General features: G+C 56.3%; 94 protein-coding genes, 1 other RNA gene, 3 pseudogenes and 1 riboswitch (2 of these 99 running past the window's edge). Of the genes and pseudogenes, 51 read left to right on the top strand and 47 right to left on the bottom strand.

Features of this window, described 5'->3' with window-relative positions:
* The 3 genes from H6F57_RS14320 to H6F57_RS14330 all read right to left on the bottom strand — a co-directional run.
* Positions 1 to 312, bottom strand: partial view of an SDR family oxidoreductase gene (locus H6F57_RS14320; RefSeq protein WP_190627154.1) — the 5' end (the start) only. It extends 468 nt beyond the left edge of the window; 312 of the gene's 780 nt are visible here — the first part of the coding sequence; its start codon is at positions 310 to 312; the stop codon falls past the left edge of the window.
* Positions 313 to 341: 29 nt separating this feature from the next.
* A complete protein-coding gene (mnmG, locus tag H6F57_RS14325) occupies positions 342 to 2,264 on the bottom strand; it encodes a tRNA uridine-5-carboxymethylaminomethyl(34) synthesis enzyme MnmG (protein WP_190627156.1) in 1,923 nt (640 codons plus the stop codon).
* 79 nt (positions 2,265 to 2,343) lie between these two features.
* A complete protein-coding gene (locus tag H6F57_RS14330) occupies positions 2,344 to 3,558 on the bottom strand; it encodes an aminotransferase class V-fold PLP-dependent enzyme (RefSeq protein WP_190627158.1) in 1,215 nt (404 codons plus the stop codon).
* A gap of 338 nt (positions 3,559 to 3,896) precedes the next feature.
* On the opposite strand from H6F57_RS14330, the gene H6F57_RS14335 reads away from it, so the two are divergent.
* Positions 3,897 to 5,489 carry a TM0106 family RecB-like putative nuclease gene (locus H6F57_RS14335; protein WP_242024878.1) on the top strand — a complete coding sequence of 531 codons (1,593 nt, stop codon included), beginning with the start codon at positions 3,897 to 3,899 and terminating at the stop codon, positions 5,487 to 5,489.
* Positions 5,490 to 5,508: 19 nt separating this feature from the next.
* Here H6F57_RS14335 and H6F57_RS14340 read toward each other — a convergent pair whose 3' ends face one another.
* Positions 5,509 to 6,000: a hypothetical protein gene (locus H6F57_RS14340; protein WP_242024879.1), complete on the bottom strand. Its 492-nt coding sequence runs from the start codon at positions 5,998 to 6,000 to the stop codon at positions 5,509 to 5,511.
* A 125-nt stretch (positions 6,001 to 6,125) separates the two neighbouring features.
* Positions 6,126 to 6,335: an RNA-binding S4 domain-containing protein gene (locus H6F57_RS14345; RefSeq protein ID WP_190627160.1), complete on the bottom strand. Its 210-nt coding sequence runs from the start codon at positions 6,333 to 6,335 to the stop codon at positions 6,126 to 6,128.
* 120 nt (positions 6,336 to 6,455) lie between these two features.
* Here H6F57_RS14345 and H6F57_RS14350 point away from each other — a divergent pair, with 120 nt between their 5' ends.
* Positions 6,456 to 6,794: a hypothetical protein gene (locus tag H6F57_RS14350; RefSeq protein ID WP_190627162.1), complete on the top strand. Its 339-nt coding sequence runs from the start codon at positions 6,456 to 6,458 to the stop codon at positions 6,792 to 6,794.
* A 44-nt stretch (positions 6,795 to 6,838) separates the two neighbouring features.
* Here H6F57_RS14350 and H6F57_RS14355 read toward each other — a convergent pair whose 3' ends face one another.
* Entirely contained in the window at positions 6,839 to 7,045 is a 207-nt protein-coding gene (locus H6F57_RS14355) for a glycogen debranching protein (protein ID WP_073608126.1), read from the bottom strand.
* Positions 7,046 to 7,114: 69 nt separating this feature from the next.
* Positions 7,115 to 8,866, bottom strand: a complete 1,752-nt coding sequence (hmpF, locus tag H6F57_RS14360; protein WP_190627164.1) for a pilus motility taxis protein HmpF — start codon at positions 8,864 to 8,866, stop codon at positions 7,115 to 7,117.
* A gap of 818 nt (positions 8,867 to 9,684) precedes the next feature.
* Here hmpF and H6F57_RS14365 point away from each other — a divergent pair.
* The 6 genes from H6F57_RS14365 (at position 9,685) to glcD (ending at position 21,019) form a co-directional block, all read left to right on the top strand.
* A complete protein-coding gene (locus tag H6F57_RS14365; protein WP_190627166.1) occupies positions 9,685 to 10,956 on the top strand; it encodes a response regulator in 1,272 nt (423 codons plus the stop codon).
* 256 nt (positions 10,957 to 11,212) lie between these two features.
* Positions 11,213 to 11,578: a response regulator gene (locus tag H6F57_RS14370; protein ID WP_190627168.1), complete on the top strand. Its 366-nt coding sequence runs from the start codon at positions 11,213 to 11,215 to the stop codon at positions 11,576 to 11,578.
* A gap of 43 nt (positions 11,579 to 11,621) precedes the next feature.
* Positions 11,622 to 12,152 carry a chemotaxis protein CheW gene (locus H6F57_RS14375; protein WP_190627170.1) on the top strand — a complete coding sequence of 177 codons (531 nt, stop codon included), beginning with the start codon at positions 11,622 to 11,624 and terminating at the stop codon, positions 12,150 to 12,152.
* 51 nt (positions 12,153 to 12,203) lie between these two features.
* The gene (locus H6F57_RS14380) at positions 12,204 to 14,825 is read left to right on the top strand and encodes a methyl-accepting chemotaxis protein (protein ID WP_190627172.1); all 2,622 of its coding nucleotides are present in this window, start codon (positions 12,204 to 12,206) and stop codon (positions 14,823 to 14,825) included.
* Positions 14,826 to 14,899: 74 nt separating this feature from the next.
* Complete coding sequence (locus tag H6F57_RS14385; protein ID WP_190627174.1) at positions 14,900 to 19,405, top strand: response regulator; 4,506 nt, start codon at positions 14,900 to 14,902, stop codon at positions 19,403 to 19,405.
* 141 nt (positions 19,406 to 19,546) lie between these two features.
* A complete protein-coding gene (glcD, locus tag H6F57_RS14390) occupies positions 19,547 to 21,019 on the top strand; it encodes a glycolate oxidase subunit GlcD (RefSeq protein ID WP_190627176.1) in 1,473 nt (490 codons plus the stop codon).
* 29 nt (positions 21,020 to 21,048) lie between these two features.
* Here glcD and H6F57_RS14395 read toward each other — a convergent pair whose 3' ends face one another.
* Positions 21,049 to 21,603, bottom strand: a complete 555-nt coding sequence (locus H6F57_RS14395) for a GNAT family N-acetyltransferase (protein WP_199289711.1) — start codon at positions 21,601 to 21,603, stop codon at positions 21,049 to 21,051.
* Entirely contained in the window at positions 21,563 to 21,877 is a 315-nt protein-coding gene (locus tag H6F57_RS14400; RefSeq protein WP_190627178.1) for an antibiotic biosynthesis monooxygenase, read from the bottom strand. The genes H6F57_RS14395 and H6F57_RS14400 overlap by 41 nt, the downstream gene beginning before the upstream one ends.
* A 242-nt stretch (positions 21,878 to 22,119) precedes the next feature.
* Between H6F57_RS14400 and H6F57_RS14405 the strand changes: the two genes are divergently transcribed.
* On the top strand, positions 22,120 to 22,464 hold the full coding sequence (locus H6F57_RS14405; RefSeq protein WP_190627180.1) for a hypothetical protein: 345 nt from the start codon (positions 22,120 to 22,122) through the stop codon (positions 22,462 to 22,464).
* 139 nt (positions 22,465 to 22,603) lie between these two features.
* Positions 22,604 to 23,143 (top strand): pentapeptide repeat-containing protein, encoded by a 540-nt coding sequence (locus tag H6F57_RS14410; protein WP_190627182.1) that lies wholly within the window; start codon positions 22,604 to 22,606, stop codon positions 23,141 to 23,143.
* 36 nt (positions 23,144 to 23,179) lie between these two features.
* Here H6F57_RS14410 and H6F57_RS14415 read toward each other — a convergent pair whose 3' ends face one another.
* The gene (locus tag H6F57_RS14415; RefSeq protein ID WP_190627184.1) at positions 23,180 to 23,332 is read right to left on the bottom strand and encodes a hypothetical protein; all 153 of its coding nucleotides are present in this window, start codon (positions 23,330 to 23,332) and stop codon (positions 23,180 to 23,182) included.
* Positions 23,333 to 23,489: 157 nt separating this feature from the next.
* On the opposite strand from H6F57_RS14415, the pseudogene H6F57_RS28385 reads away from it, so the two are divergent.
* Positions 23,490 to 24,690, top strand: a pseudogene (locus H6F57_RS28385) (ferrochelatase).
* Positions 24,691 to 24,730: 40 nt separating this feature from the next.
* Here H6F57_RS28385 and H6F57_RS14425 read toward each other — a convergent pair.
* On the bottom strand, positions 24,731 to 24,952 hold the full coding sequence (locus H6F57_RS14425; RefSeq protein ID WP_190627186.1) for a hypothetical protein: 222 nt from the start codon (positions 24,950 to 24,952) through the stop codon (positions 24,731 to 24,733).
* A gap of 305 nt (positions 24,953 to 25,257) precedes the next feature.
* Between H6F57_RS14425 and H6F57_RS14430 the strand changes: the two genes are divergently transcribed.
* The 4 genes from H6F57_RS14430 (at position 25,258) to H6F57_RS14445 (ending at position 29,739) form a co-directional block, all read left to right on the top strand.
* Complete coding sequence (locus tag H6F57_RS14430; RefSeq protein ID WP_190627188.1) at positions 25,258 to 26,445, top strand: DNA double-strand break repair nuclease NurA; 1,188 nt, start codon at positions 25,258 to 25,260, stop codon at positions 26,443 to 26,445.
* A gap of 191 nt (positions 26,446 to 26,636) precedes the next feature.
* The gene (locus H6F57_RS14435; protein ID WP_190627190.1) at positions 26,637 to 27,296 is read left to right on the top strand and encodes a PEP-CTERM sorting domain-containing protein; all 660 of its coding nucleotides are present in this window, start codon (positions 26,637 to 26,639) and stop codon (positions 27,294 to 27,296) included.
* Positions 27,297 to 27,436: 140 nt separating this feature from the next.
* The gene (fumC, locus tag H6F57_RS14440) at positions 27,437 to 28,834 is read left to right on the top strand and encodes a class II fumarate hydratase (protein ID WP_190627192.1); all 1,398 of its coding nucleotides are present in this window, start codon (positions 27,437 to 27,439) and stop codon (positions 28,832 to 28,834) included.
* A gap of 143 nt (positions 28,835 to 28,977) precedes the next feature.
* A complete protein-coding gene (locus H6F57_RS14445) occupies positions 28,978 to 29,739 on the top strand; it encodes a phycobilisome rod-core linker polypeptide (protein WP_190627194.1) in 762 nt (253 codons plus the stop codon).
* Between the two features lie 245 nt (positions 29,740 to 29,984).
* On the opposite strand, the gene H6F57_RS14450 is transcribed toward H6F57_RS14445, so the two are convergent.
* On the bottom strand, positions 29,985 to 30,695 hold the full coding sequence (locus H6F57_RS14450; RefSeq protein ID WP_190627196.1) for a pre-peptidase C-terminal domain-containing protein: 711 nt from the start codon (positions 30,693 to 30,695) through the stop codon (positions 29,985 to 29,987).
* A gap of 134 nt (positions 30,696 to 30,829) precedes the next feature.
* On the opposite strand from H6F57_RS14450, the gene H6F57_RS14455 reads away from it, so the two are divergent.
* The 4 genes from H6F57_RS14455 to bioF all read left to right on the top strand — a co-directional run bounded on the left by H6F57_RS14455 (position 30,830) and on the right by bioF (position 35,231).
* Positions 30,830 to 31,126: a hypothetical protein gene (locus tag H6F57_RS14455; RefSeq protein WP_190627198.1), complete on the top strand. Its 297-nt coding sequence runs from the start codon at positions 30,830 to 30,832 to the stop codon at positions 31,124 to 31,126.
* A gap of 120 nt (positions 31,127 to 31,246) precedes the next feature.
* On the top strand, positions 31,247 to 33,541 hold the full coding sequence (gene glgB / locus H6F57_RS14460; protein WP_190627200.1) for a 1,4-alpha-glucan branching enzyme: 2,295 nt from the start codon (positions 31,247 to 31,249) through the stop codon (positions 33,539 to 33,541).
* 26 nt (positions 33,542 to 33,567) lie between these two features.
* Positions 33,568 to 33,990 (top strand): VOC family protein, encoded by a 423-nt coding sequence (locus H6F57_RS14465; RefSeq protein WP_190627202.1) that lies wholly within the window; start codon positions 33,568 to 33,570, stop codon positions 33,988 to 33,990.
* 47 nt (positions 33,991 to 34,037) lie between these two features.
* Entirely contained in the window at positions 34,038 to 35,231 is a 1,194-nt protein-coding gene (bioF, locus tag H6F57_RS14470) for an 8-amino-7-oxononanoate synthase (protein WP_190627204.1), read from the top strand.
* A gap of 4 nt (positions 35,232 to 35,235) precedes the next feature.
* Here the strand turns inward: bioF and rpsU are convergent, their stop codons facing one another.
* Together rpsU and H6F57_RS14480 are read right to left on the bottom strand one after the other, a co-directional pair.
* On the bottom strand, positions 35,236 to 35,424 hold the full coding sequence (gene rpsU / locus H6F57_RS14475; RefSeq protein ID WP_073608157.1) for a 30S ribosomal protein S21: 189 nt from the start codon (positions 35,422 to 35,424) through the stop codon (positions 35,236 to 35,238).
* A gap of 145 nt (positions 35,425 to 35,569) precedes the next feature.
* Positions 35,570 to 35,872 (bottom strand): RNA-binding protein, encoded by a 303-nt coding sequence (locus tag H6F57_RS14480; protein ID WP_190627206.1) that lies wholly within the window; start codon positions 35,870 to 35,872, stop codon positions 35,570 to 35,572.
* A gap of 541 nt (positions 35,873 to 36,413) precedes the next feature.
* Here H6F57_RS14480 and H6F57_RS14485 point away from each other — a divergent pair.
* Both H6F57_RS14485 and H6F57_RS14490 read left to right on the top strand, forming a co-directional pair.
* Positions 36,414 to 36,551 carry a hypothetical protein gene (locus H6F57_RS14485; RefSeq protein ID WP_190627208.1) on the top strand — a complete coding sequence of 46 codons (138 nt, stop codon included), beginning with the start codon at positions 36,414 to 36,416 and terminating at the stop codon, positions 36,549 to 36,551.
* A 79-nt stretch (positions 36,552 to 36,630) separates the two neighbouring features.
* A complete protein-coding gene (locus H6F57_RS14490) occupies positions 36,631 to 38,541 on the top strand; it encodes a lipase family protein (protein WP_190627210.1) in 1,911 nt (636 codons plus the stop codon).
* 32 nt (positions 38,542 to 38,573) lie between these two features.
* Here the strand turns inward: H6F57_RS14490 and H6F57_RS14495 are convergent, their stop codons facing one another.
* From H6F57_RS14495 to H6F57_RS28040, 3 genes are all read right to left on the bottom strand, one after another.
* Positions 38,574 to 40,133, bottom strand: coding sequence for an ABC transporter substrate-binding protein (locus H6F57_RS14495; protein ID WP_190627212.1), 1,560 nt, complete (start codon positions 40,131 to 40,133; stop codon positions 38,574 to 38,576).
* Positions 40,134 to 40,294: 161 nt separating this feature from the next.
* Positions 40,295 to 43,156 carry a tubulin-like doman-containing protein gene (locus tag H6F57_RS14500; protein WP_199289712.1) on the bottom strand — a complete coding sequence of 954 codons (2,862 nt, stop codon included), beginning with the start codon at positions 43,154 to 43,156 and terminating at the stop codon, positions 40,295 to 40,297.
* Entirely contained in the window at positions 43,114 to 43,647 is a 534-nt protein-coding gene (locus tag H6F57_RS28040) for a tubulin-like doman-containing protein (RefSeq protein WP_199289713.1), read from the bottom strand. Before H6F57_RS28040 ends, H6F57_RS14500 begins: the two co-directional genes overlap by 43 nt.
* A 397-nt stretch (positions 43,648 to 44,044) precedes the next feature.
* Here H6F57_RS28040 and H6F57_RS14505 point away from each other — a divergent pair, with 397 nt between their 5' ends.
* The 4 genes from H6F57_RS14505 (at position 44,045) to H6F57_RS14520 (ending at position 54,710) form a co-directional block, all read left to right on the top strand.
* Positions 44,045 to 46,774, top strand: a complete 2,730-nt coding sequence (locus H6F57_RS14505) for a UPF0182 family protein (protein ID WP_190627344.1) — start codon at positions 44,045 to 44,047, stop codon at positions 46,772 to 46,774.
* 129 nt (positions 46,775 to 46,903) lie between these two features.
* Entirely contained in the window at positions 46,904 to 50,854 is a 3,951-nt protein-coding gene (locus H6F57_RS14510; protein ID WP_190627214.1) for a hypothetical protein, read from the top strand.
* A gap of 312 nt (positions 50,855 to 51,166) precedes the next feature.
* Positions 51,167 to 52,462: an adenylosuccinate lyase gene (purB, locus tag H6F57_RS14515; RefSeq protein ID WP_190627216.1), complete on the top strand. Its 1,296-nt coding sequence runs from the start codon at positions 51,167 to 51,169 to the stop codon at positions 52,460 to 52,462.
* A 148-nt stretch (positions 52,463 to 52,610) separates the two neighbouring features.
* Positions 52,611 to 54,710, top strand: a complete 2,100-nt coding sequence (locus tag H6F57_RS14520; RefSeq protein WP_190627218.1) for a cation:proton antiporter — start codon at positions 52,611 to 52,613, stop codon at positions 54,708 to 54,710.
* A 60-nt stretch (positions 54,711 to 54,770) separates the two neighbouring features.
* Here the strand turns inward: H6F57_RS14520 and H6F57_RS14525 are convergent, their stop codons facing one another.
* Positions 54,771 to 55,325, bottom strand: a complete 555-nt coding sequence (locus tag H6F57_RS14525) for a DoxX family protein (protein ID WP_190627220.1) — start codon at positions 55,323 to 55,325, stop codon at positions 54,771 to 54,773.
* A gap of 465 nt (positions 55,326 to 55,790) precedes the next feature.
* Between H6F57_RS14525 and H6F57_RS14530 the strand changes: the two genes are divergently transcribed.
* Positions 55,791 to 56,222: a hypothetical protein gene (locus H6F57_RS14530; protein ID WP_190627222.1), complete on the top strand. Its 432-nt coding sequence runs from the start codon at positions 55,791 to 55,793 to the stop codon at positions 56,220 to 56,222.
* 80 nt (positions 56,223 to 56,302) lie between these two features.
* Here the strand turns inward: H6F57_RS14530 and H6F57_RS14535 are convergent, their stop codons facing one another.
* Together H6F57_RS14535 and H6F57_RS14540 are read right to left on the bottom strand one after the other, a co-directional pair.
* The gene (locus H6F57_RS14535; RefSeq protein ID WP_190627224.1) at positions 56,303 to 57,400 is read right to left on the bottom strand and encodes a hypothetical protein; all 1,098 of its coding nucleotides are present in this window, start codon (positions 57,398 to 57,400) and stop codon (positions 56,303 to 56,305) included.
* Positions 57,401 to 57,517: 117 nt separating this feature from the next.
* Entirely contained in the window at positions 57,518 to 58,813 is a 1,296-nt protein-coding gene (locus H6F57_RS14540; protein WP_190627226.1) for a hypothetical protein, read from the bottom strand.
* A gap of 596 nt (positions 58,814 to 59,409) precedes the next feature.
* Here H6F57_RS14540 and murF point away from each other — a divergent pair.
* Entirely contained in the window at positions 59,410 to 60,723 is a 1,314-nt protein-coding gene (murF, locus tag H6F57_RS14545) for a UDP-N-acetylmuramoyl-tripeptide--D-alanyl-D-alanine ligase (RefSeq protein ID WP_242024882.1), read from the top strand.
* A gap of 69 nt (positions 60,724 to 60,792) precedes the next feature.
* On the opposite strand, the gene H6F57_RS14550 is transcribed toward murF, so the two are convergent.
* The 3 genes from H6F57_RS14550 to H6F57_RS14560 all read right to left on the bottom strand — a co-directional run bounded on the left by H6F57_RS14550 (position 60,793) and on the right by H6F57_RS14560 (position 63,278).
* Positions 60,793 to 61,959 carry a DUF3086 domain-containing protein gene (locus tag H6F57_RS14550; RefSeq protein WP_242025858.1) on the bottom strand — a complete coding sequence of 389 codons (1,167 nt, stop codon included), beginning with the start codon at positions 61,957 to 61,959 and terminating at the stop codon, positions 60,793 to 60,795.
* A 53-nt stretch (positions 61,960 to 62,012) separates the two neighbouring features.
* Entirely contained in the window at positions 62,013 to 62,399 is a 387-nt protein-coding gene (locus H6F57_RS14555) for a DUF3119 family protein (protein WP_190627232.1), read from the bottom strand.
* 81 nt (positions 62,400 to 62,480) lie between these two features.
* On the bottom strand, positions 62,481 to 63,278 hold the full coding sequence (locus H6F57_RS14560; protein WP_190627233.1) for an MlaE family lipid ABC transporter permease subunit: 798 nt from the start codon (positions 63,276 to 63,278) through the stop codon (positions 62,481 to 62,483).
* A 315-nt stretch (positions 63,279 to 63,593) separates the two neighbouring features.
* Between H6F57_RS14560 and H6F57_RS14565 the strand changes: the two genes are divergently transcribed.
* Positions 63,594 to 65,183, top strand: a complete 1,590-nt coding sequence (locus tag H6F57_RS14565; RefSeq protein WP_190627235.1) for a pitrilysin family protein — start codon at positions 63,594 to 63,596, stop codon at positions 65,181 to 65,183.
* Between the two features lie 131 nt (positions 65,184 to 65,314).
* Complete coding sequence (locus tag H6F57_RS14570) at positions 65,315 to 66,793, top strand: pitrilysin family protein (RefSeq protein WP_190627237.1); 1,479 nt, start codon at positions 65,315 to 65,317, stop codon at positions 66,791 to 66,793.
* Between the two features lie 10 nt (positions 66,794 to 66,803).
* Here the strand turns inward: H6F57_RS14570 and H6F57_RS14575 are convergent, their stop codons facing one another.
* From H6F57_RS14575 to H6F57_RS14585, 3 genes are all read right to left on the bottom strand, one after another.
* Complete coding sequence (locus H6F57_RS14575) at positions 66,804 to 69,269, bottom strand: serine/threonine-protein kinase (RefSeq protein ID WP_190627239.1); 2,466 nt, start codon at positions 69,267 to 69,269, stop codon at positions 66,804 to 66,806.
* A 102-nt stretch (positions 69,270 to 69,371) separates the two neighbouring features.
* On the bottom strand, positions 69,372 to 69,533 hold the full coding sequence (locus H6F57_RS14580) for a hypothetical protein (protein ID WP_190627241.1): 162 nt from the start codon (positions 69,531 to 69,533) through the stop codon (positions 69,372 to 69,374).
* A gap of 115 nt (positions 69,534 to 69,648) precedes the next feature.
* Positions 69,649 to 70,119 carry an ester cyclase gene (locus H6F57_RS14585; protein WP_190627243.1) on the bottom strand — a complete coding sequence of 157 codons (471 nt, stop codon included), beginning with the start codon at positions 70,117 to 70,119 and terminating at the stop codon, positions 69,649 to 69,651.
* Between the two features lie 235 nt (positions 70,120 to 70,354).
* Here H6F57_RS14585 and H6F57_RS14590 point away from each other — a divergent pair, with 235 nt between their 5' ends.
* A complete protein-coding gene (locus H6F57_RS14590; RefSeq protein WP_313933595.1) occupies positions 70,355 to 70,957 on the top strand; it encodes a TetR/AcrR family transcriptional regulator in 603 nt (200 codons plus the stop codon).
* Positions 70,958 to 71,109: 152 nt separating this feature from the next.
* On the opposite strand, the gene bioB is transcribed toward H6F57_RS14590, so the two are convergent.
* Both bioB and H6F57_RS14600 read right to left on the bottom strand, forming a co-directional pair.
* Positions 71,110 to 72,156, bottom strand: coding sequence for a biotin synthase BioB (gene bioB / locus H6F57_RS14595; RefSeq protein ID WP_190627244.1), 1,047 nt, complete (start codon positions 72,154 to 72,156; stop codon positions 71,110 to 71,112).
* 215 nt (positions 72,157 to 72,371) lie between these two features.
* Complete coding sequence (locus tag H6F57_RS14600) at positions 72,372 to 72,908, bottom strand: DUF4330 domain-containing protein (protein WP_190627246.1); 537 nt, start codon at positions 72,906 to 72,908, stop codon at positions 72,372 to 72,374.
* A gap of 265 nt (positions 72,909 to 73,173) precedes the next feature.
* Here H6F57_RS14600 and H6F57_RS14605 point away from each other — a divergent pair, with 265 nt between their 5' ends.
* Positions 73,174 to 74,022 carry a M48 family metallopeptidase gene (locus H6F57_RS14605; protein WP_190627248.1) on the top strand — a complete coding sequence of 283 codons (849 nt, stop codon included), beginning with the start codon at positions 73,174 to 73,176 and terminating at the stop codon, positions 74,020 to 74,022.
* On the opposite strand, the gene H6F57_RS14610 is transcribed toward H6F57_RS14605, so the two are convergent.
* Entirely contained in the window at positions 74,017 to 74,895 is an 879-nt protein-coding gene (locus H6F57_RS14610; RefSeq protein WP_190627250.1) for a pantothenate kinase, read from the bottom strand. The genes H6F57_RS14605 and H6F57_RS14610 overlap by 6 nt on opposite strands.
* A 581-nt stretch (positions 74,896 to 75,476) precedes the next feature.
* Positions 75,477 to 78,110 carry a primosomal protein N' gene (gene priA, locus H6F57_RS14615; protein WP_199289715.1) on the bottom strand — a complete coding sequence of 878 codons (2,634 nt, stop codon included), beginning with the start codon at positions 78,108 to 78,110 and terminating at the stop codon, positions 75,477 to 75,479.
* 773 nt (positions 78,111 to 78,883) lie between these two features.
* Between priA and H6F57_RS14620 the strand changes: the two genes are divergently transcribed.
* The 4 genes from H6F57_RS14620 (at position 78,884) to H6F57_RS14635 (ending at position 82,411) form a co-directional block, all read left to right on the top strand.
* Positions 78,884 to 80,059 (top strand): RNA polymerase sigma factor, RpoD/SigA family, encoded by a 1,176-nt coding sequence (locus tag H6F57_RS14620; protein ID WP_190627254.1) that lies wholly within the window; start codon positions 78,884 to 78,886, stop codon positions 80,057 to 80,059.
* A 194-nt stretch (positions 80,060 to 80,253) separates the two neighbouring features.
* Positions 80,254 to 80,619: a dihydroneopterin aldolase gene (gene folB, locus H6F57_RS14625; RefSeq protein WP_190627256.1), complete on the top strand. Its 366-nt coding sequence runs from the start codon at positions 80,254 to 80,256 to the stop codon at positions 80,617 to 80,619.
* A 92-nt stretch (positions 80,620 to 80,711) separates the two neighbouring features.
* Complete coding sequence (gene lipA / locus H6F57_RS14630) at positions 80,712 to 81,620, top strand: lipoyl synthase (protein WP_190627259.1); 909 nt, start codon at positions 80,712 to 80,714, stop codon at positions 81,618 to 81,620.
* Positions 81,617 to 82,411 (top strand): lipoate--protein ligase family protein, encoded by a 795-nt coding sequence (locus H6F57_RS14635; RefSeq protein WP_199294758.1) that lies wholly within the window; start codon positions 81,617 to 81,619, stop codon positions 82,409 to 82,411. The genes lipA and H6F57_RS14635 overlap by 4 nt, the downstream gene beginning before the upstream one ends.
* Here the strand turns inward: H6F57_RS14635 and H6F57_RS14640 are convergent.
* Positions 82,408 to 82,917, bottom strand: a complete 510-nt coding sequence (locus H6F57_RS14640; protein ID WP_190627261.1) for a DUF4278 domain-containing protein — start codon at positions 82,915 to 82,917, stop codon at positions 82,408 to 82,410. The two genes, H6F57_RS14635 and H6F57_RS14640, sit on opposite strands and share 4 nt — an antisense overlap.
* Positions 82,918 to 82,948: 31 nt before the next feature.
* Positions 82,949 to 83,041, bottom strand: a riboswitch (Glutamine riboswitch).
* Between the two features lie 215 nt (positions 83,042 to 83,256).
* Between H6F57_RS14640 and H6F57_RS14645 the strand changes: the two genes are divergently transcribed.
* Both H6F57_RS14645 and hydA read left to right on the top strand, forming a co-directional pair.
* Positions 83,257 to 83,502 (top strand): hypothetical protein, encoded by a 246-nt coding sequence (locus tag H6F57_RS14645; RefSeq protein WP_190627263.1) that lies wholly within the window; start codon positions 83,257 to 83,259, stop codon positions 83,500 to 83,502.
* 200 nt (positions 83,503 to 83,702) lie between these two features.
* Positions 83,703 to 85,118 carry a dihydropyrimidinase gene (gene hydA, locus H6F57_RS14650; protein WP_190627265.1) on the top strand — a complete coding sequence of 472 codons (1,416 nt, stop codon included), beginning with the start codon at positions 83,703 to 83,705 and terminating at the stop codon, positions 85,116 to 85,118.
* 101 nt (positions 85,119 to 85,219) lie between these two features.
* Here hydA and H6F57_RS27610 read toward each other — a convergent pair.
* Together H6F57_RS27610 and H6F57_RS27615 are read right to left on the bottom strand one after the other, a co-directional pair.
* A pseudogene (locus H6F57_RS27610) lies at positions 85,220 to 86,383 on the bottom strand (DUF4912 domain-containing protein); the annotation flags it as partial.
* A 783-nt stretch (positions 86,384 to 87,166) separates the two neighbouring features.
* Positions 87,167 to 87,970: pseudogene (locus H6F57_RS27615) on the bottom strand (substrate-binding domain-containing protein); the annotation flags it as partial.
* 586 nt (positions 87,971 to 88,556) lie between these two features.
* On the opposite strand from H6F57_RS27615, the gene H6F57_RS14660 reads away from it, so the two are divergent.
* The 6 genes from H6F57_RS14660 (at position 88,557) to psbA (ending at position 95,570) form a co-directional block, all read left to right on the top strand.
* Complete coding sequence (locus tag H6F57_RS14660) at positions 88,557 to 90,008, top strand: folate/biopterin family MFS transporter (RefSeq protein ID WP_190627268.1); 1,452 nt, start codon at positions 88,557 to 88,559, stop codon at positions 90,006 to 90,008.
* A 113-nt stretch (positions 90,009 to 90,121) separates the two neighbouring features.
* Positions 90,122 to 91,612 (top strand): carotenoid oxygenase family protein, encoded by a 1,491-nt coding sequence (locus tag H6F57_RS14665; protein ID WP_190627270.1) that lies wholly within the window; start codon positions 90,122 to 90,124, stop codon positions 91,610 to 91,612.
* A 35-nt stretch (positions 91,613 to 91,647) separates the two neighbouring features.
* Positions 91,648 to 92,094: a MarR family transcriptional regulator gene (locus tag H6F57_RS14670; protein ID WP_190627272.1), complete on the top strand. Its 447-nt coding sequence runs from the start codon at positions 91,648 to 91,650 to the stop codon at positions 92,092 to 92,094.
* Positions 92,095 to 92,249: 155 nt separating this feature from the next.
* Positions 92,250 to 93,764, top strand: a complete 1,515-nt coding sequence (locus H6F57_RS14675) for an FAD-dependent oxidoreductase (protein ID WP_190627274.1) — start codon at positions 92,250 to 92,252, stop codon at positions 93,762 to 93,764.
* 95 nt (positions 93,765 to 93,859) lie between these two features.
* A complete protein-coding gene (locus H6F57_RS14680) occupies positions 93,860 to 94,207 on the top strand; it encodes a histidine triad nucleotide-binding protein (RefSeq protein WP_190627276.1) in 348 nt (115 codons plus the stop codon).
* A gap of 277 nt (positions 94,208 to 94,484) precedes the next feature.
* Positions 94,485 to 95,570, top strand: coding sequence for a photosystem II q(b) protein (gene psbA / locus H6F57_RS14685; RefSeq protein ID WP_190795014.1), 1,086 nt, complete (start codon positions 94,485 to 94,487; stop codon positions 95,568 to 95,570).
* A gap of 96 nt (positions 95,571 to 95,666) precedes the next feature.
* On the opposite strand, the gene H6F57_RS14690 is transcribed toward psbA, so the two are convergent.
* The gene (locus tag H6F57_RS14690) at positions 95,667 to 96,101 is read right to left on the bottom strand and encodes a DUF29 domain-containing protein (RefSeq protein WP_190627277.1); all 435 of its coding nucleotides are present in this window, start codon (positions 96,099 to 96,101) and stop codon (positions 95,667 to 95,669) included.
* Between the two features lie 92 nt (positions 96,102 to 96,193).
* On the opposite strand from H6F57_RS14690, the gene H6F57_RS14695 reads away from it, so the two are divergent.
* Together H6F57_RS14695 and H6F57_RS14700 are read left to right on the top strand one after the other, a co-directional pair.
* Entirely contained in the window at positions 96,194 to 97,021 is an 828-nt protein-coding gene (locus tag H6F57_RS14695; protein WP_190627279.1) for a hypothetical protein, read from the top strand.
* 85 nt (positions 97,022 to 97,106) lie between these two features.
* On the top strand, positions 97,107 to 97,928 hold the full coding sequence (locus tag H6F57_RS14700; protein ID WP_199289716.1) for a lysophospholipid acyltransferase family protein: 822 nt from the start codon (positions 97,107 to 97,109) through the stop codon (positions 97,926 to 97,928).
* A 113-nt stretch (positions 97,929 to 98,041) separates the two neighbouring features.
* Here H6F57_RS14700 and H6F57_RS14705 read toward each other — a convergent pair whose 3' ends face one another.
* The 5 genes from H6F57_RS14705 to H6F57_RS14725 all read right to left on the bottom strand — a co-directional run bounded on the left by H6F57_RS14705 (position 98,042) and on the right by H6F57_RS14725 (position 103,442).
* Entirely contained in the window at positions 98,042 to 98,374 is a 333-nt protein-coding gene (locus tag H6F57_RS14705) for a DUF5615 family PIN-like protein (RefSeq protein ID WP_190627283.1), read from the bottom strand.
* Complete coding sequence (locus H6F57_RS14710) at positions 98,371 to 98,601, bottom strand: DUF433 domain-containing protein (RefSeq protein ID WP_190627285.1); 231 nt, start codon at positions 98,599 to 98,601, stop codon at positions 98,371 to 98,373. The genes H6F57_RS14705 and H6F57_RS14710 overlap by 4 nt, the downstream gene beginning before the upstream one ends.
* Before the next feature lie 126 nt (positions 98,602 to 98,727).
* The gene (dnaN, locus tag H6F57_RS14715) at positions 98,728 to 99,858 is read right to left on the bottom strand and encodes a DNA polymerase III subunit beta (protein ID WP_190627287.1); all 1,131 of its coding nucleotides are present in this window, start codon (positions 99,856 to 99,858) and stop codon (positions 98,728 to 98,730) included.
* 1,140 nt (positions 99,859 to 100,998) lie between these two features.
* The gene (locus tag H6F57_RS14720) at positions 100,999 to 101,523 is read right to left on the bottom strand and encodes a universal stress protein (protein ID WP_190627289.1); all 525 of its coding nucleotides are present in this window, start codon (positions 101,521 to 101,523) and stop codon (positions 100,999 to 101,001) included.
* Positions 101,524 to 101,948: 425 nt separating this feature from the next.
* Positions 101,949 to 103,442, bottom strand: a complete 1,494-nt coding sequence (locus tag H6F57_RS14725; protein ID WP_190627291.1) for an NAD(P)/FAD-dependent oxidoreductase — start codon at positions 103,440 to 103,442, stop codon at positions 101,949 to 101,951.
* 297 nt (positions 103,443 to 103,739) lie between these two features.
* On the opposite strand from H6F57_RS14725, the gene H6F57_RS14730 reads away from it, so the two are divergent.
* Positions 103,740 to 105,266: a YifB family Mg chelatase-like AAA ATPase gene (locus H6F57_RS14730; RefSeq protein WP_190627294.1), complete on the top strand. Its 1,527-nt coding sequence runs from the start codon at positions 103,740 to 103,742 to the stop codon at positions 105,264 to 105,266.
* A 6-nt stretch (positions 105,267 to 105,272) separates the two neighbouring features.
* Here the strand turns inward: H6F57_RS14730 and H6F57_RS14735 are convergent, their stop codons facing one another.
* Positions 105,273 to 105,863 (bottom strand): HD domain-containing protein, encoded by a 591-nt coding sequence (locus tag H6F57_RS14735; protein WP_190627296.1) that lies wholly within the window; start codon positions 105,861 to 105,863, stop codon positions 105,273 to 105,275.
* A 24-nt stretch (positions 105,864 to 105,887) separates the two neighbouring features.
* Here H6F57_RS14735 and ffs point away from each other — a divergent pair.
* From ffs to H6F57_RS14750, 3 genes are all read left to right on the top strand, one after another.
* An RNA gene (gene ffs, locus H6F57_RS14740) (signal recognition particle sRNA small type) lies at positions 105,888 to 105,984 on the top strand.
* A gap of 213 nt (positions 105,985 to 106,197) precedes the next feature.
* Entirely contained in the window at positions 106,198 to 106,569 is a 372-nt protein-coding gene (locus H6F57_RS14745) for a hypothetical protein (protein ID WP_190627297.1), read from the top strand.
* 4 nt (positions 106,570 to 106,573) lie between these two features.
* Complete coding sequence (locus tag H6F57_RS14750) at positions 106,574 to 107,104, top strand: hypothetical protein (RefSeq protein WP_190627299.1); 531 nt, start codon at positions 106,574 to 106,576, stop codon at positions 107,102 to 107,104.
* Positions 107,105 to 107,139: 35 nt separating this feature from the next.
* Here H6F57_RS14750 and thiD read toward each other — a convergent pair whose 3' ends face one another.
* The 4 genes from thiD to H6F57_RS14770 form a co-directional block, all read right to left on the bottom strand.
* The gene (thiD, locus tag H6F57_RS14755) at positions 107,140 to 107,955 is read right to left on the bottom strand and encodes a bifunctional hydroxymethylpyrimidine kinase/phosphomethylpyrimidine kinase (protein ID WP_190627301.1); all 816 of its coding nucleotides are present in this window, start codon (positions 107,953 to 107,955) and stop codon (positions 107,140 to 107,142) included.
* A gap of 2 nt (positions 107,956 to 107,957) precedes the next feature.
* On the bottom strand, positions 107,958 to 109,091 hold the full coding sequence (gene ftsZ / locus H6F57_RS14760) for a cell division protein FtsZ (protein ID WP_190627351.1): 1,134 nt from the start codon (positions 109,089 to 109,091) through the stop codon (positions 107,958 to 107,960).
* 468 nt (positions 109,092 to 109,559) lie between these two features.
* A complete protein-coding gene (locus H6F57_RS14765) occupies positions 109,560 to 110,417 on the bottom strand; it encodes an FtsQ-type POTRA domain-containing protein (protein ID WP_190627303.1) in 858 nt (285 codons plus the stop codon).
* A gap of 101 nt (positions 110,418 to 110,518) precedes the next feature.
* On the bottom strand, positions 110,519 to 110,947 hold the full coding sequence (locus H6F57_RS14770; protein WP_190627306.1) for a hypothetical protein: 429 nt from the start codon (positions 110,945 to 110,947) through the stop codon (positions 110,519 to 110,521).
* A gap of 247 nt (positions 110,948 to 111,194) precedes the next feature.
* Between H6F57_RS14770 and psaK the strand changes: the two genes are divergently transcribed.
* Positions 111,195 to 111,470 carry a photosystem I reaction center subunit PsaK gene (psaK, locus tag H6F57_RS14775; RefSeq protein ID WP_190627308.1) on the top strand — a complete coding sequence of 92 codons (276 nt, stop codon included), beginning with the start codon at positions 111,195 to 111,197 and terminating at the stop codon, positions 111,468 to 111,470.
* Positions 111,471 to 111,807: 337 nt separating this feature from the next.
* Here the strand turns inward: psaK and H6F57_RS14780 are convergent, their stop codons facing one another.
* Together H6F57_RS14780 and H6F57_RS14785 are read right to left on the bottom strand one after the other, a co-directional pair.
* The gene (locus H6F57_RS14780; RefSeq protein WP_190627310.1) at positions 111,808 to 112,752 is read right to left on the bottom strand and encodes a hypothetical protein; all 945 of its coding nucleotides are present in this window, start codon (positions 112,750 to 112,752) and stop codon (positions 111,808 to 111,810) included.
* Between the two features lie 613 nt (positions 112,753 to 113,365).
* The gene (locus H6F57_RS14785; protein ID WP_190627312.1) at positions 113,366 to 114,385 is read right to left on the bottom strand and encodes a glycosyltransferase; all 1,020 of its coding nucleotides are present in this window, start codon (positions 114,383 to 114,385) and stop codon (positions 113,366 to 113,368) included.
* Between the two features lie 521 nt (positions 114,386 to 114,906).
* Here H6F57_RS14785 and H6F57_RS14790 point away from each other — a divergent pair.
* Entirely contained in the window at positions 114,907 to 115,227 is a 321-nt protein-coding gene (locus H6F57_RS14790) for a TMEM14 family protein (protein ID WP_190627314.1), read from the top strand.
* Positions 115,228 to 115,296: 69 nt separating this feature from the next.
* On the opposite strand, the gene H6F57_RS14795 is transcribed toward H6F57_RS14790, so the two are convergent.
* Positions 115,297 to 115,343, bottom strand: the 3' portion of a protein-coding gene (locus H6F57_RS14795; RefSeq protein WP_242024883.1) for an S-layer homology domain-containing protein. The gene runs 928 nt beyond the window's last position; only the last 47 of its 975 coding nucleotides appear in the window; the start codon falls outside the window, past its right edge; its stop codon occupies positions 115,297 to 115,299.

A 115,343-nucleotide genomic window follows, 5' to 3' on the forward strand; every position in this document is an offset into this window, starting at 1 on the left:
TTGGTTGTCCCAATCAGCATCCGCAAACGCCTTCAGTGCTCCAAACCCGGCGTTGTTGACCAAGGCGTAGGGCGTAATGCCCTTAAACTGAGTCCATTCATAGAACTGGTAGCGGGTATTGACATCGGTCAGATCGCCGCGATAGGTGAGCACCTGCACGCCATAGGCCTTCTGTAGCTCATCCTTAAGCTCTAGTAAGGGTTCTTCCCGGCGAGCAATCAGCACCAGGTCGTGACGACGGGCGGCACAAACTTTGGCCAGCGCGTAGCCAATGCCGCTAGAAGCTCCGGTGATCAAAATTGGCTTTGCCATGGTTGCCCCTGGAGTCAATCGGCTTGATTCTAACGAATTGCAGCGGGGGTCGCCTGCCCACGTCGTGACTGAATCTCCAGGTATACCAGCAAGGCGTTGACATCGGCAGGGTTGACGCCGCCAATGCGTGAAGCCTGACCAATGGTCAGCGGTTTGACCTGGTTCAGCTTTTCGCGCGCCTCTTTTGAAAGAGTGTCGATCGCCATGTAGTCAAGGGTTTCGGGCAGCTTGCGATTGGTGCTTTTGGCCACCTGGTCGATCTGGTTTTGCTGCCGCTGAATGTAGCCCGAATACTTAATGTCGATCTCGGCTCCCTCTTTCTCTTCGCGAATCAGGGATGGATTGCCGAGGCCGTAACGGTCTAAGTCGCCGTAGTGCAGACCCGGACGGCGCAGCAGGTCGGCCAGGGTAATCGAGCCTTTGATGCGCTGATCAGTGTCCGCCGAAATTTGCTGGCCCAGTTCGTCATGCTCTTTGACCCGGGTTTCGTACAGGCGCTCTTTTTCGGCGGCAATGTTGGCGCACTTGCGGGTGAAGATTTCCCAGCGGCGATCGTCAATTAGCCCAATCTCTCGGCCCAGGGGGGTCAGGCGCTGATCGGCGTTGTCCGATCGCAGCAGTAGCCGATATTCTGAGCGCGAAGTCAGCATGCGGTAGGGTTCCCGCAGGTCCTTGGTGCACAGATCATCGAGCAGTGTGCCTATGTAGCTCTGCTCGCGGGAGAACACCAGCATCTCCTGACCGCGCACCAGCCGGGCGGCATTGACCCCAGCCACAAAGCCCTGGGCAGCGGCCTCCTCGTAGCCAGTGGTGCCATTCACCTGGCCCGCGCAGAATAGCCCCTCAACCCGCTTGGTCATCATGGTGGGGTAGCACTGGGTGGCGGGCAGGTAGTCATACTCCACGGCGTAGGCGGGGCGCAGCATAGCGCAGTGCTCTAGCCCTGGCAGCGTGCGCAGCATGGCCAGCTGAAGTTTCTCGGGCAGGCCGGTCGAAAAACCCTGCACGTAGATTTCAGGAATGTCGCGGCCCTCGGGCTCCAGAAAAATTTGGTGGCTCTCTTTGTCGGCAAAGCGCACGATTTTGTCTTCAATGCTGGGGCAGTAGCGAGGGCCTTTCGAATCGACCCAGCCGCCATAGATCGGCGACAGGTGCAGGTTTTCTTGAATTAGCCGATGGGTGGCGGCGGTGGTGCGGGTGAGGTGGCAGGGCATTTGCTCCCGCTCAACCCAGGCCTCGGGGTCAAAGCTAAACCAGCGTATGTCATCATCGCCGGGTTGGGGTTCGAGCACATCGAAATTGATCGAGCGGCGATCAACCCGCGCCGGAGTGCCAGTTTTGAGTCGCCCAGTTTCAAACCCGAGGCGGTTAAGGGTGTCGGTCAGTCCGGTGGCAGCAAACTCCCCGGCCCGGCCTGCCGCCATCGATTTGTCGCCAATCCAAATAGTGCCGCCCAAAAAGGTGCCGGTAGTGAGAATGACGGCCTTACATTTGAAAGCCACGCCAAAGTAGGTTTCAACTCCCACCACCTCGTCGTTGGGGCCAAGCACCAGATCCGTCACCATGCCCTCGCGAATCACCAGGTTCTCCTGGTTTTCGACGATGGTTTTCATCACGGCGGCGTATTCGCGCTTGTCAGTCTGCGCTCGTAAGGCCCACACTGCCGGCCCGCGAGAATTGTTGAGCACGCGCTTTTGCAGGTAGGTGCGATCGGCCATTTTGCCAATTTCGCCCCCCAAGGCATCGACTTCGTGGGTGAGCTGCGATTTGGCAGGGCCTCCCACGGCGGGGTTGCAGGGCTGCCAGGCAATTTTGTCGAGGTTGAGGGTAATCATCAGCGTGCGACAGCCCAGACGCGCCGAAGCTAAGGCCGCCTCACAGCCCGAGTGGCCACCACCCACAACGACCACATCGTATTCATCGAGAAAGTCAGCGGCACCTGGGGCAATCATGCAATCTGGACACAATAGTACTCACGGACTTCTAGTTTAGCGGGTTGCTGGTGGGTCTCTGGCCAGTGGGTCTCTGGATTTATGTCAAGTCTGAGAGAATGCTCTCAATAGCAGCGACTAAGCCATCTATTTCTGACTCCAGCGTGAGGTAGTGGGTGCAGGCGCGGACGCAGTTGGGTGCTTGCAGGGTGCGGAGAAACACGCCCTGGGTTTCTAGCTCATCTACCAATCGCTTGTGCCAGGCTGGGGAAGGTTCGCCGTTCTCCAAAACCCAGAAGGAAACCAGGCCAGAATCCGGCGGGGTTTGCCGCACCGGGCGAAGGTAGGGCAGCTCTTGCAGCTGCGACCACAGCTGCTGGCTGAGTTCTACTAGACGCTGGTAGCGCTGGGCCGCAGTGCCCCACTCGGCCTGATGAGCGATCGCCCTCCGCAACCCTGCCAGCAGCGGATAGTTTGAGGTCGCCACCTCGTAGCGCTGACCGTTGGGCTTCCAGCCGGTGGGGTTAGCGGCAGCATCGGTGGTAATGCCGCGCCAGCCAATGAAAGTGGGCTCTACGTGCGCCATCGCCTCGGGGCGCACGTAGAGCCCACCAAGCCCAGCGGGGCCGCACCACCACTTGTGGCCGGTAAAAGCATAGAAATCGACCCCAAGCGCAGGCAGATCCAGAGGCAGAGCACCGACGGATTGGGCGGCATCTACCAGCACTAGCACTGGGTTAGGGCGATCGCGGCAGACTTCGACCATGCGCTCTAGGGGCAATACCTGGCCGGTATTCCACAAAATGTGGCTGACTACCAGCAGCCGGGTGTTGGGTTGCAGGTGCTCAGCCACGACTGCGGCTGGGTCACCACCATTCACGGTTTCGAGTAGGGGGCAGAGGCTGTAGGTGACGCCAAAGCGGCGACAAATTTCCTGTACGGCGGCAATCACGCCGGGGTGCTCACAGTCTGAGAGCAACATGTGATCCCCAGCGTTCCAAGCGATCCCCCAGAGGGGAATGTTACAGCCGACGGTGACATCTTCGGTGAGGGTAATGGTGTCGGCAGTAGTGCCGAGTTCAACGGCGATCGCCGCCCGGGTTTGGGCCGCCTCAGCCATCACCCACTGGTTGGTTGCCCCCGAAAACGGCCCCATTTCTTGCATGTGGTGGTGGGCCTGAAAAACAGCGTCTAGGGTAGCCTGAGCCATCGGCCCCTGCCCACCATAGTTGAAGTACTGCTTATCCCTCAGGGCTGGAAACTGCTGGCGATGGAGAGCCAGGCGATCGAGCACAGCAGCGGCAGAAGAATCCATCACGGTTAGGGAATTAAGGGCATCTTTTCAACCCTATACCACCCAGACCAACCCTGGGGGCAGCCTCAGCCCATTTCCAAGTGACCTAAACCGTGCTCCGTTTCCCCGGAAGCCGCTGTAGGGTATAACATGCTTAGAAGAAACCGTGGGATTGATCCCAAACCAGTGGTCAGCTATGGGAAGTGATTGGCAGCAATGGAGCGATGATACTCAGGAATGGCTGTCGCAGCACTGTGGCGTGGCCATGCTCATCAATACTCTAAGCGCTGCTACAGCTTCGGTGCATCCGCAACAGCAGCCTCTTTCTTTGTTCTCTAGCACCTGCCCTATAACTCGCTTTGTCTGTTAGCCACCCCCTGCCACCGCGTTCCAGTTCAGGGGGTGGCCCGCAAAGCCCCCTGAGCTTTCCAGCTGAGACGACAACGCCTAAACCCCTCATTCAATGGCTCACCGACGATGTGCTGTTTCACTACCAGCGCTGTAGTCGGCGGGCCTTTTTAGATCTCTATGGCGATCGCATCCAGCAAGCGTCCCCCTCCGACTACTTGCTCAAGCTGCGCCAAGATAGCTTCACCCACCGTGAGCGAGTGCTCGAAGATTACTATCCCCTCTACCGGCCCGAGTTTCCATCGGGCGACTGGGCTGCTGGGGCAAAAGCCACGTTAGCGCTGATGGCCGAAGGCGTTGAGGCCATTCGCCAAGGGGTATTGGCTGCCCCCTCGGCGGTGGATGGGGTGCAGTTGGTGAGCCAGCCCGACCTGCTGATCAAGCGGCCCGGCTGGTCGTGTTGGGGCGATTGGGTCTACATACCCGTAGATATCAAGCTGGGCAAAAAGCCGAAGCTCGACTATCAGGTGGTCGCGGCCTACCATGCCTACGTGCTCTCGCGGGTACAGGGGGTGTGGCCTGACACCAGTTGCCTGTCTCTGCGCGGTGGGCAAACCTACCACATCGACCTGGCGCGGTTGGTACCCAAACTGCAAATGGTGCTCAACAACTGCCTTAAGGAACTGCGCAGTACAGCTACGCCTGAGCTGTTTATTTCCCACAGTCGCTGCGATCTCTGCCACTGGTTTAACCATTGCTACACCGAGGCTAAAGCAACCCGCCACCTATCGCTGCTGCCAGGGGTCACCCCTGCCCGCTACGAATTGCTGAAGCAGCATCACCTCACCACCGTTGCCGCCCTGGCCATGGCCAGTCCTGCCCACCTGGCTCCCCTGCCCGGCTTTGGTGAACAAGTGGCCGAAAAGCTGGTTCACCAGGCCCAGGCCCTGATCGACAACCGCGCTATTCCGCGCAGCGCCCCCCACGCTCCCCATGGGTTCCCGCTGTGGCCCGAAGATTTACCCGAGGGCGAAGTCGAGCTGTACTTTGATATCGAGGCCGCCCCTGATCAGAACCTCATCTATCTTCACGGGGTATTGGTGGTTAACCACCGCACCGGTGAGACTAACTTCCACGCCCTGCTGGCCGAAAACCACCACCAGGAGCGCCGCGCCTGGAACGATTTTCTCGATTTGGTACACACCTATCCCTACGCGCCGATCTACCACTTCTGCCCCTACGAGGCCCAGGCGGTTCGCAAGCTGGGGCAGCTCTACGGTACACCCCACCGCCGCATTGAGGCGCTGCTCGATCGCTTCTTTGATATTCACAAGTGCATCACTGATGGCGTCACCCTGCCCATCGAGAGCTACGCCCTCAAGCACATTGCCCGTTGGATGGGCTTTGACTGGCGCGACGAGGGAGCCAACGGGGCCCAGTCAATTTGCTGGTACAACGCCTGGGCCGAAACCGGCGATCGCACTTACTTAGAGTCCATCCTGCGCTACAACGAAGACGACTGCCGGGCCACCTACCACATCAAAGACTGGCTAGTTAAGTTCGCTGAACCCTATTGGGATCAGCTCTACCAAGCCATTGGCTAAGCAGTCTGTCTTCCAGTGCCTAGGAGGCAACCACGCTATAGCAGCCAAAAATCTTGGCTAGTCCCGGTACAGCGCTCTCCACGTCGCCTTTGACCGACTGGCGCAGCTTGGTATACGACGATCGCACCAGCCCGTTATCGGTCTTGGCAATGCGGCGATCGGTCACTCCCAGAATGACATCGGCAGCTCGCACCTGGTTCTGAGTCAGGTAGGCCACCGGATCGCCCGCCTGTTTGCCCTCGGCCCACAGAGGTTCTAGGGAGGTCACCACCTCGGGCAATATACGCTCAATGGCTCCAGGAATATAGCCTGAGTTCATTCCCTTGACGACGCCGTAGGTAGTTTTCAAGGCCATACCCCCAAAGCCACCCTTAGAGGCCACCTGCTTATCGATGAGGGAGGCACAGTCAGCCACCACCTGGGCTTTCACAACCTTGTCACTTAAAATATCGCTTAACCCCATAGCGCTAAAAATCTCAGTAAAAGTTTTTGTGCTAGTTTCATCTTCCATAGCCCTAAGGCTAGATCAGCATTCCCTGGGTAAGATTCGAGATTGCTTAACACTTCGATAAACTTTGCTAAGCAACCCTTGTCGAAGCTTGGCTGCGTTGGCAGCATGATTACCTTGAAGTCAGTCTAAGCTAGAGCTGCTAGATCAACGACCCAGGTTTGCCCGTCTAGAGAGACGCGATCGCCGGTTATCAGCTTGCGCCCCCGCCGAATTTCGACCTCACCGTTGACGCTCACCTCGCCGTCTTGAATTATCAGCTTGGCCTGTCCCCCCGTAGAGACCGCCTGCATCTGCTTCAAGAACTGGTCAAGTTTGATGTAATCCATACTGGGCATAGGGCTATCAGAAGAATGGCGTGAAAGAGCAATAGAAAGTCTTCAACTCTAGAGGCTAAACCGCCCCTTACACTCAAGTAAGAGTGTTTATATCACTACTGCCAGTGAAGGGGCTCGAAGTTGACCAATCACCAACTCCTGCAAGAATTTAGACAGAAGCAACAGCAGCTTGAGCAATTTCGACGCGCCGCCAGCGCGTCGCTCCAGGCGATGTTAGACCAGTATGACTGGGGGGTTATTACTGGCGCCGGGCACGGGGGTCTGCCCCTACTCACCCTGCGGTTTGACCATCGCATTGCCCTCGATGACCCCTGTTTGCTGGCCTTGGCAGAAGAGGCAGAGCAAACCTGGGGACCCATAGACTTTGCCCTATTCTCTGGTGAATCTCAAGATCCCGTGCGAGTGCTGAGCCGCACGCTGCTCGATCAGCGCTGGCGCTGGCGACAGTCTAGTCACTAGTCTCTGTCTTGCCCGGCTACTCGCACCCTCCCCTATTTAAGACCTCAATAGCTCAGCTTTAGCGCGTTAACAGGCACCTCATCCCACGACTCGACGGTGCGTATTTGGGCGACCCAACCAGCAGCTCGTTGCTCGTCGGATAGGTTATCCAAAAATGACTGATAGCAGTCCTGAGCCTGGGCTTCGTCGCTGCAGGCAATGCACGAGTAAATGATCCCCGACGGATCAATCTGTTCGTTGACCCAAATCATGCGCGGTTATGCCTCTAGATGTCTCTTAGCCGACTCTAGCACCTGGGACCTCTGTTTCTGAGGCAAACCTTAGGAAGCCGCCACCTGAGGAGTGCCAACGCTGACTACGGTTTGGCGCAGCTCCGCGATCGCCTGTAGTTGGTAGTCGTTAACCTCTTGAAGTTTAGTCACCGCCCCAGTTAGGTTCTCCAAAGACTGCCTCAGCCCGTTGACGCTTTCCTGCGCCGGGTTGAGCAGCTCTTCACAGACCGCTAGCTTGCCCATCAAGCCCGCTAGATCTTGCTGCTGCCGCCGCAGATCGGCCTCAAACGCCTCTACCTCAGCGCGGTTAGTAGCCAAGGCCGCCTCAGCAGCTTCAATCTCCTTCTTCAGCTGACCAATGCTGTCCTGGAGCTTCTTGACCTCAGTCTCTAGGGCCTGAATCGTATCCGTCGTGTGCTGGCGCTGAGTATCAATCGTGTTGAGCAAAGGCTCTAGATCGACAGCGCTAACCGGCGTTTCCTCCACCGTTAGGCCCTGGCGGCGCCGCAGCACCGCCTGATGCTGACTTAACACTTCCTCTCGCTCCAGCAAATTGCGCCGCTGGCCCACCAGGGTCTCGTTGAGCATTTGGTAACGGTCCTGCTCCTCTTCAATCTCGGTTTCTAGCTGAAGGCGCTCAAACTCACTGGCCTGCTCAATCTTGAGCTTAATCTCATCAATGGCCTGCTGCTCTAGGGTCAGCTCCTCTTCCTGATCGGAGACAAAGCGAGACATTTTCACTAGGTCTTTTTCCAGATCGCCCACCATGGTTTGGAGGTGGTCTAAATCCATCGCCTCTAAAGCCGCTACATCGACCTTTTTGCTCAGCCGCACCTTGTCGGTCGTGTTGAGCAGGTCATAGATTTTCTGGTGCAGGTTGGCCTGGGCTTGCAGGGTATCCGTTAGAGTCTGAATCTGCTCCTGCTGAGTCTTGACCATCTGCTGACGCAGCTTTAAATCTTCGCGTTTAGCCACCAGCGCAGCTTCAGCACGACGCCAGTCGGCCCAGCGCTGATTGAGCTGGCTAGCCTGCTGGTCTACCTCCTGCTGGCGCTGTTCTAATCCCTGGCGTTGGCCTTCGAGGGCTTGTCGATAGTCGCCCAGCAGCCCCTGATGGTAGTTCAGCCCATCGGTGGCGTGGGTGAGCGGATCCCGCAGGGCTTCAACGGGCATCACGGCTTCGGTAAGACGGTTGAGGGCACCTTGCAGGTTAGCCACCTGGTCTGGGTCAAGACCAGCGGTTGCACTCCCTTCGGCTCGCTGCTCTTCCAGGCGGCGCATTTCACCATTGAGGTGAGCCCAAGCCCCTTCGAGGTCTTGATTTTTTCGGGTGAGTTCTTCCTGCTGTTGCTCAAGGTTCTGGCGCAGCTGATCTAGCTCTTGCCGCTGGGCATCCAGCTGTTCAAGATCGGCTTCGGCCTGCTCGACCTGCTCCTGGCGGGTCTCTAGCTCCAGCTCACGGCGGTTGAGTTCCTGGCTTTGAAAGGTAAGCGACTGCTTCCACTGCTCGATCTCTTCTTCCTGGGTCTTGGACTTTTTGCTCAGGTTAGAGAAATTTTGGAGAATGCTGGTTAGCGATCGCCCCGCCTCATAATGACGCTGGATTTGGCGGTTGTTGCTGACCTCCACCATCACCAGGGCGCCAGCGTTGTAGGAGGCGTCGTCAGGGGCCACTAGGGTCTCGTCCCCGGTCACGGTGCTCCAGCTATTCTCGCTGCGCTGGCAGGCAAGCAGCTTAAACTCAGGCTTGCCGCTGCCAATAAACCCGGTCTTTTTCTGGACTTCTGCTAGGTACAGCACGCTGGTGGTCCTCGTGGCTTAGAACGTTAATGTTAGGGGAGTAAATCTGACGCAGTAATTTTAAGAACCTTGCACCGTGGGTTGAGGGCGAGGTGGAACAGAGCTGTCTGTCTAGGTAAACGATTTTGCGGCTGCGTAAACGTGTCCTGATACACCGTTTATCTGGCTCAGATTAGCTCAGAGCCTCAAGTTCCAGATATCTTAACTATCACCAAAGCTACCGTCCATCGTAGTTATAATCCGGCTTACCCATAAACCCTATCGCAAACCCTTTGAGTCAGGGTAAAGTTCAAGGCCCTGCAGGCTGAAAAATCGCGATCGCACCGTACCAGCGGTAACTTAGCTACGATGAACCGCCTCAGCCTTCGAATGACGGCTCAAGCCATCTCACCCATCTAGAGGTTACTACCGTTGCTGCCAAAGCTAATGGGAATCTTAGCTAATTTTTGCCCGGTAAAATCGTTATGATGGGCAAGCGGTCGCAGCCCATCAGCATCACCTGTTAGACAGCACATTTTTAGAGTTCCCAAAAATCTTCCCGCCGAGCAGAGAGCCATAACCTGATCGTGCAGGATCTCTGACGAAGCGCCGTATACTGAGAACAAACCAAATAGGGTTGCTTCCTTTCATACTGGACCAACACGGTTGCCCTCCTCAAACTAAACACTTCAGCACAGCGGCACCGCCCTCTAGCAGGGCAATCGTTACGCCAAGAGAATCAAAGGGTACGATTGGGTTTCTAGTTAGGGCATGCTGAACTCAGCCCCCAACTTTCCTGGCCTGGCTAATCAGGTGCTGTTCCCATCTTGGGTTGCCTCATGCAGGGTTATTTGTCAGAAATCGATATTCGCAGCATCCTACAGCTCATTGAGCTGGGGCAGCGCACTGGCGAACTGTACCTAGAAAGCTACAGCAACACTAACAACCAGTCCCCCAATCAATCCTTTGATGGGGGACTCACAGCGGCTGATTCCCGCTCCTGGATTGTATTTTTAGCCAACGGGCACCTCGTTTACGCTGGCACGACCGACAATAAGCTCGATCGCCTGCGCGACCATCTACACCGCTACGGCATTGACCAATCGCTGCCAGACCCCAGCACCACCGCCGTGATCGCCGCCTTTAACTCCCTCGAGTACGGCACCCTGTGGGCCCTGCTCGAACAACACTTAATCACCCCCGATCAGGGCCGCACCATTCTGAGCCACATGGTGCACGAGACCCTCTTTGACCTGCTGAGCCTCCACCACGGAGCCTTTGTGTTCCAGCTCAGCTCAGCCCTTAGTCCCCAGCTGATGACTCACACCATCAGCGATTTAGTCGCAGGCATCACCCAGCAAATTCAAACCTGGCATCAGCTGCATCCCCACCTACAGTCGCCCGACCAGTGCCCCGTTCTGCTAGCACCCGAAGCCTTTCAGGCCAGCGTATCTAACCAGGTCTACCAGCGCATGGTTACTTGGATGGATGGAAAAATTTCCATTCGCCGCATTGCCCGCTATCTCAGTCGCGATCTGCTCAGCGTCGCCCGCAGCCTAGTTCCCGCCCTGCAACAGGGACAAATTAGTCTGGTCTACAGCCCTACTGAGGCAGACCCGGCCCCCATGAATCAACGGCCTGGGCCTGATCGCCTACCCCGTATTGTCTGCGTCGACGACAGCGCCACCGTTCGCCAGGCCGTAGAGCGCATTCTCGCTGGGCAAGGCTACGAAGCTACCTCCATTGGCAACCCCCTCAAAGCTCTGGGCCTGCTGTTTCAGCTACAGCCCAACCTAGTTCTTTGCGACATCACTATGCCCGAGCTCGACGGGTACGAGCTGTGCGCCATGCTGAGACACTCTAGCGCCTTTCGCCAAACTCCCATCGTCATGCTCACCGGCAAAGACGGCTTTTTAGACCGAGTTAAAGCCAGAATGGTCGGTGCAACCGACTACTTGACTAAGCCCTTTGGCCCTGGAGAACTACTGGCACTAGTCGAAAAGTATGCTGGCCCTGGCGACCTCAACCGCCCCCGCCCCGACACCCTGTTGGCCGAAGCCATTGAAGACGAATTCGACCTCGACTTTAGCAAAGCCCCTATGCCCAAGTAACATTCCTTAGCCTAACCAGGGTTTTTGGATCAATTCCGATAAGATTCGCCATAATCTAAACAACCCGGTTGATTAATTTATTTAAACCGAAAGCATAGCCTGCGTTTGAGGGTACGTTAGAGTCACAGGTTTGGAGTCCTTAGGGGCTGCTTTTGAGCGCGGTCAGTCTGTGTCTTAAGCCTTGATCGGCAACAGTCACATAGCGTCACTGACGGTTTACGTCTGGCCATTGAGCTGGCCTTTTTTGAATCAACCTATGAGTACAGTTCTGGTGGTAGAAGATAGTGTTCCTCAGCGGGAGATGATTACCGAGCTACTACGGGGTATAGGCCTCAGCGTTACTGTAGCCAGCGATGGCATGGAAGCCCTTGAGCAAATTCAGAGCCACCGCCCAGACATGGTTGTGCTCGACATTGTCATGCCTCGCATGAACGGGTATGAGCTCTGCCGCCGCATCAAAGCCGATCCCTCAACTCAAAACTTGCCGGTGGTGATGTGCTCCTCTAAGGGTGAAGAATTCGATCGCTACTGGGGTATGAAACAGGGAGCAGACGCTTATATTGCCAAGCCGTTTCAACCCACCGAACTGGTTGGTACGGTCAAGCAGCTGCTCAGGGGATAAGACTCAAGCGTGACGCAACAGAGGATAACGTAACAACAGGCTTATGGTAGGCAATCCAGACTTTCTCACCCAGACCGGGCAAGACCAAGATCCAGAATTGCAAGAGCTAGAAACGCCCGATGGCGAGCTATTTTTGCGTTTCTTTGTCACCCCCGAAGATGAATTTGCGCTGCCTGCCACCGGCATTCGTCGCATCATTGAGCAGCCCCCCGATCGCATTACGCCCATTCCTAACGTATCGCACCTGCTGCTGGGTACCCTCAACGAGCAGGGACGAGTGGTATGGGTAGCCGATCTGGGTCAGTTTCTCGGGTATTCATCGGTGCTCAACACCGATCGCCCAGAGATTTCGGTCATCGCCATTGAAGATCAGGGAACTATGCTAGGCTTGGCCGTCAACCGAATTGTGGGCACCCGCTGGCTCAACCCTGACAAAACCCGGGTGTCAGACAATAGCCCCGACACAATGGCTCCATTTTTGCGCGGTGAATGGGTCATTGACGCTGAGGAAAACAAAACCCTCAGACTGCTTGACCACGTTGCTGTTATTCGTTCAGCCCGCTGGGCCACCTAGGCTTAGCCCCATCCTTACCCCTTAGGACATTTGCACCGGCAGGAGAAGACCATGGCTTCAGGCATCGATTACTCTCAAGCCTATCAAAAAGCAGAACGAGCCTACGTACAGGGCAACTACTCGGAGGCTGCGGCAGTTATCGATCAGCTGGCCGACGATTATCCCGAAGACCCCAGCGTGCTGCTGCTGCGAGGCCACATTTACTGCTACGGCCTACAGCGGTACGATGTTGCCGCCGCTCAATATAGCGCTGTGCTCGACCTCACCTCAGAGCCAGAATACGTCGACTATGCCAGCAACGGCCTCGACTATGCTAACCAATTTGCCGCAGAGGCATCCTCCGGTACGGCTATAGACTATGAAACCGATGCTGGCGATACCTTCTTCGACACTGGTGCTTCGATGTCAATGGGCTTAGAGAGCAGTGTTGGTGCCACCAGTGCCCCTGGCCTGTCAGATAGCCATCTCGACCTCGGCGACTTTAGCCTTGAGGACGACATGCCCGGTTCGATCGCCAACGGTGGGTTTAGCGACACCTCCCTAGCCGATCCCTTTGCCACCGACGACCCCTTTACCACCGATCCTGATGACAGAGTCGGCCTTAGCTTTGGTGCTGACTCCGACAGCGGCTGGGCAGAGGGCCAAGAGAGCCTAGACGACATCACCTTTGATGATGATGCCTCCTTTGATTCCCTTGAGGTGGGCAATGCTGACGACCCCTTTGGCGTAGCCGCCGAGGCCCAAAGGGGTGACCTCTACAGCGACATGGATTTGGCCTCCCGCGGCTTTGACCAAGGCTGGCCCCCTGCCGATGACGGCGGCGACGACATGACGGTGTTTGCCCCTGAACCCGATCTACTGACTGACGGCTTCGACACCGCTGGTGATAGCTCTGATCTCGACTACAACGCCTTTGCCGATAATGGATACATGCCCGATTTAGACGACAGCACCCAGCCCAGCAGCAACGTTGACTTTTTAGACGAATTTAGCGATTTTGATGACCTGGGCAACCTACCTGATTTTGAGCTATCAGACAGTTCCGCTGGGTTTACGACGCCCTCGGTTGGCACCTCAGGGCTGACTTCAACGGACGACAGCGGCTTTAGTGGGGGCACTTCCGCCTTTGACCTCAGCGATATGAACGATCAGGCGGTGATCAGCGACGATGATATTTTTAGCATTGCGGGGGCCAGCGATAGCCTGCCTGTGTTTACCCAAACCGATAGCCACGATGTGGAAGCGGTAACCACTGAGCAAGACTGGCTGGGCTTTTTAGACAATGCTCCCCTGCCCAAAAAAGAGCTGATCGTTGCCATTGCGGCTGGCGTGGCCTCGGCCCTAGCGGTAGGCGTTATTAACTTTGCTGCATCGACTGTACAGCCAGGGCGATCGATGCCTAAGGGCGTGCACGCGGCGATGGCCTTGGCGGGTGGAGTAGCCGGGTTTGGCTCAGCCCTAGTGGTTGGGCGTTTGGCGCACCGCCAGGTAAGTCGCAGTGTTGACGACCTACAGCAGCAGTTTGACACAGTAATTCGGGGCAATTTGTCGGCCCGAGCCACGGTATTTACTGAGGACGAATTTGGTCGGCTAGCCAGCAGCTTTAACAAAATGTCGCGGGTAATTTTAACCACCACCAGTGAAGCCCAGCGCAAAGCTCAGGAGCAAGAGCAGGCCAAGGAAGACCTCCAGCGCCAGGTAATTCGTCTGCTAGACGATGTAGAAGGGGCCGCCCGGGGCGACTTGACCGTGCAGGCGGAGGTAACGGCTGACGTGCTCGGAGCCGTAGCCGATTCCTTTAACCTCACCATTCAAAACCTGCGAGAGATTGTGGAACAGGTGAGTGTGGCCGCTCGCCAGGTGAGCAAGGGGTCTACGGAAAACGAGATTTTTGCCCGCAGTCTATCGGCAGACGCCCTGCGCCAGGCCGAGGAACTCGCGGTGACGCTGAACTCGGTGCAGGTGATGACCGACTCGATTCAGCGGGTGGCCGAAAGCGCTCGTGAGGCTGAGGAAGTAGCTCGCACCGCATCGTCTACCGCCCTCAAGGGGGGTGAGTCGGTAGAGCGCACCGTGGCGGGCATTCTGGAGATTCGCGAAACGGTGGCCGAGACTACCCGCAAGGTGAAGCGTCTGGCGGAATCTTCCCAGGAAATTTCGAAGATTGTGGCGTTAATTTCGCAGATTGCCTCCCGCACCAACTTGCTGGCACTGAACGCTAGTATTGAGGCGGCGCGGGCTGGGGAAGCGGGCCGGGGCTTTGCCATTGTGGCTGACGAGGTGCGACAGCTGGCCGACCGAGCCGCTAAGGCCTCTAAAGAGATTGAGCAGATCGTGCTGCAAATTCAAAGTGAGACGGGCGGAGTGATGACCGCCATGGAAGAGGGCACCCAGCAGGTGATTGAGGGCACCCGCTTGGCGGAGCAGGCGAAGCGATCGCTCGAAGACATCATTCAAGTGTCAAACCGGATCGACGTGCTGGTGCGATCGATTACCGCTGACACCGTAGAGCAGACCGAAACGTCCCGCGCCGTGGCCCAGGTGATGCAATCGGTAGAACTTACCGCCCAGGAAACCTCCCAGGAGGCCCAGCGGGTATCGGGTTCGCTGCAAAACCTAGTGGGGGTTGCCCGCGATCTGCTGACCTCGGTGGAGCGCTTTAAAGTGAAATAAATCAGACAGCTAGGTGCAGTTAGTCAACGGGAGCGAGCCGGACGCGGTCGAAAAGCATTCAGAGGGGAATTAACATGTCGCCTGAAGATCAAAAACGCATCTTGGGGTACTTCATCGAAGAAGCCAAGGATCATCTCAACACCATTGAGCAGGGTTTGCTGAACCTGGCGGACACCCTCAACGACTCGGAGATGATGAATGAGGTGTTTCGGGCGGCCCACTCGGTGAAAGGCGGGGCGGCCATGCTGGGGCTAAACAGCATTCAGCGCACCAGTCATCGCATGGAAGACTTCTTTAAGGTCATGAAAGAGTCGCCGATGCGTCCCGATCGTGACCTGGAAACCATGCTGCTGCAAATTTTCGATGGGCTGCAAGAGCAGCTAGAGCAGCTGCAAAGTCCCTTTGGCCTGACCAACGACCAAGCCCAGGAAATCATGGCTCCTCTGGAGCCCATTTTTGTGAAGGCTGAAGCGCATATCGACTCGTTGATAGCCGCAGCCCCAGCGGCTGTCCCAGCCGCAGCACCGCCGCGCCCCACCGTGGTAGCGGCCGCCCCTCATCCCGAGACCAGCGCCCTCCAGCTTGTGTTTCGCAGCGATGTCCCAGCGCTGTTGCGAGATATGCTGGCTACCTTTAAGCAGCCTGACAACAGCACTTCTCGCCAGGCACTCAGTCGGCTCTGCCAGCGCATGCACAGCGTAGGCGAACAGTTTGAGCTGGCTCAGTGGTGCAGTCTGACCCAGGTGGTTGAGCGGGCGATCGCCAACCCTGACCAGACCTACCGCAGCCTGGCACCAGTGGTGATCAAAGACCTCAAGCAGGCCCAAGACCAGGTGCTAGCCGGAGGCCTCGACCAAGTAGCTGCCTCCAGAACGCTGCAAGACCTGCTCCCCGTTCAGGCTGTGCCCGAGTTGGTTAGCGACGACTCTACTCTCGATGCCTTACTGGCCGAAGCTCTTAACGACAATGCCGATGGGCCTGACTTGGCCGATTTGTTTGCTGCTGCGGAAGAAGTCAACACCGATGATCTGGCCCTAGCCAACACCGAAAACTGGCTCGAAGACCTGGCCCTAGACAGCACCGACAATGTGACCGAAACCGGTTTAGAGTCGGTCTTTGGCCAGTTTGACACATCGCGGCCCGCCGAACCCGCTATGCCCCAGGACATGGCTGGCAGCGTGGGTCCGGAGGTAGGGGAAGCAGAACTCAACAGTCTGGCCGACCTGTTTGAGGGTGCCCCCGAAAGTCTGACCGACATTTGGGAAGAGGATTTGGCAGAGGTCTCCCTAGAGGATTTAGACCTAGACGATGACGCTACCGCCGATAGCGACAGCTCTGAGTTTGCCGACTTGTTTGCGACCGAAGCAGCCGCTGCCGACCCTGGCACCGCGGAAAACCTCGCCATTGACGACATGGCCAGCTTGTTTGGATACGACCTCGACGCAGGGGCAGAAGTCGAGCCCGCAGCGGGGAACGAGCCCAATTTAAGCACAGGCTCTGTTAATTCTCTGACCGAATTGCTCACCGAAGATGCAGCACCAGAGCTTACAGCCGCATCAGAAACTGCCATAGACCCCCTGGCAGATTTTCTCGACGATGGATCCAGCCTTGTGGCAGGGGAAATGGCCGATGCGCCGCTGGATGATTTCTTTGATATGGGCGAATCTGCTGAGGCCGGTGCGACCAGTGCCAACAGCAATGAGGTTGACAGCTTCTTTGATTCGCTCCACGATGACGATTTCATCGACGATGACGATGCCCACACCATGCCTGAGCTGCACTTAGAGCTTGACTTAGATAGCTCAAGCAGCGACGGCTCTAGTGGTGATAACAATGGGCTGTTTAGTGGTGGATCATCGCATCTGCTCACTACAGACAACCAAGTCCCTAGTGCAGACGCAGCCTCTGCCGCCGCTGCGAATCTTTTTGGGGAAGCCGATGCCTTCCTAGATGACCCATTTGGGGAGCTGAAGCTCACAGATAGTGCGTTTGACCTCGCCTTTGATGACACCCCTGAGGAAGCCACCGAGGAGGAGAATCTGGCTGCAACCGAGGCCGACGCCAGTTTTGACATTCCCACCGATGATGGCGATGGAACCGAGCTGACCGCCGCCTCTTTTGAGATTGATGGCGGCTGGTCCAAGGCATCGCCAGAGGAAGCAAGCTTTGCCGATTTAGAAAGCCTGCTTGATGACCCCGTCCTTGAGGCCGACCTGTTTACTGGCTCAGATAGCTCTTTCAACGACGGTCTAAGGCTACCCGACGAGGCCTTCGATATGTTTGGGGGAGATACCTACAATGGCAATGGTTACGCCGAGACTACCCCTACACCCGCTAGCCAAAGCTTCGATGACTATGGTGGAGATAACGACAGCTTTGATGACCTAGAAGCCCTGCTGGGGGAAGATTTCCCCGTTACCGATACAGCGGATCTAGGACAGCTAGACAACGGGCTACCAACCGCCAGCGCCAGCTTAGACAGCTGCGATGACGAATTTGACGATCTTGAGAAGCTGTTGGAAGAAGCCGACCAGCTTGGCGGGTCAGCCCCTAGCCTAGGGGTTCGGCGGGCCACGTCGATGCAGGCAGCGAGGCGATCGCCCCGCCGAGCAACCAACACCACCGACCAGACCATGCGCGTTTCGGTGGGTCACCTCGACAACCTCAGCAACCTGGTGGGGGAACTGGTGGTTAACCGCAACTCCCTGGAGCAAGACCAGGAACGCCTGAGGCAGTTTCTCGATAACCTGCTGCACCAAGTCTCACAGCTCAACGATGTCGGGCAGCGCATGCGCGATCTGTACGAGCGATCGCTATTGGAAAGCTCGCTGATTGCCAACCGCCAGGCCTTTGCTCTGGGGGTTTCTTCCTCTGACCGAGGCGGCGGTCACGCCACTGGGGCCACCTTTGATGCCCTCGAAATGGACCGCTTCACCGGCTTCCATACCCTCTCTCAAGAGATGATCGAGCTGATTGTGCGAGTGCGGGAGGCCTCGTCAGACATTGAGTTCACCATTGACTCCACCGACCAGATTGCTCGCCAGTTCCGCCAGGTGACTACCCAGCTACAAGAGGGTCTGAACAAGGCGCGCATGGTGCCCTTCGGTCAAACCGCGGATCGCCTACCTCGCGCCGTGCGCGATATTTCTCTGAGGTGCGGCAAAGAGGCCCAGCTGGTGGTAGAAGGGCGCGACACTTTGATCGACAAAATGATTCTGGAGCGCCTCTACGATCCCATGACCCACCTGGTCAACAACGCCATTACCCACGGCATTGAGTCGCCTGAAGAGCGCCTAGCTACGGGCAAGGGCCGAGAAGGCACCATTACTGTACGGGCCTTCTATCAGGGCAACCAAACGGTCATTTACATCGCCGACAACGGCGGCGGCATTAATCCAGCGGTGGTCAAGGCCAAGGCTCTCAAACAGGGATTAATTACCCCCGCTGAAGCCCAAACCATGACCGAGATCGAGGTCTACGACCTGCTGTTTTTGCCGGGCTTTAGCACCCGCGATCAGGCCGATGACTTTTCGGGACGCGGCGTGGGCATGGACGTGGTGCGCACCGCCCTATCCGACATTCGCGGTTCGATCACCGTCGAGTCTGAAGTGGGTAAAGGCACCAGCTTTACTATCCGCCTGCCGCTTACCCTGAGCATTACTAAGGCCCTGAGCTGCGTCAACAACCAGGCCCGCATCGCCTTCCCCATGGACGGGGTTGAGGATATGTTCGACGTGCCCAGGGAGCGCATTCAAACCGATGCCCAGGGCCACGCCTGCATTCTCTGGCGCGATACGCTGCTGCCCTTCCGTCCCCTCAGTGATCTGCTGCGCTTTAACCGCAGTCTGGGTCGGGGCCGGGTCTACGGCGGCCCCCAGGATGAAGATGTGGTCTCTATGGTGGTGTTGCGCAGCGCCAGCACCTTTATCGCCCTCCAGGTTGACCAGGTGATTGGCGAACAGGAGATTGTGATCAAACAGCTGGAAGGACCGGTACCCAAGCCCATCGGCATTGCTGGTGCCACGGTGCTAGGTGATGGGCGCGTCATGCCCATCGCCGACGTGCTGGAGCTGATTGATTTGGCCAGCGGTCGCCTGCGCCGCGATGCTTCAACCTCCCTGTGGACGCAGACGGTGGATGAAGAACCCGTTGAGACCGTTGCTCAGACCGATCCAACAGTGCTGATTGTGGACGACTCGATTACGGTGCGTGAGCTGCTGTCGATGAGCTTCAACAAGATCGGCTACCGGGTCGAACAGGCCCGCGACGGACAGGAAGCCTGGGAAAAACTGCGTTCTGGCCTGCCCTGCGACCTAGTCTTCTGCGACATCGAAATGCCCCGCATGGATGGTCTAGAGCTGCTCTCGCGGATGCAGAAAGATGACACGCTGAGCCAGGTTCCCACCGCTATGCTGACCTCCCGAGGGGCCGATCGTCACCGGCAGATGGCCGTTGATTTAGGAGCTAAGGGCTACTTTACCAAGCCCTACTTAGAGGAAATGCTGCTGGATGCGGCTAAGCGCATGCTCAAAGGCGAGAATATGATTCGTCGAAGAATAGTCGAGGAACCCGAAATCTAGGGGCCAGCAACCGCCAGTTGAATGAAGGGCAAGTTCATCGATCGCATCGCTGGCAGGGTCGCGCCCTTAACTGAGAACGATCGCACTGCTTAGCGACGGCAGTTCAGGTTAGGATCACAGACAACTTGAGCAGGGTGGGTCATGACCGTAGCGGAGCGATCGCGCATTGACTGGGCACCGATCATCGACGCCTTTAGCGTTGCGCTGGGGGGCGATCGCGTCGTGCGCCGCAAAGAAGAAATCTTGGTCTACGAGTGCGACGGGCTGACGAGCTATCGCCAGCGACCCGCCGTGGTGGTGTTGCCCAAAACCACAGAGCAGGTGGCAGCGGCGGTTAAGATTTGCGATCGATTTCAAGTGCCTTTCGTGGCGCGGGGGGCGGGCACTGGCCTCTCAGGCGGGGCATTGCCCATCGAAGACTCGGTGCTCATCGTTACCGCCACCATGAACCAAATCCTCTCGGTGGATTTGGATAACCAGCGAGTAGTAGTGCAGCCAGGGGTGATCAACAACTGGGTCACTCAAGCGGTGAGCGGAGCGGGCTTTTATTACGCCCCTGACCCCTCTAGCCAGTCGGTGTGCTCGGTGGGGGGCAACGTGGCCGAAAACTCGGGCGGGGTGCACTGTCTCAAGTATGGGGTAACCACTAACCACGTGCTGGGGCTTAAGGTGGTGCTGCCCACGGGTGACATTGTCACCCTAGGCGGCGAGGTAGCCGAAACCCCTGGCTACGATCTATGTGGGCTATTCGTGGGCTCTGAAGGCACTCTGGGCATTGCTACCGAAATTACCCTGCGCATTCTCAAAGCGCCCCAGTCAATCCAGGTATTGCTGGCTGACTTCACCTCGGTGGAGGCAGCAGGGGCAGCCGTGTCAGCGATCACCAGTGTGGGTATTATCCCTGCTGGGATGGAGATGATGGATAACTTTAGCCTCAACGCGGTGGAAGACGTGGTGGCCACCAACTGCTACCCCCGCGATGCGGCGGCGATCTTGCTGATTGAGATCGATGGATTGCCGACGGAGGTGACGGCTACGGGCGATCGCATCGCCGATCTCTGCCGCCAAAACGGGGCTCGGACTATCACCATCGCCACCGATGCTGAAGAACGCCTACGACTGTGGAAGGGCCGTAAAGCCGCTTTTGCCGCCATGGGCAAGCTCAGTCCCGATTACTACGTGCAGGATGGCGTCATCCCCCGCACCCAGCTGCCCTACGTGCTGAAGGAAATTGAGGCCTTGGGCGACAAGCACGGCTATCGAGTGGCCAACGTTTTTCACGCAGGGGACGGCAACCTACACCCGCTGATTCTCTATGACAATGCCATCCCCGGCCAGCTAGAGCAGGTAGAAGACCTGGGCGGCGACATTCTCAAGCTGTGCGTGCGCGTAGGTGGCAGCATCTCAGGCGAACACGGCATTGGCGCCGACAAGCGTTGCTACATGCCCGACATGTTTTCGCCAACGGATTTAGAGACAATGGGTTGGGTACGCCAAGCTCTCGACCCCGAGATGTTGGCCAACCCCACTAAGCTATTACCCTCCCCACGCACCTGCGGCGAAGCGGCCCACAGCATAGCGGCCGTGACCCTGCCCAATGTAGAGCACTTTTAGGATGGCTTGAGCTGAAAAAGGCTAACCGTCTAGGTCTGCGGTCTGAACAACAAAAACTGTTCTAAATCGTGATGTCTTCCCTTCCAAAAACCGTGGTTTTTGAGCACGCCCTGGCTTTGAAATCCCAGTTTTTTTAATAGCTGTTTAGAGGCAATATTTTTCAGCATCACTTCCGCAACAATGTTATCTAAACCCTTTACCTCAAAGCCGTAGGTGAGGATGGCGCTTAAGGCTTCAGTCATTATGCCTTGTCGCCAGTACTGGCTAGCCAGTTCATAGCCCACCTCGGCCCGATTTGATGCTCTATCCCAGGTAAATCCGCAGGAGCCAATGAGAGAATTGCTAGGCTTGAGGGCGATCGCCCAGCGGATACCGCGATCGGTTTCAAATCCTACTCGGCGGCGTTCAACAACCGCCCTAGCTTCTTGGAGCTGAGTGAAGGTATCGAGGTCGTGGAACTGAGTCACTCTGAAATCTGAAAAGAGCGAAAAAATAGCATCAGCGTCGGCGTCGGTCGCCTGGCGCAGCCACAGCCTTGGGGTCTCAAGCTTGGGGAAGATTTTCATGGCTGAATACGGTTTCATAGTGTTCAACCGTAGGAAAAGGCTCGTAGAAATGGTGCAGCAGAGCACGCCAGGTTTGATACTCTGGCGATTGCCGAAACCCTAGGGTGTGGTCTTCCAAAGTCTGCCAACGCACTAGCAGCACATACTGGTTTTTGGTTTCAATACAGCGCTGCAATTCGTGGGAAATATAGCCCGGCATAGCAACAAGGATATTAGAAGCCTTCTGAAAGGCATGCTCAAACTCGACTTGAGCATCCGATTTAATCGTTAAAATAGCAACTTCTAGTATCATTAAGGTGTCCTTTTTCGAATCAAGCTTCGGCTATTTTTCTGTATAGCGACAGCAGAATTATTTTACCTTCGCCATCAAAAAATATGGCGAGGTTCCTCCTTCAGAGGTCATAGCGGCAGCCTCAGTCTCCTGGTAGATACAAGTGGGGGAGGTATCGCTCTAAAGTTGCATTAGCGATGGGTAAGCAACTGAGAAATCTACCCCAATTAAATCGCTTAATTATATTCTCACCGGAGGTTTTGATGTCTAACCCTAGAGCCGAAAGCGACAATTACGATCCGCATATTATTCCAGCGGAAACCGCTGCCCGCAAAGAACGCGAGGGTAGCAACTTTAAGAACCCACGCGATGAGTCCGACAGTCCTACCGATATCCACGGTGGGCAAACTGTAGACAAAGAAGGCCTCGCCAATAACTACCCCATCGAGCCTGAAATGTACATCAATGAGCCCGGTGACCTACGCGAAGAAGCAGAGGCCGAAAAAGCCCGGCGTGTGGCTGAACTGCGCGAAATTAATCAAAACGAAGAAAAAGGTAAGGTAACCACCGAGTCCGATGAGCGCGGCAAAGGTGTTGGGGCCATCTAGGCTTACCTGGAGAATGTAGCATTCTTGTAATGCTTGGTGCGCTAGCGCGATCGCAGCGCGACAATGGGGGTAGGTCTGACGACCACCCCCATTGTTTTTTGCACTTTTTTAAACCGTCATTTATGAGGGCATTACAGCAATGACCCCAGCTACCCTGAGAGAACTGGTCAATCGTTACTATCAGTCGGGTGCCCGCGACCTGCACGGGCTAAATTTGCAGGGGCTAAATATGGCAGCAGCCCACCTGGCCAATGCTGACCTGCGCCGCACTAACCTCACGCGGGCCAACCTATACCAGGCTGACCTGACCCACATTGATGGCTATCAAATTACCCTGGCTCAGGCCGATTTGCGCGGTGCATCTTTGGCCAACGCCGTACTGCGCGAAGCCGACCTCCGCAGGGTTCACTGCCACCGCGCCACTCTGATTAATGCTGACCTGCGCGACTGTTGTCTTGACCACGCCGACCTTAGCCATGCCAACTTAGAAGGGGCTAACTTTACCAAAGCCGACTTAACCCACGCTAACCTCTATTGGGCCAACCTGCGCTACACCAATTTGACCGGGGCCAACCTGACTAAGGCCAACTTAACTGGTGCTAAGTTCTGCCAAACCATCATGCCCGACGGTACTATCCGGGATTCAGAGTGCGCTTTCGTGCCGCAGGCAATGCCTTAGCCCTTGAGGAAACCCTAGCGCAGCAGTTCTCTGGGCTTAGGGGGACGTTGTTGGGCGTTCGTCTGCGAGGGTGAGGGTGTCAGGCAGCGGTGGTTCTGGTACCAGCAGGTAGCGATCGCTCCCTGCCTCCAGTAGTGTGGGGCTAGGCAGGTTTGCCGAGGGAGTAGTTTGCCCGCTGGGCAGGGCCACAGCCGCTATCAGGAGTTGTTCGATCGCTCCGCTGTGACATGTTCTAGCCTTTCCGTTCCTCTATCCTTTCTCAACCAAGCTGCGGGTTTTATTAACAACATCCCCCTATCGGGGATGTTAGCCTATGGGAGAAAGACATCTCCGAGAGGGCCATCGCATGGTTGCAACCCCCGACGTTATCCAATCGTTTGAACGCTCTACTTCCCCTAGCGGCAGCGGCAAGGTTGCCGTATTGCTCATGGGTTATGGCGAAGTTGAGAGCTATGACGACTTTGCTAACTACAATGAGCAAGCCCTAAATTTGCTGACTGCTAAGTTTGCCCCGGTGCCCACCTGGGTTTACCCACCGCTGGCCAAGGTACTGGCCGCCTTCGATCTCCACGAGTGGAGCCACCAGCACGGCAACTTTATCTCTCCCCACAATGCTATTTTTGAGGCCCAGCGGGCCGGTATTGAGGCTAATCTACAGGAACGCTGGGGCGATCGCGTCAAGGTATTCAAAGCCTTTAACTTTTGTAAGCCCTTCTTGCCCGACCAAGTGCTGGAGCAGGTCAAGCAAGAGGGTTATGACAAACTCCTCATCTATCCTCTGCTGGTGGTCGATTCTATCTTCACCAGCGGCATTGCGATCGAACAGGTGAACGATGCGCTGGTCAAGCTTTCTGACGGCACCGAGCACTGGGTCAAGGGAACGCGTTATATCCCCTCATTCTTCGATGCCCCTGACTACATCGACCTGCTGGCAACCATGGTCGAAGAAAAAATTAAAGACCACCTAGCCGTGGCCCACCTGCCCTCCCAAACCGGCATTGTGCTGATGAACCACGGCTGTCCCCACGAGGCCAAGGGCTTTACCTCAGGCATTGACGAGAGCCAAAAGCTCTACGACAAAGTGCGCGATCGCTTGATCTACTAAGTACCCATTGATTTCGGTAGGCTGGCTTAACCACGACACCCCGCTGATCAAGTGGACTCAGCCCAACGCTGATTTGGCAGCCCGCAATCTAATCGATCTGGGAGCCACCGCCCTGGTGTTTATGCCCATCGGCTTCGCCACCGAAAACCACGAGACCCTGCTGGATGTCGAGCACATTATCGAAGGTTTGCGCCGCAAGCGCCCCGATGTTACCTATGTGCAGATGCCCTGCGTCAACGATCGCCCCGACTTCCTGGCCATGGCGGCCACCTGGGCCGATAAGCACATCGCCGACCTGCTGGAGGAAGATGCCCTAGCGATCAACCCTTCTCTAGCGGCATCTCAGGCAGCAGCGGTGCACAGTCACCACGGTCACAGTCACGACCACCATCTACCTGGGCATGAGCATGGTCACAGCCATGATCACGGTCATCACCACTAGCACCGGGTTTGTTTCTGGCGCCTGAAGCGAAAGCACCCTTTCAGGCTCTAAACGACGACATGCGCATAGAGGCGGATGGGCGCAGTTTGCCCATCCGCCTCATCAGCATGTTGGGCAGAGTAATAGGGCTCAGAACCACGGCCAACCCCAAAAACGCCCAGCTGCTCAGGCGGCTCTTGGGGTTTGACGGGTCACTTAAGAACGGGCCAATGGCCAGAAAAAAAACCACCAACGATGTCAACAGATAAAGCTTGAGGGCCATGGTGTTTTGAGATTGTTTGCTCTATCTCTACACTGCCCAGGGAGCATGGCTCCAGACATGGTGAGGAATACTGAACTTTGAGGCCAGCATTGTGAAGAATACTGAACTTTGAGGACCAACAGTTCTGGCTCCACTGCGCCCGCTCGATCGCAAGTAGCAGACAAGATCAGCGCACCCTAACATCAATTGCAGGCAGGTATTTATAATCCAGCGATCGCCACCACTCAAGAGCCCTTCGTGACAAAGCCACGGCAAACCCGCTAGAATCAGCCATTAATACAGGTGTTCTCAGCGATGGATGGGTTATGCCAGTGAGTTCCAGCCAAATTAAAGCCCTGCTCGACCAAAAGCGAGATGCCTTTAGCGCCTTCAGTCGAGCTAAGTTTGAGCTGATGCATGCCTACAACCGAGCGTGGCTTGAGTTTGCCGCCCTACCCCACACCAGGCAGCTTGCTCAGTTAGACAAGCTATCCGGGCCAGTGGGAGCCTGCCCCCTAGAGGCGATCGCCGCCGAAAAGGGCATCTTGCCGTTCTTCTTTACAGAATCTGGCCCGGTGAGCGATCGCTGGACGAACCGCGAACAGAGCGCTCAGTGGGTGCAGACCGTGCTAGAAGACATCACCACCTTCGCGGTAGATGGCTCCCAAATCTCCCCTGGAAAAGATATTTCTATCCCGATTGCGCTGCTGCAAATTGGCTGGTTTGAGAACCCCCACAGCGCCACCCGCCCCTACAAAAAAGATGTGCGGGTCGACCTCATGACCCCCTCCGAGCTGGGGCCAAACCCTGCCCAGCCTGTAGAACGCCGAGTCAACATTCGCCGCTTTCAAATGGAAGTGGCGCGGCTGGTGGAATATATCAACGCCTGCCAAGACCCAGAGCGCACCCTGGTATTTTTTGACGGTGCCCTAGTGGTCACCTTTGCCGAAGCCTTTGATCAGGAGAGCCAAACTGCCTACGTGCAGTCTATTCTCTCGCTGTTAGAGGCCAGCGATCGCCGCCGCGTACCCCTGGTGGGCTATGTGGATACCTCCTATGCCCGCGACCTGACCACGATGCTGCACCACGTCTATGGGCTAGAGGCCACCGAGGGCATTCACGACGCCCAACTGCTGGCGCGGCTGATGGAGTGGGGCGATCGTAGCGCGGTTTTCCAGTGCGATCGCAGCGGCGTTCTAGATCAGTACGGCGACTACGGCGATCAAATTGCTTTTACCTATCTCAAAACCACCCGCGACGGTCACCCCGTGCGGCTCGAAATGCCCCGCTGGATGTGGGAAAGCGGTCATATCACTCAATACCTCAACTGGGTAAGGGGCGAGGTGATTATCGGCGGCGGCTACCCCTACAGCATTGAAACCGCCGACCAAACCGCCGTACTTCAAGGCCAAGACAAACATATTTTTCTGCGCGTGCTGCAAGATTGGGCCGACCGCGAAGCTATCAACCTGCGGCTCTCTCGCAAAATGGTCAGCAAACAGAGACGCCGCTAGGTTCACCATAAAGTCTTTGTAAACTGCCTCTAAGCTCCGTAATTTGACCTACACATTTCATTACGGAGGGTGTTTAAGTAAAGAAGTACACCAAAAATTTATATCTGTCTCGGAGAGACCATCAGACGCAAACGCCCCCTGTCGTCTATGGCTACTGCCTACAGTGCCTACTTAAGGAGGATTTGCCCTGCATGAAAACATTCACGATTCTGAGTTCAGCCCTCGTGCTAACCGGCTTACTGGGATCAATGGCCCCTGATGCACTTGCCAAAGGTGGCAACAGTAAGGGTGGTAGCAGGGGTGGCCAAACCAGTCAGCCGACGGCTCCCCTCGCCTGCGCCAGCGGCTCAGTAACCAGCAACCCTCTGGCCGGTGGGTCTTCGCTAAGCTACAGCCAGTGTTTAAATCCAGTTTCGGGCAACGATGTCACCAGCAGCATCAGCGCCGAACTCACCGCCTTCCTCGACAGCACCCTGGGTGACTGGGTGTTCGACGGTAAATACGAGGGTGGTCGCAACTCCTCTGGCCCCAATGACTACGGATTTAGCTGGGTACAAACCGGCAAAGGCAGCGGCACCTGGAGCCTAGCCGAGACCGTAACCAACCCCTTTGTAATTAGTCTCAAGGCCGGTAACGCCTACACAGCTTACTATTTCGACAGCAGCACCAGCTTCAACAGCGGCACCTGGGCCACCTTTGACCAAAAAGACCTGTCCCACGCCTCGTTCTTCGTCGCCCAAGGCCTCACCCCCGAAGAACCCAACACTACTGTGCCAGAACCAGCGTCTACCGCTGCCCTAGTGCTGGTGGGCCTAAGCGCTGCCGGGCTAGCCCGCAAAAAGCAGGGTTAGGCCAGCTAGTCTAAACGTCTAAAAATTGCCCACAGTGTTCCGGCGACTTACCCATGTCGTCGGAGCTTTTCTGTTAAAAGGCACTCAAGGGCTTGACCCTATGGTTGAATCGGAGAATAGCGCGCTGGGAAATACCGTCAATGGCCGAACCGACACCACACACCCGCCAGGAAACTGACAGCATGGGGGCGATCGCTGTGCCGAGCGATCGCTACTGGGGAGCCCAAACCCAGCGGTCAATTCGCTATTTTTCCATTGGCCAAGACAAAATGCCGCTGGAGGTGGTGCATGCGATCGCCATTACCAAAAAAGCCTCAGCACTGAGCAATGCTGGCTTCAAACTGCCTGGGGAGAAAGCCGATTTAATTGTGCAGGCCGCAGATGAGGTGATCGACGGCACCCTCGACGACCACTTTCCGCTGCACGTGTGGATGACCGGCAGCGGCACCCAGTGCAACATGAATGTCAATGAGGTAATCGCCAACCGGGCGATCGAGCTGGCGGGTGGCGAGATGGGCAGCAAAACACCCATTCACCCCAACGACCACGTCAATATGTCTCAGTCATCTAACGACGTGTTTCCCACAGCCATGCACATCGCCGCCGCCCAGGCCATCGTCCACACCCTGCGCCCCGCCGTCACTCGCTTGAGGGATGCCTTGGATGAAAAAGCCCAAGCCTGGGCCGACATCGTCAAGATTGGTCGCACCCACATGCAAGATGCCGTACCTCTCACCTTGGGCCAAGAGTTTTCTGGCTATGTCGGCATGCTCAACGACAACTTGAAACGCCTTGAGGGCTGCTTGCCAGGGTTGTATGAGCTGGCTCTGGGGGGCACGGCGGTCGGCACCGGCATCAACGCTGGGCCGGGCTTTGCGGAATTGGCTGCCGAGCACATTGCTGCCATCACTGGATTGCCCTTCGTCAGTGCCCCCAACAAGTTCACCGTCATGGGTGCCCACGATGCCGTGGTAATGGCCAGCGGCGTGCTCAAAACCCTAGCGGTATCGCTCTACAAAATCGCCAACGACATTCGCCTGCTGAGTTGTGGCCCCAGGGCCGGCTTCGCAGAGTTGCAGCTGCCAGAAAACGAGCCGGGGTCATCGATCATGCCGGGCAAGGTGAACCCAACCCAGTGCGAGGCCCTAGCCATGGTAGCGGTGCAGGTCATGGGCTACGACGCAGCGGTGGCCTTTGCCGGAGCCAGTGGCTCTCTGGAGATGAATGTCTATAAGCCGATGATGATCTTTAATCTGCTGCAATCGGTACGACTGATGGCCGATAGCTGCCACAACTTCACCGAGTTTTTGGTCGCTGGCATGACCCCTAACCTCAAAAAGATCGACCAGTACGTGCAGCAGTCGCTGATGCTGGTCACCGCCCTGAGCCCAGCTATTGGTTACGACAAAGCTTCCCAGATTGCCCACCACGCCTTTGAGCACGACCTCACTCTGAAGCAGGCCGCGCTGGCCCTCGGCTATGTCTCAGAAGCGGAGTTTGACCAGCTGATGGTTCCCCGCCGCATGACCCATCCTTAGCCACAGCAACCGCTACAGTGCCCACACCTGCGGAATGTTAAGGACTATGTTGATTTACTCAGGTTGCTCAGGTTCGCGGCAGCCATTCCCGTATGATCATCCTTAAAGTTTGTAAATTTTCCTAAGATTCTGGAGATTCAAACGTGTCTCTTCCGTTACTAAACTATTCCCCGTCCAGTCAAAATCAGCGCGTTGCGGCTTACGAAATCGGCGGCGACGAACAGCCCAGAATTTTCTCCACCGATGACCTGTACGACGCCACCGACATGGATGCGTTGATTACGGCAGCCTATCGGCAGATGTTCTTCCACGCCTTTAAGTGCGATCGCCAGACCCTTCTGGAGTCGCAGTTGCGCAACGGCCAAATCACCGTGCGTGACTTTATTCGTGGCCTGGCGCTGTCGCAGACCTTCTACAGCAGCTTCTACGAGAAGAACAGCAACTACAAGTTCGTTGAGCACTGCGTCCAGAAAATTCTGGGCCGCGACGTGTACAGCGATCGCGAAAAAATTGCCTGGTCTATTGTAGTGGCCAACAAGGGCATTCAAGGCCTAGTCGATGAGCTGCTCGACAGTGAAGAGTACCTCACCAGCTTTGGCGACAACACGGTGCCTTACCAAAAGCGCCGGGTGCTGCCCGGTCGCCCCGAAGGCGAGCGTCCCATCCACATCAAGAACCCCCGCTACGACGCCTACCACCGCAATCAGCTGGGCTTCCCTCAGATTGTGTGGCAGTCGCAGGTCAAGCGCTACGTTCCCCAAGAGAAGAAGGTTACCGCTGGCAACCCTCAGGCTTTCTTGGGCATGGCCCGCAGCATTGGGGCCACTGGTGCCGCACCAGCTCGCGTATCGACCGGCGAAATCAACATCGCCACCGCTGTGCCTTACCGCAAAGTGCCGTCGTAACCAGATTCAATAGCCTTCTGGTTATATTTCTAGAACATCATCGGGGATGTGAGCTACGGCTGGCATCCCTTTTTTTGTCCAAGCTTGGTAGGTGCGTGGTCAGGAGCCATGCCAAAACAAGGGCATAGACAAAAAAAATCCCATGGCCATAGCCAGTGGGACTTTTCAGGGTGCATCTACCATTCACCTTTTCACCTAAGACGAGACTCCGTCCGGAAAAGTTGCTGAAGAGTTTTACCTTTTACCTATTGTGGGCTCTTGGCATTGCGTAGCACCTCTGCCTGCTCTCGCAGAGAAGCGGCCCAGTCTTCAGACCCATTTGCTTCAAAGAGGGTAGCGGCCTGCTCAAAATCAGCAATCACTAACTCTCTCGCCTCTAACGGGATATCGTCTGGCCCTTCTACTGAGTCGCCTTGCTCCACATACACCTGCCCTAGAGTGGCCTGGGCCCGCCCTAGGTAGGCTGACGACTGCTCTGGGTCAATAGCGATCGCCTCAGTGTAGGCAGCAATAGCAGCAGGGTAGTCTTCGGCCAGAGCCAGAGCCTCGGCCTCCGCATAGGTCACCTCAAACTCGGTAGAGGTGCGCACAACCAGGTCATAGTCGCCACCCTGCCCAGAAAACGACCGGGCCACCACAGTGTAGGTACCATCTTCAGGCAGCTCGATGATGATGGTTGAGTTTAGCGTGCCGCCAAAATCGTCGTTAGAGGCAATTTCGGCCTCCCCAGGCCCCATTAACGACAGCACTGGGTCAAAGTCCTCACTAGCTAGGGTGATCGTCATCACCTGTCCGGCTGTGCCTTCGAAGGTATAGGTAGACTCTGCCGGATAAATTGTGCCCGCCTCTTCTAGCACAGTATCGGCGCGGGCAACCAGCGTTGCTGGGCCAGCCAGCAGCCCCACCAAGACCACAGGCGCTACTACTCCCACAGGAAACAACCGTAGAAAACCCATGCAACCTCCCTTGGGGAAACAACGAACACACAAATCTGCCATGCAGCCTAACACAAGGCCGACCTAGCTACGGAACCATTAGCGGTGTCTCAGCAGGCTATGGTAATACTGGAGCCATGCTACTCAGCTTGCCTATGCCCCGTCTGTATCGCGTATTAACTTGTCTAGGAACGTTGGCTCTCCTAGGAGATTGTGCCCTAGCACTGCCGCCTCCCGATGACATTCCTGAAGAAATTTTGCGCACAGAGGTAATTACGGAAGCGCGATCGCCCCTCAATGGAGAGCCGATCTCTGCAGCAGACTACGCTACCCTGCAAGAGCACCTGCGCGACCCCAACACTGAGCCCGTTGTGAACCCTGAGATCGCTGACCTGATCCAACTTTTACGGCTGAGACGTCTCCTCAAGCCCGTTCTCCCTTTCTTGCGATAGGGGCCAAATAAGCCAGAACCCGCGAAAATTCCCCTGTGGAAATCGCTAAGTTTTGTTACTCTATTCCGCAGATAGTAAATTTACACAGACCGTTATATCCCCCTGTGGACCTTTAATAACATGCCTGCAACCGTTGACGCTGAGCAGATTGACCGGATTGTCTGGAACCAGCACCATGACCCCTTTGAGATTTTGGGGCCGCACATGGTGCAGCAAGACGGTCAAACCGTTTGGGCTGTAAGGGCCTATTTACCTCAGGCTGAAAAAGCTTGGGTGGTGCTGCCAGAAGAGCACAAAGAAGTGCCTATGGAGTCTAACCATAACCCCCACTTCTTTGAATGTGTGTTGCAGGTTCAAGATCTGGCTAACTATCAGCTTAAATACGTCATCGGTGACCACATCCACGTCATCTATGACCCCTATGCCTTTAAGACCCGTGCCATCACTGATTTCGACATCCACCTCTTTAGTGAAGGCAACCACCACCGCATTTACGAAAAGCTAGGTGCGCACTTCACCGAAGTCGAAGGCGTCACTGGTGTGTATTTTGCCGTGTGGGCCCCCAATGCTCGCAACGCATCGGTATTGGGCGATTTCAACTATTGGGATGGTCGCAAACACCAAATGCGCCGCCTCTCCAACGGCATTTGGGATTTGTTTATTCCTGGGTTAGACGTCGGTACTCACTATAAATACGAAATTAAAAACTACGACGGCCACATCTACGAAAAATCTGATCCCTACGGTTTTCAGCAGGAAATTCGGCCCAAAACCGCCTCCATCGTCGCCGATCTAGACAGCTACACCTGGCAAGATGCCGACTGGATGGAAAAGCGTCGCCAGACCGAGCCCTTGACCCAGCCGGTTTCGATCTATGAGTTGCATGTTGGTTCCTGGCTGCATGAGTCATCGGCTAGCCCTGCCCTGCGCCCTGACGGCAGCCCAGAACCGGTCGTTACGGTAGCTGAGCTCAAGCCTGGAGCCCGGTTTCTCACCTATCGAGAGCTAGCAGATCGGCTGATTCCTTACATCAAAGAGCTGGGGTTTACGCACATTGAGCTGCTGCCCGTGGCTGAGCACCCCTTCGATGGCTCCTGGGGTTACCAAGTGACCGGCTACTATGCCGTCACCTCCCGCTACGGCACTCCCGAAGACTTTATGTATTTTGTTGACCAGTGCCACGCTAACGGCATTGGGGTGATTGTCGATTGGGTGCCGGGCCACTTTCCCAAGGATGGCCACGGTCTAGCATTTTTTGACGGCACCCACCTCTATGAGCATGCGGATCCCCGCAAGGGCGAGCACAAGGAGTGGGGCACCCTGGTGTTTAACTATGGCCGCAATGAGGTGCGCAACTTCTTGGTGGCCAACGCCATCTTTTGGTTTGAAAAGTACCATATTGATGGAATCCGGGTTGATGCAGTGGCCTCAATGCTCTACCTCAACTACTTCCGCAAAGATGGGGAGTGGGTAGCCAACGACTACGGCGGTTGCGAGCATATTGAGGCGGCAGACTTTCTCCGCCAGGTAAACCATGTGCTGTTTACCTACTTTCCTGGAGTGCTCTCGATCGCAGAAGAATCGACTGCTTGGCCGATGGTTTCCTGGCCTACTTACGTCGGTGGCCTAGGCTTCAACCTGAAGTGGAACATGGGCTGGATGCACGACATGTTGGACTACTTCAACATGGATCCATGGTTCCGCCAGTTCCACCAGAACAACGTCACCTTCAGCATTTGGTACGCCTTCACTGAAAACTTCATGCTGGCGCTGTCCCACGACGAGGTAGTGCACGGCAAGAGCAACATGCTGGGCAAAATGCCGGGAGATGAGTGGCAAAAGTTTGCCAACCTGCGCTGCCTTTATGCCTACATGTTCATGCATCCGGGCAAGAAAACCCTGTTTATGAGCATGGAATTTGGCCAGTGGAGCGAGTGGAATGTCTGGGGCGACTTGGAGTGGCACCTGCTTGAGCATCAGGCCCACGCCAGCCTTAAGCACTTTATGGGTAAGCTCAACGAGTTTTATCGCAGTGAACCGGCTCTATTCACTCAAGACTTTGACCAGGCTGGCTTTGAGTGGATTGACTGTAGCGACACTCGCCACAGTGTGGTGGCCTTTATTCGCCGCGATAAGGGTAGTGACGAATTCGTGGTTGTGGTGTGCAACTTTACACCACAACCCCACAGCCACTACCGGGTGGGCGTGCCCGAGCAGGGCTACTACAAAGAGCTATTTAACAGCGATGCCCGTGACTTTGGCGGCAGCAATATGGGCAATCTGGGCGGTAAATGGTCTGAGGACTGGTCTTTCCACAATCGTCCCTACTCGCTGGATTTAACCTTGCCACCTCTGGGAGTGATTGTGCTGAAGCTGACTTCAGAAGAAACTCAGAAAGCGCTGTCAGGTCAGTAACCGGGGGTTAGCTCATCGAGACTTCTATGCAACCCCGTGTCACTGTCATCACCCTCGGCGTGGATGATTTGGAGCGATCGCTGCACTTCTACCGAGACGGCCTAGGCCTTTCAACAGCAGGGATTGTGGGTCAGGAGTTTGAGTACGGAGCCGTTGTCTTCATTGATCTTCAGTCAGATCTAAGACTTGCCCTCTGGCCCCGCGAGAGCATTGCCCATGATACGGGGCTGATGCGGGGCGCGCCTAGTTCGACAGAACTCACGTTAGGGCACAACGTGGTCTCTAGAGCAGAAGTTGATGCTGTTATGGAGCAAGCCGTCACTGCCGGTGCAACCATCATCAAGCCACCCCAAGAGTCATTTTGGGGTGGTTACGCAGGATATTTTCAAGACCCAGACGGCCACCTTTGGGAAGTTGTCTGGAACCCGCAGTGGACAGTGCCAGATTAAGCGCTCCCAAGGCACCTCTCAGGATCAACTTGAGCGACACCATAACTATGGGCATCAACCCCTATGCTTGGCTGGGTAAATCTTTGGCAGCCCTGCACCGCGCCCACCGCTATCGGACAGTAGCGGCTGTCGAGGGTATGACCGGAGCCGTAGTACAGCGGCAGGGGCAAACTTTAGTCAATTTTGCCAGCAATGACTATCTGGGGCTAGCCAGTGATCCTCGGCTGGCGGCGGCGGCGATCGCCGCCATCCAGACCTACGGCACCGGCAGCACCGGCTCCCGGTTGCTCAGCGGCCACCGGGAGCTGCATGGGGAGCTGGAGCGGGCGATCGCCGCTCTCAAGGGTACTGAAGATGCGATTGTCTTTAGCTCGGGCTATCTGGCTAACATGGGAGCGATCGCGGCTTTGGTTGGCAGTCCAGACCTAATTTTGGGCGACGAGTACAACCACTCCAGCCTCAAGTCGGGGGGCAAAGTTAGCGGTGCCACTGCCATGGACTACCGCCATGGTGACGTTGCCCACCTGGAAGAATTGCTGAAGCTGCATCGCGATCGCCATCGCCGCTGCCTGATTACCACCGACAGTGTGTTCAGCATGGATGGTGACCTATGCCCGCTGGCGGCCATTCTTGATCTGGCAGAGGCCTACGACGCGATGGTGCTAGTGGATGAAGCCCACGGTACGGGAGTGTTTGGTGAACGCGGTTCTGGGGCTGTAGAGCACCTAGGATGTACCGAACGCCCCTTAATCGCAGTGGGTACCCTTAGCAAGGCTTTGGGCAGCCTAGGAGGTTACGTAGCCGGGTCTGCCGTACTTATTGATTTCCTCCGCAACCGCGCCCCTGGGTGGATTTACACCACGGGTCTATCGCCAGCGGACACAGCGGCGGCCCTGGCGGCAGTGCAAATAATTCAGCAAGAAACCTGGCGCCGCGAACTACTCTGGCACCAGGTGAACCACTTGATTCAACAAATCGATCAAATCTTGACAGAGTCAGCAGTAGTTCCTCTGCAGCTGCGGCGATTGCCTTCGGCGTCGCCCATTATTTGCCTGGAAGGTTCGTCAGCAGAAGCTATCTTGACGGCCAGCCAATACCTACAGTCAGCTGGGCTGTGGGTGGCGGCAGTACGCCCGCCCACGGTGCCCACAAGCCGCCTGCGCATTACGGTTATGGCTACCCATAAGCCCGAGCACCTGCATCAGCTGATCACTGGACTACAGACTCTGAATGAGGGTTGAGCGCTTAGCGCTTTGAACCCCAACGCCGCTGTTTCTGGCGAGCGATGGTTTTGCGCTTCTTCTTCTCAATCGGGGTTTCGAAGTGGCGATTTTTTCGCATATCCGAAAAAATGCCGGCCCGAGCAACCTTGCGCTTAAAGCGTCGTAGGGCCGATTCAATGTTTTCGTCTTCTCCCAATACAACCTGGGCCATTAGTTCTCCTAAAAATTTGCTAACGCGGGTAAAGCAGCGCTCTAGTAGCGTCAGCCTAAAACCACTGGGCACCGCTGAGCGCGATACCCTACTTCAAAGCCCGAAGGCTGAGGTCTGACCAAGGGGCTTGGCCAGACCTAGTTGTCTAACGACGGCTGTTGTTCCAGCCGCCGCCACCACCGCCACCGCCACCGCCACCGCGTGACTCCCGGGGGCGAGCTTTGTTCACCTTTAGGTCGCGCCCCATCCACTCAGCACCATCGAGGGCCTCGATGGCTTTGTCTTCGTCGGCTTCGCTTTCCATTTCGACAAAGGCAAAACCACGAGGACGACCGGTCTCACGATCGGTGGGCAGGCTAACCCGGCTGACAGCACCGTATTCAGCAAAGACCTCGGTAATCTGGTCTTGGGTGGCGGTAAAGGCCAAATTCCCTACGTAAATCGACATGGATACATCTCCAAATAGAGAGAGAAGGAGTAGAAAGTTATCAAGGAGATGTACTCAACTAAGGCTAAGCCAAGCCGGTAATGCAACTAACAACTTGCTTGTCACACGATAGCACAGGGCCACCTTGTGACCAGCGCGAGGCGATCGCAAACTGTCTGCCAGAGCCCGTCTAATCCTCCGGCAGTATCCATTTAGGAGGCCGTGAGGCACGCTCCGTCATTCTGCGCCGCACAGCCTCGTCGGCCATTTCAAGCATCTTATCAAGGGAGTTGTCAGAAATAAATTTTGTCGCTTCGGCAGTGTACTTCAGGTTGGGGCAGTCGTTCCCCAGCACACAGCCATCTTTACAATCTACTGCGCAATTAATCGCCATGGTGTTGGTTGAGCCTCATAACGTCAGCGTTAGGGCAAAATTCATTTTCAAAAGCCCTTAAAAATTGTAACAACCTGCGCCTGTGCCATTGCCGCGCCATTGTGTAGAGAATTTCCTCGGGGCTGCTCTAGACCAGGATAGAGTTAGCAAGATGCGATCGAGGTTGCCATGAGCCGCCCCCCCCGTGCTCAACCCCGCTGGCCCCTATGGCTGTTAGGCGCAACGTTACTACTGTTATTGGGCATGACCTATTGGTATTGGATCGATCCAGCGCTGCTGAATCGGCTAGTGCTAGGGGCCGGATAGACGGTTTTGGGTTTGAGAGGCTGCCTAGAGTGTTTTCCGGTAGCATCGGGGCAAGCAGTGGGATGGGTCGGTAGTAACTATGGCTATTCGTCGATTTTTTCTCGCTTTTGGAGTTTCGCTTAGTCTATCTACTAGCGCCATCGCCCGGGTACCGACGGCAGCCGCGACGCTGACTAACCAAGTGAAGCTGCAAACCCCAGCAGTGCTCGTTGCCCAAAGTCTGCCGAGGCGTTTGCTGCGAGTACCCTTGAGAATTGTGACGAGCATTTCCCCAGCCCTCTTGCTGGCTAGCCTGAGCCTAGCGGGCGGCGCGTTTATTGCTCTGGCCTGGCTGCATATATATCAACAGCAGCGCCGCTGGCAGCGGGTGGAGCTGGCGCGCCAGGAAGTGAAGGCCTTTCGCGAGCGCGAGTCAGTCAGGAATGTGTTGGATATTCTCGACTACGAAGAGTACCGCACGTTCTACATCAACCACCCCAAAGATGGTCGGCTAATTAGCTTTGAGGCCACCGATTGTCGGCTGCGGCGGGCGCTGCGATCGCACGATCAGATGGTCAAGATGCGCAATGGCCTTGATGAGATCAAGCGCCTGACCAGTCAGAACAAGGCCATCACCCCCAAAACCTTGGAGCTGGTGCAGCGGTACGACAGCGAAGAGTTTGTCATTGAGATCACCCTGCGCGACTGGTTTGAATCATTTCTCGGCGGCCTAGAGTACTTTGAAACCATGATTGAGTCGGGCCTGGTGACGGCCGAGGAGATCAAGCCTTTCATCATTTACTGGATTAATTTGATTGGCGATCGCCGCTACCGGCGCAAAGGTGGTTCTGGGTTCTACGACAAGCTGTTTCACTACATCTACTGGGCCGGCTACGGACGAGTACAAAAGCTGTTTGAGCGCTTTGGCTTTAAGATTTTGCCGCCCCCTTACAGCACCCATGACTTTAGCGGCATTGAAATAGAAGAGGGCAAGTACGACACCTACCGTGCCTTGTGCCTGGCCAAGGCCGCCCACCTGGTCTACGAAGACCGCGACTATGTCACTGACATTTCGCGGCTGTGGCTCAGCGACGACATCGACAACCGATGGAAGCAGCTCAACGCCCGCAGGTATGTAGTTGAGGTGATCAAAGCCTGGCTACAGGAGGGCGAAAAAGCTAGCATCCGCGATATCCGCGACAATTTCATATACCTCGATATGCGGCTCACCGACACTCAGGCATTTATATTTCGGCGGGACAACAACCTGATTTTGGTGTTTAAGGGCACCCAGCAGCTCAGCGATTGGAAGACGAACCTCAAGATTCGCCTGAAAGAATTCACGGTGTTAGCCGATCAAGAGGCGGTGCCCCCCACCGGGCGCGTCCACCGAGGTTTTTTAGACGCCTGGCAAAGCGTGGAAAAGCAGGTGGTTTATTACTTGAAAAAGTGGCGGACTCCGAAAACCAAGCTATGGGTAACCGGCCACAGCCTCGGGGGTGCCTTGGCGGCGGTAGCCACTATTTCTCTAGAAACCCAGGGGTTTGAGGTCAGCGGACTCTATACCTTTGGCCAGCCCCGGGTGGCCGACTGGAAGCTAGTCAACTACATGAATACGCGGATGGGCGATCGCATCGTCCGCTACGTCAACAACAACGACATCGTGCCGATGATTCCGCCGCAGATTATTCCCTGGATGCCGACGCGGGTGTACGGCCACATGGGCCAGTTCCGCTACTTTAATGACTCTGGCGGCCTGCGCCGCCAGTCCTTTATGCTCCAGCGCTTCCCCGACCGGCTATTTGGCATGATTCACGCCATTTTCACCTCCGGCACTCCCGACGCGGTGGATGACCACAAGATGGAGTTCTACGTGGCCAACCTGCAAAAGGCGCTCGATCGCGAAGAAGAAGAGGCCAAGCTCGAAATTGAGCAGGGCATGATTAGCGGCGACTTTGTAGAAGGCATGAAAGAGCGCATGCGGGCGCGGCGCAGCAGCCTTGAGGGGTAGATGTTTTCTCAAGTTCATCTAACCTCTACTCCCTACGGCAGGGGAACGAAGTCGAAACCAGTGCCAGACCGACTGCCGGGTTTAACCTCGACCAGCAAGACGGTGGCATTGCGATCGCCCGATGGCAAAAAGTTGATCGCCCCTGTGGATCCATTAGCGGAGAACCCTTGGGTGGTTAACGCCTGACCGATCGCAGCTCGCCCTGAGGTACCGCTGTCGGGAGCCACATTCCCTACGGTGCGGGCTGAACTCAACACTTGAAATGCGTCGTAGCTGAGGGCGGTGCGCCAGTTGACATCGCCGCCCCAGAGGCCAGAGGCAGCCTGGGCAAAAGGCGGGGCCGATTTTAGCGGATGCCAGGGCACAGTTACCACGGTGCCCGTCAGGCTGGCCCCGCCCTTTTCCAGAGCGTCAATGCGGTAGAAAGCGTCGCCAGCTAGCACCGGCAGCTGGCCATTGTTGACCTGGGCGACGGCGATCACCGCATCAAAGGTGGCCGAGTCGGGCAGTAACACCACGGCATCGGCCCCGCTGCCCTGCAACTCCGCCGCTGGATTGCCCTGGGACAGATCAACTAGTTTGGCCACCTGCCCCCCTTCTAGACCCAGGGTGGTGGAGAACGCATCTTGCAGCGACTTGCTGTAGGAGCTTTGGGAATTGTAGTAGACGATGGGTTTGCTCTTGCCCAGGGTGAGCATGTGGCGGGCCAGGGTAGTGCCCGTGAACTGGTCGCTAGGAATGACCCGAAACACAAAATTGCCGCCCTCCCTGGGCACCGTGGTCAGCTCTGTGGTGGTGCTAGTAGGAGAGATCATCGGCAGCTGCCCCTGCTGGTAAACGGGTGCGGCGGCCAAGGTGGTAGTGCTGGTGCCGTGGCCGATCACGCCGATGACATCGGGGTCTTGGACTAGAGCGTTGGCGATCGCGGCAGCCTGACCAGCATTGTTGTAATCGTTGGCAATCAGCACCTTCACGGGGGTGCCGGCCTTGATTGCCTCATCTTGGGCCTGGGCCACTCCCCGCAGCAGCTCGCGGGCGGTGTTGGGGCTGTCGCCAATGGGCACGACAGCGGCAACGCCGACAGCGGGGGTAGAGCCGAGCTTGGCATTGTTGAGATAGATCAGCGCCTCGGGGTCGTTGCGAATGGCCTGGCGGGCCGCCTCGAAGCGTGCGGCAGCCGTAGCATAGTCGCCCGAGGCGTAGGCGACAGCCCCAGCTTGCATATCGGCATTAGAGGTATCGGTGAAGAGGATGCGATCGCCCCAGCTCAAAGCATTGGCAACATCAGTGGGTTGGCCTGGGGTGGTCGTCGGTGTAGCGGCGGTAGATGTCGTGTCGGCATCAGCGGCAGGATCTGTAGGGGTAGTCGATACCACAGTCGGAGATTGCGGTGCATCCTTACGCACAAAGGCGTTGTAGCCCGTAAAGCCCAGCGCCGCTAGAAAGATAGCCGCCCCAACCCCCGCGATGAGAGGAGCGATAGACTTGCTCTTTTTCAGAGGTTGACCGCAAATTTCACACTTCTGGGCCGTGGTGGAGTTTTCTTCGTAGCCGCACTTGGGGCAGGTGACGTGGTTGAAGCTGTCGGTCATGGCAAATGGGTGGATGGGTGGGGAGTGGATGGGTAGGGAGGAGGGTTGAGTTTTAAGTTTTGAATTAAATGAAATCAGGTAGGTTGGGTTTCACTCCGTTAAGCCCAACCTACGGCATCTAAGAACTCAAAACTGAGAACTCAAAACTCAAAACTTTCTTCCTACAGTCGATTCATTTCGGCGCGCACGTTGTCTTCGATGGTGGCAACTTGCTCGTTGGTGAGGCCCAGTTCTTCTTGAAGGTCGAGCAGTTGGGCCTGCTCTTCTAGGTCAATGTCGCCGTCGTTGTCGAGGAAGGCGCGGAACATGAGGGCATACTCAGCGGCGGCGTTCTCAACGGTGTTTTGGGGGAGAAACTGGGCAGCGATCGCATTGGCATCTGCCACCGAGACCACGTACTTCACCCGGAATTTTTCTAGCAGTTCTAGCTCCGTGGGCGAGGGCGAACCACGCCGGTAGCAGGTCTCGACTAGCTTGGCGTATTTGGCTATGTTCTCAGAGTCGAGGGCCGGGGGCGGGGGGGAAGGTAGGGGAGATGGGGAAGATGGGGTGGCGATGATGGGAGTAGGTGGGGTGTCAGAGGGAATGAAGAGGCGGTGGGTGGTGACAAAGTTGGAGATGGCCGCCTGGATGCGTTTGTAATCCTCGCTGTCGGAGCCGCCGGGAAGGGTTTGCTCCTGCTGTTGCAGGTAGGTCATCACCTGGGTGTAGAGGGCCTGCTTTTGAGGCTTGGTGGCAGCCTGTTCGCCAATGGCGCGAATTGCTCCATCTAGGGTTTCGGCCAGTCGCCGGTTTTGGTCGGTGAGCAAAAAGTCTTCGGCTTCTTCCCAGGTGTCTCCCATAACCTCGGTTTTATCGAAGCCGGTGAGTTTGTCGCGGTAGGTAAATTTGACCTCAGCGAAGCCGGTGACGCGGTTGTCTTCGCGGCGCACCAGACCTAGGGCGTTAGCCAGCATCAGGTTGTAGCGGGCCTGGCGCTCGTTGCTGGTTTCGGGCATGACGTCGCCAAACTGGCGATAGTCTTGATGGGTGTGCAGGGGGTTGTGGTCGGCCTGGCTGACGGCGCGGTAGAGCGATCGCATCCGCTCCATGCCCTCAATCAGCCGCAGCGGGAAGGCCCCCGTCTCCTGCACAAAGTAGATGTGGTAGGGATCGCTGAGGGGGCGAATTTCTTTGTCGGTGACGGTGCTGGTTTTGCGAATCATCGGCAGCAGGGCCGAAACTGCCGGGTCGGTGGGTTTGCTGCCGCCCTGAATGCCGACGAGTTTTTGGTACTTCTCTAACTTGTCATCCCAGCCCAGTTTCTTTTGCTCTTGGCTGAGGCGCAAAAAGGCCTCCGATTTCTCGAAGGTGGTTTTAATCTGGGCCTCCTGCATCTCGACGGTGGGGTACTGTTCGAGAAACTTGCGGGCGGTGGAAATGTCGAGCTGGCTGCGGCGACGGAAGACATCCATCGCCTGGCCCAGCAACCGCTCGTAGAGATCCTTTGTTTTGAGGGCGTCGTAGGGGTAGAGGTCAAACAGGCGCACCCGCAGTTCTTCGAGCACCTGCTGGGAGAGGGTTTGGCAAAGGGTTTCTTCCTGATCGGCGACGGTTTTGCGGTAGGCGGCGTCGATTTCCTTCTCGTCGTAGAGCAGAATGCCGTTCACTGTCAGGCCACCAGTCTCCCGGGTGTAGACGCGCTCTTTATCCTTCAGTTCGACCTGGACGTTGCTCAATACTGTTTCAAAGGCGGTGAGATCGATCAACAGCTGGTCAATTTCTTCGCGCAGACCATCGAGCAGCATCACCCCCAGGGTGCGGGCTTTGACCTCAACTTTAGAGACATAAATCTGCTCCAGGGCCTGCATGATGCCCTGAAAGTCGTCTTCAATAACTTTCTTGCGGTTGAGCATCATCATCTGCTTAGCGTGATCGTCGATCTGCTTGAGCAGAGTTTGCAGGGCGTTTTGGGCCGATCGCTCGCGCGGTAGCCAGTGTTTCTGCCGATCTTGGTCGAATCTGCTACGAAAGTCGGCAAAGACTTCAATCAAGACTTCCAAGAACTGGCGGGTGAATTTTGGCCCTCGGAAGCGATCTTCCACCATCAGGTAGACAGCGGCGCGCAGCTCCTTGCGCTTTTCGGGGATCAGCCAGCTGAGGTTGTCCCACATTTTTTGAAAGTAGTCGCTCCAGCGCTTGGGGTCGGTGCCGGTGTCGTTGAAGTGGGGAGAATATTTTTCCTGCTCGTTGGAGATAAATCGCTGGAGATTTTCAAAGGGAATATTTAGGTCGTTGCGGCGCTTGCGCACCCCCGCTACCCAGTCGGCAACTTCCTTGGCGTAGGGCTTTTTGTTGTCGCCCATGCTGATGCTGTCGATCACCTGGTGGTCGTGCTCTGATTCGGCCAGAAACAGGCCGGGGAGGATCTCGGTGCGAATTAGGTCGGACATGGCCGCCGGGGCCGGGGTGGGGTTACTCCACCAGTCCACCAGTTTGGCCGCGAGGCGGGCCGAGCAGGCGTTCAGCACCCGCTCGACCGGGAACTGAATGCTAGAGAGGCCAAAGCTCATGAAATTTTGCGGATAGCCCAGGGCGTCGGGGCTGGCCCAGTGCTTGCGCACGTTGTCGCGCACCAGCTTTTTGTACTGGCTAAAGCCAGAGCTAAAGTCGAGAAAGACGTTTTGGGCCACCATTTCCAGTACATCGCCCAGGGTGGGAAAGGTGACTTTGTCGTTGCTGTTGCCCACCAGGTAGGTGAAGTTGAAGGGCACATCGAGCCCGCTCTGGGAGGTGATGCGATCGCTCTGGCTGTCGCTGTACTGGGCATCAAAGCGGGTATCGCCCCGGCTGTAGTGGTTGAGCTCCATCAGGGCGGCGTAGGCGTTGGCGATGACGCGATCGCCCAATCCCGAAAAGGCCCCCGGCAACACCAGGAAGGCGCTGGTCTGCGGCAATTCTGACACGGGCACCCAGTCGCGCAGGTTGTAGGCCAGATCCATCACCATGCCAGAGCCGGTGCCGCCCGAGAGCGAACAGACCACAAAGATGTTGATGCCTTGTCGAGTTGCACCTTCCAGCGATCGAGCATGAATTTCTCATGGCCGACGATGCGCCCCTTGGCCTTGGTGAAATAGTCCTTAATCAGCGGGTAGTTGAGGCTAAAGGCAAACCGCCCCAAGGCGCGAATCTGGCCCGCTCCAGACAAGATCGAGTCGGTGCCCTTGAGTTCGCTGGGAAACCATTCGTCTAAATATTGGTAGGCCGACAGCTTGTTGAGAATAGCCTTGGCATCTTCGACCTTGGCCCACACCTGCTCAATCGGTCGCAGGGAAATATCTTGCTTGAGCACCGTCTGGGCTTCGGAAACCTTGGCGTTTTGCTCGGTGTCAATGTGCAAAAACGAGACGATCGGCAGGGCGTCGAGGGAGCCATATTGCTCCACGATCATGCGGCGAATTTTGATCAGAATCTCTTTGCCGGTCCCCCCAACACCAATGATGACAGTGGGGGTCATGCCTGTATATTCGCTCATAGGTGGGGCACCGAGGGAGGGCTATTGCCATTTAGGTTTCCCAGGTAACTTCCGTGAAATCACGGGCATTCCGCACGGGCTTATTAAAAGTTGACAATCAGCTGGGGGGAAATCGTTGCGATCGCAGGTCAACCCAAGCATAGCGGCGCAACAATCTATCGGTGGATGAGTTACTCAGTCAACGGAAGGGGCTATCAGTGCGATCGCCGTCCTAAAAAAGGTTAAGCCTGGGGGCATAGGCGACTTGTCTCAGCAGTCAGATCGCTAGACTTTAGAAGCAACGGCACTTCAGGCGCTATGTTTAGAGGTTTTGCCTGGCCGCACTCTGCCCCTACCTGCCATACCTGTGACCTATTCCCCTGCTAAATCCTTCAAGGCCCGTCGGCTGCTGCCCTGGATGGTGGCAATCACTCTGCTGCTAGTACTTTCGGGCAGCCTAGTGCATCTGCTCACCGAGTCTTGGTGGTTTGAGTCGGTGGGCTATGCGTCGGTGTTTTGGATACGCATTAAGTGGCAGCTAGCCTTGGGGGTGGGGTCGTTTTTTGTTTACGGCGGAGTGCTGTGGGCTAACTACCAGATCGCGCGGCGGCTGACCCGCGATCGCGTCTACCGCTTTTTGAGCCGCTACAGCGACCCCATTCAGCGCCAGCAGATCGAACGCTTCACCCATCTGGGGGTGGCAGGGCTGGTTTTTCTGCTATCGCTAGGGGTGGCGCTGCGGGCGTCGTCGGCTTGGCAAACGGTGCTGCAATTTCTCAACCCCACCGAGTTTGGCACCCCTGACCCCATCTTTCAGCGTGACATCGGCTTTTATATGTTTAAGCTGCCCCTGTGGCAAGGGCTGCAAGACAATCTGCTGGGCCTGCTGGTGTGGTCGCTGCTGCTAGCTAGCACCGTATATGCCCTCAAGGGTGAGGTGCGCCCCGAGCGCGGCTGGAAATACTTTCTCACTGGGGAAGCTAAGGCTCACTTGTGTCTGTTGCTGGCGGCGATCGCGGCCCTGCTGGCAGTGGGCTTTTGGCTCGATCGCTTTTCGCTGCTCTACTCCGACAGCGGCGTCATTTTTGGGGCGGGCTACACCGATGTCCATGCCCGGCTACAGTCTTTTTGGTTGATGGGGTTTGTCACCTTGGCAGTGGCGGCGCTGTTTCTGATTGCCCTGGGGCGCAGCGGCTTTTCACTGCCAATTTTTGGCATTGTGATCTACCTGGGCGTGCTGGTGCTGGTCAACGGCATGTATCCCTGGTTTCAGCAAAACTTTGTGGTTGAGCCCAACGAGCTCACCATGGAGCGCCCTTACATTGAGCACAACATTGCCTTTACCCGCCAGGCCTACAACCTCACCAGCGTGGTGTCAGAGCCCTTCCCCGCCGACAACCGCCTCGATCGCGCGGTGCTCGACGCCAATGAGCCCACCGTCGGCAACATTCGCCTGTGGGACTATGCCCCCCTGCTCAGCACCTACAAACAGCTGCAAGAAATTCGCCTCTACTACAACTTTGAGGATGTGGATGTTGACCGCTACACCCTCAACGGCGACTACCGTCAGGTCACCCTCTCGGCCCGCGAGCTGCCGGTCGAGCAGCTGCCCCCTGAGGCCCAAAACTGGATCAACCGCCAGCTCAAATTTACTCACGGCTTTGGGATTGTGATGAGCCCGGTGAACCAGGTCACCCCCAACGGGCTGCCCGATTTCTTTATTCGCAATGTGCCCCCGGTTTCAACCGTCGATTTGCCCCTCGACCAGCCCCGCCTCTACTACGGCGAAAGCACCCAAAACTACATATTTACCGGAGCCAATACCGACGAGTTTGACTATCCCCAAGGCGACACCAATGCGTCTTACCGCTATACCGGGGTGGGCGGGGTGCCGCTCAATTCGTGGCTGCGGCGACTGGCCTACGCTTTTGATTTGGGCAACGTGCGAGTGCTGATTTCCAGCTATTTCAGCCCTGAAACCCGCATTCACTACCACCGGCTGATCACTGACCGGGTGCGCCACGTGGCCCCCTTTCTCACCTACGACAGCGACCCCTACCCCGCCGTGATCGACGGGCGCATCAAGTGGGTTTTGGATGGCTACACCAGCAGCGATCGCTATCCCTATTCCGAGCCGCTCAACCGCCGCACTGACATGGTCTCGTTGGTGGAGAACACCAACCCCCTGATGCGCAATGGCGTCAACTACATTCGCGATGCGGTCAAGGTCTTTATCGACGCCTACGACGGCAGCCTGGAGTTCTATGCCCGCGATCGCGATGACCCGCTGCTGGCCACCTACAGCCAGATTTTTCCCAGTCTCTTCAAACCCATAGAAGATCTGCCCGCCAACTATCGCGAGCACCTGCGCTACCCCCAAGACATTTTCACGGTGCAGGCCCAGATGTACCGGGCCTACCACATGGAAAACCCTGAGGTGTTCTACAACCGTGAAGACCTGTGGCGGTTTCCAGAGCACGGGGAAGAGGGCGAAGTGGAACCCATGGAGCCCTACTACGTGATTATGAAGCTGCCCCAGCTAGAGGGAGAGGAGTTTATGCAAATTCTCCCCTTTACCCCGGCCAACCGCGACAACATGATCGCCTGGATGGCGGGCGGCTCCGACGGCGACAACTACGGCAAGCTGCTGCTCTACGAATTTCCAAAGCAGGAGCTGGTATTTGGCCCCACTCAGGTCGAGGCCCGCATTAGCCAGACCCCCGAAATCTCTGAGCAGCTCACCCTCTGGAGCCAGCAGGGCTCAGGAGTAATTCGCGGCACCCTGCTGGTGATCCCCGTCGAGCAGTCGCTGCTTTACGTGCAGCCCATTTACCTGCGGGCTGACCAGGGCGAGCTGCCCGAGCTGCGGCGAGTGATTGTCGCCTACAACGATCGCGTGGTGATGCGTGAAACCCTAGATCAAAGCCTGGAGGCCATTTTTGGTGATGCGATCGCCCCACCGCCCACCCCCGCTGTGCCCGGTGCCGAACCTGCCCCACCCAGCACCGTGTCCGATCTGGTGCAATCGGCGCTGGAATCGTACCAAAGCGGTCAGCAAGCCCTCCAGCAGGGCGATTGGCAGCGCTATGGCGAAGCCCAGCAGCAGTTAGAGCGCGCTTTACAGGAGCTAAATCAACAAAATCCGTAACATTTGGGACTACATTACTTCAGGTTTGTGCCCTGTGAGCCGATGATTGTGTCAATATCAGCCACCGCGGGCATACTATAGGGAATTCTCCGGCCTGTGCGCTGAATTCATTGAATTCAATAGACCCCTATGTCTAATACGCCCCCCACTGTTTTGCAACTGGCCCGTCAGGGTGACCCAGAGGCGATCGCGGCTCTGATGAATCGCCACTTGGAGGCTCAGGGTATTACTGCCCACGTGGTGCAACACAACAGCAGCCTCCAGGTGAACCTAGAGGCTGCCCAAATTCCTAACCAGGCCGATCTGGTCGCCTACGTCAAAAAGGGCGTTATCGGGCTGGAGCTATCCGCCGTTCAACAGCTGACCGTCAGCGGTAAACAACTGGGGGCTGACACCAACGCCTGGAGCGAAAACCTGGTGCTGCAAGACGCCCCGGTTAGCGATCTAGACTTTGAACTGGGTCTAGCGCCCACTCCAACCAGCGATGACCTCGACCTCGGGTTTGACCTCGACAACACCAGTAGTGGCGACCTCGACCTCGATCAGCTAGGCGACTTTGATGCGTCCCTGGGCGATGACTTCGGCGGTGCCGACCTCGATTTAGGGTTGACCGATAGCTCTAGCGAGCTTGACCTCGATGCCCCGGCCGATTTTGACCTGAGCTTTGCCGACGATAGCGCCAGCGACTTTGGCCTCGATCTGACTGACACCAGCCTCTCGGAAAGCGGCACCGACCTAGGGGCCACCGAGGATTTTGGCCTAGAGTTCACCGATACCTCTGCCGCCAGCGATCTCGATTTCGATCTAGATCTTAGTGAAGAGCCGAACGAGGCTGAAGCCACCGATCTAGACTTTGACCTAGAGTTCTCAGAGCCTGCCGCTACCGAGTCCGTCGCTGATTTTGATCTAGGTCTTGGTGAGGAGTCGAGCGAGGCTGGAGCCATCGATCTAGACTTTGACCTAGAATTCTCAGAGCCTGCCGTTACCGAGTCCGCCGCTGATTTTGATCTAGGTCTTGGCGAAGAGCCGAGCGAGGCTGAAGCCACCGATCTAGACTTTGACCTAGAATTCTCAGAGCCTGCCGTTACCGAGTCCGCCGCTGATTTTGATCTAGATCTTGGTGAAGAGTCGAGTGAGGCTGAAGCCACCGATCTAGACTTTGACCTAGAGTTCTCAGAGCCTGCCGTTACCGAGTCTGCCGCTGATTTTGATCTAGGTCTTGGTGAGGAGTCGAGCGAGGCTGAAGCCACCGATCTAGACTTTGACCTAGAGTTCTCAGAGCCTGCCGCTGCCGAGTCCGCCGCTGATTTTGATCTGGGTCTTGGTGAGGAGTCGAGCGAGGCTGAAGCCACCGATCTAGACTTCGACCTAGAGTTCTCAGAGCCTGCCGCTACCGAGTCCGCCGCTGATTTTGATCTTGATCTGGCCCTGACCGATGCCCCCGCCGCTGACCTGAGCTTTACCGAAGCCTCGGCGAGCACCGCCCCCGACGACACTGAGCTGGATTTTGACCTAGACCTTGAGGAGGCACCCGCCAGTGCCGCAGATAGCCTAGGCCTTGACTTAGACTTCATGGATGCGCCTGCGGCAGATGCTTCAACGAGCGATTTTGACCTCGATTTAGGCATGGATGACCTCGCCATGGGCGACGAAGTCGCCGCAGCATCAGCCGATGATTTAGACCTAGATCTAGGCCCAGACTCATTCCCCACTGTCGGGGCTGACACCAATCTAGATTTTGATCTGGACGGGGAAGACCCCATCACCACTGATGGGTTGGATTTGGATCTCGGTCTCGATGCTGCGCCCCCCGAAGCAGGCAATGAGCTTGACTTTGACCTAGGCACCGACGCCAGCGGCCTTGACCTAGATTTTGCCGCTGCTGATCAGGCCGCTTTAGATTTAGAAGCCCAGCAATGGGCCGCCGACAGTGGCTCTGAAGAGGTTGCTGACTTTGACCTCGACTTTGAGAGCAGCCCAGACCTGAGCGAGGCAGTTGGGGATCAGGCTGCGATCGCAGCCGACGACCTCGACTTTGATCTCAATGCCCCTGCGGCTCCCCCCACAGCCCCTGAGATCGACATTGATCTAGACGACCTTTGGAGCGGGAGCGACGCCAGTCCAGACCTGGGAATCGCTCCCGCCGCAGGCTCAGCAGACAGCACCGCCGCCCCTTGGGCCGACGACTTGTCTGGCATAGATGACCTAGCCGGCTTTGACGAAGACTTGAGTAGCGAAGCCGTTCTTTCCGACGATCTCAGCAACCTAGAGGACATTCCCAGTGACCTAGATTTTCCTGAGATAGAATCCGATCCTCTAGCCACTACCGAGTTCGACACCGGCCTAGATCTAGGGTTCGATGAAGGATTCGAGCCAGAGGCACCGATGGTTGAGGACAGCACATCCGATGCCTACGCCTTTCCTGACCTCGATCTAGGCAGCGACAGCGCCGATTCAAACCTAGAAGTGGGTTGGGAGTCTCTACCCCCCGACCTGTTGACCTCAGAAGAGTTGGCGTTTGAAGATTTGGGCGCGGCTGCCGATCTAGACCTTACGGAACCCGCTGCTTTTGCAAACAGCGACTGGAGCGCAGATGCAAACAGCGACTGGACCGCAGACGAGCCTGATCTCACCATCGACGCTAACAATGACCTGGGTACCTACGACGACCTGGGGACTTACGACGAACCTAATTTCACCATCGATGCTGCCACTGACCTGGGTACCTACGATGACTTGGGGACTTATAACGATCTGGGCACCTACGACGATCTGGGCACCGCTGATTTAGCCGCTGTTGACTTTGACCTAGCCGAGGGCGATCTGAGCGATGCAGCGATCGACACCCCCTTCTCAAGCGATTTTGATCTAGAAGCCGGTTCTGAAGATCTGGCTCTAGAGCCGCTCGGCATGGACGCCTTTATCCCCGAAGAGGACGACTTGAGTTTCTCCGAGGCCAATACTCCGCCGTGGGCAGCGGAAGACAACAGCTTCGACCCCAATCTAGTGCTAGACTCTCCGGCTGACTTCGGGGCTGAACCGGAGAGTGTCTTCGATCCTGGCCTGACCTTTGATGCTCAAGCTGAGGATCCCTACACCACGCCAAATCCATTTGCAGCCGACTCCTACGAGGCAGGCTTTGAGGCCGACGCCGATCTGCCTTTCTTAACAATGGAGTTAGACCAAACCGTCGAGGGCGAGGCCATGTCTGACTTCGCCATGTCCAACGATCTTAGCGACGTTGACGCAGCCTTTTTAGAGCAGCCCGAGGACTATTCTGCTGGGGCCATGCCGGCTGCTAGCCTTGGGCTCAGCGACGACATCGTAGGTGATCCGGCCTTTGAGCCCGTTGAGTTTGGCAACGACGAGTTTGGCTCCCCCGGCTTTGAGTCCGCAGGACTGAGCGATGCAGGCTTTGATACCGATTTCGGCACCGAGGGTTTTGCCGATGAGGGCTTTGGGAGTGCAAGCTTTGATGATGAAGGGTTTGATGATGAAGCCTTTAGCGACAGCGCTCTAGATAGCAACGGTTTCATCCAAGACCGCAATGGGGTGGCCTTAAATGATGAACCCGACGCTACCGACGACTTCATTCAAGAGTTTGGTTCTGACCCCTCTACCCACGTAGCCCTCACGCCAGACCAGTTTAATAACGACGGCAGTGTCCGCCGGTCGGGTGGAAGGTCTGGCTTGCCCATGCGCTTGATTTTGGGCTTGGGCCTGGTAGCTCTGGCTGTAGTAGTTGGCCTGCTGCTCAACGGAGTGCTCGGTCGCTTGCGGCAACCTACTCCAGGGGGAGACCCCGCCATCACTGAGCCTGCTGTGCCGCCTCCGGTTGACCCAGCGGCTGTGCCCGAAGAGGATCTGTTTAGGCAAGCGGTTAATGCGGCCCAAACCGCCGCCAACCAGGCCCAAACCGCTAGCACCCCGGCCCAATGGCAGGAGGTAGCCGACGCTTGGGCCCAAGCGATCGCTCTGATGCAGCGAGTACCCGCCTCTGACCCCAACTATGCCACTGCCCAGCAGAAGGCGGCTGACTATCAGCCCAACCTTAACTACGCCCGGCAAAACGCCCAGTAGTCGTAGTCAACTCTCCTGCCAGGAATCGCTATAGGTTGCGATCGCAACCTATAGCGATTCCTAAAGTATCTGACTAGTCTAGAAAAACCCAAGTTTGTAGCAAGAGGCCAAACCTGCCCAGCCGACACAGCAGTCAGAGGCTTGGCAGCGGTTATGCGAGCGGTTACCAGTTAGCTAACCAGCGCCATACCTTTGCTGGCCTGACTCTGGAAAAGCGCTCTCTGATGCCATGGGCATAAAGTATCGTGCTTCTGATTTTCCACAGGCTGGGGACGCCGGGTAGAATGGGACGGTTGTATTCTGACCAAAGCCTTGATTGAACGCTACACCCTGCCCGAAATGGGCGATCTCTGGACCGACGACTACAAATTTAAAACCTGGCTGCGGGTCGAAATCGCGGTGTGCGAAGCCCAGGCCGAGCTAGGCTACATTCCTCAGTCAGCGGTCGAGGAAATCAGGGCTAAGGCCAAGTTTGACCCCAAGCGCATTCTTGAGATTGAGGCGGAGGTGCGCCACGATGTGATCGCCTTTCTCACCAATGTCAACGAATATGTGGGTGACGCGGGGCGCTATATTCACCTGGGCATGACCAGCTCTGACATGCTCGACACGGCGCTGTCGCTGCAGCTGGTGGATAGCCTACAGGTGATCATGACCCATGTGGAGAGCCTGATTCAGGCGATTCGCTATCGGGCTCAGGAGCACCGCGATACGGTGATGATTGGCCGCTCCCACGGCATTCACGCTGAGCCAATTACGTTTGGCTTTAAGCTGGCTGGCTGGCTGGCCGAGATGCTGCGCCACCGAGAGCGGCTGACCCACCTGCAAGATGCGATCGCCGTCGGCAAAATCTCCGGCGCGGTGGGCACCTACGCCAATATCGATCCTAAAATTGAGGCTTTAGCCTGCCAAAACCTAGGCCTGCGCCCTGACACCGCCTCCACCCAAGTAATCTCTCGCGATATTCATGCCGATTTTATGAATGCTCTGGCTTTGCTCGGAGCCTCCATCGAGCGGTTTGCAGTAGAAATTCGCAACTTGCAGCGCACTGACGTGTTGGAAGTAGAGGAATTTTTCTCCAAGAAGCAGAAAGGCTCGTCGGCCATGCCCCACAAGCGCAACCCCATCCGCTCGGAGCGGTTAACAGGGATGGCGCGACTGCTACGCGGCAACGCCATGGCTGCCCTAGAGAATGTGGCCCTGTGGCACGAGCGCGATATTTCCCACAGCTCTGTGGAGCGGGTGGCCTTTCCAGACAGCTGCATTCTCACCCACTTTATGCTGGTAGAAACCACCGAGCTGATCAAAAATCTGCTGGTCTACCCCGAAAATATGGCCCGCAATATGAATGTCTACGGCGGCGTCGTGTTTAGCCAAGGGGTGCTGCTGGCCCTAGTAGATAAGGGGCTAGCGCGAGAAGAGGCCTATGCGATCGTGCAGTCTTGCGCCCACCAGGCCTGGAATACCGACGACGGCAACTTTCGCGGGCTGATTGAGGCAGATGAGCGGGTGACAGCCCACCTATCTAAGGCAGAAATTGACCTCTGCTTTAGCCCCGATCGTCACCTGCGCAACCTCGACCAGGTTTACCAACGCCTGGGAATCTGAGCCAAATCGCTCGGCCTTATAGCTAACAGGTCAGACAAACCGAGACTTTTTTGCGAGAGTTTGCGATAGTTAATGCGCATTGCCCTGGCCTCACCTGCCTAGGAGAGGTCAGCCTGTTTTAGCGCCCTTTCTCACTTCAGGAGCACCCATGGCTGCATTGACAACTGGAGATAGCGCAGCAGGGCTTCTAAGCTTTTTGCCCGACAGCCCCATTGTGGCCTTCACGGTGCTGCTGCTGGTGACGCTGATTATTCCGCCCATTTTTGAGCGGCTGCGGCTGCCGGGGCTGGTCGGGCTGTTGGCGGCAGGGGTGCTGCTGGGGCCGAGTGTGGCTGGGCTACTAGACCCAGCGGGGGAGGTAGAGACTCTGCTGTCTGACGTAGGCAAAATCTACCTCATGTTCGTGGCTGGGCTGGAGATTGACCTCAAAAACTTTAAGCGGACCCGCAACCGCTCTCTAGGGTTTGGCTTCACCACCTTCGCCGTGCCGCTGATCGCAGGCATACTGCTGAGCCGCATCTTTGGGTTTAATTGGATTACAGCGGTGCTAGTGGGGTCACTGCTGGCCTCCCATACGCTGCTGGCCTACCCGATTGTGATGCGACTGGGCATTACTAAAGAGCCCTCCGTAGGGGCTACGGTGGGAGCAACGATTTTCACCGACATTGGGGCACTGCTGGTGCTAGCCATGTGCGTCGCCGCCCAGGCAGGAGAATTTTCGGCCCGCACGGTGGTAACCCAGCTGGTGATGCTGAGCCTGTTTGCCACGGCGGTGCTGGTGGGCATCGACTGGGTGGGCAAGCAGTACTTCAAGCGCAACGGCGATCGCGAGGGCAATCAGTTTTTATTTGTGTTGGCGGCGGTCTTTTTAGCCGCAGTAGGATCACAGCTGATCAACGTTGACAAAATTGTGGGGGCGTTTTTAGCAGGGCTGGCGGTCAACGACGTGGTGGGCAATGGCCCGGTCAAAGAAAAAGTAGAGTTTGTCGGCGGAGTGTTGTTCATTCCCTTTTTCTTTGTGTGCATGGGGCTGCTGCTCGACCTCGAGGTGTTTGTTGAGTCGATGACTACTAACCTGGCCTTTACCCTGGCGCTGACCGGTACCCTCATCATCAGTAAGTTTTTAGCAGCCCTGGCCACCAAGCCCTTTTACAAGTACAGCTGGATCCAAATTTTGACCATGTGGTCGCTGTCGATGCCCCAGGTAGCGGCCACCTTAGCCGCAGCCCTGGTGGGGTTGCAGCAGGGCATCATCTCCGATTTAGAATTCAACGCCGTCATTGTGATGATGTTGATCACCTCAGTGCTGGGACCACTGCTTACCGCCCGATTTGCTGGGCGGCTGGTAGCTCCCAAACTCGCTCCCACTGAGTCAGACTCGCTTTGGTTTGACTACGGAGCGGCCCCAGAAAACCGTGAAGACTCGACCATAACCGGCCCTTTTACGGTGGTGGTGCCGATCTATAACCCAGTCACCCAGCGCTACCTGATTGAGATGGCCGCTCTGCTGGCCAGCCACGAAGGGGGCTATGTCATACCAGTCACGGTAGCCCGGGCCCATGTGCATATGGATGACCCCAACCTGGTTACTGCTTTGGATCAATGCCGCGGACTGCTGCAAAAAGCCGAAACCCTAAGCCAAGAGTTCAAGGCGCAGGCCTACTCGGTGCTGCGCATCGACGACGACGTGTCGGAGGGCATTACCCGCACCGCCCGCGAGCAAAACGCTAGCCTCATTTTACTGGGCTGGAGCCGCCAGGGGTTTAGGGCCAAGCTATTTGGCACTCTAGTTGACGAGGTGTTTTGGTCAAGCCATTGCCCTGTGGCCGTGGCGCGGCTGCTTGCCGAGCCCATCGACATTCACCGAGTGCTGGTGCCAATGAAGTCAATCACCCCCCAGGCGCTGCGCACAGTGCGCTTTGCCCAAATCTTTGCCGACAGCCACCAGGCTAAGGTGACGCTGCTGCACGTGTGCGATCGCCACACTCCCGCCGAGCAAGTTAAGGCCCTAGAAGCGGCCTTGACCAGAGTCATGGGCGAAGGGCCGCAAATCAGCTGGACCCTGCTTACCCTGAGCAGCGACAAACCAGCTGAGGTCATTCTCGAAGCGGCCCAAACCCATGACATGATTGTGCTGCGATCGATGCGGCGGCGCACCGCTGGCGGCCTAGCTGTGAGCAATGTCACCCATCAGGTGATCGACGAGGCCACCTGTTCCCTCGTGCTGTTTGGAGAGCCCCACACCTAGCGCCCGAGGCAAAGCTCCCTGGCATGGTGCCGGGGAGCTTAAGGAAACCAATAAGACAGATTACGAAGCCGACTTGGTGCCAGACTTAGCCTCGTCCGACCGTCGAAACACATCCTCTAAAGAAGCGCGCTTGCCATCGGTTTGGTTAGTGCGCAGTCCGTTGAGTAGGTTAGCCAGAAGCGCATCTAGCGAAAACTGTCCCCCGCCGTTGATGACAAAGAACAGGAAGGTGGCGGCGTAAAGAGCAGACAGCTCCAGGTAAGGAATGCTGAAACCCGCTACTTTGACGTGGTGATACATCGCCACCAGCATGGTGAAAACCAGCCCCATGGCAGCAGGACGAGTGAATAGCCCTAGGGCCACCAGAGGAGCACCGATCAGCTCAGTGAAAGCTGCCATGTAGCTCAGGGTGATAGGGAAGGGCAGCCCTAGGTAGGCCACGTAGGCGTTAGCGAAGCTTTCGATGTTGGCTAGCTTGTCAAGGCCGTTATGAACCATGACAACACCAGCAACAACTCTCAGAATTGTCCAAGAAATCTGAAAGGCGGTATTGGTGGACTGATTGGGCTGAAGCGCAAGGCTGCCCAGGGCTAGAATGCGTTGCTGAGCAATCATAATGTTTTATAAAACTTAACATCGTTATTAATTATCCTAACGGAGTTTTAAGGGAAGTAAAGGGTTTGCTTGCTCTAATTTGCTTTTGTCACTAAAAAATGCTGCTCTAGCTCAGTGGCAGAAATTAAACCAATCGGTTGTCTGACCATTTCAGGGCGATCGCACTGAAATTAAGTCATTTAGCCCTTCCGAACCCCATGCAAGTCTTGTTGCAGGCGATCGCAGAGCCTAACCCTTCTTAAAACGAAGGCGCCCCTGCCAAGCATGGCTGTATTTCCCTTGGCGCAGGCTATGGTGTTGTGCCCCAGGTCAGACCTGGTGGATCCTTGATATCAGAGCTTTAACCTGCGGGAATTCTGAGGGTCAGTGTTAACTTTTTTATCTAGTTGTCGCTTCACCTTGTGAGAGGGCGTAACGGAACTTGATAATTAAATTTAGAAACGCAGATAAATCAAGGACACACCCATGGGTTTAATTAAGTCTATTTTTGGGACGATCTTTGGGCTGCTTGGCGGCATCTTCAAAACCGTTAGCGGCATAGTAGGTCTAGGCAAAAAGTCTGAGTTTTTCATGGAACTCGATGAGTCTGACAGTAGCGCCCAACCGGCGGCCGCTCTCACTGCCCCTGCCGAGGCTAAGTCTGCTGCTCCAGCAAAAGCAGTGACCCCAGCCCCAGCAAAAGCTCCGGCCAAGGCTTCAGCAAAAGCAGCGCCTAAAGCTCCAGCTAAAGCTGCCCCAGCTCCTGCTCCTGTGGCAACGGCACCTGCTGAGCCAGTGCCTACTGCCTTTGCCTCTACTTACCTCACCACCGTGGGTACGTCTCTACCCCGTCGTCGCCGTCCTGGTCCTAGCTTGTCTCCTTTCTTAGATATGGCTAAGCAGGTCAAGACCCGCTAGACCAACAAATCTACGCATGTGTTAAGGACGATCCAGCAGTTCAGGGTTGGGGGCTTATTGTTAGCTCTCAACCCTGAACTTTATTTTTTTGAGTCTCTCGCTTCTCCCGCCACCACAAACCGTAGACCGCTATATAGGTGAAAGGCGGCATCCCAAGACGAGGGAAGCGATCGCCCCATCTCCACCTGGTGCTCAAAGGACGGCAGCAGTTCTATTAAATCTAGGGCGCTCTCTCCAAAGCCGCTGAAATCAGTGAGCGGAGCTGAAGCGATCCGAGCTGCAAAGTAGCTTTTCATGGCCTTCCAGGCAGTGGCAGCAATCAAGGGCGATGGCCATGCCTCCACCGGGGGCATCGGCACTGCCTCACGGAACTTATAGGTGCGATCGCACAGACGCAGCACGCAGCCGCGCCCGTGCAGGTGCCAGTCGATCACTTCGCCATAGTCTTGGGTGGCATCTTTGCGCTTGAGTTTGCCGCGCACATCTAAATCCACCACTGATTCATAAATGGGCAGCTGCCCCACGACCCACTGGGTAATGTCACCCCAGTTGAGCTGAATGGTGCCCTGCTGACCTGCACTATTCAGGCAAACCACCGTCAATTCTGGCTCTATGGCGCGAATCGCCTGCACCCGGAAGGTGTCTACCCCCTTCACCTGATTCACCGTAGCCCAGCGGGCGGGGGTGCCCTCAGCCCGCAGCTGTTCGCAAAAATACTGAGTTTCTCCTGCTGAGCCGACCCGCAGCAGTCGCCAGTGCTTGCTGGGTAGCCGGGTTCTGGCCGTGTAAGCATCAATCTGCATAACTCGGGCTAGGCCCTGGGCTGCCGGTTCTCGGCGATCGCCTGTCACCGGCTCTAGCACCAGCATGGCTGTCGCCGCCGCTCCTGGCTGCTGCTTAGCGGCAATCAGATCGTGCTCTCGACGCTGAGCCATCTGGTCGCGCACCCGTTGCACCCCTTCCCTCGCCTGGCTCAGCACCTTAGAGTTGGCGGTGCTTTGCAGCAGCCGGGTATAAGTAATCTGGGCCTTCTCCAGCTCGGTTTTGGCTTCCCAATATTGCCCCATGGCCAGCTTAAGCCAGGGATCTTGGGGCGTTTTTTGCTGCCACTGCTTGATCAACTGGGCTGCTTGGGTCAGCTGCTGAGCCCCAAGGGCCGCAGAAACAAGGTCGTACATAGGTGGGCAATGAAGATCTGCAGGTAGTACGACTCTAGCATTTGCACTCAGGCTAGATTTGGGTAGGTTGTCGGCTAAACGGCGATCGCAGCTGCTAAGCCAGGCCGCAGCACCACCCTATCGGGCACCAGCATGGGACAGATCGACGCTGCCGAAGTTGAGGCTCAGGGCAATGTTGATGTTTTCAAACATATTGATCAACCAGGCCACCGTTTCACTGGAGGCGGTCTCGTAGTGGTTAAACAACAGCGAAAATCGTCGCTCTAAGAAAGGCCTGACCTTTTGGCAAATCAGCAAAATTCTGAGCAGCAGCCCCGTGGTGTGCACTGGCCCCAAGTTGTTGATCAGGTCAAGAAAGACGTAGTGTTGCCGACCAGCGCTGGGGTCAACCACCAAAAAGTTGAACAGGTTGCTACAAGTACGCACCTTAAGGAAATCATCCATTGGGTTGCTGTCGCTGTCGGTAAAGGTAGACAGCAGGTGGTCTTGCAGCATAGCTTTGAACTGTCGCTGACTGTAGTCAGCATTGACATCGGCAATGATGTAGTCAAACAGGTCTTCTTTGAACTGTCGAAATGAGACCCCATGGTTATGGTTGAGCAAAAACCGCTGGGCTCCGTCGCGATAGCTTTGGCCGTGATCACGGCGGCGGGCGAAGTGCTTGAGCGACGAGACCAGCTCTTTGTCGTTTAACAAAGTTGGATTGGGTACCATTCGCAGCCGCTCGGCAAAGTCTGTCTGCCCCTGGCGATGCAGTCGCCCCCGACGAACTCGGTAGGTGACGTAGTGGCTTAGGTCAACCTCAAATTTATGCTGGGCCTCGACCTGCATGTGGCGCACGTACTGCTGATGCTGGATGTCGCTATCTTCAGTCACCAGGCAGTGCTCATAAAGATAGGGATAACGGTTGATCAGCGACCCAAGGGGAACGGCTTCGGCTTGTCGATTGCGGGGAAGGACAGAATGGCGAGATTCAATAACGCGCGCCAGCCGCTTGAGGGCGAAATACTGCTCCGTGTCTCGAAAGTCGTGAGTGACCTGGCGCAGGCGGCGAATGGGCCGCGATCGCGACAGCTCTGGTACGCGATCGGCAGGCACAGACTCTAGCAGCTCAATCAAGACAGGAATAGCCGGTTGCAGCTGAGTATTAGTTTGCCAGCGGTTAATGAGAATGTGGCAGCAACGGTTGAGAATGAACCGAAAGTACTCTTCGATCTCTTGGGAAGACAGCAGGCGATCGAGGGCCGCCACGACATCGCGATCGGGGTAGCCAAACCCGTCAAGGAAGAGCGCCTGAAACCGATCGATCATGGCCTCGGGAGACTCAACGCTCACGCAGGCCAGCAGATGACTGTAGAGACACTGCTCGTCAGCGGTGGTAATTCGATTGTTATGGGTCGCTTTTGTCTTCACGGCTTTACCGCCCTTGCCCCACCAACAGATGCGCTTAGCGAACTAAGCCCATACGGACTGCGATGAGAAGAACTTTCGATGCTAAATTTACTGGCTAACGTACGAACTCAAAAGATGCACGGTTTTGATGGCAGCAACAGTCCTTAGGCTCATTAAAGACGATAGACAACCCCGGTCGCGTCAGTTTTTACACTAGGCTATCGTTTGCGTACTTTAAGATTACTGCGTGGATTTTCTAGTTCCTGGGATTATGTCGAGAGCATTAAAGAAGCTCTGGTAAAGTTCTTTACCCAATCATGAGCTGGTAGTAAACCCTGTTGGAGCTAGGATACCCATCCCCTAGAGCTGTTCACCGCAGAGCATTGAGTTCAGGCGTTGGGCACAATCTCACCCCCTTAACCATAGGGCTTGCTAGTCTACGGCCAAGGCTGCCACACACACCGGAAAAGGTGCCTGACGGCCAGGGCCAAAATTCCTTTACAATCAGAACACTTTGCGACGGGAACGGGCCAAAACCCGGTGTACCATAGGCATCGCTACAGCTTACTACTATTGACTTTATGGGCTTTTCATCACTAGCTACCCTGGCTGCAGCTATGCAGGCACCCCTAGATTATGTATCGCCTGCGCACCGAGAAAAGTCTGTATTAAATATTACTACAGACAGTCGTGACGTCCGGGGAAATGCCCTCTTCGTGGCGCTAACGGGCGATCGCTTTGATGGGCATGGCTTTGTTGAAGCGGCGATCGCTCAAGGTGCCATAGCTGCGGTGGTTGAGCAGGATAAGCTCATCCCCCATCTGCCCTGCCTACCGGTGGCCGATACCCTTGTGGCTTATCAGGCCCTAGGACACTGGTGGCGTACCCAACAGCAGGCCAGCATCGTAGCGATTACTGGGTCGGTGGGCAAAACCACCACTAAGGAATTAATTGCGGCAGCCTTAGGCACCCAGGGGTCGGTACACAAAACTCAGGCCAACTACAACAACGACATTGGTGTTCCCAAGACGCTGCTTCAACTCCGGCCCGACCACGCCTTTGGGGTGATCGAAATGGGCATGCGGGGGCCAGGGGAGATTGCCCGATTAGCCCGCATCGCCGTACCCGACGTGGCAGTTATTACCAACGTGGGTACAGCCCACATTGGCCGTTTGGGATCAGAGCAGGCCATTGCTGACGCCAAGTGCGAGCTGCTGGCCGAGTCGCCCCAGAGCATTGCCGTGCTCAACCATGACAACGCTAGACTTCTAGCCACCGCCCGCACGGTGTGGGCTGGACGCACCATTACCTTTGGCCTAGAGGGTGGCGACGTCCAGGGTCAGCTGGTTGATTCTGAAACCCTGGAGGTACAAAGCGTACATCTACCGCTGCCGCTACCGGGTCGCCACAACGCCCTTAACCTGTTGGCAGCGATCGCCGTTATGCAGGCTCTCAACCTCGACTGGCAGGTGCTCAGCCAAGGCATTGCAGTAGAGTTGCCCAGCGGTCGCGCCCGGCAAATTCTTTTACCAAACGGCATTGTGCTGCTCGATGAAACCTACAACGCGGGGGTAGAGTCGATGACGGCGGCCCTTCAGTTGCTGGCCGAAACCCCTGGTCAACGCCGGATTGCCGTGCTGGGCACGATGAAAGAGCTAGGGGAGCGATCGGTTGACTTGCACCGCCAAGTAGGGCAGGTCGTGGGCAATCTGGGATTGGATGCCCTGCTTACCCTAGCCGACGCTGACGAATCCTTAGCTTTAGCGGAGGGGGCAGCAGGCGTTAAGACCTTGAGCTTTGCTGACCACCAGTCTCTAACCCAGCATCTGCAAGGGATGCTGCAACCGGGCGATCGCGTCTTGCTCAAGGCCTCGCGATCGGTTGCCCTCGATCGGGTAGTCGACACATTGGCGAAGGCGTTTGCTGACTAGATAACACAACCTCTAAGCCCCAAACATTCAACACCTCTGCTCCTCACTTCCTCGGCACAAGGCGAGATGCTAGTAGTCGTACTCAGATACCGGGTTCATGGGGTCGGGAGCAAAGGCCAGCCATAGCGGAAATTGCAGCAGCGCCAAGCTGATCACCGACTCAGCTTCGTCGACCACGATAAAGGGTAGACCATTGTCACCGGTGATGCGATCGGCCCGCTGGGCCAGCGGCTCTGGGGCATCAAACAGCATCACCCCTTGCCCCGTACCAAAATCGGCGCGGGAAATACCCAAACAGTCTTGCAGACCCCGCCGCCATTCTCCCAAACGCTCGGGGCTATTAGAGAGCACCAAAGTACGCAGGCGATTGCCGTAAAGGGCATACAAAACCGACAGCGCAGACGAAGCCACCAGCACGTTTTGCAGACGGCTGCCCATACTTTTAACCGCTCCTCGCCCGCCTTGGGCAAAGAACCAGTTAGACACCCGCTCGGCGTGGATGGGTTCAAAGGTGCGGCGCAGCTGCCAGAGAGGCCCATAGTAATCGGGGCGCATGCGGTACTGGTCGAGCAGGCTGCGAATACGCTCAGTTTGGTCTTGAAAGGCGTTAGAGGCAAAGGCTGGCTGAGCCGAAACTGGCTCGGCAGCGGCTCGGCGGGAAGAGGTGCGATTTGCGAAGCGTTCGGAACCCGACTCGAAACGAGTATCCGTTGCAGAATCACTCCTAGCTTCTACCCTCGATGCTGGGGTAGAGCGAGCTGCCGGAGTGATGTCGAGCTGCTCTGCCGCCACCGCTAAATCTTGTAGGCTACCCACCAAATAGTCCTTAAAGCCCTGTACCCGCACCGCCAAATCTTGGGATGCTCCGGCAAAGGTAGTGCGCATTTCGGCCTGAATCCGCTCCTGGCGACGTTCCAGCGTTTCAATTTCTTTTTGCAGATTGCGCTTGCGCTGCTCTAGATCTGCCGTGCCCTGCTGCACCATCCGACCAATGTCAGCCTGAATTTTTTGAAACTGGTCTTGGGTCAAGCGGTTGTAGGTTGCTTGCAGGTCAGCAATGCTGCGCTTGAGGTCAGTCTCCTGCTGACGCAGAGCATCAATGCGATTGCTCCAGTCTGACTTGAGACCCGCTGAGTCAGCACTAACAGAGCTAGCCTCAGGGCTACCATAGCCACTGACACCATCTGGGCCCAGACTCGATTGTGATAGCTCCTCTGCGGTCATAACAGTTCCCATAGACCCCGTTGTCAGCCTATCAGATGAGGGCCTAGTTCGCCCCCTGGTGCCCATTACTCTTCTTGGGCTGCCGCGCAGTGGGTTTCGAGGCAGGCGCGTAGTTCGCTGGGGCTAAATAGGATCGGTAAAAAGTGAATGCTGTTGATCTCACGAAAGTAGAACAGCACTGGCACCGGTTCCCAGAAAATCTCCCAGTGCTGCCACTCCTCGTAGGGAAAGTGGCGAATCAGCGTATCGCGTCGGTAAATATCTAGGGCGCTGTCAGTAAACCGAAGCGTAAGCGTTACGGCCTGCACCAGCAAGAACACGCCAAAGATGCCCACCAATGCTCCTAACCAAATTTTCCCAAACGCCACCAGTATTCCGAGACCGACCACTGTTAAGGGGATGCGGTAGCTGGCAGGCAGGTTGGTATAGGTCGTTGTAGTGGTAGAAGTCACAGTTCACAAAGATTAGGGCTATCTGAAGTATAAGAGAATGTACCCCTAGCACTGAGAAGGCAGCCGCTGAATCAGCTGCCCTTAAAAGTTACTCGTAACAGCATTGCCGGTGCCTTGGAACATGAGCCACGAGAGGAAAAAGTTGCTGATAAAGATAGCTAGCAGGGCCGTCACTACGGCAGTAGTGGTAGACTGTCCCACCCCTTTAGCACCACCTGTAGTGGTCAGACCCCAGCTAGTGCCAATGATGGCAATCAAAATGCCAAAGAAAAACGCCTTGATTAGCGAACTTACCAAATCCCAAACTGACAGAAAGTCTTTGGCTGAATCCAAAAAGACTGAAGGGGGGATGTCGTACTGACTGGTAGCAATCAACAGCCCACCGGTCATGCCGGTGATGAACGACAGCACGTTCAGCAGAGGCAGCATCAGAGCACAAGCAATGACCCGAGGAATCACCAGATAGTCGATGGGGTCAGTTTTGAGAATTTGCAGGGCATCAATCTGCTCAGTAACGCGCATGGTGCCAATTTCGGCTGCAAAAGCTGACCCCACCCGCCCAGCAATAATCACCGCCGTCAGCACTGGGCCAAGTTCTCGAGCTAAGGTGACGGCCAGCACTCCACCCACCGCTGCTCCAGCCCCAAAGCTTAAAAATTCTCGCGTCACTTGAATGGTAAACACCATACCCACAAAGGCTGCTGTGATCAGAGCAATCAGTAGCGACGCGGGCCCCACTGCAGCCATTTGATCTAAAGTGTTACGCCGATGCACCGGGCGAGAAATCAAGTGAATGACAACCTGACCTGCGAGAAAGGTCGCTGCTAGAGCTCGTTGGGCCCACAGCTTCAGGTTTGAGCTATCTGCCACCTGTGTCAAAGCCTGACCCCTTTGTCAAAACGTAGGTAATCGGAAAGTCGAGTACACCGGGAGTTTGGGAAAGGCATGTTTCTCACGAGGCCAATGTCGCTTGCGCCCGTTGAAGAGCAAGCTAGTTTAAGACCCATTCTCGAAAGGTTTAAGCCTACTCAACCGCAGGTCTATGGGAACTTTACTTAGGATTTGAGGCTTTGACAACTGCCCTAGGGTCTAGCCAAAGGAACCTTAGCCAAAGAATACGGACTGTGGTCATTGCCTCAGAGACTCCACTATCCTGGAGGTCGGAGTCTATCCCATCCCGTTTGAGTGCTGCATATGAATGGAACACCGGCGATCGCCCCAGGATTTTGGGCAAGGTCAAGACACCGACTACGCCCAACTATTGTGGGTCTGGTAGCGCTAGTTGGCCTCTGGCTATGGTGGCCCATTGCTCCAGCGGCGGCGAGGGAGCCTGTGCAGACGGCCCAGGCCATTCAACCCTACCTGGATCGGGTGGCGGATGCCGTTACCGAGTTTACTCTCGACAACGGGATGAAGTTCATTGTGCTAGAGCGACACCAGGCCCCGGTGGTGTCATTTGTGATTCACGCCAACGTGGGCGCGGTGGACGAAACCGACGGCAAAACCGGTGTGGCCCACTATTTAGAGCACCTGGCTTTTAAGGGGACTAGCCGCATTGGCACCAAAGATTTTGCCGCTGAGCAACAGGTGATGACCCAGCTCGATGCGGTATTTAGCGACCTGCTGGCGGCTCAAACTGCTGGTGATACGGCCAAAGCGGCTGCGCTACAGGAGGAGTTGGTGGCGTTGCAGAAGCAGGCGGCTAGCTTTGTGGAGCAAAATCAGTACGGCCAAATCATTCAGCAGGCGGGAGGGGTTGGCCTCAACGCCACCACCTCCGCCGATGAGACGCGCTATTTTTACAGCCTGCCCGCCAACAAGCTGGAGCTGTGGATGTCACTGGAGTCGGAGCGGTTTCTTGACCCAGTGTTTCGTGAGTTTTACGAAGAAAAGGACGTCATTCTCGAAGAGCGTCGTATGCGGGTAGATAACTCCCCGATTGGCACCATGATTGAGCGGTTTTTGGAGGAGGCGTTTGTCAGCCACCCCTACCGTCGCCCAGTAATTGGCTATCAGGATGACCTTTTTGTGGCCACCCGTGAGGATGTGCAAACGTTTTATGACACCTACTATGGCCCTGCCAACCTAACCGTTGCGATCGTGGGCGATGTTGACCCCGCTGAGGTAAAGCGCTTAGCAGAGGTTTACTTTAGCCGCTATACCCCTCGGGCGGTGCCACCCGAGCCTGCCGTTGACGAACCACCCCAGACTGAGGCTAAGGAATTTTCGCTGGCACTGCCCTCGGAACCCTGGTATTTAGAGGGGTATCACCGGCCTAGTCTGCGCCACCCTGACCATGTGATCTACGGCATGATTGAGAGTCTGCTGATGGGTGGGCGAACGTCTAGAATTTACAAAACCGTGGTAGACGAGGCTCGCATTGCCTTGGATATTGGTAGTCTGAATGGATTTCCGGGCGATCGCTACGACAATATCTTTTTGCTCTATGGCCTCACGGCTCCCGGCCATACCCCCGAGGAGATTGGTACCCTGTTTACTCAGGAGCTGGACCGGCTTAAGCAGGAGCCTGTTAGCGCTGAAGAGCTAGACCGAGTCAAAACCCAGGCTCGGGCGGGTCTGCTGCAAAGTTTGGCTTCCAATGGCGGTATGGCGTCGCTGCTGGCTGAGTACCAGGCTAAAACCGGTGATTGGCGAAATATTTTCAACAACCTCAAAGCCATTGAGGCGGTGTCGGCGGCAGATATTCAGCGGGTTGCGCAGACTCTATTTCGGCCCGAAAGCCGCACCGTAGGCAAGCTAGTGCAGGCTACATCTGCCGAGTAGTCTAGGAGCCTATCGACTTGAGTCAGCCACCAGAACGGATGAGTGGCCCTAGGCCGCTTTTAGGACATTCACATTCATATTCAAGACCTACGGTATTGGGACGCACAGTGATGAACGCGAACAGCTGGTTTATGGGTACCCGTCGAACCCTACGGCGGGGCATAATGCCGCTGCTAGCTCTGGCCGGGCTCTTGGGGGTGTTGCTGCTGGCCTGGCAGCCATCGGCTAGCGCTCTAACCCCGCGCCACTATGACGAGCTAGAGTTTCCGGCCCTGCGGGATATTGAAATTCCGGCCTATGAGCGCTATGAACTGCCCAACGGCCTGGTGGTGTACCTGCTGGAAGACCATGAGTTGCCCCTGGTGAGCGGCAGTGCCACCTTTCGTACCGGAGCGCGGTTTGAGCCCGCGGACAAAGTCGGGTTGGCCAATCTGACTGGAGAGGCGATGCGACTGGGGGGCACTACCCGTTTGGACGCTGACTCGCTCAACCAGCAGCTGGAGCAGCGGGCTGCGTCGATTGAAACCGGCATTGACCTGAGTGAAGGCAGCGCTAGCTTTAGTGCTCTCAGTGAAGACACCGCGGCGGTATTTGCACTGTTTGCCGATGTCGTGCAGCGGCCAGCCTTTGCCGACGACAAGATCGATTTGCTCAAGCGCCAGTATGGTGGCGGCATTGCCCGTCGCAACGACGACCCCGACGGTATTACGAGCCGCGAGTTTCGCAAGTTGGTGTACGGGGCCGATAGCCCCTACGCTCGCACCATTGAGTACGCGACACTGGCAGCAATTGATCAGGCGGATATCGAGCAGTTTTATCGGGCTTCTATTCGCCCTGAGCACACTATTTTGGGCATTGTCGGTGACTTTGACAGTGCCCAGATGAAGCAGTGGATTGCTGATTATTTTGGCGAGTGGCAGGGTGTTGGAGAGGCGTTAGAGGATACCTTGCCGGCGGTGGAGCAGGCGAAGGCTGGCGTGTTTATGGTGTCGCAACCCCAGCTAACTCAGAGCTATGTTGAGCTAGGTCACCTGGGTGGGCAGCTTGACTACCCTGACCACGCTGCTCTAGCGGTAATGAATGAGGTGATGAACGGCTTTAGCGGCAGGTTGTTTAACGAGGTGCGATCGCGCCAAGGCTTGGCTTACTCAGTCTACGCCTTCTGGGCTCCGCGCTATGACCACCCCGGACTTTTTATTGGTGGGGGTCAAACCCGCTCTGAGGCCACGGTGCCTTTTATTCAGTCGACGCTGGCCGAAATCGACCGCATCCGCACGACGGCCATTACTGATGTAGAGCTAGCGCAAGCTAAAGATGCCGTGCTCAACAGCTTTGTGTTTAACTTCCAAAGTCCTGGACAAACCCTAGCTCGGCTGATTCGCTACGAGTACTACGGCTACCCCCAAGACTTTGTGTTTCAGTTTCAAGACCAGGTGCGCGAAGCAACGGCCGCCCAGGTGCAGGCGGCGGCCCAAGCAAGGCTAAACCCAAATCAGCTGGTGATTTTAGTGGTCGGCAATCCGGCAGAAATTCGGCCGGGTCTCGATGCCTTAGCTCCGAATGCTGCGATTACTCCGATCGATATCACCATTCCCCAACCCCAGACCTAGGGGCAATGGCTCAGGCGTTGGCCTCGGTACTGCCAGCCTCAGCATCACTGGAGGAATCGTCTTCAGCGGGATCGAACCAGTCGCCGGGCAGCATGCGGGTGTCTTCCTCAGCGGCCTCTGGGTCATCCATGTTGTCGGTGGCCACGCTCTCGATGCGCACGCCGTAGGGGGGCAGACCGACGGCGCTGTCGCCCCCTGAGGCAGGCTGACCCTCGGGTTGGGGCTGCGATCGCACCACCCCTTCAACAGTGCTGAGGTCAGCCAGCACTTCCTCGGCCCGCTGGTAGCGATCGGTAAAGTCGTAGAGCACCAGCCGAGTGACGATGTCGCCAAATCTAGGATCGAGGTTGGGAGCCTCATGCCGCCAGAGCAGTTCTCCATTCACGTCGCGGCGCAGGGCGTAGGCCGGAATGCCAGTCAAGGCCTCAATGGCAGTAATGCCCAAGGCGTAGAGGTCACTGCCAAATTTGGGCAACCCCGCCGACTGTTCGCTAGGCATATAGCCCTGAGTACCCACGCCAATAGTAGAGGTGGAGGTGAGATTTACCCCCGTATCCGCCAGCTTGTTAGAAATTAGCTTGACAGCACCAAAATCGATTAGTACCAGCTGCCCATCCGCCTCGCGACGAATGATGTTAGACGGTTTGATATCGCGGTGAATCACCCCCTGGTCGTGCACAAAGGCCACTACCGGCAGCAACCCTAGCAGCAGATCGAGCACGTAGGACTGCGGCATAGGTCGGCGGGAAGCTAACTCATCCTTGAGCAGGCAACCCTCAATCATCTCTTCAACCAGGTAAAAGGAATTTTGCGCCTCAAAATAGGCCAGCAGTCTTGGAATCTGCGAATGGTGGCCTAGTTTCTCGAGGGTTTCGGCCTCGCCCTCAAAAAAGCGCCTGCCTAAGCGGTGTGCCCTCGGATCGTTGCTGATAATTCGTAGCTGCTTTACGACGCAGATGGGCGAGCCAGGGCGTTGGGTGTCTTCAGCCACGTAGGTTTCGCCAAAGCCCCCTGCCCCCAGCAGCCGCACAATGCGGTAGCGGTTGGCCAGCAGCAGGCCAATTACCTCCGCCTCTCGCAGCTTGAGCAGGTCTTGCAGGTCGTCTTGCTGACTGATAATTTCTTGAACAATGGGGGAGGTGACGTACTGCTCTAGGGTTTGACGCAGGCGCTGTTTACGCAGCTGCTCAGTCACAATATCGGCCACGATGTAGGTGCTGCCCAGCACCATCAATCCCACAATAGGAGTACCCGTGGGCAGCAGCAGCCCTGCCCCCACAAACGCTCCATAACTCACCCAAAACCAGCCGCCTAGGCTGGCTGCCGTCCAGCCCAGGCGGGCGATGGGGCGATTAAACCGCCGCAGCAGCAGCACAAACCCGCCCCCCCCGCCTAACACCAGCAGCCCCCGCAGCCAGGGGTTAGGAATTCCCATGCGCAGAGCCTGGCCATCGCGCAGGTTGGCGATATCGGTGGCTAAAATTTCAACCCCAGCCATGGTTTCAGGGTGCAGCAAGGTTTCTGAAAAGGGAGCTTGGTGAAAGTCTTGCAGAAACTTGGCGGTGCCCCCAATCAGCACAATTTTGTCTTGAAAATAGCGCCCGTCATCGAGGTAGTTGGCCCAAGGGTCGGGATCAAGGACATGCCAAAAGGGTATGTGGTTAAAACTGCGAGTAGGCCCATAAAAGTCCATAAAGTCGCCCTGATAGGGGGGATGGTCAACCCCAGCGGCATCGAGGGTGGCCTCAGCAAAGGACTGGGTGTTCTCGGCCTCACTCCCAATCTCGCCAGGGTCGAGATCCGCCTGGCTCGCGACTAGGCCATCTAAGTAGGTGCGTCCATGGCGGTGAATACGGCCATCGAGCTCGCGGGGAAAGTTGATATTGCCGGTATGAACGGGCGTGTTGAGCAGCTTGGGCACGGGCTGAGTGGGACGGACCAAGGCCCCCTGGCGCAACTGGGCATCGTCGACGGAGGTAGCCAGCACGACGCGATCGCCATAGCGAGCTAGCACATCGGCCAGGGCTTGGTCATCAGTGGGGCCGTAGCTGCTGTCGGAAAACATCAAAATATCCAGTGCTACCGCCTTAGCCCCTGCGTCTAGCAGGCGCTCGATCACGATCGCATAGGACGTACGCTGCCATGGGCTGCCTCCGATCGGAGCCAGATAGCTGTACTGCTCAGGGTTGGCGCGGTAATATTCGGCCTGCCCAAAGGATTCATCATCCATGGCCAAGATGACAATGTCATCGGGAGGCTCTAGGGGGCCACGAATTTCAAAAAAGACCGTCTGCAACCGTCGTTCCAGCAGCTGTACGGGCACCGAGTCGGTAGCCACGTGGGCCGCAACGAAACTCAGCCACAACCCGGCCAGCGAAATTTTTACCCAATCTCGCTTGAACTGTCGCTGCACCCAGCCCGTAATTCGATAGGTAGTGGCGAGGGCAGCAGTCTTAGTTTTAGAAGACGAGGTCATGGGCGGGCGCAGCGGGGGCAACCCCTAGCTTAATCATCCAAATGCCCTACCGTGGAACCTGTTTATGGAATCTTAGCCACAGTGGGTCAGCCTGCCAACCTGCTAGTGTTCGTTGTGGGGAGAAGACTGCACTCGCACCGAGAGAGTTTGCAACAGCCCTGGGCCTAGCTGAGGGTGGGGGACCGTGTCAGCAAGAATCAACGTGGCCAACAGGACAAACGCTAGACGGTTCCACTTAAAGTCGCGATCGAGACAAGTTTGCATAGGTCATGCCCAGGTATAAGGCCCAAAGAAAAGCTCAGCCACCTACAGGTTCACGAGGTCAAAATCCTGACCTGGCGGCGATCGCCCTCAGCTCAGTTGAGAACTAGCGCACTAACTAAAACCATCGAGTGACTGCACCGCGCAGCAGATAGGGCAACAGCTTAGGCCCGGGCAAAAAGACAACGCCAAGCTGCTGCATCAACCCCAGAGCATCGCCATGGCCCCAGTGTTCAACAATCCTGCCGTTCTCTACTCGGTCAATGTGCATAACTGCAAGGCTGATCTGCCTGCCGGTGGGCGGCAAACCCTGAAAGGAGCCGAGATGGGTAGCTGTAAACGTGCCGTAGGTGACAACTCGATCGCCCGCCGCAACAATTTCATCAAACCTATGGTGACTCTGGCTAAAGGCCGTATAAAACGAAAGACCAAACTGATTAAAGCCCTCTCTATCCAGAGGCTCAGGCATTCCCGCCAGGTGGGCAACAAAGTTAGGATCGAGCATATCCAGGGCACGATCGATGGTGCGATCGTCAAAGGCTTTGTAAAAACGAAGCACCAGATCCTGATTGGATTCTGTCGTCGGCATAGGTCGATTTGCCAAAGTCATCAGAGGCAACAAAATCAAACTAAACGGTTTGGTAAAATTAGTCAATGCCTCGCTAAAATGAGTGTATAGAGCGATACTCTATTGCTTTGGTTCCTAGGGGATGCTCTGGGGTAAGCAGCGACTTGGCTCAATGCGATCGCAGGGACTGAGTGGCTATACCGCCCGGCGATCGGGTGCTATACATGAATCAATTGGGTTAGAGAGGTGGCAACGCGTGGTTCAAAGTCCGGCAGTGCTGAATGAAAAAGCCGTGCAAATTTTGCAGGGAGCAATGCAAGAGTTTCTGCAAAATGGCTACGCTGGCACCAGCATGGACAAAGTAGCTACCACCGCCGGAGTCTCTAAACCCACGGTCTACAACTATTTCAAAGACAAAGAGGGGCTGTTTCGGGCGCTGATTCAGTATGTGGCCCAAGCCCGATGTGAACAGGTAATGGGCGACGGCAACCTGGAGGGTCGTCCCGAGGTGGTGATCCGACGCTTGATTACTAACGCCATTGAGAGCGAGCTCCACGACCTCGATTATCAAAACTTTGTGCGCCTAGTAGCCGGCGAGTCGGGCCGTTTTCCACAGCTCGCCCAGGCTTTTGTGGAATACCTCACCAAGCCCGCCGCCGATCAGCTCACCGACTACCTCAAGGGCTGCCCAGAACTCGACTTGCCCGATCCAGAGGCGACAGCGCGGGTGGTGCTGGGCGCGACGGTATTTTTTATCATGACCCAGAGCGTGATGCACGGTGAGCACATCATGCCCATGGAACCCAAGCGCTTGGTGGATAGTTTGGTGAATCTGGTGACGCGATCGCAGGCCGCCTAAGATTTCTCAGCCTCACCGCTTGCCAATGCTCTCGACTGGGTGTCGCGCTGAGATGCTCAACCTCAGCCAGTGCTCAGCTGAGTTGAGTAGGATTTAGTTGGTCTACGCAATTGAAGATTGTGGGCAGTGCCCACCCCACAGAAAGGCAGAAACTAAAGAACTTTGGCGATTACCTCGGGCAGATCAAGTGCCTCGCCATCAGGGCCTTCTAGCACAAACCCAGCATCGCGAATCATGGCATAGTCGGTCTGGGCGGCTTGCCCAGGGGTAGTCAGGTAATCGCCCACAAAAATTGAGTTAGCGGTATAGAGCCCCAGAGGCTGAAGCTGCCGCAGCTGCACTTCGCGCCCACCAGCGATGCGAATTTCTTGGGAGGGCAGCAGCAGCCGGTAGAGGCACAAAATCCGCAAACATTGGCGCGGGTTGAGCTGGTGACGTCCCTCAAAAGGCGTGCCATCGATGGGAATTAGGAAATTCAGCGGCACGCTGGTCACTTTAAGCCGCCGCAAAGCCAAGGCCATATCGATGATGTCATCGTTCGATTCGCCCAGGCCAAAGATACCGCCCGAGCATGTGGTCATGCCTGCCGACTGCACCGCCTGAATGGTATTCACCCGGTCATCAAAGGTGTGGGTGGTGCAGATCTCGCCGTAGTTAGCTTCGCTGGTGTTGAGATTGTGGTTCACCCGATCTACCCCCGCCGCTGCTAGCTGCTGGGTTTGAGTTTCGTCGAGCAGGCCCAGACAGGCACAGATTTTCATGGGGTAGCGTTCTTTGACCTGGCGCACCGCGTCGAGCACTTCGCCAAAGACGCGATCGGAGGGCGATCGCCCCGAAATCACCATGCAAAACGTACCGGCTTTTAGCGTATTGGCCCGCTCAGCCGCCGCCAAAATTTTCTCCTGGGCCATGAAGGGGTACTTTTCGATCTCAGCCGCAGAAATTTTTGACTGCGAGCAGTAGTGGCAGTCTTCGGGGCACAGGCCGCTCTGGGCATTGAGCAAGAAGTGCAGCCGCACTCGGTTACCCCAATAATGTCGCCGCACTCGGTAGGCCGCCGCCAGCTGATCGAGCAGCTCCGTGTCAGGAGCGGTAAGGACAGCAAGGGCCTGCTCTCGACTCAGCACCTCACCAGCCAAAGCCTGGTCTGCCAGAGTTTGCCAATTGACGCGGGAAGTCACAGTAGAAGTGGCAGTCATAGCGGTGAGGTGAGTGGTTTGAGAGAATGAGGCTTCTATTGTCTCAGATTAGGTGGCTATAGCTTTCTGGAGCTAGGAGCGGCTATTTCCCTAATACCCAGCAGGCGCAGAATCCCAATTGAGACTTGTGCCAGGCGACGCGTCTCAGCCTGAGCCTCCTCGGCTGTCTTGTCTAGGCGCTGCGGGGGGACTGAGAATGTAGAGCAGAGGCTGATCTAGCTATTTTCTAAAATCCGTACATCTACGGTGCTGGCGTTGAAATTGTAGAGATCGCCGTCTAGCTCAATCGGAGTACCCACTTTGACCTTGCTGTTGCCAAACACTGGCCCGGTATCAGTAATTTGGGCATCGTCTTCGAGAGTGATGAGCATGTCAAGCGTGTAGTTCAGCTCGGGCCGAGGGTCGGGCAGGGCTTTAACTGTGCCATCGGGCTGGGGCACAGTAGTACTGCGAGGCAGCAGCACCGCATTTTTAATCTTGACCTGGCCGTAGGGCTGGTTGCGAATGATGATGTTAGTGGTTTCAGAATTTTTAATGGCTGCAAACAGCCGTTTGGGGTCAGAGGAGGTGAGACCGCGCACCATGACGTCTACTTCCACTGGCTTGGTGGTCGACCCTACCTGCGCCACCGACCCTGAGGTACCTGGATATAGAAAAATACCAAACAGCACCATCAATATAATGAGCGCCGCCGCAACATCTAGAATGCTGACTTTGCCGAACAGGCGGCCTTTAGCGTCAAGTAGGGTCATGGCTGGGGTGCCCTCGCAGAGGGAAAAGGTGAATGGTTTTAATAGAGGAGAATGTCGATCCCATTGAACCACAGGGTGGCTCGTTTGGGTCGTGAGCTGGCACCGCGCGCGATTCCGGAACGGATCGCTCTGCGAATCGCAGCTGCCCCCAATGCTCATAGGATAGCGAGGCCAAATTTATTACTGACCACTATCGGTAGTCGTCAGACTCTCAGCCGGGCAAAATGGATGTAATTCTGTACCTAGCGGTACTTTGGGCACTCCTATGCTTTCTCCTCTCACGCAACTAACTAAAAATTCTTTTTTACGCCGCGGGCTGTATGGCCTACTCGCCGCCGTTATGGCGATCACCATTGGCCTATCGACCCCCACGGCCTCCCAAGCCAGCATTTTTGACCTGATTTTTCAGGGCATTCGCTATGTGCAGCTGGGCAATCTGTCTGACCGGGACGAAGTTAACCTAGGCAGCCAGATTGACCGCCAGGTCAAGGCCCAGGGGGTGCGGGTCTATAACCGCAACGCGACAATCAATAGCTACATCAATGATATTGGTCAGCGGCTAGCCGCTAGCAGCGATCGCCCCAACCTACCCTACACGTTTCAGGTAGTAGACGACGAAGGCGTCAACGCCTTTGCCACTACCGGTGGCTTTGTCTATATTCAGACCGGACTGATTAAGGCGGCGGCTAACGAGGCTGAGCTAGCCGGAGTCATGGCCCACGAAATTGGTCATATCACCGGTCGCCACGCGATCAACCAAATGCGACAGCGGGCGCTGGCCAGCGGTGTTGCCGGTGCCCTAGAGGTGCGGCAAGACGCTCTTGTTGGCCTGGGGGTACAGCTAGCCCTTCAGCTACCCAACAGTCGCGAGGCTGAGTATGATGCCGATCGCCGAGGATTCCATAACATGGGACGGGCAGGCTACGACACCTCAGGCTTTATTAGTTTTATGCAGAAGCTAGAGGGCGGATCCAACGCTGAGTTTCTCAGTACCCATCCCAACCCCGGCAACCGGGTAAGCAACCTACAAAGCATGAACAGCGCTGGCACCTACTCTAACGCTGGCGCTGGCACTGACGCCAACGCCTATAGAAGCCGCATCAGAGGCTTATAGCGTTAGGTTTTTCAGCTGCTGCTGACGACAGACCCTCAAGCCCCAAAAGCCCAGATCCGGATCGTGGTTGATCCGCTGGGCTAGGGACGGGGTCTGTTTTGCTATGTAGTGGTGGATGGCCAGGCTATCTCCCCCCGTCAGCACTACAGCCCCGCTGGGCCAGTCCGCTTCCCAAGCAGCAATAAAGTCACGAATGCCTGCCAGTTGGGTGTGCAAAACACCGCTGGCCATAGCTTCGGCGGTGTCGGCAGCCCAGCGCTGGGGCCAGGAACCAGAGGTAAGATCTAGCGCTGGCAGTCGATCGGTATGGGTATGGAGGGCGCGAAATTGCGATCGCAGCCCCGGCAAAATTGCGCCCCCGAGCAGACGTTGATCGACCCCAGCGGTAAAGGTTAAAGCAGTGCCGCAATCGATTACCAGTACTGGCCAACCCCAGATATTCCCTGCCCCCACCAAAGCTAAAGCGCGATCTACCCCTAGGGTGGCGTAGGTGTTTTGCAACGGCACCTGTTCAGTTTTGATTAAGTGAACGTTGGGATAATCTTCCAGCCAGGTTAGGGGGGCATCGACGACCGAAGCCAGCCAAATTTCTGGGTGCTCCCCCGGCAGTCTGCTCTCGTTGTCTGTGTTGGAGGGAAGGGCGGTTTCAACCCCCACCTGCTGCCAGGCCGAGAGCGCAAAATGACCCCGATACAGTTTTTTCACCTGAGATTTTGATAGGTGAACGGTGTGCCACGACCGCAGCCAGCGATCGCCTAAGCTCTGTCTTTGCCCCTCGCCCTGAGAGTCAGCATCGTCTGCAAAGGCACCCCAATGCCAACGGCTATTGCCAATGATTAAAGCTAGCCAAAACGTCTGACGGCCTGTACTCATAAACTCATTGATGATGGCGAGACAGGAAAATTTTAGGGAAAGAACGGTACTTGGTTCGGGCCTTTCGATTTCTAGAAGATTTTAGGAGGAGGGCGATCGCAGCAATACCCTTTAAAAAACTGAAGAGTGGCCATCTTGGCCACTCTCCGTTAAGTCTTTTACATCGTGTTGGCCAGACAAGCTTAAGGGCTGCCGTGGCTAGAATAAGCTGCTTAACCGAGTTAAACACCTCAAGAATGGACAAAAAATCAACGGAATGGGCAATTTCGCTAAACTACAGTTGCTTTTTACAATCCGTTGCCTGACCGGCACTTAGGATAGGTTAAGGTCAAAAATGACCACCTCTAGAAAGATTGTTTTGAGCGAATTTTAGTTTGTTACTAACTAAAGCACCAGCTCGTAAAGGCTGTTAACCGAGTTAGGCTTGCGGGGTATTCAGTTGTTTTCGATATATCTAAACTATCACAGCCCAAGGCGCCTACAAAGGCGTTTGATGGATCTTTACTCGTCGTTACAGGGGTTAGCAATGCTAACAATGTTCCCGGCAAAAAATAGTTCCTTGGATCCTTAAAAGACTAAATTTAAGCCAAATTTAGCGGATCGACATCAATAGTGAGGCTCACCTGGGCTGGGCAGTACTGTTTCAGCTCTTGCAGGTTAGGCAAAGGCTCATCCAGAGGGCCTTTAACAACCAGGTGCCAACGGTAGCGGCGAGCCACGCGCGGAATTGGCGCTGGGGCTGGTCCCAGCAGTTGATAAGACGATCCGGCTAACAGCTGACTCACATGCTGAGAGAGGATTTCAGCCGTTTGCTGCACTGCGTTGGGGTCGGTACTGCTGAGCCGCAGCAGCACCATCTGCCCAGCGGGGGGGTACTGCAACAACTGTCGCTGCGCCCACTCAGCGGCGATAAACCCTTCGTAGGCATGGTGGGTAACCGCTTCAACCACCGGATGGTCGGGGGTGTAGGTCTGCAAAAAGACCTGCCCTGGCTGGGTGCCGCGCCCCGCCCGCCCCGCCACCTGAATTAGCATTTGCAGCGCTCGCTCGCTGGCCCAGTAATCATTCATATATAGGAGTCCGTCAGCGGCGATGATGCCCACCAGGGTGACCTGGGGTAGATCGATGCCCTTGGTCAGCATTTGGGTGCCCACCAGTAGGTCGGCTTCGCCTTCGGCAAAGCGGGTGAGCAGGGCGCGATGAGCCCCTTTGGTGCGGGTCGTGTCGCTGTCGAAGCGAATGCAGCTCAGCTCTGGAAAGGTTTCGGCCAGGGCACTGACTACCCGCTGGGTGCCGCTGCCAAAGTGCTTGAGGTAGGGTGAGCTACAGGCCGGGCAGTGTTTAGGATGGCCTTGACTGTAGTTGCAATAGTGGCAGCGCAAGGTCATGGCGCTATTTGCCCCAGGCTGGTGGTACGACAGCGACACATCGCAGTGGGGGCACATCATCACATGGCCACAGCTGCGGCACGACACAAAACTGCTGTGCCCCCGCCGATGGATGAACAATAACCCCTGATTGCCCTCGGCTTTCATCTGGGTCAGGGCGGTTTGCAGCGATCGGCTGAGAATGCTGCGGTTGCCATCCTGCAGCTCGTCGCGCATATCCACGACGTTTACGGCGGGCAGCGGCTGGGCCTGCACTCGCTCTGGCAACGAAAGATATGTCCAGGGTAGGGATTCTTTTGGTGGAGAGTTAACGGCGCGGATAGTCTGACTGGATGCTAAAGCAGGGTGCTTCCCAAGCCCCTCAAGGCTGGAGGAAATCGAGGTGTCAACGCCTGTCAAAGTGGGGATTTGGCAGGTATCCAGCGTCTTCGTTGGGGATACGGCCATTTCCCGATCTATTGGTATCGCTGCGTCTAATGTCTCCTCGCCCAATCCCTGACACTGCACCCAGGTATCGAGGGAGGGCGTAGCAGAACCGAGCACCAGGGGGCAATTTTCTAACTCAGCTCGCCAGCGGGCGACGGTGCGGGCGTGGTAGCAGGGGGGCACGTCTTGCTTGTAGCTGCTGTCGTGTTCTTCATCGAGAATGATCAGGCCTAGGTTGGGCAGGGGCATAAAGATGGCAGAACGGGTGCCAACAATCACCAGCGGTTTAGACGGCCTAAGGCTCTGCCGCCAGGTGTCGTAGCGTTCGCCATCGGCCAGGTTGCTGTGGTAGACCCACACCTGATCGCCAAAGCGACGACGAAACCGATCGGTGAGCTGGGGGGTGAGGCCAATTTCGGGCACCAGCACCAGGGCCGACTGCCCAGCGGCGAGGCGAGGGGCGATCGCCTGCAAATACACCTCGGTCTTCCCTGACCCCGTTACCCCATGCAGCAAAAACTGACTTCCCTGCTGACTCCTATTAATAGGAGTCAGCACCTGAGCCTGGTGGTGGGTGAGGGGCTTGGGCTGGTCGGGCAGCAACGCTGGTCCGGTTTCGGTCCGCAGTTGCTCGCGCGGCTCGATCACCAAGCAGCCCAACTGCGCCAATCGCTTCAGAGTAGGACTGGTGGTTTGGCACAATTGCAGAGCATCGCTGAGCCACAGATCGCCGCCCTGGCGGCGTAGGGTAGCCATGATGTCTTGCTGACGGGGCGTCAGATCGGGGGGTAGGGTGTCGCCACCCACCAGGGTTACGGCCTGGCGGCGCTTGGCCTGGGGCGGCTGAGGCGGTGATAGGTAGGACTCGGCCCAGCCCAACTGAATCAGCTGTTGCAAGGTGCGATAGCTGTGGCCGCGCCGCTGGAGATAGGGCCAGGTATAGTCTCCTGTAGACGATCGCTGGAGATCCTCCACTAGCTCCTTCAACCCTGGCGCTAAAGGCAGGGTCTGGGGCAGGCGATCGCACCGCAACCGCAGCCGTCGTTGGGATTTGGCTAGCAGCCCCGGCGGCAGCGCCGTCTTGAGCACCTGCATCAGCGGCACCTGGTAGTAGTGAGCTACCCGCTGCAACAACACCCAGTAGGACGGGGCAAAAAACCGCTGTTCAACAATGCCCTCTACCGCCCGAATCTGGTGGGCCATCAAGTTGGCTGGAGGAGTTAGGGACAGGGAAAGGGCGATCGCGCCGATGCTCTGGTGACGAAAGGGCACCGTTAGAATGTCACCCACCTGCACCTCTAGCGAAGCAGGCACTGCGTAGGTATATTCTGCGGGCTGGCCGCCATAGTCCACTAAAACGTTGACCCACTGAGGCTGGGGTTTACTCTCACCAAGGCCCACGCGTTTTACACCACCTACGTTACCTCTGCCAGTGTAAGAGGTTGTCTGACTAGCTGACTGAAGACTGATTGACATCATCCCACCAACCGCAGACATCCAACTTTGGGGCATGATTGCGCGACTTTAGCCAACGGCACTGGCAAACACCATCCACCATTCGTGAGTAATCAACAGCGTTAGCAGCCCCAACACCGTTTATCCACAAGCCAGATAGGGATGGAGCATCCCTACAGATAACTCTCCTCAGCCAGACTTGGGGTTGGGATTGGGTTTCAATCCTCAAGTCCTTTGGCTTTCCACAGAATATAACTCTGTGGAAAACTTTTCCCTTCCTGTGGAAAACAGGGCCAAGTTCTGTGGAAAAGAGAGGCAAATTCTGTGGAAAACAGCGACAAATTATATAAGAGAAAAAATCTAGATCTCTAACCCCAGGTCAACAGCAACTGACCTCGACCCTAGATATCCGTCTCCATCTCTAGACGGCAATCAATATCAAGGCAAAGTGTCTGAGGATAGCAAAAAATATTTGAGGTTACCCTTAAATTTTCGGTTCATTTTTTGGATTGGCTGTTACACTACGCAAGTTGCCAAAGAAATGTTACATTGCCTGGGAATTCACATAAAAATCCGTATTGTGGACTCACAAAATAAGCCTAAAGATCCAGTTCCGGGATCAAGCGTTTTGTCAGGGGTTGCCACCGGCAGGGCACTCCGAAAATACATGCCTTCAATCTGCATGCTTCGACCCGTAGGTATACAGTTTTATTTACCCCATGGCTACTACATATAACTCCGACAGAGACAGTTCTATTGCGTGGGCCGACGAACCCATGGATGGGTTTGACACCGACTTAAATCGAGTGGCAGAAAAGGTATCTGCTGCCGATAGCCAACTCACCCCAGACCTCACCGCCTGGGACGAAGATCGGGAGGTTCTGGCAAAATTTTCTCAGTCGGAAGCCATGTCAGAGATGGGGATGTCGGGCTACAGCAAGACTATCACCGACGATGCCGTTGGGGCTTTCTTTAAGGAGATGGCGCGCTACCCACTGCTGAAGCCGAGCGAAGAAATTGAGCTGGCCCGACAGGTAAGATTTTTATCTAAGGTCGAATCTGCTAGTGAAAAACTGCAAAAAGAGTTGGGTCGTAAACCCAACCGACAAGAACTAGTTGAGAAACTAAAGATCAGCGAGGCAGAGTTTACCCAAAAGCTCCACGAAGGTAGAACTGCTAAGCGGAGAATGATTCGCTCTAATCTACGACTGGTGGTGTCGATCGCTAAGCGCTATTTAAATCGGGGGGTGCCTTTTCTCGATCTAATTCAGGAAGGAGCGTTGGGATTAAACCGCGCCACCGAAAAATTTGATCCCGACAAGGGCTACAAATTTTCGACCTACGCCTACTGGTGGATTCGCCAGGGCATTACTCGCACCATCGCTAACGATGCCCGCACGATTCGCCTGCCGATCCACATTGTGGAAAAGTTGAACAAGCTTAAGAAAGCTCACCGCGATCTGCGGCGCGATTTGCAGCGTAACCCCAGCGAGCAAGAACTGGCCGATGCCCTCGATGTGACCGTTGATCAACTGAGAAGTTTACAGCAGGTGCGGCGGCGATCGCTCTCATTAAACCACCGCGTTGGCAAAGGCGAAGACACCGAATTGATGGAGCTGCTCGAAGACAGCAGCACCCAAACGCCGGAGTCTAAAATTAGCGAAAACATGATGCGCCAGGAAATTACCAGCGTGCTGGGCGAGGTGCTGACCGAACGCGAAAAAGATATCATTACGCTGCGCTATGGGCTGGCTACTGGCGAAACCCACACCCTCGAAGAGGTGGGCGGCATTTTTAACCTCTCCCGAGAGCGGGTGCGCCAGATTCAAACCAAAGCTATGCGCAAGCTGCGGCGGCCCCAGGTGGCTGCCCGCCTCAAAGGTTGGCTCAAGTAGATCAACACCGTTCGGTAAGACACATCTCCAAATCTCCCGCCCCCCGAGTTGGGAGGGCAGTGGTTCAACGGTCTCCTCAGAGATCTCCCCTGCCCTTCTTAAATAAGGGGGGTTTTAGTTGGCATGTTGCACCAAATATTTAGGGGAGCGGAGCTGAGGCAGCGCTCATTTCTCAATCAAAAATTCCGTACTTTATGGATGCCATTCACTTAAGCAATATTCGCGCCTACGGCTACACGGGGGCGCTGCCCGAAGAGAACGTGCTAGGCCAATGGTTTCAGGCCGACCTCACCCTGTATTTAGATTTGGCTGAGGCTACCCAGAGCGATCGCCTCACCGACACCCACGACTACCGCACCGTGATCAACGGAGCCCAGCAAATCATTCGTGAAGCCAAGTTTGTGCTCATTGAGCGGCTGGCGGGGGCGATCGCTACCCTAGCGCTCGATTCTGACTCGCGTCTGCTACGAGTCACGGTCAAAGTTACCAAGCTCACCCCACCGATTCCCGACTACACCGGTCAGGTGGCAGTAGAAATTACCCGCGATAGAATCCAGTAGGGGCAAGCGGTCGTTTGCCCTAAGCTTGTAGGGCGATTTAATTCTGTTGGCAGCAAAGCATTTGGTGGGCAGTGCCCACCCTACGGTGGCTCATGACTTCTACAACCAATTCGCGGCAGCAGCTTAGAGCTGAGCTAGAGCGCATGCCCGACTGGCTGCGTCGCCCCATTGGCAACGCCAGCGAGATTTCGGCGGTGCAGCGCATTGTCAAAGAGCGGCAGATTCACACCATTTGCGAAGAGGGCCGCTGCCCCAACCGGGGCGAATGCTACGCCAACCGCACCGCCACCTTTTTGCTGATGGGGTCGGTGTGCACCCGTGCCTGCTCGTTTTGTCAGGTGGAAAAGGGCCACGCACCCATGACCCTCGACCCCCATGAACCGCACAAAGTCGCCGAATCTGTGCGCCTGCTTGGCCTGCGCTACGTAGTGCTGACTTCGGTGGCACGGGATGATTTGCCCGACCACGGGGCTAGCTGGTTCGCCACCGTGATGCACGCCATTCGCCAGGAGAATCCGGGGGCTGAAATCGAAGTGTTGACTCCAGACTTTTGGGGTGGGCCGACCCGTGAAGCCGGGCAGGCCGATCGTGTTCAGACCGTAGTGGTTGCCAAGCCCACCTGCTACAACCACAACCTGGAAACCGTACGGCGGCTGCAAGACCCGGTGCGGCGCGGGGCTAAGTACGATCGCTCCCTCCGAGTCTTATCGCTGGTTAAGGAATTTGACCCCATGGTGCCGACGAAATCGGGGCTGATGGTGGGCCACGGCGAAACCGAGGCAGAATTGATTGAGGCGATGCAAGATTTGCGACGGGTGGGGTGCGATCGCATCACCATCGGCCAATACATGCGCCCCTCGCTCGATCACCGTCCGGTCGATCGCTACTGGACTCCTGAAGAGTTCACCCGGTTAGGAGAAATCGCCCAAGAACTCGGCTTTGAGCACGTGCGTTCTGGGCCATTAGTACGCAGCTCCTACCACGCTGGGGAAGCGCCTTGAGTCAGGTGACCTGGCGGCTGATTCCACTGCTGGACGCCCCCGGTGCGGTGCAGATGGCGATCGATGCCTGGCTGCTCGATCAGCATCTGCACCAGGGGCATCCGTCCACCCTGCGGTTCTACACCTGGAATCCGGCGGCGATTTCCCTAGGGGCGAGCCAGCGGCGGCAGATGCCTGACCATTGGCAAGGGCTTGTCTGGCAGGGGCAACGGGTGGAGCTGGTGCAGCGGCCAACCGGTGGGCGTGGGGTGCTTCACCAGGGCGATTTGACCTATGCCCTAGTGACTTCAAACATCGCCGGAAGCCGTGTCCAAGCCTATCGGTTGCTGTGCCAGTTCTTAATTGCAGGCTGGGCAAAGCTGGGGGTGTCCCTAGCGTTTGGGCAACCAAGCCGGGATTACAGCCGTTCGCATAACTGCTTTGCCCTGGCCACCAGTGCCGATTTGGTCGATGCTCAAGGCATCAAGGTGATCGGCAGCGCTCAACTGCGGCGCGGCTCCCACTTGCTCCAGCACGGCTCAATGGGACTCACGACCGATGCTGAGCTGTGGCAGCAGGTGTTTCAAACGCCAGCACCACCAGCGAGTCAAGCCCAGTTAGCCGTGCGGCAGGGATTAGCCATCTCCAAAATCGTGGCATCGCTAACCCAGGCGGCAGCGGACTGTTTTAATTGCCAGCTTATTGTCCAACCGCTAACCCAGCAAGCATGGGTAGAGATTTACGCCCTGGCACAAAAAAATGGCCCGGGGTGCCAGAGCGCCGGGCCATCTGCCGTATCGTCTCGAAGCTAGCTCATGGCAGCTGAGCCGCGATCGTAGCCCGAGAAATCGTGGGGCATTTTGCCTTGAATGTGGCTTTCGTAGTGAGCCGCGTCTTCTACAGAGATGCCGACCTCAGCCGCTAAGCGAACCATCATGCCCTGTTCGCGGCGACGGCTGCGCTGGTGACGGCGAATAAACAGGTTGCGGGCCAGGTCAGAAATGTTGATAGGTGTAGCTTCAGATTCCACCGCAGGGGCAACGAGGCTGGCGGCAACAGCCGGAAGCTCTGCGGCGATGACGACTGGGGCGATTCGCGAAGCGATCCGTTCCGGAATCGCCGCCACCGGAGCAGCAATACCCGTGCGGTGGGGCACGCCACGCCAGGTCAAATCGGCAGCGGGCTGAGCGGGCAGTTCGGCCAAAGCCTCAAACACAACTGGCGCACCCCGATAGTTGCCGGTGTCGATAGTTTCGCCCAATTTGGGTGTGGGCTGAGATGGAGCGTCGTAGCTGTTGCCGCGATAGGTGAGTTTCATAATGTCGCCTCCTAGAAGCGATGCGTAGTGAGGCGCGTTCCTTCGGGAGTGTCCCTACTTCCGTCTCCTAACTGGGGTGCCTGAGGGGGAATGCACCCGGAAATATCAGGGAGAGATGAACGATTTATATTGATATTTGTATAATACGCTACTGTTTTTTTGGAAATATCAGCCTTTGACAATTCTACATAGAGAGCATGTCCGTTGCTCTGGCAAGCGATCGGCTATGAAAGTTGTTCATACCTACCATGACGGAAAGTTTTTGTAATTTTAGATACAGAAATCTATTCTTAGATTGTGGGTGAAAACCCCTGACACAACCCTAAAGGAGATCTATCTATGAATAGCAGCTATTGGCCGATTAACAATGGCAACACCACCGGCCTAGTTGCCCAACTTGGTGCCCTCTGGCAAAACCTGCTGGCCCACCTCGAAGCCACCACCGAACCCCGCGTGTGGAAAGCTAGCGATACCTCTGATCAAACTCTGTGGAATGCTTACGACCCCATTACCCAGATGGCGATCGACCACGCTTCTGCCGACGAGCTCCGCACCTGGCTTGAAGAGCTGCACTATCGCAACTAGGCCGGGGGTTTGTGGTGCAAGGTCTAAGGTTCAAGGCGGCTCCTCGTACCCTAAACCTTGAACCTTCCTACCTACAACTGCACATTTATTTAATGGGCAAGCGTTAGGTTGCTCACTATAGTCATAGCAACGCTGCGCTCCCCTTAGGGGAGATGGGCAGCCAGGCCAATCGGCCAGCCGTTTCGCTACAAAGGCTTGCTATGACATCGGTATTGATTCAGGGTGGTCGCATTGTCACAGCGGTAGACGACTACCGGGGTGACATTCTCATTCAAGATGGCCGCATTGAGGCCATTGGCCGCCAGCTCTCAGTGGAGAATGCTGAATGCCACGATGCCACTGGGCTGCTCGTACTGCCGGGCGGCATTGATGCCCATGTGCACATGGAGACCCCCATGGGCAACGATGTCTATACCTGCGACACATTTGAAACGGGCACTCGCTCGGCTGCCTTTGGTGGCACCACCACCATCATCGACTTTGCCCAGCAGTTCCACAACGACAGCCCCAAGGCCGCTTTAGATAGACGCCTGGCAGCGGCTGAGCCCCAGTGCTGCGTTGACTATGCCTTTCACGTTATTCTCACCGACATCAACCCTGGTTCTTTGGCAGAGCTGCCCGACCTAATCAACAACGATGGGGTGTCTAGCTTCAAGCTCTACATGGCCTATCCTGGCGTGCTGATGGTCGACGACGCCGATATTTTTAGAACCATGCGCCGAACGGGCGATCACGGCGGCATGGTCAACCTCCACGCTGAGAATGGCGTGGTGATTCAAGCGCTGATCGAAGAAGCGCTGGAGCAGGGCAACACCTCCCCCAAGTATCACCAGCTCACCCGCCCAAGCCTGATGGAAGGGGAAGCTGCCCATCGGGTGATTCGCATTGCAGAGCTGGCGGAGGTGCCAGTGTACATTGTGCACCTGTCGGCGAAGGAAGCACTGGAGGCGGTGGTGGAGGCGCGCGATCGCGGCATTCACGCCTTTGCCGAAACCTGCCCTCACTACCTATTTCTGGATGAGTCGGAGTACGACGCCCCTGGCTTTGAAGCGGCAAAGTACGTCATGACTCCGCCCTTGAGGGATCACAGTTGCCAACACGCCCTCTGGCGCGGGCTCCAGTTCGATGATCTTCAGCTGGTGGCCACCGACCACTGCCCCTTCTGCATGAACGAAAATCCGCTCGGTATTCTCAAGTCAAAGCAATTCGGTAAAGACAATTTCAACCGGATTCCTAACGGAGCCCCTGGGGTAGAACTACGCCTGACGCTGCTCTACGACGGCGGGGTAAGGGCCGGGCGCATCAACCTCAATCGCTTTGTGCAGCTCACCGCTACCGCCCCAGCCAAAATGTTTGGCCTCTTTCCCCAGAAGGGCACGATCGCCGTCGGCAGCGACGCCGACCTGGTGCTGTTTGACCCCAACGAAACCCACACCCTCAGCGCCAGCACCCACCACTCGCTGGTGGATTACTCGCTGTTTGAGGGGCGAGAGGTCACGGGTAAAGTCAAAAAGGTCTTTCTGCGGGGCGAGTGTATTGTGGACGGGGATGAGTGGTTGGGGCGATCGGGCATGGGCAAATACCTTCCCCGCAGCGCCTCCGGACGGGTGCTTTAGGGGGTGCAAGGTGCAAGGTCTCAGGTTTAAGGGGCAGCCCTAGACCCTAGACCCCAAACCTTGCACCCTTACCTACCAGCCAATCTAAATTCACCCCAAGACTACGAATTCGGCCATTCTTCCTGGGCTTCGTCTTTAGTGTTGGTGTTGCGATCGAGGGTTTGGCGCTCAAAGGTCATGTGAATATTGCGGTTCTGTTCCCCATCTGCCGCCACTGCCATGATCGGGTACTCAAGGGTGCCATCCTGGAAGGAGACCTGGAACCGGAAGGTGCCGTCTTCGTTGAGTTTGATGGGGTTACCCGCGATCGTTAAGGTGGCGTCGGGTTCCGTAGCGCCGTAGACGATCAGTTCAGCATCGGCCACTAGCCAAAACTGGCGCGGCCGAATGGGTGGCGCAGAAGCCGAAAAGCCTGCTCCAGACATGGTCAGACCGGCAATCCCTGACATGGAGAGACTGCCAATACCCGACATCGTCAGGCCAGGAAATTCTGCCATTGACCCAGGGAAACCAGAGAGGGTAAAGCCCGGCACCCCAGACATTGTCGGACCAGGCATCATGGCTGCCGCGCCCAAACCCGCCCCCGACGGGAAGATAAAGGAGCTAATGGAGGGTGCCATAGACCCGGCCACATGCTGCATCGAGCCAAACAGAGAGCCATCAACGCGCAAAGCTTCACCGCCTTGGGCCAAGGCATAGAGCTGGGCGTGCAGCCCACCGACATCAGCCCTCTCAATGCGAGGATCGACTAGGGTCATGATGGTCTTGCCACGCAGGTTTTCGTCCCAAATGACAGTGAGAAAATGTTCTTCCGTCCAGTCGGAGGGGTAAACGGGAGGCACGCGAATGGTATTAGAGCGGGCCAGCACCAGCCAGCGGCCATCGCCTGTCAGGTAGCCAATCTCGACCTGGTAGTCGCGATCGCTCACCGGAATCTGCATATACCACTCGCGGGCCAGCTCGTCGCAGCCCACCTGTTGCAGGCTATGGGGAGCCTGATTATCTAAACTGATGCCGGTGACGTCATACAGTCGCAGAGCCAGCTGTTCTCCCCCCTGACGGCGCAGCTCTTCTTTGCGAGCATTGGGCGTATCCCAGTAAGCGTAGGCCCATTGGGGGTCGCGGGGCATTAGCACAATGCGGCTTTCGCTATAGGCATTGGGCAGGGGTGGCAGACCGTCATCAATAGTAGACAGATCCAACTCGCCTTCAGCAGGTCGACCGATCACGTTGTATTTGCTGGCCTCAACGGCAGACTGATCTTCGGTGCTGGCCAAAGATGCGGCAGCCCCAGCAGCCAAGCCTGCGACCCCGAGTCCCATAGAAATAGCAGCGGGCATAGCCGGGTTCGGCTCCGGAGGTGCTACTACCGGTTCGGGGGCCGGGGGCACTTCATCGACAGTGACAATTTCAGGCTCAGGCGCGGGCGGCACGACTTCAGGTGCAGGCGGCACGACCGGGACTGGTTCAGGGGGAGCCACAACTGGCGCGGGCGCTTCTGGCACAGCGGCGGCTATAGGCTCATCTACTGGAATAAGTTCATCTACTGGACTAACTTCATCTACTGCAACTGGCGCGGTCGCCTCTGGCACAGCGGCGGCTATAGGCTCATCTACTGGAATAAGTTCATCTAATGCAATAGATTCATCTACTGCCACGGGCGACACCACAACTGGTTCAATCGGGGGAGGCGCAACGGTAGGATCAACTGGTGTTGGCAAAGGATGTTCGGCGGTGGGAGGCGCAACTATAGGGGTGCCAGGGCCTGGTGCCAAACCGCGTCTGCTGCGACCGATCGCCCAGGCTAACCCACCCAGAGCCGCTAAAGGCAGCAGCCACCACCAGGGAAATCCAGCATTGTTGTCGGCTACCGGGGCCACTTCGGCTGGAGCCTCGGTAGCAGGGTCTGGCACACCGGGTGCGGGAGCCGCCGCTGGGGTTTCTTCGGCAGCGGGGGTGCCCGGAGCAGTTACCCCTGCCGCCACGTTTCCCACCTCAGCAACCTGAGCTGCGGTTAGGGCTGCTAGCCCTGCTGAGGAGGTGGCGTAGCCCAAAAATGCGGCTACTGCGGGGCTAGGTTCACCTTTATAGACAAAGTAGCGGGGTTGCGAATAGGGATAGCGGGGGTCGTCGGGTAGGGTCTGGTGCATGGGCACGATTTTGACCGCTGGCTGATCGGTAACATGGGGGGCGATCGCATAGCTAACGCCATCGTCATTCAACGCCTGAATCACCGCTGCCGTGTCATCTTCAGCCACCGTGTCGGTGGTAGGACCAGCCTCAAACGAAGCACCGCTAAAGACGTCGTACTGACTGAGCGAACGGCGAGTGTCGCTGTCTTCAGGGCGATCGACAAAGCGAATGGGGCCGGGTTCTCCACCGACCTCAGCCCAGTCGGTAATTTCGCCACGAAACATGCCAGCGAACTGCTCAAACGTTAGGCTGCCGTCGAAGGGGTTGTCGGAGCCAATAATAACGGCAATTTTGGCCCGCTCTAGGGCAACCGTATTTAAGTCTTGCGCCTGCTCTTCTTCAGTAAGGGGACGCCCGATCGCCGCTAGGTCAGTGTCGCCGTCGATCAGTGCCGCGATCGCCCCATCACTGTTGGTCAGCTCCACGCCCACTTCAGCGCCGTCGTAGGCCGCCTCAAACTCCTGCTTGAGGGCATCGGCTGCAAAGCCCAAGTTTGGGGAACTCTGAATCGAGAGGGTAGTTCCTGATGGCACGGTTTCGGGCAGCGAAAAGTCCGGGTTCTGGGCCACCTGGGCGAGGGCCAAATTCCTCAGCTCTGGATGGACGGCTGGGCTAAGAGCAAACAGTGCGGCAACGAGAAGCGTGACTGAATACTGCATCGTTTGACGGGGAGGCAAAGAACGAGAGGCCAGGCAAATATACCAAGTCCATAGATACAACGGACGTATGCTATCTCGCAAAACCCGTTGATCGACCCAGATTTGGTGCGTACCCGAGAATTACGCTCAACTATTGCAGCATTCGCTAGGGGAGTCAATGGTTCAGGGCCAGCGGCAGCTCGGGGCAAATATTAGCTCTAAATTCCTAGATATTGCAGAAAATCAGCTATTTTTACCAACTGACAAAACGGCGGTGTGACGTTAGTGCTACAGGCTTATAGACAGCATGATCAGGCTAGACCTCACAGCCCATCCCTAGCAATTCTCCTAAAAAACTGCTTGACCAAGATTACTCTGAGGCCCCATCCGTACCGTTTAGTGCTCAACCAAAAGGTTCGTGCCGAACGTTTAGGAAGGGCACACCTGCCTCTGTGTTGGTCGTCTACGTCGGTCTTTTGCCCTTATCGATTGACCTAGCACGAACGGTCACCGCTCTACCCCCCCTCGGCCAGCGGGTTATCATGGGAAAACCATTGATATTTCTTAACAAATTTCAGCACGATTATTTAGCAAGACTGATTAATGCATGACGGCTTCTTCCCCCACTTCTAGCGGCATCAAAGGTTTCGTGGAGCAGCGCCTTCTGCTTGGCCAGCCCCTAACCTCAGAACTGGCCGCCATTTTGCTGGTGTACTTCGTACAGGGCATCTTGGGCCTAGCGCGGCTAGCGGTGAGCTTTTTTCTCAAAGACGACCTGGGCCTCACCCCTGCGGAGGTCGCTGCCCTCAGCGGTATCGCCACTCTGCCCTGGACGATCAAGCCTGTGTTTGGCCTGCTGTCAGATGGACTGCCGATTTTTGGCTACCGACGGCGGCCCTATCTCATTCTCTCTGGGCTGTTGGGCGCGGGAGCTTGGCTAGCGCTAGCCACGGTGGTGCAGACGGGGTGGGCTGCGATCGCAGCGATCACCCTCAGCTCCCTCTCCGTTGCCGTTGGCGACGTAATTGTGGATTCTCTCGTGGTAGAGCGGGCTCGGGGCGAATCCCTGGGCAACTCTGGTACGCTGCAATCCCTCGCCTGGGGCACCTCGGCGGTAGGGGGCATTCTCACCGCCTACTTGGGCGGGGCACTGCTTCAGCACATCAGCACCCGCGCCGTATTTGGCATTACCGCCACATTCCCGCTGATTGTGTCGCTAGTCGCGGTGCTCATTATCGAAGACCCAGCCGATTCTCCTAGCTGGGCAGTAGTGAACAACCAGGTCAAACAGCTTTGGCAGGCCGTGCGTCAGCGGGCGATCTGGATGCCTGCGCTATTCCTATTTCTTTGGCAGGCTACTCCTACCGCCGATGCCGCCTTCTTTTTCTTCACGACCAATGACTTAGGCTTTCAACCCGAGTTTTTGGGTCGGGTGCGGTTGGTCACCAGTCTGGCCGCCCTCCTAGGCATCTGGGTCTTTCAGCGGTTTTTGCGCACGGTGCCCTTTCGCACTATTTTTGCCTGGTCTACGGTGCTTTCTAGTGTGCTCGGCATGAGCATGCTGCTGCTGGTCACCCACGCAAACCGCAACTTGGGCATTGGTGATGAGTGGTTTAGCCTCGGCGACAGTTTAGTGCTCACCGTGATGGGCGAAATTGCCTTCATGCCAGTGTTGGTGCTCTCAGCGCGGCTCTGTCCCCCCGGCGTAGAGGCCACCCTGTTTGCGCTGCTGATGTCGGTGGTCAACCTAGCCGGGCTGCTCTCCCACGAACTGGGAGCGGTGCTGACCCACTGGCTCAGCGTCACAGAGACCAACTTCGACAACCTTTGGGAGCTGGTGCTAATCACTAATCTCACCACGCTGCTGCCTTTGCCCCTGCTGTTTTTGCTGCCCAACACCTCTTCCCAGGGAGTTGGCGATCGCGACGAAGACAATGGCGAAAGTCTTCCCCCGGCAGATACGCCCATGGGTTCAACAAGTTTATTCTCAACCCATGTAACTGAGCACCCAGTAACCGTGGGCGATTCCGGACCGGAACGCTACGCGAAGCGAGAGTGACCGATAGCCCTGTTGCATCGTTTCGCGAATGAACCCTAGAGTTTTCCACAGTTTTTTCCCCAGCTCTACCGCCTTATCTTCTCCATCTCCTTTACTTTTCTAACTACTCCACCATGACTGCGACCCAACCTCGTTCCACCGCCGCCACCTTCTCCGTCGAAGACTGGGGCAGCGGCTACCGCTCCCAACCCCATGAATACAGCTACTGGATTGACGATATTGAGGGCACCATCCCTACCGATCTAGAGGGCACTCTGTTTCGCAATGGCCCAGGCCTATTCGAGATCAATGGCCACCGCGTCAAGCACCCCTTCGATGGCGACGGCATGATCAGCAGCATCGCCATTCAGGACGGGCGGGCCTACTTTCGCAACCGCTTTGTGCGCACGGAGGGCTACGTAGCCGAGCAGCAGGCTCAAAAACCGCTCTATAAAGGCGTCTTTGGCACCCAAAAGCCCGGTGGCCCCTTGGCCAATGCCTTTGACCTCAAGCTTAAAAACATCGCCAACACCAACATAGTTTACTGGGCCGACAAGCTGCTGGCCCTGTGGGAAGCCGCCGAACCCCATCGGCTAGACCCCGCTACCCTCGACACCCTGGGATTGGACTACCTGAATGGCCTGATTGCCCCCGGCGGCTCCTTCACAGCCCATCCTAAAATTGACCCTGGCCACCACGGCGACCAGCGGCTGGTGGGTTTTTCAGTTAAAACCGGACTTTCCAGCACCATTACCCTCTACGAACTCGACGCCCAGGGCAATGCTCTCAGCCAGCACAGCCATAGTATTCCTGGCTTTGCTTTCATCCACGACTTTGCCCTTACCCCCAACTACGCCATCTTCTTCCAAAACCCGGTGAGCTTTGGGCCACTGCCCTTCTTGCTAGGTTTTAAAGGGGCCGCAGAGTGCATTAGCTTCAACCCCAAGCAGCCCACCAAAATTCTGCTGGTGCCCCGCAACGGTGATCCCATGCAGGTGATAGAGACCGACCCCTGCTTTGTGTTTCACCATGCCAATGCCTTTGAACAAGACGGCCAGGTGACCATCGACTCCGTTTGCTACGAAAATTTCCCGTCTTTAGACGGCAGCGACTACCTTGAGGTTGACTTTGACCATGTTCCGGCTGGGCAGCTCTGGCGCTTTACGGTGGATGTAGCAGCAGGTACCACCCAGGTCGACACGCTGGCTTCCCGCTGTGTGGAGTTTCCCACCCTGCACCCCGACGCTGTGGGTCGGCCCTACCAACATCTATTTATAGGAACAGCCCATGGGTCTGAGGGCAACGCACCGCTGCAAGCCCTGCTCAAGCTTGACACCCACACCGGTGAAACCCAGCTATGGAGCGCTGCCCCGCGCGGGTTTATGGGCGAGCCTTTGTTTGTGCCGCGTCCGCAGGGCCAGGGGGAAGATGACGGCTGGGTGCTGGTGTTGATGTATAACGCCGAGCGTCGCTGCTCTGACCTGGTGATTTTAGAGGGGCGCGCCATTGCCGCTGGCCCTGTGGCCCGGCTCAAGCTACCCCACCATGTGCCCTATGGCCTGCACGGCAACTTTGTGCCCCAGTACTTTGGCCCCGACCACAGCTCAGAGAATGCTCAAGGTTAGAATTAATCTAACTAGAACTGTAAGGGTTGCTGCTAATGGCCTCTGCTTCCCCTGCTAAAGCCGCCCAGGAGCCTTTTATTGCGGTGATGCGAGAGCTGGCGCGGGCCTACCAGGCGTTTTCGGCTTACTCCGACGCCCATGTGCGGCAGTTTAACCTGACTCCTGCCCAGTTTGATGTGATTGCTACCCTGGGTAACACCCAGGGCATGACCATGGGCGACATTGGCGAAAAAACGCTGATTACCAAGGGCACTCTGACCGGGGTGATCGATCGCCTAGTGCAGAAGCAGCTAGTTCAGCGATCGACCCCCGCAGACAATCGCCGCAGCGTCATTGTGCAGCTAACGCCCGAGGGAAACCGTGTCTTTGAGGACGTGTTTCCAGCCCATATTGCTCACCTCAAAGAGCGCTTTGATCATTTAGATGGGGACAATCTGGAGCAGTTGCGGGTGCTGCTAGTGCAGCTGCGGCAGGCGTTTTAGCGGTGGGTTGCTTATTCGTCATGCGCTTCCGATTATCTCGGCCGAAGGACAGGGTCATCTATTGAAAGGTGCAGTCTGATCCACACCTTGAGAATGAGGGATGTAACAGCGAAGTTTAAGAAGATCAGTAATCTCCCCAATCCAGGTTTTCTGCCATGACTCTCACCGGAAGGCATATTTCTTACTGGATTGATTCGACCTTGCCTTCTACCTACCCGGCCCTGAGTCAGGATGTAACGGTAGATGTTGCCATAGTGGGCGGTGGGCTAGCTGGGGTGATGACCGCCAAGCTGCTCAAGCAGGCTGGGAAGACCGTGGCGCTGATTGAGGCCGATCGCATCGGGCAAGGCACCTCGGGCCACACCACCGCCAAAGTATCTGCCCTACAACAGCTGATCTATGCGGATTTAATTGACCAGCACGGCACCGAGAAAGCCCAGCTCTACGGAGAGTCGAACCAGGCCGCGATCGCCTGCCTAGCCGAGTTAATCGCCGCTGAAAACATTGACTGCAACTTTGAACGTAAGGCTAATTACACCTTCGCCACCGATCAGGCCGGGCTAGAACAGATCAAAGACGAAGTCGAAGCCGCCTTGGCCATTGGACTACCGGCCAGATTTGTCGAGAGCGTAGACCTGCCACTATCGGTCACTGGAGCCATCATGCTGCCTGGGCAGGCGCAGTTTCACCCGCGCAAGTTCATGCTGGCGATCGCGGCCACCCTGCCCGGCAACGGTAGCCACGTCTTTGAGCAAACCCGAGTAGACACCGTCAAAGATGACGGCCCTGGCCGCGTAATCACCCAAAATGGGCCGACGGTCATCGCTCAAGACGTGGTAGTTGCCACCAACCCGTCCATTCTGGATATTGGGCTTTTCTTTGCCAAGAGCTATCCCCAGCGGTCTTACCTGGTTGGGGGGCACATCGACGCTAACCGTGCTCCCCAGGGCATGTACATTGGCGTCGGCGAAGGCTACCGCTCCATTCGCACCGCTCCTACAGACGACGGCGGGCTGCTGCTGCTGGTCGGCGGTGAGGGCCACAAAGTCGGCCAAGACGACGCCACCGACGAACGCTACCAGTGTTTAGAAGACTTTCTGCGCAACCACTTCGGGGTCGAACCCGCTTATCGCTGGTCAAGCCAAGACTATAAATCCTTCGACAAGCTGCCCTACATCGGCAAGCTCACCCTGGCCCATCAGCACACCTACGTCGCCACCGGGTTTAGCCTCTGGGGCATGACCAAGTCAGCGATCGCCGGCATGGTGCTGACAGACAGCATTTTGGGCCGTGAGAACCCCTGGGCAGATCTCTACGACGCCACCCGTCCGACGCCCTTGGTCACCAAGACCTCAGTTCAGCAAAATTTGGATGTTGGATCGCACTGGGTGGGCGATCGCTTCAAAGGCCTGTTTGACTCCACCGATAGCGTCACCTCTGGGGAAGGCAAACTTGTCACCCACAAAGGGGCCAAAGTTGCCGCCTACCGCGACGACAACGGTCAGCTGCACACCGTTTCTGCTGTGTGCCCCCACCTCGGCTGCATCGTCGCCTGGAACCAGGCCGAGAAAAGCTGGGATTGCCCCTGCCACGGCTCCCGCTTTAGCTGCGACGGCAAAATTCTCCACGCCCCCACCGTCAAACCGCTGGAGCAGAAAGTCTGTCATTAATCTCGGCGCATCGCCCCTGTGCCCTTGCTGAGGTGATGCGCCACCACTCCCAGGCCCGTGCGACAATAGCGGCGTCTTTTAGCCTAGATTTTCCCATGAGTGGCGACACTATCTTCAGCAAAATCATCCGCAAAGAGATTCCAGCCAATATCGTCTACGAAGATGATCTCTGCCTCGCATTTACCGACATCACGCCCCAAGCTCCTACCCACATTCTGGTTATCCCCAAAAAGCCCATCCCAAACTTGTCGGATGCAAGCACTGAAGATAAAGAACTGTTGGGCCATTTATTGCTAACTGTTAAGCAGGTGGCCGATCAGGCAGGTTTAACCGAGAACGGTTATCGAGTGGTCATCAACACCGGCAATGATGGTGGACAAACCGTTTTCCATCTGCACTTGCATCTGCTTGGTGGGTGTAGCCTAGATTGGCCACCGGGCTAAGTTAACGCTTATTCAAGTCCAGCAGTAGAAATTTGCCTTTGATGGCGTTACAACTTCGAGCTGGACTTGGACTATTTACTTTTGTGCAACGAAATAAACTTTCTTTTATCACGGTTTTCTCTAGAAAAGAGAAACTTTACACTGCATATGGATAGGTCACTCGACAAAGTCCAGATCGGGGCTTTAGCTTCCCGCAGATATTTTTTTACTTCTGGACTTGGATCTGTAGCGGCGCATCCATCATCCATTTTTCGTTGTTATTCATTGGACTCTTACTATGACTACTTCTCTTCGCGCCCGCGATAGTGCGGGCGCTTGGGAGCAGTTTTGTCAGTGGATTACCAGCACCGAGAACCGCCTGTATGTGGGCTGGTTCGGCGTACTGATGATCCCCACGCTGCTTGCTGCCACCACCTGTTTCATCATTGCGTTTATCGCTGCCCCTGCAGTTGATATTGACGGCATCCGTGAGCCCGTAGCTGGCTCTCTGATGTACGGCAACAACATCATCTCTGGTGCGGTTGTGCCTTCCTCTAACGCTATCGGTCTGCACTTCTACCCCATCTGGGAAGCCGCTTCCCTCGATGAGTGGCTGTACAACGGTGGCCCTTACCAGCTAATCATTTTCCACTTCCTCATCGGCGTCTTCTGCTACATGGGTCGCCAGTGGGAACTCTCCTACCGTCTGGGCATGCGCCCCTGGATCTGCGTCGCTTACAGCGCTCCTGTGTCTGCTGCAACCGCTGTGTTCCTCATCTACCCTCTGGGTCAAGGCTCCTTCTCTGACGGCATGCCTCTGGGTATCTCTGGTACCTTCAACTTCATGCTGGTGTTCCAAGCTGAGCACAACATCTTGATGCACCCCTTCCACATGTTGGGTGTAGCGGGTGTGTTCGGTGGCTCCCTGTTCTCCGCCATGCACGGTTCGCTTGTGACCTCGTCTCTGGTGCGTGAGACCACCGAGACCGAGTCTCAGAACTACGGCTACAAGTTTGGCCAAGAAGAAGAGACCTACAACATCGTGGCGGCCCACGGCTACTTCGGTCGTCTCATTTTCCAATACGCCAGCTTCAACAACAGCCGCAGCCTGCACTTCTTCTTGGGTGCGTGGCCTGTGATTGGTATCTGGTTCACCTCCCTGGGCATCAGCACCATGGCGTTCAACCTGAACGGGTTCAACTTCAACCAGTCGATTCTGGACTCACAGGGTCGCGTGATTGGCACATGGGCGGATGTGATCAACCGGGCGAACCTGGGTATGGAAGTGATGCACGAGCGCAATGCTCACAACTTCCCCCTCGACCTGGCTTCTGCCGGTGAGGCTACCCCCGTTGCACTACAGGCTCCTGTAATCAACGGTTAGGTTACGAATTTGGGTGGGGTTAGCGCCTCGCCTATCCTGTGAACAGGTCGAATGAAGGTATGAAACGCCCCAGAACTCTGGGGCGTTTTTTGTTGGCTAGGGGCTGGGAAAAAAGGCTTGGTCGAGAATTTGGGCCAGGGTATAGGGGCAGTCTGCGGAAAAAGTGCTGTAGTCGAGACCGGTTTCTTGCACGGCTAGGTCTTGGCCAAGCTGATAGGCGATCGCAAGCGCTTCTGCTAAATATGGCTTTAGGCTGGGGTTATCGCTCAACACTAGCTGAACCTGAGTACGCTGCTCCCGAATGGTGGCCCGCCAGCTATTGCCCCGTTGCTCTGGTTGGTATTGCCACTTCAGCAGATGCCCCAACAGCACACTTAGTCGATTTCTCAGTTCTTGCCGTTCCCGCCGTCCCAAGTCTTGCAGTTCCTCTACGAGATGGGGTAGATCGAGCTTTTCCCAAAGGTTTTGCTCTAGCAGCTTGGTTTGCTGCTGAGTCCAAGCGTAGAAATCTGTCTCATAAAGGCTGGCCATAGCATGTGCCTGTATTGCAAGCCGAACTTTCGCAAGTTGAACTATAGCTCATCATAAAAGAAGCGACCCAGGATAGTTGGGGTGGTTCACAGATGTCACAGTTCCCGCCTCGTATTCACATTCTGTTGGCCCGCCAGGCACCCGTTGGCTTAGTGATCCGCAGGGGGCCATCGAAGAGCGTGGCGACTATGCTTTGGGATCGCGATCGCGACACCTTCCACCTCGGCCAATGGCTCAAAGGGCGCATCTATGAGCGCCGCAGCGATATCTCACCCGACGGCAAACATGTCATCTACTTCGCTATGAACGGTAAATGGCAATCGGAGTCGCGAGGGTCGTGGACAGCAATTTCGCGAGTGCCGTATTTGAAGGCGATCGCATTTTTCCCGAAGGGTGACTGCTGGCATGGCGGGGGCCTATGGACTGGGAAGACAAAATACTGGCTGAATGACGGCTACGGCCACGCACAGTTGCACAACACATCATCTCTGCAACGAGACATCCAGTACCAACCCGAGGGTGGCTGCGGTGGCGAGTGCTTGAGCGTGTATTACCCCCGCCTGCTACGAGATGGCTGGACCTGGATTGATCGCATCAAGGTTAGACAGTGGCAGGACAAAGACATTTTTGAGAAGCCCATCGGTCAGGGCTGGACGCTGCGCAAGATTGCCCACGCAGAAGTTGGTGCCCCAGTGGGCAAGGGCTGCTATTGGGATGAGCATGAACTAATTGGCCCTGACTCAGCCACAGCCATGGCCTGCCCCACCTGGGAATGGGCCGAGATGGACAATCAACGGCTGGTTTGGGCGGCTGCGGGCAAGCTTTACGCCGCCCAAGTCCGCAAAGACGGACTGACCAATGAAACTGTGTTATTTGACTTTAATGACATGGTATTTGAAGCCATCGAGGCTCCGTACTAGTTCTAGATAGCGTTTAGTAATACAATGCATTCGCCTAGATACGGACAGGAAATACCGATAAATGAGGAATTACGGCTTTAAGGCGATGCAAAAACCAGGCTGGTCGTTGGATCGTCGCGATCCTCAGTTTATTGAAGCCTTTCAGCCGGTTTGGGCTTGGCTATACGAGCATTACTTTCGCGTTCAGACCCAAGGATGGGAGCGGATCCCTGAGGGCCAGGTAATGCTGGTGGGATCCCACAATGGTGGGTTAGGGGCACCCGACATGTTTATGATGGTCTACGACTGGGTGCGGCGCTTTGGTGCCGATCGCCTCGTCTACGGTCTGATGCACCCCAAGGTGTGGCAGGCCTGCCCACCTGTGGCTAGTCTAGCCGAACGGGCTGGGGCGATCGCCGCCCACCCCAAAACAACCTTAGCCGCCCTCGATCGCGGTGCCAGCATTTTGGTGTATCCCGGCGGGGCGCAGGATGTCTTTCGTCCGTTTTATCAGCGCGATCAGATTCGGCTGGGCGATCGCAAAGGGTTTGTCAAAATTGCCATTCAGCGCCATATTCCCATCGTGCCTGTGGTCTCCTGGGGTGCCCACGAAACGCTGCTGGTGCTAACCGACATCTACCCGCTCGTAGAACGCCTCCACGAGTTGGGCATGCCCTGGCTGCTGGGCATCGATCCGGAGGTGTTCCCTGTGTATCTGGGGCTGCCTTGGGGCATTGCGTTTGGACCGCTGCCCAATATTCCCTGGCCCCGGCCCATAGCCACCCATGTTGGCGCACCGATCTACTTTGAGCGCTATGGAGCAGAGGCGGCGCGCGATCGCACCTACGTAGATGCCTGCTACTGGCAGGTTCACCATAAAATGCAGCACGATCTTAACTACCTAATTGGTAAGCACAGCGGCGAGTGAGGGCAAACGCCCAGGCGTTGGTAGAAAGGTCTGCTGACAGCGCAAGTAAGGGGCGCTGTGCGATGGGTGGGCCTTGGAGCAGTTGCCTACCATCCCCCGATAAGATTGAGAAATTAATGTAGTTCCAAGCGGTGCAATTCGGTCTCATTCAAAAGTGATTGAATTGCTTGCTCTCCAGAGCGAAGTAACGCTTCAATTCGGCTGGTTGGCGCGTTTCCACATCGCAACCACACCACTTTAGGAGGAGCCCCATACAGCCGGCTCCTCTCTAGAAAATCAGCATCCTTGGTCACAATACAGAAATCGTTGAGTTTAGCAAAATCCCAAATTTCGGTATCTGTCTTCTCGGCAAGACCCTTAAGCTGCACATGGCTAGCTTCCGGAAAAATATCAGCTAATCGATTCACCAGCTTTCGACTTAGGTTTTGGTCAAACAGCAGTTTCAAGCAGCACTCACTGAAGCAACTAAGCGATGATCACGGTCAGCCGCAAACTCCAAACAGGCCCTAATATCGGTTTCCGTTAGCTCTGGGAAGTCATCAATGATTTCAGCAGTCGACATACCAGCGGCTAACCAACCCAACACGTCGTAAACCGTAATCCGCATCTGGCGAATGCAGGGTCTGCCGCCGCGCTTATCGGGCTCGATTGTAATGATCTCGCGATAGCTCATATGCGGGTAAGGTGCTTGTGTACGCTCAAGTCTAGAGTAGACCAACACCTTGCAGCAAAGACGAGCAGCCATTAGACAGTTCAACCGAAGAGGTTGCCAATCGCTTTAAAGCCTCGTCGCGACAATCTACCCCCGAATTTGCACAGGCATCACTAGATAGGTAATCTTAGTTTCCCCCAGAGGCACAAACACCGCTGGGCTAGTCGCCGCATTGCACTGCATTTGCACCTCGGTGGTGTCAAACGCTTTTAGCCCATCCAGCAGATAGCGCACGTTAAAGGCAATATCTAGCTCATCCCCGCTCACCTGAGCGGGCAGTTCTTCGTGCCCGCTGCCGACTTCTTGAGCTTCAACCGAGAGGGCGATGCTCTGATCGCCGGGGTTGAGGGTAATTTTGATGATGTCGTTCTTCTGGCTAGCCAGCACAGCAATGCGTTCCAGGCTGGCCATCAACCCTTTGCGATCGACTGTCACCTGGCGGGCAAACTGCTTCGGCAGCAGCTGCCGGTAATTGGGATACTGCCCTTCGAGCAAACGGGTAGTGAGGCGCTGTGCTCCCAGATCAAACAGCACCTGGGTTTCATCGAGCCGCAGGGCTACCGGCTCATTAGAGGTGTAGCCCTGAATCATGCGCTCTAGCTCACGCAGCGCCTTGGCAGGCACGGTGACATCCATCACTGGGGTATCGGTGGCTGATTCGTCGGTGGTTTGCACCACAGATAGGCGGTGGCCATCGGTGGCGGCAAACTCTAGGGCATCAGTTGCAGAGAGCAAATGCACGCCGGTAAGCACCTGCTTGGTTTCGTCGCTGCTGGTGGCAAAAAGCGAGCCGCGTAGGCCACTGAGCAGTGCATCAGCAGAGAGCGAAATCGCTTCGCCATCTTCTACTGTGGGCAGAGAAGGGTAGTCTTCGGCACTTAGGCCTCGTACCTCGTAGCGGCCAGAGGACGAGGTGAGGGTAACAGTAGTGCTATCGCCCTCAGACTCTAGGGTGATGTCTTCGTTTGCCAAGCGAGAAACGATATCGCCCCAGAGCTTAGAGGGCAGGGTGAGTGTGCCGGGTTCTTCGACCTGAGCGCTAAAGCGGCTTTCAATGCCCAGCACTTCGTCAAAGCCCACCAGGGTAACCGACTGGCTCTCAATATCGGCCTTGACCAAAATGTTGGCTAGCACAGGGCGGCTAGGGCGAGACGACACCGCGCGGCTCACCGACGACAGCTGGGCACTCAGCTCGTTCTGGGGGCAGATAAACTTCATGGCAACGGGAAAAAAGAAACGCAACTGGAGCAGAATTCCACCTTCGCAGATGCATTTGCAAGGGTGGGCTGGATTCCGTACTAGCAGTATCTCACCTTTGCAATGGATTCCCGGTTAAACCGTTCTTTTTACAGAATTTTGAAGGGCTGGATCCCTTTACCTGAGAGCTTTATAGCGTTTTTGAAAGCAGATACTTTTCGATTGGGCGTTCATCCTACCACCCTTTTTTGTTCCCCTCAACGCTGCCCCTGTTAAGTAAGGTCTGCCTTCCGGAAGAAGAAAATTTAAAAGATAGTCGTAGTAGTAGAGCCTGTGAAAACTGTGGATAACCCTTGAAGAGTCTGACAACTATAGGCTGCGCTGCTAACTCCGCTGGGGAAAACACCTGGAAAAAGATCTGAGGTTTCCACACCTTTGGAAGCCACTGCACCAACGTTCCCCTAGAACGAGAGGTTATCCCCTTTAAAGACAGGGTTTTCCACAGTTTTTCCGCTGTTTTCCCCAGGGAGATTGGAAAAAAAGATCACGAATTGTTACATTTCCTTCAATCTACGGCTTGTTTGGGATCCCAAACAGTGCTTTGAGGTAATCGTACACCTTTCGTCTAGATTTTGGAAGAGACTTTTTGCTAAATGGGATCCCAAACAGCTGATTTATGACAATCCTACACCTTTTGTCCAGATCTTGGGAGATCTTCTTGGCTGATGGGATCCCAAACAGCTGATTTGTAACAATCCTACACCTTTCGTCTAGATTTTGGAAGAGACTTTTTGCTAAATGGGATCCCAAACAGCTGATTTATGACAATCCTACACCTTTTGCCTGGATATTAGAAGAGCTTTTTTGCTAAATGGGATCCCGAACAGCTGATTTAAGGTAATCCTACACCTTTTGTCAGTGTTAGAAGAGCTTTTTTGCCAGATGGGATCCCGAACAGCTGATTTAAGGTAATCCTACACCTTTTGTCAGTGTTAGAAGAGCTTTTTTGCCAGATGGGATCCCAAACAGTTGCTAAGACAGTTTTGTATGAGCACCTTGGATAGAAGGAAATCGTTTGTCCCTGTTAAGGGCACACGGATATACGTCCAGAGGACTCGCGATGTCTGTGTGGGATACCTTCCTACTGCGGAAAAATTTAAATTAGGCGACGCCTGCGGTGACAGGTGTTTGGGTGGGGCTGAGGATTGCGGTTTTCATCACCAGTACAGAGCAGGTGGCGCGGTGCATGACGTGGTTGCTGACGCTGCCGAGCACCAGTTCTGACAAGCCGGTGCGGCCCCGGTTGCCGATGAGGATCAGGTCGGCTCCCCATTCTTGAGCGGCTTTGCAGATGACGATCGCTGGGGTGCCAATCAACTGCCGAAACTCGGTTGGGACTCCCGCCGTATTGGCGGTGGCGGCATAGCGACGCAGGCGATCGAGGCTCTCATGTTCATAGCGCGTCCAGGCTTGTCGCCAGGCCTCTAGGTCAAGCTCAGTGCCGGGAGCCCAGTAGATATTGTTGAGCTGAGCCGACATGGGCAGGGGGCTGCTTTCTTCTTGATTGGACAGGCTGTGCACCAGCAGGAGTGCGCCATCGGTGGCCTGGGCTAGCTCAAGGGCTTGGTCAAATAAGGCGTCGCTGGCAGGGCTGTTGTCTAGGGCTACTAAGATCTTGCTGTACATGGGGTATCCTCCCGATAACTGAAGCGGATTGGGGGTGGAGCGAGGCGACCTAGGACAGCGGTCAATGGTGCTCTAGACGGGGTGTTAGCCAGCAGAGAAAGAGCACTAGCGCCAGGGCACCAAGTTCGGTGGCGAAATATAATGTGTCGTGGTAGGTCAGAGCTAGGAATAGCATGGGCCGATCCTCCCGGTGCCCGGCACCTTTAGGGAAGGTTCTTGGCAACCGATGCCCTTAATTCCATTGTCCTGCGGGGTCTTAGGATGTGCGAAGGACCGCAACGAAGCTTGATGTGCGATCGCATTTCATTACCTTCCGCCAGAGAAATGGGGGCTGCAAGTTGTGAGTGTTGAGGTTTAAGTTTTGGGTTCTCTCGGTCAAGCGCCAATTCAAAACTCAAAATTCAAAACTTAGAACTCCCTGCCTTCTAGCCTGGTACAGATGCCTCAAACGCCCGCCCATCTTCGCGGCAGATTTCAAAGATCATGTTGCGACCCGACAGCGCCACGATGGGCAGGCTGCCACCCGGCTCGGTCCACTGGCTGACCATGTAGAAGTTGTCTAAGCCGGGCAGACGTTTGGGCACACCTTTAATCATTAGCGGCAGAGTATCTTTGGTGAGCAGCCAACCGCAGCTGGCACCCTGCCAGTTGCCGGTCAATTTTTCGTAGCTGACAGGGGTAATGACATCCATATACTCGATAGCCGATCGCAGTCCGGGATAGAACTCTTCCATGCGATCGATCAAACGCTCGGCTTGTAGAGGGGCGTCGTCGCGGCCTTGCCAATCGCTGTAGTGGGTGGTGACCATCAGACTCACAATCGATTTGCCAGCAGGGGCCAGGGATGGATCAAAGCAATAGTGTTTGACGCCAATTTCGGCGTGGGGCTGGTTGGCGATCGCGATCGGCTCCTCTAGCAAATGCGTCACCCAGTGGGGCCGGTGCGAAAAATCCATATCTACCCCCAGCGACACCTGAAACTGGGAATGCAGTGGCAGGTGCCCGTCGTAGAGCTTCTCAACTCTGCGGTTGACGTACTCACCCTTGAGCAGGTCAAAGATCGTGCGGCGACCGTCGCAGGCAGAGATCACGCGGGCTGCTCGGTGCTCGTTGCCGTTGGTCAGGCGTACCCCTACGGCCTGGTCATGCTCCACCAGCACGCGCTCTACGGGTGTTGCGTAATGGATTTCGCCGCCTAGCTCTAGGTAGCGCTGCTCGATCGCACGGGAAAATGCGATCGCCCCCCCGACCGGCGAGCCCGCGTTGCCGTTATCTAAATAGGCCAGCAGCGACATGCCCACCATCACTGGCACATCGGGCCAGGCAAACATGTGGGGCATCGCCGATCGCAGAAAGGGATTTTTTGCCTGTCCTGCCAGGTCGCTCAGCGACAGCTGACTCCACTTGCCCAGCACCCCCATAAACGGCAGCACCTGCTTGCCCAACCGCGCCCAGTCTGCCGCCGTCATCAGCGACTTGGGCTTTTGCTGCAACATCGACAGGTCGAAGTTCTTAAAGGTGCGCACCCCCTTGCAGAAGCCCTCGATCAGCTTGGCATCTTCAGGGGCCAGAGCCAGCAAGTGCGCTTGCAGTTCGTCGGGCTGGCTATGCACCCGCAGCACCTCCCCCTGGGAGCCGTGGATCTGCATGAACTCCGCCTGGTTGGTAAACTCGATGCCCTCAAAAGCACCCAGCTCGCGCCACAGCTCGTAGAAGGGCTGTCCCTCCCCCGTGCCAAAGATGTAGTGAATGCCAGCGCCAAAGGTGTAGCCCTGGCGCGTCCATGCCGTACAGAGCCCTCCCGGCTGGTCGTGGGCCTCAACAATGACGCTGCGGTAGCCATTCATTTGGGCGTAGCACCCGGCGGCCAGCCCCGAAATGCCAGCGCCAATGATGATGATGTCTGCGGTGGGGGCCATAGGGTGAAAGAAAGAAGAATAAAGATTGAACTGGGGAAGAGCTTGATGAACTGAAGTTTTGAAACGCTTGAGGAGCCTAATCGATGCTTTGCTTGCACCTATAGATAGATGGTGAGAAGCGATCGCTACCTAACGCTAGATCGCAACGGTGAACAGCCGGCCAGGCTTCAGAATTTTTGAGGAAATCAAGCTTTCGCTCTGCGCTAAATGGCTGGATTGAATGGGGTGCGATCGCCCCACACCCGAGTTTGCCCGTTTGACTGGGCACCCTAAAGGCCAAATCAAGGAAATTGCATCATGCTAGCAAGGGTTTGGAGCGCGGCACTGGTGGGCATCGATGCCCTCAAAGTTGGGGTCGAAGTCGATATTTCTGGTGGTCTGCCCGGTGTGGTCGTCGTGGGCCTGCCCGATACCGCCGTGCAAGAATCCCGCGAGCGGGTTAAGGCCGCGCTCAAGAATGCTGGCTTTCCCTTCCCCATGCGCAAGGTGGTGATCAACCTCACCCCCGCCGACCTGCGCAAAGAAGGCCCCATTTTTGACCTGCCCATCAGCGTGGGCATTCTCGCCGCCTCTGAACAGGTGAATACTGACGCCCTCAACGACCTGCTGTTCTTAGGGGAAGTCTCCCTCGACGGCAGCCTACGGGCGGTGGCTGGCGTACTGCCGATCGCAGCAGCAGCGCAAAAACTCGGCATTCGCGGTCTGGTGGTGCCCACCGACAACGGACGCGAGGCCGCTGTGGTGCCAGGACTCACAGTCTATAGCTTCAGCCACCTGTCCGAGGTAGCCGATTTTCTCAACAATCCATCGAGCCACAATCCCGTGGTGGTCGATACCAAACTGGCGATGAACTCCGCTCCAGACGCGCTGGATTTGCGAGATGTCAAAGGCCAAGCCCAGGCCCGCCGTGCCCTGGAGATTGCTGCGGCGGGTGGCCATAACTTGGTTTTTGTCGGCCCACCAGGCAGCGGTAAGACTATGCTGGCCCGTCGTTTACCCTCGATTCTGCCGCCGCTGCAATTTGAAGAAGCCCTAGATGTGACACAGATTCACTCTGTGGCGGGTCTGCTAAAGGAGAAAGGAACACTGGTGAATACGCGCCCCTTTCGCAGTCCTCACCACTCTGCCTCTGGTCCCTCATTAGTCGGCGGCGGCAGCTACCCCAAGCCAGGGGAAATCTCTCTGGCCCACCGAGGCATCCTTTTCCTGGATGAACTGACAGAATTTAAGCGCGACGTGCTGGAGTACTTACGCCAGCCTCTTGAGGATGGCTACGTCACCATTACCCGCACCCGCCAGTCTGTCGTCTTCCCCGCTCAGTTCACCCTGATTGCCAGCACCAACCCCTGTCCCTGCGGTTTCTACGGTGACTCGGTGCAGCCCTGCACCTGTAGCCCCCGCAGCCGCGAAAACTACTGGTCGCGCCTCTCAGGTCCCCTGATGGATCGGATTGATTTGCAGGTGGTGGTCAGCCGCATCAAGCCTGAAGAGATGACTCAGCACCAGCCGGGGGAGGCCTCAGAACCGGTGCGCGATCGCGTCCAAGCCGCCCGGCAACGCGCCCACGATCGCTTCAAAACTGAACCTGGCTTGCAGTGTAACGCCGACATGCAGAGCCGTCACCTCAAGCATTGGTGCCCGCTGGATGACACCAGCAAAACTCTGCTAGAGGGAGCCGTGCGCAAACTAGGGCTGTCGGCTCGCGCCATGGATCGCATTCTCAAAGTCGGCCGCACCATCGCTGATTTGGATGGCGCTGAGCACCTGCAAACCCACCACATTGCCGAAGCGATTCAGTACCGCACTATCGATCGCATGCAATGAAGTCATCTATGGCTTGAGATACCCCTTCGCTACAGACTCTTCAATCACCTCCAGCACGAAGGGCCATAGCTCTGGAGCACCTTTTTCTACCGGGGCCATACGCTGCATCACCTGGGCCTGGCAAATGCCGTGCTGCCTCCAGGTGCCGCCGCCGGTTTGCCAGTTGTGCAGCAGGGGTTGAATTCGATCGAGCGAGGCTGCAAAGCGGGCGGTGGGGCTGGCTTGGGCCTCAAACTCGTCCCACAGCTGGCGGAGATCTTGAGCGATCGCCTCGGGCAGCAGACCAAAGATGCGATCGGCGGCCCGCTGCTCACGCTCACCCTTGTCGTCATGCCCAGCGGCGTCATAACAGAAGGTATCGCCCGCATCGATTTCTACCAAGTCGTGAACAAGCACCTGGTGAATTGCCCGCTGCATATCTACCTCGGCGGGAGCGTATTCTGCCAGCACCAGGGCCATCATCGCCAGGTGCCAGGAATGCTCGGCACTGTTCTCGCGGCGGGAGGCATCCATCAGCTGGGTTTGACGCAAAACCTGCTTGAGCCGGTCGATTTCGACCACAAAAGCAATTTGTTGCTGGAGTCGTTGGCTGGTCATAGAGGCAAGTGTTATAATGGAGGGGACTCGGACCCATGCGGTCGCAACGCCCAAATCATGTCAGGACCGGAAGGTAGCAGCATTACGGGATGCTTGTGACAGGCGTGGACTCCGGGTCTTTTAGTTTGGCGCTTAAGTGGGACTTCGCTACACCATTTAAGCCGCTAGAGTAACGTAAGATTTCTGACTGTCCTCAATTTTGCTAGTTTTGCTTAGCCTGGGGCTAGGGGGGTGGGGTTTTCCGCCTTAGCCGGTGTGCCATTGCCCCTGGTCATTGGGCCAGCATCTTCTCTAAGCTGGCAATGTATACAGAGCAATGGGGAGGCTGCCAACTATGGCCAGTTTTGGAGATTTGGTGAAAAAGGCGTTTTATCTGGGAGTTGGGGTCGCTTCCTACGCAGGTGAGAAGGCGGGTGACACCCTCAAAGATTTGCGCGAGCAGACCCAGGGTATCGTCAATGAACTGGTGGCGCGAGGCGAGATCACGGCTGAGGAGGCCCAGCGCCTGGTAAATGAGATGGTCAACCGCGCCCAAGATGCGGCAGTTTCTCCCCCTGAAAACCTACCGCAGCCCCGACCCATTGAAATTTTGGACGACGATGCCCCTGTGGCTAACACTACGGAGGCCCAAACAGCCGCCCTGCGTGAGCAGGTAGCTACTCTGCGCCAAGAATTAGAAACTCTGAAACAAAAGTCGAGCAACTAGCCCCATGGATGACTGGTCTAAGCAATTGTTTGATGCCTTTGGCAATGCCGTGCAGGATTTTACCCAGCAGGTCTCTGAGGATACAGAGCGTTGGCTCGATAACCTGGTTGAACAGCTGGCTAGTGCTTCCGACGCTCTAGTGCAGAAGACGGATCAGTGGGCTGAGCAGGTGCAAGAAGCCATTGACCCTGAAATCGATCGCATTGCAGTCGAGTTCAACCATGTAGTAGAGCCGCTTCGAGTGACGGTCAATGCTGAAATTGACGATGTGGCTGATGAGCTCAACGAAATTTTAGGGCCACTGTTGGCGGGGCTCTCAGGCATTGACCAGTGGTTTGAAGAGGTCTCAGGCCCTTTCAACAGCACTGTGGAACCCCTGCTGCAAAACTATCCGGCCTGTGTAGGCTGTCGTAATTTCTGCGGCCAGTCCTACGGCGGCAATACGTTGGTGTGCGCTATGCACCCCTATGGCCCCGAAGAAGAACGTCAATGCTCCGACTGGGAAGCTGTCTGGCCGCAAACCAAGGATCAATAGACAGTAAGCGGGGTTTGATCTAGGTCAAACCCCGCTTACTTATTTAGCAGTGGAAAGAAGTGACCGACGGGGCCTTGCCCTTGGCCGATCGCTAGGGCATGCCTGAGGGCGTTGGTGACGTAGTCTTTGGCGGCTTTAACGGCGCTCAGCGGGTCTTTGCCTAGGGCCAGATTGGCGGCGATCGCCGCTGATAGCGTGCAGCCGGTGCCATGGGTATGTCTTGTTTCTACGACCTCAGCTTCTAAAATCACCACCTCGCGCCCGTCGAACCAGACATCGGTACTGCGCAGATCATCCATCATGCCGCCCCCTTTTACTAAAACGGCCTGGGGGCCGAGCTGGTGGATCTGGCGGGCTGCGGCCTCCATATCGGCCAGGGTAGCGATAGCTAAACCGCTGAGCAGCTGGGCCTCATAGCGGTTTGGGGTGAGAACGTGGGCTTGGGGAATCAGGTGGCGGGTCAGGGTGGCGATCGCATCGTCGTCAATTAGCTGCGCGCCCGTGCGTGACACCATTACCGGATCCACAACTACCGGGGTGGCATGGGGCAGAGACCCCAAAGCCTCGGCTACCGCCTGAATAATACCCTGATTGAGCAGCATGCCGGTTTTGACTCCTTGCACAGCAATGTCGCTGGTCACAGCTTCAATCTGGGCTATCACCGCTTCGGGTGGTAAGGGATCAACCCGCGTCACCCCCAGGGTATTCTGAGCGGTCACGCAGGTCAGGGCACTAGTGCCGTGGACCAGGTGAAAGGCAAAGGTACGCAGGTCGGCCTGAATGCCCGCCCCGCCGCCGCTGTCAGAACCAGCGATGGTCAGGGCCGCAGGCCAGGTAGGCGACATCGTCATGGCTAGCGGTTGCCGTTAGGCCGTCGCCGCTGCAAAAACTCGGGGATATCTAGGCCGGCCCCCAAACCGCCACCACCACTGTTGGCGGGAGGAGTGGCGGGCGGCGTAGCCAGGGTGCGCTTAAAGGGCGTAACACGGGCTACCTCAATCTCGGGCTGGGCTCCGGCGCGGGTGTTAAAGCCAGTGGCAATCACCGTGATGCAGACTTCGCCCTGCATGCGCTCGTCGATCACCGCACCAAAGATAATGTTGGCATTGGGGTCGACCCCTTCATAAATAATCTCTGCAGCGGCATTGACTTCATGGAGGGTGAGATCTGACCCTCCAGTGATGTTAAATACGGCCCCAGAGGCACCATCGATGGAAGATTCGAGTAATGGGGAGGAAATGGCGGCGATCGCGGCTTCTCTTGCCCGTGACTTGCCCGAACCCATGCCAATACCCATCAGAGCCGTGCCCGCATCGGCCATAATCGCTCGCACGTCGGCAAAGTCAACGTTGACTAGACCGGGAATCGTAATAATGTCAGAAATGCCCTGCACCCCCTGGCGCAGAATGTCGTCAGCGGTGCGAAAGGCCTCTTGCACCGGGGTCTGCTCAGAGATCACCGATAGCAGCTTGTCGTTGGGAATAATAATTAGCGTATCGACCCGACCCTGGAGAGCGGCAATGCCCTCATCGGCTTGGTTCATGCGGCGACGTCCCTCAAAGGTGAAGGGGCGAGTGACTACGCCAACGGTTAGCGCTCCGGCTTCTTTAGCTACCTCGGCCACGATTGGGGCCGCGCCCGTGCCCGTGCCACCGCCCATGCCAGCGGTGATAAATACTAGGTCAGACTCTTCTAGGGCGGCGGCAATTTCTTCGCGCGACTCTTCGGCCGCCTTTTGGCCAATGGCAGGGTTCCCCCCAGCGCCGAGTCCGCGGGTCAACTTTTGACCGATGTGCAGGCTATTGGTCTGGGTGGTGTTGTCGAGGGCCTGGGCATCGGTGTTGATGGACCAAAACTCGATCCCCGACAGGCCGCTGCTAATCATGCGGTTAACGGCATTACAGCCACCGCCGCCGACCCCAATTACCTTAATGCGGGCGACGCTGCTGGGCAAAGCCGTGTTGTTGGTGTACGTTTCTCCGGGCATAGCTCTGGCATTGTGGGGTTGACTGGAGTTAAGCTCGCCGTGGCTAAACGGGTTAGACGGGCCAGCGAAGGCGGTCACAACATCAGCCGACCGAATCAGGTCAGAGGTTGCAGCCTCAGCCTGATGAGTCGAGTAAGACTCGTAGTCAGCGTTGCTGTGGCCAGCACCATTGCCGTGGGGGTTGTCGGGGGTCATAGAGTTGGAGGCCGTAGACAATATATATTAATTACCCGTACTACTAGATAACCGAAGATAACACCTAAGCACTAAAAATCTAAACCCCGACTGATGCTAGACAACTATAGAGTACTTCACTGGAAAAAACCAAATTGCCTTGGCAAGTCTTAAACTACTCGATTTAACCATTGAAATAGGAAAAATGAACCCTTTTGGGTGAATAGCGTCATCCTTTATATATATCTATTCGGATGTAGGAGCGCTTCAGCAAACCGGGGTGTCTGCAGCGGTTTATGGGCTAGAGTTAGTGCTTGCTGGTGCTGCACTTTCTGGGTTGGCGGTGTCGACTACGGCGATCGAGGGCGCGTCGGGATTGCTGAGGTCGATGCGGGCTACCTCAGAATCGGTCAGCTGATTGGGCAGGTTGCGCATTTTGTCGAGGGTGGCCAGCTGCTGCTCTAGTTCTGGGCTGTAGGGTCCCAGGTAGACTGTGCCCAGGGCTGTCTCAAGCACCAGGTTGTTGGGGTCGTGCCAGTCAATCTCGGTAATGGCCACCGGGCTGCCGACAATAGTTTCATAGATCTGCGGCCAGTAGCGCTGGTAGTGGGGCTGAATGCCTCGCAGCTGGAGAGTGGGCAGCTGCGGTGAGGCGCTGCCTAAGCCAAAGCTGGCTAGGGGCATCCAGGCTCCATTGGCATCGAGCAATCCCGCCTGGAGATATTGCGTGTCGCTACTGTCGGCTTTGCCTACGGGCAGCACCACCGCTACGGGTACCCGCTCCTGCACCTTGATGTTGAGGCGTGGTGGCAGAAGCTGCCGGGTGACTTCTGCGCCGGTAATAGGGGCGCGATCGCGCAGTTGTCGAGCCAGCACCTCCGGCTCTACCTTCATTAGCGGCTGGGGGTAGGTCATCGGTATCAGACTTTGCACCATTTCGTCGCTGAGCAGTTCATTGCCTGTGACGTTAATTTGGGCAGAACTGTTAATCAGCCATACTGGGCGAGTGGCCCCCCAAAAAATGGCGGCTGTCAGCCCCGAAAGTGCCCAAAACCGCCAGAGCGCTTGGCTAATCGAAACGCGCCGCCGGCGGCGGAGGGTTTTTCGCCGGGTCTTGAGTTCATCGCGAGACAGGGAAGAAACACGGGTCATGGCATCGGGGGTGAGGGCTAGGCAGCCCGGCGATCGGAGTTACTGCAAAGTACAGCCTGGGGTTTGAGCGGGCTAAAATCCCCGCCAACGCCGAGCTGGCGCTAAGCTGATGCCGATTTTAGCGCCTGTAGAGATTGATGCAACGCTTTTTCCCAGCGGCGGGCCAGATCGCCGTCGGTAAAGGGAATGCGGTAGGTTTCGCCGGTGGCGGTGGTCAGAGCTAGCTCGACCGTTTTGCCTGTAGGGCTCGCCTGGTCGGCGGGCACCGTTTCTCCATTGATTTCGAGTTGCAGGGTGGTCACCTGCTGTAGCGACAGCGTGGTGAGGTCGATAGGTCCCTGGCGGGTGGGCCGGCCCCAAGTGAGCTCATCGCCCCGCTGCCCCAGCATCGAGCGAATGTCATACTTGCTGCGATCGAACTCGGTGGCCCACGCTTCGTAGGCCTGCACCTTTTGAAACTCGTGCCAGCCCGCCCAGGCCAAGCCTATAAACACCCCCAGCAGGGGCAGCCACAGAAGTCCTCGTTCCATAAAATTGTGTACCTCGCGGGTTAGCAGTCGGCTGAGCAGGTTCACGGGTGGCCCTAGGTGCGGTTAGATTGCCCGAGAATGAGGAGTTGAAGCCGCGATCGCTGGCGTCTCATTGCCTCGATTCCTCTGGCTCAGCCGTGAGCACCTGTCCTATAAATTGTAAAGTCTTGCAACAGCTGCCGACAGAACTTCCTGGCTCCATGAAAAAGTGGGCCTAAGGCAATTGATTTGCTGTTCTACTGCATTTATGGAGGCTGGTACATTGGCATTCCTACCAATTTTAGCTGCGGTTCCGCATACGCCCGACTGGAGCCCTAAGGTGGCCGTCGTGATGATTCTCTGCAATATTTTGGCCATTGTCATTGGCAGACTCAGGATTAAATACCCCAGCGCACCGCCGGCAATGCCTGGCGGTGCGCTGTTTGGCAACCTTGGCCTGCCGGCAGTGCTGGCCAGCGCCAGCTTTGGCCACCTAATTGGCACTGGGGTAATTTTGGGCCTAGCGAATCTGGGTGTCCTTTAGTCCAGATTGGGTCAGCTTTTTAATCCCCAGGAAGGTTACTTAACTTTCCTGGGGATTTGTTTTAGGGCTAGGCAAGCTCACTGTGCGCAGTAACAGAGAGATTTGGAGGTGGTGCAGGGAGTGCGATCGCACTCGGCAGCCCCGCCTATTAGTGCGCAAATAAGGTGGCCCAAGCGCAACCATTGCCAAGAGCCGGATTTGATAGTCTGCCCTAGCTTTTTCCTGCTGCTTGCTATGTGACGGTTTAGGAACGGTTATGCGTCGGCCTCTAGGCTCTTTTGACGTCCTGCCCAAGTGTGGTGGGCTGTTCTAGAGGTTAAGGATCGGTGTCACGGGGTTAGGCGTCGATGCCAGGGTAGCGAATGGATTTGAGATACCAGAAGGCCACCGCTAGGGGCAGCACGTAGCGATCCCAGGGAATGGCCTTCATCATGATCAGGGCATTGAAGGTAATCATCCAAAACAGCAGATCTGGCTTGGCAAAGCGCAGGCAGGTGAGCAGGGCCAGGCCGTAGTACATCGCCATCACCAACCCGTAAAATGGCAGCAGATCGGCCACCTTGCCCATGTTGCCGTAGGGGGTGTCTAGGGGCGGAAACACTAGGCAGACCACGAGCAGGCTCGCCGCAATCAGCAGCCATTTTTGCCAGTGGTGGCGCAGGGTTTGTAGGGGAGCAGTGGGGCGAAACAGCAAAAATTCTGGAATCACAATGTAAGCCCCGACAAAGGCGAGAAAGTTGATCGCCCCGCCGGGGGTGAGGGCCAGGGTGCTCTTTTGCACATCGGGCGATTTGTCGGCGATCGCATCGGCGGGGGCCAGCCCACCAAACAAGGCTACCCAGCCCAAAAACGACAGGCTAGCTACAGCCGGGGCCAGCCAACGCTGGTGCTGGCTGGTGCTAACGGGCTGCCCCTGCCGGTACTGGTTGGCGATCGCTAAAAACTCGTAGGTGGCGATCGCCGCCGGAAAGGCCAGCATGTACTGCCGCGAGGCGATCGCTAGCACAAAGGCCAGACTACTCACCCAGTGGCGATCGCGTACGTAGGCGGCCAACCCCAGCAGCACCCAAGTACAGGCAATCATTTCGGTATAGAGTCGACCGCTGAGAAAGAGAAAGTAGGGGCACAAAAATAACCCCAGCAGGCACAGCAGCGCTCGCCCGCCCTTGTCTTTGCTGGGCCAGCCGATGGTGGCCACAATCCCCAAAGACAGCACTAAATTCAGCAGGCGACCGGCCACCATACCCTGGTTAAACAGGTATTCTAAAAACCCAAACACCATGAAAGGCAACGGGGTGTTGAGGCTGTAGTACTCCCGCAGGTCAGAGAGCGAGGGCAGTAGGCTGTCGCTAAAGGTGAGGCTCGACCTCCAAAAGACGGCTTCATCTCACCAGGCAGGCCCCTGCAAAAAAACGAGCCAGGCCACGATCGCCATAGATGGCAGTAATGGCGCAGAGAAAGAAGTCTTTTTGCTGGGAATGGCTAAAGGATTGCAGCTTCATGGCAGAAACTCCAGGTACAACGGGCCAGCAGTGCAGTTAGGCCATAAAAACTGACCAAGGGGGCGGCTGGGGCCGAGGCCAGGGGCACTTTCTGCTGGTTGCGCTGCCAGCAGAAGCCCGCTACGTTGGCCGTCTGAGACACAAACAGCAGCATGCCCCGAATCTGATGCTGTCGCGCCAGGGGATAGGTAGCAGCTGCCAGTAAAACTCCAGCGGCTCGACCTTGATCTACTGCTTGAACCCGCTACAATCGCACCGGGTTCAAGCAGTAGGCTCCTCGACCATAGATAAAATGCTGCCGTCCAAACCGCAGCAGCGGCAGGTAGTGGCTGTGGTCAACCGGTGCCTCGGGGCGTTCTCTGCTGATTAAAATTCGGAAAGATAGCTGGGAAATTAGTCAGCAAAGGTAGAAAATCGCCGAAACCGATAGGTCACCAAACCGTAGGCAAAGGCGGCACCGCCGTACAGAAAGTAGAACCAGTGCCAGGGGATGACCCGTAGGGCAAAGAGCGGCCCGCGCTTAGACCAAAAGAAGCGATAAACCCGCTGGTTGATGACCAGCAGCCCGACCATAATGGCGATCGCAACAATCCACAAAAAGGGTGCAATCCATCCGCCTAGAAGACACCCCAGCGCCGCAAAGGTGAGCACCACGCTCAAGCGGTTGGTGCGATCGAGGTTGAGGTCATTCATCGGCTGCCCCTGGCTGAGAATGAGTTCTGCCCAGGGCAGGGCGCGGTAGAAAATTTCGGCCCGCAGTAGTGAGACCGGCTCCCAGCATTTCAGGTGCTTGACCTGAATGTGCTTGCACAGGCGAATAGTGTAGCCCGCCCGCCGCAGCCGGTAGCCCAATTCAATGTCCTCGACACAGGGTTTAAGGTAACGCTCGTTAAACCCGCCCACGGCATGAAACGCCTCGGCTCGAATAGCCCCGCAGGCCCCCCAAAAGGTCGAAGCCTTTTCGGACGACATCTGATGGGTGTAGTGGTGAAACAAATTTTTATACTGCGAGAGAAAATTAGAGGCCCCTGGCTCGTCGTCGTAAGAGCCAATCAGCGCTGCTAGGTTGACGTCTTTTTGAAAGGCAATTTCGACATTGAGAATGGTGTCTTGACCAACAGTGACATCGGCATCAATAAAGAAGAAAATGTCTCCCCGGGCCATAGACGCTCCTCGGTTGCGGGCACGGGCTGGTCCACCCGCCGAGTCGTAGCGAAACACCTTAGTCCCAAACGCTTTAGCCACTTCCCATGAACCGTCGGTGTCGCCATCGGCAACCACGATCACCTCGTCAGGCTGCCGACCAGATTGTCTCAGGCTCTCAAGGCAACGGCGGAAGCTTTCACCACCGTTATACACAGGGATGATGACAGAAATACTGGGTCTCGATGCTTGACCTGGGCTGAGATTCATGAACCGATGATTCCTAAGAACAACTGCTGAGCCACGCGAAAAAATGACTATGTAGAGAACTAATCGCCAACTTTTCTCGAAACAGAGTATCTCTTAGAAAAGTAGATATCTTAGTGATGTCTCGAACGACTGTAGGGAAGTCTAAGGTGCCTCTTTTGGCGGGCTGTCAGTGCATTAAAGCACTCCGTGGTAGGGAAACTATCACAATCATTTTGCAGGGATCATGAAAAAAATCTCCTCTTCATGATCTCTTTGTAATTGTTTTCCGTAGAATATTTACTTTCAGTCTCTATCTTTCAAGAGCTGGCAGAATTTGAGACTAGAGCGCGAAAAATTTGTTCCTAAACGGAACTCAAAGTATTAACTAGCACAAAGAGATATGTGTTATTTAATACACAAGTGATTCTGTGAAGTCCGACTGTAAGTGTGGCGATCGCCCCCTCCGATACGCTCTGCTGGCTAGGGTTGTGCGGCAGCAAAAACCTCGCTAGCCTGAGAATGTTCTTACTGTGCAAGCCGCCATGCCCACTGGAGCCCTCTGTGCGATCGCCTATGCTGCCCTCTCTGCGATCGGCGGTCTGATGGGTTATGCCCAGGTCCGCAGCCAGGCGTCATTATTCACTGGGTTGGTGAGCGCCGTCCTACTGCTGACTGGATCCTGGCTGTGGCAGGCCGGTTCGGCTGGCGGGGCGGGAATGGCGATGGGAGTTACAGCGGCCCTAGTGTTTATTTTCGTTCGCCGCTGGATGCAGACCCGTAAAGCCATGCCCGCCGCCATCATGATTGTGGCGGGGGTGCTGGCATTTGTGGGTATGGGGCTATCTCTGTTCGGCGTTATTTAAGCGACGGAAAGTTGCTGGGCCTATGCCCTAAATATGCTTGAACCCAACATGTCGGTAATCCTGCGGAAGTTAAAGAGAGTTTATAGGGTTAGTCGACTCTTGGGAACCTGACGGGG

This window comes from Leptolyngbya sp. FACHB-60 (assembly GCF_014695775.1).
Taxonomy (GTDB): Bacteria; Cyanobacteriota; Cyanobacteriia; order Phormidesmidales; family Phormidesmidaceae; genus Nodosilinea.

Bases quoted from the DNA above. Each gene is read 5' to 3' on its own strand.
- mnmG (WP_190627156.1), bottom strand. From the start codon at position 2,264: ATGATTGCCCCAGGTGCCGCTGACTTTCTCGATGAATACGATGTGGTC.
- H6F57_RS14330 (WP_190627158.1), bottom strand. From the start codon at position 3,558: ATGGATTCTTCTGCCGCTGCTGTGCTCGATCGCCTGGCTCTCCATCGC.
- H6F57_RS14340 (WP_242024879.1), bottom strand. From the start codon at position 6,000: ATGGAAGATGAAACTAGCACAAAAACTTTTACTGAGATTTTTAGCGCT.
- H6F57_RS14345 (WP_190627160.1), bottom strand. From the start codon at position 6,335: ATGCCCAGTATGGATTACATCAAACTTGACCAGTTCTTGAAGCAGATG.
- H6F57_RS14355 (WP_073608126.1), bottom strand. From the start codon at position 7,045: ATGATTTGGGTCAACGAACAGATTGATCCGTCGGGGATCATTTACTCG.
- H6F57_RS14365 (WP_190627166.1), top strand. From the start codon at position 9,685: ATGCAGGGTTATTTGTCAGAAATCGATATTCGCAGCATCCTACAGCTC.
- H6F57_RS14370 (WP_190627168.1), top strand. From the start codon at position 11,213: ATGAGTACAGTTCTGGTGGTAGAAGATAGTGTTCCTCAGCGGGAGATG.
- H6F57_RS14375 (WP_190627170.1), top strand. From the start codon at position 11,622: ATGGTAGGCAATCCAGACTTTCTCACCCAGACCGGGCAAGACCAAGAT.
- H6F57_RS14380 (WP_190627172.1), top strand. From the start codon at position 12,204: ATGGCTTCAGGCATCGATTACTCTCAAGCCTATCAAAAAGCAGAACGA.
- H6F57_RS14385 (WP_190627174.1), top strand. From the start codon at position 14,900: ATGTCGCCTGAAGATCAAAAACGCATCTTGGGGTACTTCATCGAAGAA.
- glcD (WP_190627176.1), top strand. From the start codon at position 19,547: ATGACCGTAGCGGAGCGATCGCGCATTGACTGGGCACCGATCATCGAC.
- H6F57_RS14395 (WP_199289711.1), bottom strand. From the start codon at position 21,603: ATGAAACCGTATTCAGCCATGAAAATCTTCCCCAAGCTTGAGACCCCA.
- H6F57_RS14400 (WP_190627178.1), bottom strand. From the start codon at position 21,877: ATGATACTAGAAGTTGCTATTTTAACGATTAAATCGGATGCTCAAGTC.
- H6F57_RS14405 (WP_190627180.1), top strand. From the start codon at position 22,120: ATGTCTAACCCTAGAGCCGAAAGCGACAATTACGATCCGCATATTATT.
- H6F57_RS14410 (WP_190627182.1), top strand. From the start codon at position 22,604: ATGACCCCAGCTACCCTGAGAGAACTGGTCAATCGTTACTATCAGTCG.
- H6F57_RS14425 (WP_190627186.1), bottom strand. From the start codon at position 24,952: ATGGCCCTCAAGCTTTATCTGTTGACATCGTTGGTGGTTTTTTTTCTG.
- H6F57_RS14430 (WP_190627188.1), top strand. From the start codon at position 25,258: ATGCCAGTGAGTTCCAGCCAAATTAAAGCCCTGCTCGACCAAAAGCGA.
- H6F57_RS14435 (WP_190627190.1), top strand. From the start codon at position 26,637: ATGAAAACATTCACGATTCTGAGTTCAGCCCTCGTGCTAACCGGCTTA.
- fumC (WP_190627192.1), top strand. From the start codon at position 27,437: ATGGCCGAACCGACACCACACACCCGCCAGGAAACTGACAGCATGGGG.
- H6F57_RS14450 (WP_190627196.1), bottom strand. From the start codon at position 30,695: ATGGGTTTTCTACGGTTGTTTCCTGTGGGAGTAGTAGCGCCTGTGGTC.
- H6F57_RS14455 (WP_190627198.1), top strand. From the start codon at position 30,830: ATGCCCCGTCTGTATCGCGTATTAACTTGTCTAGGAACGTTGGCTCTC.
- glgB (WP_190627200.1), top strand. From the start codon at position 31,247: ATGCCTGCAACCGTTGACGCTGAGCAGATTGACCGGATTGTCTGGAAC.
- H6F57_RS14465 (WP_190627202.1), top strand. From the start codon at position 33,568: ATGCAACCCCGTGTCACTGTCATCACCCTCGGCGTGGATGATTTGGAG.
- bioF (WP_190627204.1), top strand. From the start codon at position 34,038: ATGGGCATCAACCCCTATGCTTGGCTGGGTAAATCTTTGGCAGCCCTG.
- rpsU (WP_073608157.1), bottom strand. From the start codon at position 35,424: ATGGCCCAGGTTGTATTGGGAGAAGACGAAAACATTGAATCGGCCCTA.
- H6F57_RS14480 (WP_190627206.1), bottom strand. From the start codon at position 35,872: ATGTCGATTTACGTAGGGAATTTGGCCTTTACCGCCACCCAAGACCAG.
- H6F57_RS14485 (WP_190627208.1), top strand. From the start codon at position 36,414: ATGAGCCGCCCCCCCCGTGCTCAACCCCGCTGGCCCCTATGGCTGTTA.
- H6F57_RS14490 (WP_190627210.1), top strand. From the start codon at position 36,631: ATGGCTATTCGTCGATTTTTTCTCGCTTTTGGAGTTTCGCTTAGTCTA.
- H6F57_RS14495 (WP_190627212.1), bottom strand. From the start codon at position 40,133: ATGACCGACAGCTTCAACCACGTCACCTGCCCCAAGTGCGGCTACGAA.
- H6F57_RS28040 (WP_199289713.1), bottom strand. From the start codon at position 43,647: ATGAGCGAATATACAGGCATGACCCCCACTGTCATCATTGGTGTTGGG.
- H6F57_RS14505 (WP_190627344.1), top strand. From the start codon at position 44,045: ATGGTGGCAATCACTCTGCTGCTAGTACTTTCGGGCAGCCTAGTGCAT.
- H6F57_RS14510 (WP_190627214.1), top strand. From the start codon at position 46,904: ATGTCTAATACGCCCCCCACTGTTTTGCAACTGGCCCGTCAGGGTGAC.
- H6F57_RS14520 (WP_190627218.1), top strand. From the start codon at position 52,611: ATGGCTGCATTGACAACTGGAGATAGCGCAGCAGGGCTTCTAAGCTTT.
- H6F57_RS14525 (WP_190627220.1), bottom strand. From the start codon at position 55,325: ATGATTGCTCAGCAACGCATTCTAGCCCTGGGCAGCCTTGCGCTTCAG.
- H6F57_RS14530 (WP_190627222.1), top strand. From the start codon at position 55,791: ATGGGTTTAATTAAGTCTATTTTTGGGACGATCTTTGGGCTGCTTGGC.
- H6F57_RS14535 (WP_190627224.1), bottom strand. From the start codon at position 57,400: ATGTACGACCTTGTTTCTGCGGCCCTTGGGGCTCAGCAGCTGACCCAA.
- murF (WP_242024882.1), top strand. From the start codon at position 59,410: ATGCAGGCACCCCTAGATTATGTATCGCCTGCGCACCGAGAAAAGTCT.
- H6F57_RS14550 (WP_242025858.1), bottom strand. From the start codon at position 61,959: ATGGGAACTGTTATGACCGCAGAGGAGCTATCACAATCGAGTCTGGGC.
- H6F57_RS14565 (WP_190627235.1), top strand. From the start codon at position 63,594: ATGAATGGAACACCGGCGATCGCCCCAGGATTTTGGGCAAGGTCAAGA.
- H6F57_RS14570 (WP_190627237.1), top strand. From the start codon at position 65,315: ATGGGTACCCGTCGAACCCTACGGCGGGGCATAATGCCGCTGCTAGCT.
- H6F57_RS14575 (WP_190627239.1), bottom strand. From the start codon at position 69,269: ATGACCTCGTCTTCTAAAACTAAGACTGCTGCCCTCGCCACTACCTAT.
- H6F57_RS14580 (WP_190627241.1), bottom strand. From the start codon at position 69,533: ATGCAAACTTGTCTCGATCGCGACTTTAAGTGGAACCGTCTAGCGTTT.
- H6F57_RS14585 (WP_190627243.1), bottom strand. From the start codon at position 70,119: ATGCCGACGACAGAATCCAATCAGGATCTGGTGCTTCGTTTTTACAAA.
- bioB (WP_190627244.1), bottom strand. From the start codon at position 72,156: ATGACTGCCACTTCTACTGTGACTTCCCGCGTCAATTGGCAAACTCTG.
- H6F57_RS14600 (WP_190627246.1), bottom strand. From the start codon at position 72,908: ATGACCCTACTTGACGCTAAAGGCCGCCTGTTCGGCAAAGTCAGCATT.
- H6F57_RS14605 (WP_190627248.1), top strand. From the start codon at position 73,174: ATGCTTTCTCCTCTCACGCAACTAACTAAAAATTCTTTTTTACGCCGC.
- H6F57_RS14610 (WP_190627250.1), bottom strand. From the start codon at position 74,895: ATGAGTACAGGCCGTCAGACGTTTTGGCTAGCTTTAATCATTGGCAAT.
- H6F57_RS14620 (WP_190627254.1), top strand. From the start codon at position 78,884: ATGGCTACTACATATAACTCCGACAGAGACAGTTCTATTGCGTGGGCC.
- folB (WP_190627256.1), top strand. From the start codon at position 80,254: ATGGATGCCATTCACTTAAGCAATATTCGCGCCTACGGCTACACGGGG.
- lipA (WP_190627259.1), top strand. From the start codon at position 80,712: ATGACTTCTACAACCAATTCGCGGCAGCAGCTTAGAGCTGAGCTAGAG.
- H6F57_RS14640 (WP_190627261.1), bottom strand. From the start codon at position 82,917: ATGAAACTCACCTATCGCGGCAACAGCTACGACGCTCCATCTCAGCCC.
- H6F57_RS14645 (WP_190627263.1), top strand. From the start codon at position 83,257: ATGAATAGCAGCTATTGGCCGATTAACAATGGCAACACCACCGGCCTA.
- hydA (WP_190627265.1), top strand. From the start codon at position 83,703: ATGACATCGGTATTGATTCAGGGTGGTCGCATTGTCACAGCGGTAGAC.
- H6F57_RS14660 (WP_190627268.1), top strand. From the start codon at position 88,557: ATGACGGCTTCTTCCCCCACTTCTAGCGGCATCAAAGGTTTCGTGGAG.
- H6F57_RS14665 (WP_190627270.1), top strand. From the start codon at position 90,122: ATGACTGCGACCCAACCTCGTTCCACCGCCGCCACCTTCTCCGTCGAA.
- H6F57_RS14670 (WP_190627272.1), top strand. From the start codon at position 91,648: ATGGCCTCTGCTTCCCCTGCTAAAGCCGCCCAGGAGCCTTTTATTGCG.
- H6F57_RS14675 (WP_190627274.1), top strand. From the start codon at position 92,250: ATGACTCTCACCGGAAGGCATATTTCTTACTGGATTGATTCGACCTTG.
- H6F57_RS14680 (WP_190627276.1), top strand. From the start codon at position 93,860: ATGAGTGGCGACACTATCTTCAGCAAAATCATCCGCAAAGAGATTCCA.
- psbA (WP_190795014.1), top strand. From the start codon at position 94,485: ATGACTACTTCTCTTCGCGCCCGCGATAGTGCGGGCGCTTGGGAGCAG.
- H6F57_RS14690 (WP_190627277.1), bottom strand. From the start codon at position 96,101: ATGGCCAGCCTTTATGAGACAGATTTCTACGCTTGGACTCAGCAGCAA.
- H6F57_RS14695 (WP_190627279.1), top strand. From the start codon at position 96,194: ATGTCACAGTTCCCGCCTCGTATTCACATTCTGTTGGCCCGCCAGGCA.
- H6F57_RS14700 (WP_199289716.1), top strand. From the start codon at position 97,107: ATGCAAAAACCAGGCTGGTCGTTGGATCGTCGCGATCCTCAGTTTATT.
- H6F57_RS14710 (WP_190627285.1), bottom strand. From the start codon at position 98,601: ATGAGCTATCGCGAGATCATTACAATCGAGCCCGATAAGCGCGGCGGC.
- dnaN (WP_190627287.1), bottom strand. From the start codon at position 99,858: ATGAAGTTTATCTGCCCCCAGAACGAGCTGAGTGCCCAGCTGTCGTCG.
- H6F57_RS14720 (WP_190627289.1), bottom strand. From the start codon at position 101,523: ATGTACAGCAAGATCTTAGTAGCCCTAGACAACAGCCCTGCCAGCGAC.
- H6F57_RS14725 (WP_190627291.1), bottom strand. From the start codon at position 103,442: ATGGCCCCCACCGCAGACATCATCATCATTGGCGCTGGCATTTCGGGG.
- H6F57_RS14730 (WP_190627294.1), top strand. From the start codon at position 103,740: ATGCTAGCAAGGGTTTGGAGCGCGGCACTGGTGGGCATCGATGCCCTC.
- H6F57_RS14735 (WP_190627296.1), bottom strand. From the start codon at position 105,863: ATGACCAGCCAACGACTCCAGCAACAAATTGCTTTTGTGGTCGAAATC.
- H6F57_RS14745 (WP_190627297.1), top strand. From the start codon at position 106,198: ATGGCCAGTTTTGGAGATTTGGTGAAAAAGGCGTTTTATCTGGGAGTT.
- H6F57_RS14750 (WP_190627299.1), top strand. From the start codon at position 106,574: ATGGATGACTGGTCTAAGCAATTGTTTGATGCCTTTGGCAATGCCGTG.
- thiD (WP_190627301.1), bottom strand. From the start codon at position 107,955: ATGACGATGTCGCCTACCTGGCCTGCGGCCCTGACCATCGCTGGTTCT.
- ftsZ (WP_190627351.1), bottom strand. From the start codon at position 109,091: ATGCCCGGAGAAACGTACACCAACAACACGGCTTTGCCCAGCAGCGTC.
- H6F57_RS14765 (WP_190627303.1), bottom strand. From the start codon at position 110,417: ATGACCCGTGTTTCTTCCCTGTCTCGCGATGAACTCAAGACCCGGCGA.
- H6F57_RS14770 (WP_190627306.1), bottom strand. From the start codon at position 110,947: ATGGAACGAGGACTTCTGTGGCTGCCCCTGCTGGGGGTGTTTATAGGC.
- psaK (WP_190627308.1), top strand. From the start codon at position 111,195: ATGGAGGCTGGTACATTGGCATTCCTACCAATTTTAGCTGCGGTTCCG.
- H6F57_RS14780 (WP_190627310.1), bottom strand. From the start codon at position 112,752: ATGGTGTTTGGGTTTTTAGAATACCTGTTTAACCAGGGTATGGTGGCC.
- H6F57_RS14785 (WP_190627312.1), bottom strand. From the start codon at position 114,385: ATGAATCTCAGCCCAGGTCAAGCATCGAGACCCAGTATTTCTGTCATC.
- H6F57_RS14790 (WP_190627314.1), top strand. From the start codon at position 114,907: ATGCCCACTGGAGCCCTCTGTGCGATCGCCTATGCTGCCCTCTCTGCG.